Origin of the sequence: Amycolatopsis sp. ATCC 39116, from assembly GCF_000231075.2 — a bacterium.
Taxonomy (GTDB): domain Bacteria; phylum Actinomycetota; class Actinomycetes; order Mycobacteriales; family Pseudonocardiaceae; genus Amycolatopsis_E; species Amycolatopsis_E tucumanensis.
Genome location: NZ_AFWY03000023.1, coordinates 1 through 100,521, shown reverse-complemented (window position 1 = coordinate 100,521; position 100,521 = coordinate 1). Strand labels below are relative to the sequence as shown.

Annotated in this window: 94 protein-coding genes, 1 tRNA gene and 4 pseudogenes; 47 read left to right on the top strand and 52 right to left on the bottom strand. The window is 72.3% G+C overall.

Annotation, left to right across the window (positions count from 1 at the left end; genetic code table 11):
• Together AMY39116_RS0323070 and AMY39116_RS43450 are read right to left on the bottom strand one after the other, a co-directional pair.
• Positions 1 to 826 (bottom strand): serine/threonine-protein kinase (locus AMY39116_RS0323070; protein WP_020419998.1); only part of this gene is annotated, 826 nt, incomplete at its 3' end.
• A 67-nt stretch (positions 827 to 893) separates the two neighbouring features.
• On the bottom strand, positions 894 to 1,631 hold the full coding sequence (locus AMY39116_RS43450) for a VTT domain-containing protein (protein WP_020419997.1): 738 nt from the start codon (positions 1,629 to 1,631) through the stop codon (positions 894 to 896).
• Positions 1,632 to 1,676: 45 nt separating this feature from the next.
• Here AMY39116_RS43450 and ligD point away from each other — a divergent pair, with 45 nt between their 5' ends.
• Genes ligD through AMY39116_RS0323050 form a run of 3 tightly spaced genes read left to right on the top strand, consistent with a single transcriptional unit; the run spans position 1,677 to position 4,802 of the window.
• Positions 1,677 to 2,696 carry a non-homologous end-joining DNA ligase gene (gene ligD / locus AMY39116_RS0323060; RefSeq protein WP_020419996.1) on the top strand — a complete coding sequence of 340 codons (1,020 nt, stop codon included), beginning with the start codon at positions 1,677 to 1,679 and terminating at the stop codon, positions 2,694 to 2,696.
• A 26-nt stretch (positions 2,697 to 2,722) separates the two neighbouring features.
• Positions 2,723 to 3,784 (top strand): AI-2E family transporter, encoded by a 1,062-nt coding sequence (locus AMY39116_RS0323055; protein ID WP_020419995.1) that lies wholly within the window; start codon positions 2,723 to 2,725, stop codon positions 3,782 to 3,784.
• Positions 3,785 to 3,791: 7 nt separating this feature from the next.
• Positions 3,792 to 4,802 (top strand): LLM class flavin-dependent oxidoreductase, encoded by a 1,011-nt coding sequence (locus AMY39116_RS0323050; RefSeq protein WP_020419994.1) that lies wholly within the window; start codon positions 3,792 to 3,794, stop codon positions 4,800 to 4,802.
• Positions 4,803 to 5,038: 236 nt separating this feature from the next.
• Here the strand turns inward: AMY39116_RS0323050 and AMY39116_RS45610 are convergent.
• The 6 genes and pseudogenes from AMY39116_RS45610 to AMY39116_RS0323020 form a co-directional block, all read right to left on the bottom strand.
• Positions 5,039 to 5,953 (bottom strand): annotated as a pseudogene (locus tag AMY39116_RS45610) (IS481 family transposase); the annotation flags it as partial.
• A gap of 118 nt (positions 5,954 to 6,071) precedes the next feature.
• A complete protein-coding gene (locus tag AMY39116_RS0323040; protein ID WP_235716197.1) occupies positions 6,072 to 7,361 on the bottom strand; it encodes a glycosyltransferase 87 family protein in 1,290 nt (429 codons plus the stop codon).
• Positions 7,362 to 7,429: 68 nt separating this feature from the next.
• Complete coding sequence (locus AMY39116_RS0323035) at positions 7,430 to 8,947, bottom strand: alpha/beta hydrolase (RefSeq protein WP_027936160.1); 1,518 nt, start codon at positions 8,945 to 8,947, stop codon at positions 7,430 to 7,432.
• An 83-nt stretch (positions 8,948 to 9,030) separates the two neighbouring features.
• Positions 9,031 to 9,582, bottom strand: coding sequence for a hypothetical protein (locus AMY39116_RS0323030; RefSeq protein WP_020419990.1), 552 nt, complete (start codon positions 9,580 to 9,582; stop codon positions 9,031 to 9,033).
• On the bottom strand, positions 9,582 to 10,655 hold the full coding sequence (locus AMY39116_RS0323025; protein ID WP_020419989.1) for an ATP-dependent DNA ligase: 1,074 nt from the start codon (positions 10,653 to 10,655) through the stop codon (positions 9,582 to 9,584). Before AMY39116_RS0323025 ends, AMY39116_RS0323030 begins: the two co-directional genes overlap by 1 nt.
• Positions 10,656 to 10,664: 9 nt before the next feature.
• Positions 10,665 to 11,420 (bottom strand): pyrimidine reductase family protein, encoded by a 756-nt coding sequence (locus AMY39116_RS0323020; protein ID WP_020419988.1) that lies wholly within the window; start codon positions 11,418 to 11,420, stop codon positions 10,665 to 10,667.
• A 55-nt stretch (positions 11,421 to 11,475) separates the two neighbouring features.
• Between AMY39116_RS0323020 and zapE the strand changes: the two genes are divergently transcribed.
• Complete coding sequence (gene zapE / locus AMY39116_RS0323015) at positions 11,476 to 12,504, top strand: cell division protein ZapE (protein ID WP_020419987.1); 1,029 nt, start codon at positions 11,476 to 11,478, stop codon at positions 12,502 to 12,504.
• Here zapE and AMY39116_RS46250 read toward each other — a convergent pair.
• From AMY39116_RS46250 to AMY39116_RS0322975, 7 genes are all read right to left on the bottom strand, one after another.
• Positions 12,407 to 13,042: a phosphatase PAP2 family protein gene (locus tag AMY39116_RS46250; protein ID WP_157358658.1), complete on the bottom strand. Its 636-nt coding sequence runs from the start codon at positions 13,040 to 13,042 to the stop codon at positions 12,407 to 12,409. The genes zapE and AMY39116_RS46250 overlap by 98 nt on opposite strands.
• A gap of 3 nt (positions 13,043 to 13,045) precedes the next feature.
• Positions 13,046 to 14,419 (bottom strand): DUF2252 domain-containing protein, encoded by a 1,374-nt coding sequence (locus AMY39116_RS0323000; RefSeq protein WP_020419984.1) that lies wholly within the window; start codon positions 14,417 to 14,419, stop codon positions 13,046 to 13,048.
• A 588-nt stretch (positions 14,420 to 15,007) separates the two neighbouring features.
• Entirely contained in the window at positions 15,008 to 16,213 is a 1,206-nt protein-coding gene (gene rocD / locus AMY39116_RS0322995; RefSeq protein WP_020419983.1) for an ornithine--oxo-acid transaminase, read from the bottom strand.
• A gap of 106 nt (positions 16,214 to 16,319) precedes the next feature.
• The gene (locus AMY39116_RS0322990) at positions 16,320 to 16,592 is read right to left on the bottom strand and encodes a YciI family protein (protein WP_020419982.1); all 273 of its coding nucleotides are present in this window, start codon (positions 16,590 to 16,592) and stop codon (positions 16,320 to 16,322) included.
• On the bottom strand, positions 16,589 to 17,071 hold the full coding sequence (locus tag AMY39116_RS0322985; RefSeq protein ID WP_020419981.1) for an SRPBCC domain-containing protein: 483 nt from the start codon (positions 17,069 to 17,071) through the stop codon (positions 16,589 to 16,591). Before AMY39116_RS0322985 ends, AMY39116_RS0322990 begins: the two co-directional genes overlap by 4 nt.
• Entirely contained in the window at positions 17,068 to 17,418 is a 351-nt protein-coding gene (locus AMY39116_RS0322980) for a helix-turn-helix transcriptional regulator (protein ID WP_020419980.1), read from the bottom strand. The genes AMY39116_RS0322985 and AMY39116_RS0322980 overlap by 4 nt, the downstream gene beginning before the upstream one ends.
• A gap of 8 nt (positions 17,419 to 17,426) precedes the next feature.
• The gene (locus AMY39116_RS0322975) at positions 17,427 to 17,774 is read right to left on the bottom strand and encodes a VOC family protein (RefSeq protein ID WP_020419979.1); all 348 of its coding nucleotides are present in this window, start codon (positions 17,772 to 17,774) and stop codon (positions 17,427 to 17,429) included.
• Positions 17,775 to 17,876: 102 nt separating this feature from the next.
• Between AMY39116_RS0322975 and AMY39116_RS0322970 the strand changes: the two genes are divergently transcribed.
• The 6 genes from AMY39116_RS0322970 to AMY39116_RS0322945 all read left to right on the top strand — a co-directional run bounded on the left by AMY39116_RS0322970 (position 17,877) and on the right by AMY39116_RS0322945 (position 26,830).
• Positions 17,877 to 19,961 carry a S9 family peptidase gene (locus tag AMY39116_RS0322970; protein WP_020419978.1) on the top strand — a complete coding sequence of 695 codons (2,085 nt, stop codon included), beginning with the start codon at positions 17,877 to 17,879 and terminating at the stop codon, positions 19,959 to 19,961.
• Positions 19,958 to 20,908, top strand: coding sequence for an LLM class F420-dependent oxidoreductase (locus tag AMY39116_RS0322965; RefSeq protein ID WP_020419977.1), 951 nt, complete (start codon positions 19,958 to 19,960; stop codon positions 20,906 to 20,908). Before AMY39116_RS0322970 ends, AMY39116_RS0322965 begins: the two co-directional genes overlap by 4 nt.
• Before the next feature lie 147 nt (positions 20,909 to 21,055).
• Complete coding sequence (locus tag AMY39116_RS0322960; RefSeq protein ID WP_020419976.1) at positions 21,056 to 22,474, top strand: pyridoxal-dependent decarboxylase; 1,419 nt, start codon at positions 21,056 to 21,058, stop codon at positions 22,472 to 22,474.
• Complete coding sequence (locus AMY39116_RS0322955) at positions 22,471 to 23,751, top strand: lysine N(6)-hydroxylase/L-ornithine N(5)-oxygenase family protein (protein ID WP_020419975.1); 1,281 nt, start codon at positions 22,471 to 22,473, stop codon at positions 23,749 to 23,751. Before AMY39116_RS0322960 ends, AMY39116_RS0322955 begins: the two co-directional genes overlap by 4 nt.
• Positions 23,752 to 23,804: 53 nt before the next feature.
• Positions 23,805 to 25,508: an IucA/IucC family siderophore biosynthesis protein gene (locus AMY39116_RS0322950; protein ID WP_369794335.1), complete on the top strand. Its 1,704-nt coding sequence runs from the start codon at positions 23,805 to 23,807 to the stop codon at positions 25,506 to 25,508.
• Positions 25,502 to 26,830: a glutamine synthetase gene (locus tag AMY39116_RS0322945; RefSeq protein ID WP_027936157.1), complete on the top strand. Its 1,329-nt coding sequence runs from the start codon at positions 25,502 to 25,504 to the stop codon at positions 26,828 to 26,830. The genes AMY39116_RS0322950 and AMY39116_RS0322945 overlap by 7 nt, the downstream gene beginning before the upstream one ends.
• Here AMY39116_RS0322945 and AMY39116_RS0322940 read toward each other — a convergent pair.
• Complete coding sequence (locus AMY39116_RS0322940) at positions 26,790 to 28,025, bottom strand: glycosyltransferase family 87 protein (protein ID WP_020419972.1); 1,236 nt, start codon at positions 28,023 to 28,025, stop codon at positions 26,790 to 26,792. The two genes, AMY39116_RS0322945 and AMY39116_RS0322940, sit on opposite strands and share 41 nt — an antisense overlap.
• A 211-nt stretch (positions 28,026 to 28,236) precedes the next feature.
• Here AMY39116_RS0322940 and AMY39116_RS0322935 point away from each other — a divergent pair, with 211 nt between their 5' ends.
• Positions 28,237 to 28,836: a PadR family transcriptional regulator gene (locus tag AMY39116_RS0322935; protein ID WP_020419971.1), complete on the top strand. Its 600-nt coding sequence runs from the start codon at positions 28,237 to 28,239 to the stop codon at positions 28,834 to 28,836.
• A 41-nt stretch (positions 28,837 to 28,877) separates the two neighbouring features.
• Positions 28,878 to 30,056 (top strand): NAD(P)/FAD-dependent oxidoreductase, encoded by a 1,179-nt coding sequence (locus tag AMY39116_RS43445; protein WP_020419970.1) that lies wholly within the window; start codon positions 28,878 to 28,880, stop codon positions 30,054 to 30,056.
• An 11-nt stretch (positions 30,057 to 30,067) separates the two neighbouring features.
• Here AMY39116_RS43445 and AMY39116_RS0322925 read toward each other — a convergent pair whose 3' ends face one another.
• Positions 30,068 to 31,033 (bottom strand): helix-turn-helix domain-containing protein, encoded by a 966-nt coding sequence (locus AMY39116_RS0322925; protein WP_020419969.1) that lies wholly within the window; start codon positions 31,031 to 31,033, stop codon positions 30,068 to 30,070.
• A 90-nt stretch (positions 31,034 to 31,123) separates the two neighbouring features.
• Between AMY39116_RS0322925 and AMY39116_RS0322920 the strand changes: the two genes are divergently transcribed.
• Together AMY39116_RS0322920 and AMY39116_RS0322915 are read left to right on the top strand one after the other, a co-directional pair.
• Complete coding sequence (locus tag AMY39116_RS0322920) at positions 31,124 to 31,816, top strand: DJ-1/PfpI family protein (RefSeq protein ID WP_020419968.1); 693 nt, start codon at positions 31,124 to 31,126, stop codon at positions 31,814 to 31,816.
• A gap of 434 nt (positions 31,817 to 32,250) precedes the next feature.
• Positions 32,251 to 32,324 (top strand) — tRNA-Pro (locus tag AMY39116_RS0322915).
• A gap of 418 nt (positions 32,325 to 32,742) precedes the next feature.
• On the opposite strand, the gene AMY39116_RS0322910 is transcribed toward AMY39116_RS0322915, so the two are convergent.
• Positions 32,743 to 33,120 carry a tyrosine-type recombinase/integrase gene (locus tag AMY39116_RS0322910; protein WP_020419967.1) on the bottom strand — a complete coding sequence of 126 codons (378 nt, stop codon included), beginning with the start codon at positions 33,118 to 33,120 and terminating at the stop codon, positions 32,743 to 32,745.
• Between the two features lie 26 nt (positions 33,121 to 33,146).
• On the opposite strand from AMY39116_RS0322910, the gene AMY39116_RS43440 reads away from it, so the two are divergent.
• Positions 33,147 to 33,650, top strand: a complete 504-nt coding sequence (locus AMY39116_RS43440; RefSeq protein WP_051123586.1) for a phospholipase D-like domain-containing protein — start codon at positions 33,147 to 33,149, stop codon at positions 33,648 to 33,650.
• 33 nt (positions 33,651 to 33,683) lie between these two features.
• Here AMY39116_RS43440 and AMY39116_RS0322900 read toward each other — a convergent pair whose 3' ends face one another.
• Positions 33,684 to 34,754, bottom strand: a complete 1,071-nt coding sequence (locus AMY39116_RS0322900; protein WP_084506137.1) for a pyridoxamine 5'-phosphate oxidase family protein — start codon at positions 34,752 to 34,754, stop codon at positions 33,684 to 33,686.
• A 67-nt stretch (positions 34,755 to 34,821) separates the two neighbouring features.
• On the opposite strand from AMY39116_RS0322900, the gene AMY39116_RS0322895 reads away from it, so the two are divergent.
• The gene (locus AMY39116_RS0322895) at positions 34,822 to 35,472 is read left to right on the top strand and encodes a TetR/AcrR family transcriptional regulator (RefSeq protein ID WP_027936156.1); all 651 of its coding nucleotides are present in this window, start codon (positions 34,822 to 34,824) and stop codon (positions 35,470 to 35,472) included.
• Here AMY39116_RS0322895 and AMY39116_RS0322890 read toward each other — a convergent pair.
• Positions 35,454 to 35,804: a helix-turn-helix transcriptional regulator gene (locus AMY39116_RS0322890; RefSeq protein ID WP_020419963.1), complete on the bottom strand. Its 351-nt coding sequence runs from the start codon at positions 35,802 to 35,804 to the stop codon at positions 35,454 to 35,456. The genes AMY39116_RS0322895 and AMY39116_RS0322890 overlap by 19 nt on opposite strands.
• A gap of 39 nt (positions 35,805 to 35,843) precedes the next feature.
• Here AMY39116_RS0322890 and AMY39116_RS0322885 point away from each other — a divergent pair, with 39 nt between their 5' ends.
• Positions 35,844 to 37,229, top strand: a complete 1,386-nt coding sequence (locus AMY39116_RS0322885) for an MFS transporter (protein WP_051123585.1) — start codon at positions 35,844 to 35,846, stop codon at positions 37,227 to 37,229.
• Here the strand turns inward: AMY39116_RS0322885 and AMY39116_RS0322880 are convergent.
• Positions 37,205 to 38,140, bottom strand: coding sequence for a helix-turn-helix domain-containing protein (locus tag AMY39116_RS0322880; RefSeq protein WP_020419961.1), 936 nt, complete (start codon positions 38,138 to 38,140; stop codon positions 37,205 to 37,207). The two genes, AMY39116_RS0322885 and AMY39116_RS0322880, sit on opposite strands and share 25 nt — an antisense overlap.
• Positions 38,141 to 38,241: 101 nt before the next feature.
• Between AMY39116_RS0322880 and AMY39116_RS0322875 the strand changes: the two genes are divergently transcribed.
• A complete protein-coding gene (locus tag AMY39116_RS0322875) occupies positions 38,242 to 39,261 on the top strand; it encodes a trans-acting enoyl reductase family protein (protein ID WP_020419960.1) in 1,020 nt (339 codons plus the stop codon).
• Here AMY39116_RS0322875 and betA read toward each other — a convergent pair.
• Genes betA through AMY39116_RS0322860 form a run of 3 tightly spaced genes read right to left on the bottom strand, consistent with a single transcriptional unit; the run spans position 39,240 to position 43,945 of the window.
• Positions 39,240 to 40,898, bottom strand: coding sequence for a choline dehydrogenase (gene betA, locus AMY39116_RS0322870; protein WP_020419959.1), 1,659 nt, complete (start codon positions 40,896 to 40,898; stop codon positions 39,240 to 39,242). The genes AMY39116_RS0322875 and betA overlap by 22 nt on opposite strands.
• An 11-nt stretch (positions 40,899 to 40,909) precedes the next feature.
• Complete coding sequence (locus AMY39116_RS0322865) at positions 40,910 to 42,430, bottom strand: APC family permease (protein ID WP_020419958.1); 1,521 nt, start codon at positions 42,428 to 42,430, stop codon at positions 40,910 to 40,912.
• Between the two features lie 45 nt (positions 42,431 to 42,475).
• Positions 42,476 to 43,945 carry an aldehyde dehydrogenase family protein gene (locus AMY39116_RS0322860; protein WP_020419957.1) on the bottom strand — a complete coding sequence of 490 codons (1,470 nt, stop codon included), beginning with the start codon at positions 43,943 to 43,945 and terminating at the stop codon, positions 42,476 to 42,478.
• Positions 43,946 to 44,094: 149 nt separating this feature from the next.
• Between AMY39116_RS0322860 and AMY39116_RS0322855 the strand changes: the two genes are divergently transcribed.
• Together AMY39116_RS0322855 and AMY39116_RS0322845 are read left to right on the top strand one after the other, a co-directional pair.
• A complete protein-coding gene (locus AMY39116_RS0322855) occupies positions 44,095 to 44,682 on the top strand; it encodes a TetR family transcriptional regulator (protein ID WP_020419956.1) in 588 nt (195 codons plus the stop codon).
• Positions 44,683 to 45,386: 704 nt separating this feature from the next.
• A pseudogene (locus AMY39116_RS0322845) lies at positions 45,387 to 46,547 on the top strand (IS3 family transposase).
• A 322-nt stretch (positions 46,548 to 46,869) separates the two neighbouring features.
• Here the strand turns inward: AMY39116_RS0322845 and AMY39116_RS0322840 are convergent.
• Positions 46,870 to 48,033: an NAD(P)/FAD-dependent oxidoreductase gene (locus tag AMY39116_RS0322840; protein ID WP_020419953.1), complete on the bottom strand. Its 1,164-nt coding sequence runs from the start codon at positions 48,031 to 48,033 to the stop codon at positions 46,870 to 46,872.
• Positions 48,033 to 48,353: a bifunctional 3-phenylpropionate/cinnamic acid dioxygenase ferredoxin subunit gene (locus AMY39116_RS0322835; RefSeq protein WP_020419952.1), complete on the bottom strand. Its 321-nt coding sequence runs from the start codon at positions 48,351 to 48,353 to the stop codon at positions 48,033 to 48,035. The genes AMY39116_RS0322840 and AMY39116_RS0322835 overlap by 1 nt, the downstream gene beginning before the upstream one ends.
• 120 nt (positions 48,354 to 48,473) lie before the next feature.
• On the opposite strand from AMY39116_RS0322835, the gene AMY39116_RS0322830 reads away from it, so the two are divergent.
• Positions 48,474 to 49,262: an IclR family transcriptional regulator gene (locus AMY39116_RS0322830; RefSeq protein ID WP_051123584.1), complete on the top strand. Its 789-nt coding sequence runs from the start codon at positions 48,474 to 48,476 to the stop codon at positions 49,260 to 49,262.
• A gap of 562 nt (positions 49,263 to 49,824) precedes the next feature.
• Here the strand turns inward: AMY39116_RS0322830 and purU are convergent.
• Together purU and AMY39116_RS0322820 are read right to left on the bottom strand one after the other, a co-directional pair.
• On the bottom strand, positions 49,825 to 50,673 hold the full coding sequence (gene purU, locus AMY39116_RS0322825) for a formyltetrahydrofolate deformylase (protein WP_020419950.1): 849 nt from the start codon (positions 50,671 to 50,673) through the stop codon (positions 49,825 to 49,827).
• A gap of 10 nt (positions 50,674 to 50,683) precedes the next feature.
• Positions 50,684 to 52,057, bottom strand: coding sequence for an L-serine ammonia-lyase (locus AMY39116_RS0322820; RefSeq protein ID WP_020419949.1), 1,374 nt, complete (start codon positions 52,055 to 52,057; stop codon positions 50,684 to 50,686).
• A gap of 61 nt (positions 52,058 to 52,118) precedes the next feature.
• Between AMY39116_RS0322820 and AMY39116_RS0322815 the strand changes: the two genes are divergently transcribed.
• Complete coding sequence (locus AMY39116_RS0322815) at positions 52,119 to 52,793, top strand: GntR family transcriptional regulator (RefSeq protein ID WP_020419948.1); 675 nt, start codon at positions 52,119 to 52,121, stop codon at positions 52,791 to 52,793.
• Between the two features lie 5 nt (positions 52,794 to 52,798).
• On the opposite strand, the gene folP is transcribed toward AMY39116_RS0322815, so the two are convergent.
• The 9 genes from folP to glyA are packed head-to-tail and all read right to left on the bottom strand — an operon-like array spanning position 52,799 to position 63,782.
• A complete protein-coding gene (gene folP, locus AMY39116_RS0322810) occupies positions 52,799 to 53,638 on the bottom strand; it encodes a dihydropteroate synthase (protein ID WP_020419947.1) in 840 nt (279 codons plus the stop codon).
• Between the two features lie 7 nt (positions 53,639 to 53,645).
• Positions 53,646 to 54,485 (bottom strand): bifunctional 5,10-methylenetetrahydrofolate dehydrogenase/5,10-methenyltetrahydrofolate cyclohydrolase, encoded by an 840-nt coding sequence (locus AMY39116_RS0322805; protein WP_020419946.1) that lies wholly within the window; start codon positions 54,483 to 54,485, stop codon positions 53,646 to 53,648.
• Entirely contained in the window at positions 54,482 to 55,102 is a 621-nt protein-coding gene (locus AMY39116_RS0322800) for a cyclodeaminase/cyclohydrolase family protein (protein ID WP_020419945.1), read from the bottom strand. The genes AMY39116_RS0322805 and AMY39116_RS0322800 overlap by 4 nt, the downstream gene beginning before the upstream one ends.
• 12 nt (positions 55,103 to 55,114) lie before the next feature.
• Complete coding sequence (locus AMY39116_RS0322795) at positions 55,115 to 57,580, bottom strand: FAD-dependent oxidoreductase (RefSeq protein ID WP_020419944.1); 2,466 nt, start codon at positions 57,578 to 57,580, stop codon at positions 55,115 to 55,117.
• A gap of 20 nt (positions 57,581 to 57,600) precedes the next feature.
• Complete coding sequence (locus AMY39116_RS0322790) at positions 57,601 to 58,188, bottom strand: sarcosine oxidase subunit gamma (protein ID WP_020419943.1); 588 nt, start codon at positions 58,186 to 58,188, stop codon at positions 57,601 to 57,603.
• Positions 58,181 to 60,961 (bottom strand): 2Fe-2S iron-sulfur cluster-binding protein, encoded by a 2,781-nt coding sequence (locus tag AMY39116_RS0322785; RefSeq protein ID WP_020419942.1) that lies wholly within the window; start codon positions 60,959 to 60,961, stop codon positions 58,181 to 58,183. Before AMY39116_RS0322785 ends, AMY39116_RS0322790 begins: the two co-directional genes overlap by 8 nt.
• Positions 60,958 to 61,239 (bottom strand): sarcosine oxidase subunit delta, encoded by a 282-nt coding sequence (locus AMY39116_RS0322780; RefSeq protein ID WP_020419941.1) that lies wholly within the window; start codon positions 61,237 to 61,239, stop codon positions 60,958 to 60,960. Before AMY39116_RS0322780 ends, AMY39116_RS0322785 begins: the two co-directional genes overlap by 4 nt.
• Before the next feature lie 9 nt (positions 61,240 to 61,248).
• On the bottom strand, positions 61,249 to 62,484 hold the full coding sequence (locus AMY39116_RS0322775; RefSeq protein ID WP_020419940.1) for a sarcosine oxidase subunit beta family protein: 1,236 nt from the start codon (positions 62,482 to 62,484) through the stop codon (positions 61,249 to 61,251).
• Positions 62,481 to 63,782, bottom strand: coding sequence for a serine hydroxymethyltransferase (gene glyA, locus AMY39116_RS0322770; RefSeq protein ID WP_020419939.1), 1,302 nt, complete (start codon positions 63,780 to 63,782; stop codon positions 62,481 to 62,483). Before glyA ends, AMY39116_RS0322775 begins: the two co-directional genes overlap by 4 nt.
• Before the next feature lie 307 nt (positions 63,783 to 64,089).
• Between glyA and AMY39116_RS0322765 the strand changes: the two genes are divergently transcribed.
• Both AMY39116_RS0322765 and AMY39116_RS0322760 read left to right on the top strand, forming a co-directional pair.
• The gene (locus tag AMY39116_RS0322765; RefSeq protein ID WP_020419938.1) at positions 64,090 to 65,247 is read left to right on the top strand and encodes an aromatic ring-hydroxylating dioxygenase subunit alpha; all 1,158 of its coding nucleotides are present in this window, start codon (positions 64,090 to 64,092) and stop codon (positions 65,245 to 65,247) included.
• A gap of 127 nt (positions 65,248 to 65,374) precedes the next feature.
• Positions 65,375 to 67,024 carry a BCCT family transporter gene (locus AMY39116_RS0322760; RefSeq protein WP_020419937.1) on the top strand — a complete coding sequence of 550 codons (1,650 nt, stop codon included), beginning with the start codon at positions 65,375 to 65,377 and terminating at the stop codon, positions 67,022 to 67,024.
• 411 nt (positions 67,025 to 67,435) lie between these two features.
• Here the strand turns inward: AMY39116_RS0322760 and AMY39116_RS0322750 are convergent, their stop codons facing one another.
• From AMY39116_RS0322750 to AMY39116_RS0322740, 3 genes are read right to left on the bottom strand one after another with little or no spacing between them, the layout of a single operon-like run.
• Positions 67,436 to 69,148 (bottom strand): ABC transporter ATP-binding protein, encoded by a 1,713-nt coding sequence (locus AMY39116_RS0322750; protein WP_020419935.1) that lies wholly within the window; start codon positions 69,146 to 69,148, stop codon positions 67,436 to 67,438.
• Positions 69,145 to 70,869 (bottom strand): ABC transporter ATP-binding protein, encoded by a 1,725-nt coding sequence (locus AMY39116_RS0322745; protein WP_020419934.1) that lies wholly within the window; start codon positions 70,867 to 70,869, stop codon positions 69,145 to 69,147. Before AMY39116_RS0322745 ends, AMY39116_RS0322750 begins: the two co-directional genes overlap by 4 nt.
• Complete coding sequence (locus tag AMY39116_RS0322740) at positions 70,866 to 71,822, bottom strand: alpha/beta hydrolase (RefSeq protein ID WP_020419933.1); 957 nt, start codon at positions 71,820 to 71,822, stop codon at positions 70,866 to 70,868. Before AMY39116_RS0322740 ends, AMY39116_RS0322745 begins: the two co-directional genes overlap by 4 nt.
• A gap of 69 nt (positions 71,823 to 71,891) precedes the next feature.
• Between AMY39116_RS0322740 and AMY39116_RS0322735 the strand changes: the two genes are divergently transcribed.
• Positions 71,892 to 72,440 carry a TetR/AcrR family transcriptional regulator gene (locus tag AMY39116_RS0322735; RefSeq protein WP_020419932.1) on the top strand — a complete coding sequence of 183 codons (549 nt, stop codon included), beginning with the start codon at positions 71,892 to 71,894 and terminating at the stop codon, positions 72,438 to 72,440.
• 110 nt (positions 72,441 to 72,550) lie between these two features.
• Here the strand turns inward: AMY39116_RS0322735 and AMY39116_RS0322730 are convergent, their stop codons facing one another.
• Positions 72,551 to 73,201 (bottom strand): cutinase family protein, encoded by a 651-nt coding sequence (locus tag AMY39116_RS0322730; RefSeq protein ID WP_020419931.1) that lies wholly within the window; start codon positions 73,199 to 73,201, stop codon positions 72,551 to 72,553.
• A gap of 197 nt (positions 73,202 to 73,398) precedes the next feature.
• Between AMY39116_RS0322730 and AMY39116_RS0322725 the strand changes: the two genes are divergently transcribed.
• Positions 73,399 to 74,118, top strand: coding sequence for a glycosyltransferase family A protein (locus tag AMY39116_RS0322725; RefSeq protein ID WP_020419930.1), 720 nt, complete (start codon positions 73,399 to 73,401; stop codon positions 74,116 to 74,118).
• Here the strand turns inward: AMY39116_RS0322725 and AMY39116_RS47895 are convergent.
• Positions 74,115 to 74,249: a hypothetical protein gene (locus AMY39116_RS47895; protein WP_020419929.1), complete on the bottom strand. Its 135-nt coding sequence runs from the start codon at positions 74,247 to 74,249 to the stop codon at positions 74,115 to 74,117. The genes AMY39116_RS0322725 and AMY39116_RS47895 overlap by 4 nt on opposite strands.
• Before the next feature lie 234 nt (positions 74,250 to 74,483).
• Between AMY39116_RS47895 and AMY39116_RS43435 the strand changes: the two genes are divergently transcribed.
• Positions 74,484 to 74,843, top strand: a complete 360-nt coding sequence (locus tag AMY39116_RS43435) for a hypothetical protein (RefSeq protein ID WP_020419928.1) — start codon at positions 74,484 to 74,486, stop codon at positions 74,841 to 74,843.
• Positions 74,834 to 75,079 (top strand): annotated as a pseudogene (locus AMY39116_RS48165) (FAD-dependent oxidoreductase); the annotation flags it as partial. The gene AMY39116_RS43435 and the pseudogene AMY39116_RS48165, both read left to right, overlap by 10 nt.
• A 394-nt stretch (positions 75,080 to 75,473) precedes the next feature.
• Here AMY39116_RS48165 and AMY39116_RS0322710 read toward each other — a convergent pair.
• Together AMY39116_RS0322710 and glnA are read right to left on the bottom strand one after the other, a co-directional pair.
• A complete protein-coding gene (locus AMY39116_RS0322710) occupies positions 75,474 to 75,770 on the bottom strand; it encodes a hypothetical protein (RefSeq protein ID WP_020419927.1) in 297 nt (98 codons plus the stop codon).
• 63 nt (positions 75,771 to 75,833) lie between these two features.
• Positions 75,834 to 77,258 carry a type I glutamate--ammonia ligase gene (gene glnA, locus AMY39116_RS0322705; protein WP_020419926.1) on the bottom strand — a complete coding sequence of 475 codons (1,425 nt, stop codon included), beginning with the start codon at positions 77,256 to 77,258 and terminating at the stop codon, positions 75,834 to 75,836.
• Here glnA and AMY39116_RS48160 point away from each other — a divergent pair.
• A pseudogene (locus AMY39116_RS48160) lies at positions 77,257 to 77,409 on the top strand (DUF5131 family protein); the annotation flags it as partial. The gene glnA and the pseudogene AMY39116_RS48160 sit on opposite strands and share 2 nt — an antisense overlap.
• A 91-nt stretch (positions 77,410 to 77,500) precedes the next feature.
• Here AMY39116_RS48160 and AMY39116_RS47615 read toward each other — a convergent pair.
• The gene (locus AMY39116_RS47615; RefSeq protein ID WP_020419925.1) at positions 77,501 to 77,701 is read right to left on the bottom strand and encodes a hypothetical protein; all 201 of its coding nucleotides are present in this window, start codon (positions 77,699 to 77,701) and stop codon (positions 77,501 to 77,503) included.
• A 26-nt stretch (positions 77,702 to 77,727) separates the two neighbouring features.
• Between AMY39116_RS47615 and AMY39116_RS47610 the strand changes: the two genes are divergently transcribed.
• A complete protein-coding gene (locus AMY39116_RS47610) occupies positions 77,728 to 78,000 on the top strand; it encodes a DUF5131 family protein (protein WP_235716199.1) in 273 nt (90 codons plus the stop codon).
• A complete protein-coding gene (locus tag AMY39116_RS0322695; protein ID WP_020419924.1) occupies positions 77,997 to 78,452 on the top strand; it encodes an SRPBCC domain-containing protein in 456 nt (151 codons plus the stop codon). The genes AMY39116_RS47610 and AMY39116_RS0322695 overlap by 4 nt, the downstream gene beginning before the upstream one ends.
• Before the next feature lie 2 nt (positions 78,453 to 78,454).
• On the opposite strand, the gene msrA is transcribed toward AMY39116_RS0322695, so the two are convergent.
• The gene (msrA, locus tag AMY39116_RS0322690; RefSeq protein ID WP_020419923.1) at positions 78,455 to 78,976 is read right to left on the bottom strand and encodes a peptide-methionine (S)-S-oxide reductase MsrA; all 522 of its coding nucleotides are present in this window, start codon (positions 78,974 to 78,976) and stop codon (positions 78,455 to 78,457) included.
• 91 nt (positions 78,977 to 79,067) lie between these two features.
• Positions 79,068 to 79,883, bottom strand: coding sequence for a MerR family transcriptional regulator (locus AMY39116_RS0322685; protein WP_020419922.1), 816 nt, complete (start codon positions 79,881 to 79,883; stop codon positions 79,068 to 79,070).
• A gap of 64 nt (positions 79,884 to 79,947) precedes the next feature.
• Between AMY39116_RS0322685 and AMY39116_RS0322680 the strand changes: the two genes are divergently transcribed.
• Positions 79,948 to 80,712: an SDR family oxidoreductase gene (locus AMY39116_RS0322680; protein WP_020419921.1), complete on the top strand. Its 765-nt coding sequence runs from the start codon at positions 79,948 to 79,950 to the stop codon at positions 80,710 to 80,712.
• 11 nt (positions 80,713 to 80,723) lie between these two features.
• Positions 80,724 to 81,029: a nuclear transport factor 2 family protein gene (locus AMY39116_RS0322675; RefSeq protein WP_020419920.1), complete on the top strand. Its 306-nt coding sequence runs from the start codon at positions 80,724 to 80,726 to the stop codon at positions 81,027 to 81,029.
• A 155-nt stretch (positions 81,030 to 81,184) separates the two neighbouring features.
• Here the strand turns inward: AMY39116_RS0322675 and AMY39116_RS0322670 are convergent, their stop codons facing one another.
• Positions 81,185 to 81,898 carry a helix-turn-helix transcriptional regulator gene (locus AMY39116_RS0322670; RefSeq protein WP_020419919.1) on the bottom strand — a complete coding sequence of 238 codons (714 nt, stop codon included), beginning with the start codon at positions 81,896 to 81,898 and terminating at the stop codon, positions 81,185 to 81,187.
• Positions 81,899 to 81,954: 56 nt separating this feature from the next.
• On the opposite strand from AMY39116_RS0322670, the gene AMY39116_RS0322665 reads away from it, so the two are divergent.
• Genes AMY39116_RS0322665 through AMY39116_RS0322635 form a run of 7 tightly spaced genes read left to right on the top strand, consistent with a single transcriptional unit; the run spans position 81,955 to position 88,244 of the window.
• On the top strand, positions 81,955 to 83,178 hold the full coding sequence (locus tag AMY39116_RS0322665) for an MFS transporter (protein ID WP_020419918.1): 1,224 nt from the start codon (positions 81,955 to 81,957) through the stop codon (positions 83,176 to 83,178).
• A gap of 56 nt (positions 83,179 to 83,234) precedes the next feature.
• Entirely contained in the window at positions 83,235 to 83,993 is a 759-nt protein-coding gene (locus tag AMY39116_RS0322660; protein ID WP_020419917.1) for an SDR family oxidoreductase, read from the top strand.
• The gene (locus tag AMY39116_RS0322655; RefSeq protein WP_020419916.1) at positions 83,990 to 84,895 is read left to right on the top strand and encodes an SDR family oxidoreductase; all 906 of its coding nucleotides are present in this window, start codon (positions 83,990 to 83,992) and stop codon (positions 84,893 to 84,895) included. The genes AMY39116_RS0322660 and AMY39116_RS0322655 overlap by 4 nt, the downstream gene beginning before the upstream one ends.
• Positions 84,895 to 85,635, top strand: a complete 741-nt coding sequence (locus AMY39116_RS0322650; protein ID WP_020419915.1) for an enoyl-CoA hydratase family protein — start codon at positions 84,895 to 84,897, stop codon at positions 85,633 to 85,635. The genes AMY39116_RS0322655 and AMY39116_RS0322650 overlap by 1 nt, the downstream gene beginning before the upstream one ends.
• Complete coding sequence (locus AMY39116_RS0322645; RefSeq protein ID WP_027936148.1) at positions 85,625 to 86,479, top strand: CoA transferase subunit A; 855 nt, start codon at positions 85,625 to 85,627, stop codon at positions 86,477 to 86,479. Before AMY39116_RS0322650 ends, AMY39116_RS0322645 begins: the two co-directional genes overlap by 11 nt.
• Positions 86,476 to 87,198 carry a CoA-transferase subunit beta gene (locus AMY39116_RS0322640; protein WP_020419913.1) on the top strand — a complete coding sequence of 241 codons (723 nt, stop codon included), beginning with the start codon at positions 86,476 to 86,478 and terminating at the stop codon, positions 87,196 to 87,198. The genes AMY39116_RS0322645 and AMY39116_RS0322640 overlap by 4 nt, the downstream gene beginning before the upstream one ends.
• Entirely contained in the window at positions 87,195 to 88,244 is a 1,050-nt protein-coding gene (locus AMY39116_RS0322635) for a nitronate monooxygenase family protein (protein ID WP_020419912.1), read from the top strand. Before AMY39116_RS0322640 ends, AMY39116_RS0322635 begins: the two co-directional genes overlap by 4 nt.
• Positions 88,245 to 88,273: 29 nt before the next feature.
• Here the strand turns inward: AMY39116_RS0322635 and AMY39116_RS0322630 are convergent, their stop codons facing one another.
• The 3 genes from AMY39116_RS0322630 to AMY39116_RS0322620 are packed head-to-tail and all read right to left on the bottom strand — an operon-like array spanning position 88,274 to position 91,341.
• Entirely contained in the window at positions 88,274 to 89,425 is a 1,152-nt protein-coding gene (locus AMY39116_RS0322630) for an acetyl-CoA C-acetyltransferase (RefSeq protein ID WP_027936147.1), read from the bottom strand.
• Between the two features lie 9 nt (positions 89,426 to 89,434).
• The gene (locus AMY39116_RS0322625) at positions 89,435 to 90,205 is read right to left on the bottom strand and encodes an SDR family oxidoreductase (RefSeq protein WP_020419910.1); all 771 of its coding nucleotides are present in this window, start codon (positions 90,203 to 90,205) and stop codon (positions 89,435 to 89,437) included.
• Positions 90,202 to 91,341 (bottom strand): acyl-CoA dehydrogenase family protein, encoded by a 1,140-nt coding sequence (locus tag AMY39116_RS0322620; RefSeq protein ID WP_020419909.1) that lies wholly within the window; start codon positions 91,339 to 91,341, stop codon positions 90,202 to 90,204. The genes AMY39116_RS0322625 and AMY39116_RS0322620 overlap by 4 nt, the downstream gene beginning before the upstream one ends.
• 83 nt (positions 91,342 to 91,424) lie before the next feature.
• Between AMY39116_RS0322620 and AMY39116_RS0322615 the strand changes: the two genes are divergently transcribed.
• Genes AMY39116_RS0322615 through AMY39116_RS0322595 form a run of 5 tightly spaced genes read left to right on the top strand, consistent with a single transcriptional unit; the run spans position 91,425 to position 96,869 of the window.
• On the top strand, positions 91,425 to 92,933 hold the full coding sequence (locus AMY39116_RS0322615; RefSeq protein ID WP_020419908.1) for a FadD3 family acyl-CoA ligase: 1,509 nt from the start codon (positions 91,425 to 91,427) through the stop codon (positions 92,931 to 92,933).
• Positions 92,934 to 92,942: 9 nt separating this feature from the next.
• Complete coding sequence (locus tag AMY39116_RS0322610) at positions 92,943 to 93,785, top strand: enoyl-CoA hydratase (RefSeq protein WP_020419907.1); 843 nt, start codon at positions 92,943 to 92,945, stop codon at positions 93,783 to 93,785.
• Positions 93,785 to 94,915 (top strand): acyl-CoA dehydrogenase family protein, encoded by a 1,131-nt coding sequence (locus AMY39116_RS0322605; RefSeq protein ID WP_020419906.1) that lies wholly within the window; start codon positions 93,785 to 93,787, stop codon positions 94,913 to 94,915. Before AMY39116_RS0322610 ends, AMY39116_RS0322605 begins: the two co-directional genes overlap by 1 nt.
• A complete protein-coding gene (locus AMY39116_RS0322600) occupies positions 94,912 to 95,850 on the top strand; it encodes an acyl-CoA dehydrogenase family protein (protein ID WP_020419905.1) in 939 nt (312 codons plus the stop codon). Before AMY39116_RS0322605 ends, AMY39116_RS0322600 begins: the two co-directional genes overlap by 4 nt.
• Before the next feature lie 8 nt (positions 95,851 to 95,858).
• On the top strand, positions 95,859 to 96,869 hold the full coding sequence (locus AMY39116_RS0322595; protein ID WP_039791702.1) for an acyl-CoA dehydrogenase family protein: 1,011 nt from the start codon (positions 95,859 to 95,861) through the stop codon (positions 96,867 to 96,869).
• On the opposite strand, the gene AMY39116_RS0322590 is transcribed toward AMY39116_RS0322595, so the two are convergent.
• Complete coding sequence (locus AMY39116_RS0322590) at positions 96,866 to 97,684, bottom strand: MBL fold metallo-hydrolase (RefSeq protein WP_020419903.1); 819 nt, start codon at positions 97,682 to 97,684, stop codon at positions 96,866 to 96,868. The genes AMY39116_RS0322595 and AMY39116_RS0322590 overlap by 4 nt on opposite strands.
• A 187-nt stretch (positions 97,685 to 97,871) precedes the next feature.
• On the opposite strand from AMY39116_RS0322590, the gene AMY39116_RS0322585 reads away from it, so the two are divergent.
• Together AMY39116_RS0322585 and AMY39116_RS0322580 are read left to right on the top strand one after the other, a co-directional pair.
• A complete protein-coding gene (locus tag AMY39116_RS0322585) occupies positions 97,872 to 98,789 on the top strand; it encodes a diiron oxygenase (protein WP_020419902.1) in 918 nt (305 codons plus the stop codon).
• A 2-nt stretch (positions 98,790 to 98,791) separates the two neighbouring features.
• Entirely contained in the window at positions 98,792 to 100,267 is a 1,476-nt protein-coding gene (locus tag AMY39116_RS0322580) for an FAD-dependent oxidoreductase (protein ID WP_020419901.1), read from the top strand.
• Positions 100,268 to 100,521 lie beyond the last annotated feature (254 nt).

Genomic DNA, 100,521 nt, shown 5'->3' with positions numbered 1-100,521 from the left:
CGGCCGCGGGCTGGCGGCCACCACCGTTGAACAGCGGCGGCGACACCAGCGTGCCGCCCTTGGTGTCCTTCTCGCCGTTGGCCAGCGCGGCCAGCCGGTCGCGGGCCTCCAGCATGGTCGGCCGCTCCTCGGGCTCGACCCGCAGCAGGCTCATCAGCAGCGCGGTCGCCTTGCCGGACTGGCGCGGCGGGATGACCTGCCCGTTCGCCGCCGTGTAGAGCAGGGCCAGCTGGTTGGAGCTGTTGCCGTAGGGCGGCTGGCCCTCCAGCGCGTGGTAGAGCGTCGCGCCGAGGGAGAAGACGTCGGAGGCCGGCGCCGGGTCGGAGCCGCGCGCCAGCTCGGGCGCGAGGTAGGCCGGGGTGCCGCCGATCAGGCCGGTCTGGGTGAGCGTGAGGTCGCCCGCCGCGCGCGAGATGCCGAAGTCGGTGATCTTCGCGGTGCCGTTGTCGTCGATCAGGATGTTCGCGGGCTTGATGTCGCGGTGCACGATGCCGGCCCGGTGCGCCACGACCAGCGCGGAGGCGACCTGGTGCCCGATGCGCGCGACCTCGGCCAGCGGCAGGGTGCCCTGCTCGGCGATCACCGCGGAGAGGCTGCGCGAGGGCAGGTACTCCATGACGAGGCACGGATCCCCGCCGTGTTCGGCGATGTCGAACACCACGATGGCGTTCGGGTGCTGGAAGCGCGCCGCGTTCTTCGCCTCGCGCATCGCACGCTGCCGCATGCTGTTGCGCTCGGCTTCGGACATGCCCGGCTGAGCGAGGATCTGCTTGACCGCCACGGAACGCTCGAGGCGCTCGTCGACCGCGCGCCACACGACCCCCATGGCGCCGCTGCCGATGTGCTCAACGAGGCGATAGTGCCCTGCGATCAGCTGACCGGTGTCGATGGGACTACTCCTCGGAAACTCTCCGCAAGTGCTGGGTTGGCTCAGCGCGAACGATCTCCTCGCGCACCGGGTCGAGTGTAGCGGGCTGCCCGGTGCGCCCGGCGTAAGCAGTCCCGCGGGCGATTCGGGCCAGGCCAAGGGCCCCGGCGAGTGCGAAGGCACCGTAGCAGGCGAGCAGCGCGGGCGGTGTGCCGCCGGTGAGCGCGTCGCCCAGCACCACCACCGCGACCGTGCCGGGCAGGCTGCCGAGGACGGTCCCGGCCAGGTACGGGCGGAACCGCACGGACAGGATTCCGCAGCAGTATCCCAGTGGCGCGAAGGGAACCAGCGGGATCAGCCGCAGCGACGCCACCGCGAGGACGCCGCCGTCGGCGAGCCGCTCGTCGACCGCGCGCACCACTTTCCGTTCCAGGTGGCGGGACACGAGGTCGCGGCCGACCAGGCGGGCCAGTCCGAAACCGAGCGCGCCGGACACCGCGGTCGCCGTGATGGCCACCACGATGCCGAGCACGTCACCCAGCAGCAGTCCCGCCGCGAGGTTGAACACGGTGCGGGGTATGGGCGCGACGGTGAGTACCGAATAGGCGGCCAGGAACACCAGCGCGGTCACCGGACCCGCGCCCGCGGCCCAGTTGCGCAGTTCCGCGGGACTCGGCACGGGGAGTGTGAACGCCGCCACGACCGCCCCGGCGAGCAGGACGAGCGCGATGATCATCTTCAGGCGGCGGGGCACGACGTTCACGGTAAGGCACGCGCGGAACCGGCCCGGCGGGGCTACGGTGATCCGGTGGCAGGACGTGGCGAAGCGGTCGAGTACCAGGTCGGCGACCGGGTGGTGCGGGTGTCCAATCCGGACAAGGTGTACTTCCCGGAGCGCGGGATCACCAAGCGGCAGGTCGTGGAGTACTACCTCGCGGTCGCGGAGCCGTTGCTGCGGGCGGTCGGGGAGCGGCCGACGACGCTGAAACGGTTCCCCGACGGGGTTTCCGGCGAGCCGTTCTACGCCAAACGGGTCCCCAAGGGAGCGCCCGAATGGGTGCAGACCGCGCGGATCACGTTCCCGTCCGGGCGCACCGCGGACGAGGTCTGCCCCACCGAGGCGGCGGTGTTCGCGTGGGCGGCCAACCTCGGCACGCTCGACTTCCACCCGTGGCCCGTCCGGCGGTCCGACGTGGACCACCCGGACGAACTGCGGATCGACGTGGACCCCTCGGACAGCTCCGGGTTCGGCGACGCGGTGCGGGTCGCGCTGGTGGTGCGCGAGGTGCTGGCGGACGCCGGGCTGACCGGGTACCCGAAGACCTCCGGCGGGCGCGGGGTGCACGTGCTGGTCCGGATCCGGCCGGAGTGGGACTTCGTGGACGTGCGGCACGCGGTGATCGCGCTGGGCCGCGAGGTGGAGCGGCGCGTCCCCGACCTCGCCACGATCGCGTGGTGGAAGGAGGAGCGCGGCGGCCGCGTGTTCCTCGACTACAACCAGGCGGCGCGGGACCGGACCGTGGCCTCGTCCTGGTCGGTGCGCGGCACCCCGCGGGCGACGGTGTCGACGCCGCTGACCTGGGAGCAGCTGCCCGAGGCCGACCCGGACGACTTCGACGTGCTCACCGTGCCGGACTGGCTGGCCGGGCACGGCGACCCGCACGCCGCGATCGACGACGAGGCGTTCGGCCTGGAGACGGCGCTGGAGTGGTACGCCCGCGACGAGCGGGACCACGGGCTCGGCGAGATGCCGTACCCGCCGGACTACCCCAAAATGCCAGGTGAACCGAAGCGCGTGCAGCCGAGCAGGGCGCGGCCGGAGGGCTGACGGCCGCGCGAGGATGGCGGTGCAGGATGACCGAGAACCCGGCCACGGGCCGGCTGCTCCACCGCTCCGCCGTCGTGTGCGCGCAACTGCTGGTGGTCGCCGCCGCGCTGTGGGTGCTCGTCCGGGTGCTGGCCACGCTCGCCGTCGTGGTGATCCCCGTCGCGCTCGCGCTGCTGCTGGCCGCGCTGCTCGCGCCGGTGGTGACCTGGCTGGCGCGGCATCACGTGCCGAGGGCGCTCGCGACGGCGGTGGTCCTGGTCGGCGGGGTGGCCGCGGTCGGCGCCGTGCTGTGGTTCGTGGTCAAGACCGTGCTGGACAGCCTGCCCGACCTGCGCACTCAGCTCGCTGGGAGCTACCAGGAGCTGCGCGGCTGGCTCGCCTCGATCGGGGTGCGCCCGGAGCAGCTGGACCAGGTGGCGACGCAGGCGCGGGAGTGGGTGGCGGCGAACCAGCAGTCGCTGGCGAGCGGCGCGTGGAACGCGTTCTCCACCGTCGGATCGGTGCTCACCGGGCTGGCGCTGGCGATCTTCGTCCTGGTCTTCGTGCTCTACGACGGCGAGCGGATCTGGCGGTTCCTCACCCTGCCGTTCCGCGGTTCCGCCCGCCGCCGGGTGGACCTCGCGGGCAAGCGGGCCTTCCACGACCTCACGGCGTTCATGTACGCGCTGATCATCGTGTCGGCGGTGGACGCCGTCGGGATCGGCATCGGGCTGTGGGTCACCGGGGTGCCGCTGGTGGTGCCGCTGGCGGCGCTGGTGTTCCTCGGCGGGTTCGTGCCGATGATCGGCGCGTTCGTCACCGGCCTGCTCGCCGCGCTCGTCGCGCTGGTCGCCGAGGGGCCGTTCACCGCGCTGCTGGTCGTCCTGATCGTGATCGCCGTGCAGCAGCTGGAGGGCAACGTGCTGGAGCCGATGATCACCAGCAAGGCGGTGCGGCTGCACCCGGTCGCGGTCATCCTGGCGATCGCGGTCGGCGTGCAGCAGGCCGGGGTGATCGGGGCGCTGCTGGCGGTGCCCGCGCTCAGCACGATCCGGGCGGTCGCCGCGACGCTGCTGGAGCCGGAACAGGCGCCGGGGCCGGCGTGTTGACCAAGGTGTGAAGCTGTCCGTGCTCGACCGGTCCCGCACCCGCGAAGGCGGCACCCACGCCGAGGCGCTGCGGGAGACCGTCGCGTTCGCGCGGCAGGCCGAGGCACTGGGCTACCACCGGTTCTGGGTGTCCGAGCACCACAGCGTGCCGGGCGTGGCCGGGTCGGCGCCCACCGTGCTGGCCGCCGCGGTCGCCGACGCCACCTCGGCCATCCGCGTCGGCACCGGCGGGGTGATGCTGCCCAACCACCAGCCGCTCGTCGTGGCCGAGCAGTTCGGGGTGCTGCAGGCGCTACACCCGGGCCGGATCGACATGGGGCTGGGCCGGTCGGTCGGGTTCACCGGTGGCGTGCGGCGCGCGCTCGGCCACGACAAGGACGACGCGGACCGGTTCGGCGAGCAGGTGCGGCTGCTGCTCGGCTACCTCGACGGCACGCAGGACGAGTTCCCCGGCGTGCACGCGTTCCCGGCGGAGGGGCAACCGATCCCGGCGTTCCTGCTGGCCACCGGGGCGGGCGCGGACCTGGCCGCCGAGCTGGGGCTGCCGCTGGTGATCGGCGCCGTGCGCGGTGAGGGGCGCATGATCGAGGCGATCGGCCGCTACCGCGAGTCGTTCGTCCCGTCGGTCCGCTGCCCGGCGCCGTACGTGATCGTCTCGGCGACGATCGCGGTGGCCGGGACGAGGGAGGCCGCGGAGCGGTTGCTGGTGCCGGAGGCGTGGTCGGCGGCGTGGTCGCGCACGCACGGCGTGTTCCCGCCCCTGCGCCCGGCGGCGGAGATCCTGGCGGGCCCGATGACCGACCGGGAGCGCCGCTACTTCGACGACGCCCGGGAGGGGCAGATCGCCGGCACCCCGGCGGAAGCCGCCGCGGCGCTGGAGGGGCTGGTGGAGCGCACGGGCGCGGACGAGGTCCTGGTGACCACGAGCACGTACGACCGCGCGGAGATGCTGGAGTCCTACCGGCTGCTGGCGGAGGCGGTTTTCGCGCGCAGTGCCGCTGGTGTGGCTGGCTGGTAGGAGCCGGGCGTCCGGCTCATCGTGGGATGGGCGTGCAGCTCAGCCGGGTTAGGCGGCTCGCGACCGTTTCCGGCGCGACGCGGCTGGACGGTAGGGCGCTGCGTCTGCCGACGGGGCCGATCTCGGCCGCCGGGCTCGTCGTGGGGTTCGGCGGGCAGCCCGGCCGGCGTTGGGCGGCTTCGCGGCCGTTTCCGGGCGCGGTGCGGCCGGGGTGGCCGCACGGTGAGCCGGGCTGTTAGGGCGGAGTGTGGGCGTTCAGTGTTGTAGTGCTGGACCCAGGTGGGCAAGGCTGTCAGGCGGTGGGTGTTGGAGGTCCAGGGCTGGGCGTAGGCGAATTCGGTGAGCAGGGTGCGGTGGAAGCGTTCGGCTTTGCCGTTGGTCCAGGGGCAGCCGGGTCTGATGTAGCGGCGGCGGAGCCCGAGGGCGGTGCGGACCGCGGCCCAGCAGGTGCCTCGGCGGTAGGCCAGGGCGTTGTCGGTCAGGATTCGCAGCACGGTGATGCCGTGGTGGCGGAACCAGGCCACGGCGCGGTGCAGGAACGCGGCGGCGGTGGTATCCCGCTCGTCGGGCAGGGCCTCGACGTAGGCCAGGCGGGTGTGGTCGTCGATGGCGACGTGCAGGTAGTCGTAGCCGATACCGCGGCCGCGGACCTGCTCGCGGCGGCCGTGCACCCGCCAACCGCCGCCGTCAGGCACTCGCCCGAGTTTCTTGACGTCGATGTGCAGCAGTTCGCCCGGGGCGCGGCGTTCGTAGCGGATGCCCGAGTGCCGCCGCCGCACTGGCATCCCGGTGATCGGATCGATCGCCGACAACGGTTGTACGTCCCGACGACGCAGGACACGACCGACGGTGGAGGCCACTAGCCCGAGCTGCCCAGCGAGGAACACCGCACCCCGATGGCACTGCTGACGCAACGCCAGGATCGCGGCTTCGGTCTCCACAGGCAGGCGGGTGGGGCTGTGATGCGGGCGGGAGGAGCGATCGACCAATCCCGCTTCGCCCTCCTCCCGATGCCGCGCCAGCCACTTATAGACCGTGGACCGCGCCACCCCGAGCTGCTCAGCAATCCGCGCCGGCGGCCACCCCGCCTGACAACGCTGCACAATCAACTGCCGGGCATACACCGTGGTGCGTGCATTAGCGTGACCCATCGAGGACCTCCAGGGCTGGTAGTGGATGCGTCGCAACACCCACTCCGCCCGGAGGCCCTCCCCACCATCAACCCAACACGCCGTCCACAACCTCACGAGTCACGGCAGCTAGCGCAGCTCAGCCGGCAGTACGTGAAGCGTCCGGCTCCGCGGGCAGCGCCGCCGGGGTCTTCGGCGTCCGGTAGTACAGCGCGACCGCCAGGAACACCGCGAACGTCAGCCAGATGTAGGCGTTCTGGAACAGCCACTCCAGCCCCGCCGGCTTGAACGCCAGCACCGTGTCCGCCTCGAAGCCGATCAGCGGCAGCACCCCGCCGGACGTGACGAGCGCCGCGCCCACCAGCCCGATCCACCCCAGCACCGACCCGCGGAACGCCAGGTTGCCCAGGCAGATCAGCAGCATCGCCAGCCACACCCAGTGGTGCACCCAGCTGTACGGCGACACGGCCGTCGTCGCCAGGCCGCACAGCGTCGCCGCCACCAGTTCCTCGCCTCGCGCGGCCAGCCGTCGCGCCAGCAGCAGGCACACCACGGCCGTCGCGGCCGCGGCGAGCAGCCACACGATCTGCATCCCGCCGGTCACCCCGGTCGCCCGCGCGAAGAACCCGCGCAGCGACTCGTTCGACGGGTTCTCCGGCACGCCGACCCGCGTCGGGTCCATGAACGCGCCGGACCAGAACGTCACCGAGTCGTGCCACAGGAACGCGAACCCGACGGCCACCGTGACCACGAACGTGCCCATCGCGACGATCGCCGCCCGGTACCGCCGCGTCACCAGCAGGTACAGCACGAAGAACGCGGGCGTCAGCTTGATCCCGGCGGCGATGCCGATCAGCGCGCCCTTGACCTTCGACGAGTCCGGCAGCGCCAGGTCGAGCAGCACCAGCGTCATCAGCAGGATGTTGATCTGCCCGAACGCCATCGTCTCCCGCACCGGCTCGCACCACATGAGCAGCGCCGCCACCGGCAGGCTGAACAACACGAGCCGCGCGTCGCGCCGGAACCGCAGCAGCGACAGCGCCGCCCACACGCCGACGGCCAGCATCGCGTAGTCACCGAGCGCGCCCACCCACGTGAAGAGTTCACCCTTCAGTGGCGCCAGCGGCACGAACAGCAGCGCGGCGAACGGGGTGTAGACGAACTCCCACTGCCCGCGGATGTTGCCGAGCAGCGGCGTGTCGTAGACCGACACGCCGTCCAGGACGCGCTCGCCCGCGATCCGGTACACGCCCAGGTCCAGCAGGTGCAGCAGCGCGGGGAGCTGGGCCAGGACCTCTCTGACGTACCAGAAGCCGGCGCCCGCGCCCAGCACGAGGACCGGCCAGACGGCGATCCAGGGAATCGGTCGTCGCGCGCTGTCCCGGGGCGCCGGCGCCACAGCCGGCGTCTCGACCGCGGAAGACGGCACAGTCACTCCCAGTACTCAGTGGTCCGGCGGATGGAGGACAAGCCTAAACGGGGCCCGGGCAGCGTCCCCTAAGCGGGGCAGAGCGTGCCGTCGGCGGGGACCTTCCCGTCGACCAGGAACGCCCGCACCGCCTCGGCCGCGCACGGCGAGCCGAGCGCCCCGTGCCCGGCGCCCTGCCACGCGACGCGCACCGCGCTCGGGATCTGCTGCGCCGCCCGCACCGTGCCGGTTTCCGGCGTGACCGGGTCCGTCAGGGTGCTGGTGACCAGGACCGGCGGCAGCCCGGACGTGCCCAGCGTCGGCAGCGACTCGGTGCGCGCCGGCCACGGCAGGCACCACGCGAGCCGCTGCGTCACCAGCCCGCCGAAGACGGGGTAGCGGCCGCGCAGCTGCGTGGTCAGCCCGGCGATCTGGTCGGCAGGCATCCGCACGACGGTGTCGTTGCACTCGGTGGCCAGCGTGGCGTCGAGGCGGGACGGCGCAACGTCCGAGCCGTTGAGCATCGGCGAGACGAACGCGGCGAGCCCGCGGACGTCGCCAGCCCGGCCGGCGTCCAGCGCGCGGGCCAGCTCGCTCCAGCGGGTGCGGTCGGCGAGCCCGGTGACCACGGCCCGCAGCGCCGTGCCCGCGCCGAACACCGCGCCGCCCGGCAGCACCTGCGGCGCCGCGCGCAGCCGCTCCACCACGGCGTTCACCGTCGCGGCCGCGTCCTGGCCGACGGCGCGGCCGTAGGCGTCCAGGGTGGCCTGCTGCGCGGCGGCCAGGTCGCCGAGCACCGTGACCGTGTCGCTGGACGGGTCCGGGATGCCGTCCATCACGAACCGGCCGACGCGGTCCGGGAACCGGGCGGCGTAGGAGATCAGCACCTGCGAGCCCTCGCCGTGGGCGAGCGCGTGCAGCTTCGGCACGCCCAGCTCACCGCGGATCTCTTCGAGGTCGCCGGCGGTGCGCCAGCTGTCGAAGGCCTGTTGCGCGCCGCCGAGGTCGATCGCGCACTGCTGCCCGGCCTTGCGGGCGGCGTCCAGCAGCGGTTCCAGGTCGTCGTCGGCCGGGTCCTGGTTGAGCAGCTGGCTGCGGGTGTCCTCGGGCACGCACGACAGCGGGTCGGACTCGCCGGTGCCGCGCCGGTCCACCCCGATCAGCGAGAAGCGCTGCAGCAGCGCGGGCGGCAGCGTCGAGGCGAGTCGCGCGGCGTAGAGGGTGCCGGGCTCGCCCGCGACGTCGTTGACCACGACCAGCGGGATCGCGCCGTTGCCCGCCTTGAGCACGGACACGCGCGTCTGCACACGCCCCGGCAGCGCCGGGTCGTCCAGTGTGGACATCACGGTGCCGCAGCTGAACCGCAGGTAGCCGGGCGCCTCGGCGCCGAGGCGGTTGCGGGTCTGGGCGTCGCAGTCGGCCCAATCGAGCGCGGGCGAACGCGGCTCGGTCAGCGGCGGCAGCGGCACGTCCGTGGCGGAGCTGGCCGGCGCGGAGGACACCGGCTCGTCGTTCTCCACGACCGGCGGCCGTTTCGACGGCCCCGCCGTGCAGCCGGCGAGGAGGGCCGGCAGCAGCACAGCGAGCACGAGACCACGGCGCGGCACGACGTTCCTCTTTCCCTTGGTGCGTGTTCGCCCCCGAGGTTCGCACGAGGCCCGTTTGCCCGTGGTGAGCGGGGTCGGTGCGCTCAGACACCGTGGACGTTGAACCCGCCCATGCTGAAGCCGCCCGAGCCCGCGGTCCCGGTTCCCCCGGGCGTGTAGTGGCGCGGCGCGGACGTCCGCCGGGACGCCGGCGGGGCCGGTTCGGCGGGCAGCCGGTCCAGCACGCGGCGGGCAGCGGCCACCACGTACGGGGCGTCGGGCTCGTGCACCGCGCTCAGCAGCATTTCGCGGAGCTGACGCTGGTCGTAGCGAGCCTCGAGCCCGGGCCGGACGTCCACGAGGGCCAGGATGACCACCCACGGCAGATCCCGCCCGTCCCGGACGTTGCGGTCGCCCTCGGCCGCCATGACCTCCCGCATGGCATCCCAGATCTTCTCGCGCCACAGCGGGCTGAGGTGCCACGCGCGCTCCAGCGCGGTGCGCGCCCGGTCGGCCGCCTCGTCGTTCCGGGCCTGGCACATCACCCGCACGAGCGTCTCCGGCGAGCGGCGATGGCGGCGGCACAGGTGGGCCGCCGCGAGGACGGCCAGCCGTCCCCGGCTCCGCAGCGCGTGACGTTCGATCCGGCCTGCCATCAGCGGGTCCGCTTGACCTCGCCGTGGAAGACGGCGTCCAGGTCGTAGCGGGCGACCTCCTCCAGCTGGGCGTACGTGCACGACTCCGGCTCACGGTCCGGGCGCCACCGGATGAACTGCGCGGTGTGCCGGAACCGCGACGGCTGCCCGCCTTCGGTGTGCTCGTAGGCGACCTCGGCGACCCGCTCGGGCCGCAGCGGCACCCACGGCTGCTCGGTGGAGCGCCACCGCGTGATGCCGCCGGGCAGGCGCTGCCCCTCGGTCGTGCCTTCCAGCCAAGGGTGCCCGCTGCCGTCGGTGATCAGTTCGGCGAACTCGGCCGCCAGCTCCTTGCGCCGCTTCACCGGGAACGACCCCACGACGCCGGGGTGGTGCAGCACGCCGTTGTCGTCGTACAGCCCGAGCAGCAGCGAGCCGACCGCCTCGCCGGGGGTGGAGTCCTTGTGCCACCGCAGCCCGGCCACCACGCAGTCCGCGGTGCGGGAGTGCTTGTACTTGATCATGATCCGCTTGCCCGGCTCGTACCCGGCGTCCAGCGGCTTGCCGATGACCCCGTCCAGCCCGGCGCCCTCGAACAGCTCGAACCAGTGCCGCGCGGTCGCCGGGTCGGTGGTCGCGGGCGTGATGTTCAGGTCCTGCCCGGCCAGCTTCGCCAGGCGCTCCCGCCGCGCGCTGGTCGGCTCGCCGAGGAACGCCTCGTCGCCCAGCGCGAGCAGGTCGAACGCGACGAACGTGGCCGGCGTCTGCTCGGCGAGCAGCCGGATGCGGGACTCGGCCGGGTGGATGCGCTCGGTGAGCGCGTCGAAGTCCAGGTGTCCCTCGCGGCCGACGACCAGCTCGCCGTCCAGCACCACCCGTTCCGGCAGCCGCGGCGGCAGTTGCGCCAGCACCTCCGGGAAGTACCGGTTCAGCGGCTTCCCGGCGCGCGACTGCAGCGTCAGCTCGTCGCCGTCGCGGAAGACGAGGCAGCGGAAGCCGTCCCACTTCGGCTCGAACAGCAGCTCGTCGGAGTCCGGGATCGACTTCGCCGGTTTCGCCAGCATCGGCTGGATCGGCGGGGTCAGCGGCAGCATGCGCCCACTTTATGCGCGACGGCGGTACCGCAGCATCGTGAAACCGTCTTCGACCAGGATCGATGCCAGATCCATGTCCCGGGCCTCGCTCGCCATCCGGCCGATCGCGATGCGGTCCGCGCCGCCGCCGGCCAGCAGCGGCGCGACGGTCAGGCACAGCTGGTCGACCAGGTCCTCGGCGACGAGCTCGCCGAACAGGTGCGGCCCGCCCTCGCAGTTGACCCGGAGCAGCCCGCGGTCGGCGAGCTGGTCGAGCGCACTGCGCAGGTCGATGGTCTCCACGCCCGCGATGAGGAGGTCCGCGCCCGCGTCGGCGAGCGCCTTCCGCCGGTCCGCGGGGGCGTGCTCGGTGGTGATGACGATCGGCGGCACCTTCGTGTCGGTGAACAGCGGCGCTGCCGGGTCGAGCCGGGCGCTGCCGGTGACCACGGCGATCGGTGGCACCTCGGCGAGCCCGAGCCGGGCCCGGCGCTCGCGGCGTTCGGGGGTGGTGCGCGCGCCGCGGTAGTTCTCCGCGCGGACGGTTCCGGCGCCGGCCAGCACGACGTCGGCGAGCAGGCGGCCGTGGAAGAAGATCCGCTTGTCCGCGGGCCCGGACAGGCCCTCGGACCGGCCTTCCAGCGTCGAGGCGCCGTCGGCGGAGGAGGTGAAGTTGGCCTGCACGAACGGCCGGTCCAGGTCCGCCGGGTAGCCGTAGATCCGGTCCAGGTCGTCGTCGGTCACGTCGTCGAGGGGTTCGGGCCACAGGCTGCGCACGATCTCCATCACATCACGCGGCCGCCGCCAGGGCTGCGCGGCCGGGTCCCGATACCCTCGCAAGATGCCCGCGCACCTCACCGACCGGCAGCCCGAGCTGGGAGCGGACGAGCTGATCGCCGCCCTGGTGCCGCCGCCGCGCTTCGACGCCGTGCGGTTCGCCACCTACGTGCCGAACCCCGACGAGCCGAGCCAGGCGCAGGCGGTGGAGTCGTGCTCGGCGTTCGCGGCGCGCATCGAGAAGGCGGCGCCGAAGAAGTCCAAGCTGCGGTCGCTGTTCGGCGGCGGTTCGGCGCCCGCGCCCGGGAAGCAGGGCCTCTACCTGGACGGCGGGTTCGGTGTCGGCAAGACCCACCTGCTCGCCTCGACCTGGCACGACGCGCCGTCGCCGAAGGCCTACGGCACGTTCGTCGAGCTGACCCACCTGGTCGGCGCGCTCGGCTTCGGCGAGGCGGTGCGGCGGCTGTCCGAGCACCGGCTGCTCGCCATCGACGAGTTCGAGCTGGACGACCCCGGCGACACGATGCTGGTCACCCGCCTGCTGCGGGAGCTGACCGACGCCGGCGTGTACGTCGCGGCGACGTCCAACACGCTGCCGGACAAGCTCGGCGAGGGCCGGTTCGCGGCCGAGGACTTCCTGCGCGAGATCCAGTCGCTGTCGTCGCGGTTCTCGGTGGTGCGGGTGGACGGGCCGGACTACCGGCACCGCGGCCTGCCGGACGCGCCGCCGCCAGTGGACGAGGAGACCCTGCTCGCGTCGGCGGAGAGCCGCGAGGGCGCCACGCTCGACGACTTCGACGCGTTGTGCGAGCACCTGGCGAAGCTGCACCCGTCCCGCTACGGACGTCTCGTCGACGGCGTGTCCGTCGTGCACATCCGGGGTGTGCGACCTGCGCCGGACCAGAACGTGGCGCTGCGGCTGGTCGCGTTCGCGGACCGGCTCTACGACCGGGCCATCCCGGTGGTCGTCTCCGGCGGGTCGCTCGGCGAGCTGTTCACCGAGGAGATGCTGCAGGGGGGCTACCGGAAGAAGTACCTGCGGGCGGTGAGCCGGCTGACCGCGCTGGCGCGAGACGCCGCGTCGGTGAGCTGAGCGCCAGCACCACGGCGACGGCGAAGCACGCGCCGCCAGCCACGTCGGTGGGGTAGTGGTAGCCCAGCCCGACGAGCCCGATGCCCGCGATCACGAGGATCACCGCGCTCACGCCGACCGTGACGGCCCGGGCGATCCCGGACCGGGCGAGCAGCACCAGCACGGTGAGCGTGGCGACCATGCTGACCGTGTGCCCGCTCGGGTAGGCGAGGTAGTCGTACTTCATCCGGTCGAACAGCGGCTTGAGCACCCACGTGTTGAGCGCGACCGGCACCGCGACGCCCAGCACCGCCAGCGCCACGCCGTCCCAGCGGCGGCCGAGCGCGCAGGCGAGCACCACGATCGCGAGCAGCGGCAGCAGCACGACCGGTTCGGTGGGCAGCACGAACAGGTCCAGCAGCGTGGGCTGTCCGCCGAACACGCCGTCGATCCACGCGGTGACCGTGGCGTCGGGGCCGGTGGCGGTGGTGTCCCCGGCGAACGGGACGCCGATCGCCAGTGCGGCCGCCGCGCACACGGCGACGACGGCCCACCTCACGCGTCAGTCCGCGATCGCCGGGAAGCGGCCGTTCTTGACCGCGGTGACCAGCTCGGCGTGGTCGGACTCGGTCTGGTCGGCGTAGCGCACCGCGTAGCGGCCGATGGCCTCGTCGAGCTGGTCGTCACCGTCGAAGTATCCCGCCAGCAGCCGCGGGTGGACCGAGCGGATGTGCGCGCGGGCGAGCAGCGCGCCGGCCAGGCGGCCGTAGTCGTCGAGGTCCTTGCCGCCCAGCTCGGTGGGCTCGATCGCGCCCTTCATGTTGCGGAACTGGCGCACGATGAACGGCCTGCCCTCGATGGTGGTCCAGCCGAGGAGGATGTCCGTCTCGGCCTGCACCAGGCGGGCGCCGTACACGATGCGCTGGCCCTCGTGCTCGGTGCGGTGCTCCGGCAGGTACGGGGTGAGCGCGGACGGGCGGGCCTCCTTGACCTGCAGCACCAGGTCCTCGTCGGTGTTGCCGTGCAGCAGCACGACGTAGCTGCGCAACCCGACGCTGCCGGTGCCGACGACGCGGAAGGCGACGTCGGCAATGCGGTAGCGGGCGATCAGGTTGCGCCGTGACTCGCGCAGGGTGTGCACATAGGACACCAGCCCGTCGGCCACGGCGTCCGCGGTCGGCTCGTCGACGTGCCTCAGCACCGGCGGGTCCTCGACGAAGCGGTGGTGGCTCAGGCCGGTGGTGTGGTCGTCGATGCGCTCGGTCCACTTGGCCGCGACGCGGGCGCTGGTGTTGCGGCGCGCTTTCTCGGCGGCTTCGCTGAACTCGTCGGCGAGGTCGTGGGCCTTCACCTTGGACAGCGCGTCCGCGTCGGCGAGCGCGTTCCACGAGCGCAGGAACGACGCCTCGCCGAGCTGGCGCACCACGCGCCGGTAGGACTTCACCGCGTCCTCGGCCGCGTCCCGGCAGTCCTCTTCGGACACCCCGCCCTCGCGCCCGGCGAGCACCAGGCTCGCGGCGAGGCGCTTGAGGTCCCACTCCCACGGCCCGCGGATGGTCTCGTCGAAGTCGTTGATGTCCATGACGATCTGGCCGTCCGGCGTGCCGTACAGGCCGAAGTTCGCGGCGTGCGCGTCACCGCAGATCTGGGCGGACAGTCCACTGTGCGGGGTCCCGGCCAGGTCCGCGGCCATCAGCCCGGCCGCGCCGCGGAAGAACGCGAACGGGGAGGCGATCATGCGCCCGATCCGCAGCGGGACGAGGTCGTCGAGGCGGCCGGCGTTGCTGTGCTCGACGAACTCGGCGACCGACGGCCGGTGCTCCCCGGCGGCCGCGTGGTCGTGCGCCGTCGGCGGCGTGCGTTCCCCCAGCTCCCGGCCCCGCGCGTGCAGCTCCTCGGGATCGCTCAGCTCACCCGGCACCAGTGCCCGTTCCATCCCCTGCTCCCTCCGTTGACTGCACAACGTACGGGAGGGGTGGACGGTTTCAGCCGCGCCGCGCGAGTGCCGCGGTGCCGCGCGGCGAGGCGCCCGCGCCCGGCCGCGAGTTGCGCGCTCGCGCGGCGAGGGGCACGTTCGCGCCCGGCGAGGCCCCGCTTCGCTCGGGAGTTGCGCGCTCGCGGTGGCGGGGGCCACGTTTTGTGCCCGGGGCGGCGGGTTGCGTGCTCGCGCCCGGCGAGGCCCCGGCTCCCGCCCGGGAGTTGCACGTTCGCGGTGGCGGGTTCCGCGCCCGCGGTGGCGGGCCCCAACTCGCGCCCTGCGTGGCCCCGCTGCGCTCGCGAGTTGCGCTCGCGGTGATGAGGGCCACGTCAGCGCCCAGGCGGCGGGTTCCGCTCCCGCCCCGGCGAGGCCCGGCTCCCGCCCGGCGAGAGCCAGAGTTCGCCCCCGGGGGCGAGTCTGCGCTCCCGCCCGGCCGAGGCCCCCACTTCCGCCCGGAGAGGCCCCCCGCTCGGCGAGGCCCCGCTCCGGCCCGCGAGTTCGCGCCCGCGAGTGCCACCTGCGCCGCGGCGGGGCCCACAGTGGCGGTCAGCCGGCCAGAACCTCCTCCAGGATGTCCAGCCCCCGGTCCAGATCGGCCTCCGAGATCACCAGCGGTGGCGCCAGCCGCAGCGTCGCGCCGTGTGTTTCCTTCGCCAGCAGCCCCTTCGCGGCCAGGGCCTCGCACGCCTCGCGGCCGGACAGCCCGCCCGGCGTGATGTCGATGCCCGCCCACAGGCCGCGGCCGCGGACCTCGGCCAGCCCGTGCCCGACCAGTTCCCCGAGCCGCGCGTGCATGCGCGCGCCCAGCTCTACCGACCGCGCCTGGAACTCGCCCGTGGACAGCAGCTTGATCACCGCCCGGCCGACCGCGCACGCCAGCGGGTTGCCGCCGAAGGTCGAGCCGTGCTCGCCCGGCTTCAGGACTCCCAGCACGTCCCGGCGGCCGACCACCGCGGACAGCGGCAGGATCCCGCCGCCCAGCGCCTTGCCCAGCGTGTAGAGGTCGGCGCGCACCCCGCTCGGCTCCAGCGCGAGCAGCGTGCCGGTGCGGGCCAGCCCGGACTGGATCTCGTCGGCGATCAGCAGCGTCCCGGTCTCGTCGCACAGCCGGCGCGCCTCCGCCAGGTACCCCTCCGGCGGCACCAGCACCCCGGCCTCGCCCTGGATCGGCTCCAGCAGCACCGCCGCGGTGCGCTCGGTGATCGCGTCGCGCAGTGCCGCCGCGTCGCCGTACTTCACCACCGTGAACCCCGGGGTGTAGGGGCCGAACCCGGCGCGCGCCGTCTCGTCGGTGGAGAACGAGATGATCGTCGTCGTGCGGCCGTGGAAGTTCGACCCGGCGACCACGATCTCGGCCCGCCCGTCCGGCACGCCCTTGACCTCGTAGGCCCACTTGCGGGCGATCTTGAGCGCGGACTCGACCGCCTCCGCGCCGGAGTTCATCGGCAGCACCATCTCGGTGCCGGTCAGCTCGGCCAGCTCGCGGCAGAACGCGCCCAGCTGGTCGTGGTGGAACGCGCGCGAGGTCAGCGTGACCCGCCCGAGCTGCTCCTGCACCGCCGCGATCAGGGCGGGGTGCCGGTGCCCGAAGTTCAGCGCCGAGTATGCGGACAGGAAGTCGAGGTACCGGCGGCCCTCGACGTCGGTGACCCAGGCGCCGTCGGCTTCGGCGATCACCACGGGCAGCGGGTGGTAGTTGTGCGTGCTCCAGCGCTCGTCGAGCGCGATGAACTCGGCCGCGGAGGTCGTCATGCCTTCAGGCTAAGGGCACTTCACGCCCGGAATCATCCGTCGATCGTTGCTTCGACGGGCTGATCGTTGCGCACTTGGGCGTGATTCCGGAGGTTCGTTGCACCGCTCAGGGCGCCAGTACCTCGTTCCACTCCCGGACGTACCAGTTCTTCACCACGCCGTTGCGCACGAACGGGTCGCCCGCCACGAACTCCTCCGCGGCCTCGCGGGTGCGGAACACGCTGAGCGACCCGTTCACCTGCGGGTTCTCCAGCGTGCCGACGAGCAGCAGGTCGCCGCGGGCGTGGAACTCGCGGATCCGCGCCGAGTGGGCGTCCATGTGCGGGGCGCCGCGCTCCAGGACGTTGTCCGCCGGTTCGTAGAACACCAGGTACTTCATGCCGCACGCTCCGCCGCCTCGGTGAGCCGGCCCAGGATCCGCGCCCAGCCCTCGGTGAACGCGCCGCCGGCGTAACCGCCGTCGAGTGCGCAGGACGCCCGCACCTGCTCGTCCCTGAGCGCCTCCCAGCCGCGGTGCTCCACCGCGACCCGGGTGAGCGCGGGGCCAAGCGCCCGGAAGGTCAGCTCGACCTCGGTGGGCGCCGGGGTGACCAGCCAGGTCATGGTGAACCGCTCCGGCGGGTCCCACGCGAGCACCTCGCCCCAGTCGTGCTCGGTGCCGTCGTCCCACGTCTCGTAGACGCGGCCGCCCGTGCGGCGCTCGAAAGTCACGTCCCGCACCCGGTCCCCGCCGCGGGAGAACGGCTCGACCGGCCACCAGACGCCGATCGTGCGGACGAACGTGTCGAAGGTGTGCGCGGCGTCGCTGCGCACGAGGGTCGCCTGCCGCACCGGCGGCCGGCTCAGGATGTCGGTCATGCCGAACCTCTCGCCGTGTCGTCTTCGCCGATCCCCCGCTCAGCTTCGACCAGCCGCCGGGCCGTGTCGAGGGATGAGGCCCACATGTCGTCGAGGAACTGCCGCAGCCCGGCGAGGCCGTCCGGGCGGGCGCGGTAGAGCCGGCGGGTACCGTCGCGCCGCTCGTCGAGCAGTCCCGCGTTCTTCAGGACGGTGAGGTGCTGGCTGACCGCCGTGCGGCTCACGTCGAAGGACTCCGCGATCTCGCCGGCGGCCAGCTCGTCGTGGGCGACCAGCCGGAGGATCGCGCGCCGCCTGGGCTCCGCGAGCGCCCGCAGCGCCTCGTCCGTCCGCTCGTCGTCCGTCATGCCCGCTCCTACGCCCAGAGTCCGACCTGGTTGCCATCCGGGTCGGCGAAGATGGCGAACCGCCCGAAGTCGCCGGGGAGGTCGGTGGGCGGCACCAGCCGCTTCCCGCCCAACCGCTCCGCCCGGTCCAGGTACGCGTCAAGGTCGTCGACCCGCATGTAGATCTTGACGCCGGTGTCGCCGGGGCCCGTCGAGGGCCCGATCCCGCCGCCGATGCCCCCGCCCGTGTCGACGAGCGCGTAGCCGCCCATCGCCGGGTCGGCGTCGACCTGCCAGTCGAACAGCTCCGCGTAGAACTTCCGCGCCCGTTCGGCGTTCGCGCTGATCACTTCGAAGAACGCGACCTGCTGTCCCATGATCTATCCTTTCTGTCAGTATTCACTAACGTTAGCGAATACTGACAGAGAGAGTCAACCGTCGCTCGCCAAGACCGGGCGTCGTTTGACAGAGTGCGAGGCGTGACCGACGAGCTCTCCTTCCTCCGCCAGCAGGCCCGCACCCAGCGCTTCACCCTCGGCACCCCGCGCGAGTTCCGCGTCGCGCCCGACGGGTCGCGCCTGCTGTTCCTGCGTTCGGAGTCCGGCACCGACCGGCGCAACAGCCTCTGGGAACTCGACCTCACGCGGGGCGGGGAGACCAAGGTCGTGGACGCCGCCGAGCTGCTGCCCGGCGAGGAGGAGCTGCCGCCGGAGGAGCGGGCCCGCCGCGAGCGCATGCGGGAGAGCGCGGGTGGCGTGGTCGGCTACGCCGTGGACGACGAGTTCCGCCTGGCCGCCTTTTCGCTGTCCGGCAAGCTCTACACCGTCGACCTGGGCAGCCGCGAGGTGACCGAACTGGTCGACACCTCCGTCGTCGACCCCCGCCCGAACCCCACCGGCACCCACATCGCCTACGTCCGGGATCGCAAGCTGCGCGTCATCGACCTCGCCACGCGGGAAGACACGGTGCTGGCCGGCGAGGACGGCGAGGACATCGCGTGGGGCCTGGCCGAGTTCATCGCCGCCGAGGAACTGGGCCGCGCCCGCGGCTACTGGTGGTCGCCCGACGGGCAGACCCTGCTCGTCGAGCGCACCGACCGCGCGGACGTGCCCCGCTGGACCATCTCCGACCCGGCCCACCCCGAGGCCGGCGCGAACACCGTCGCGTACCCGGCGGCGGGCACCACGAACGTCGACGTCTCGCTGGCCTTCTTCGGCCTCGACGGCACCCGGGTGGACGTCGAGCGCGGCGACTGGGAGTACCTGGTCGCGGTGCACTGGTCGGCGGGCGGCCCGCCGCTGCTCGCCGTGCAGCCCCGCGACCAGCGCGAACTCGCGTTCTACGCGGTCGATCCCGCCGACGGCTCCACCAAGCTGCTGCACACCGAGACCGATCCGCACTGGGTCGAGATCGTGCCCGGCGTGCCCGCCTGGACCACCGACGGGCGGCTCGTGCACGTCAGCGCCGCGGACGGCAGCTACCGGCTGGTGGTCGACGGCGAACCGGTCACGGAGCCGGGCCTGCAGGTCCGCTCGGTGCTGCACGTCGGCGCCGAGGTCCTGTTCAGCGCGAGCGAAAGTGACCCGACGCAGATCCACGTCTACCGCACCGGCCCGGACGGCGTGACCCGGCTGTCCGACGCCGACGGCGTGCACGTCGGCGCGGGCACCGCGGAGATCACCGTGCTGTCGTCGTGGAGCCTGCGCCGCAGCGGCCCCGAAGTGACCGTGCTGCGCAACGGCCGCCCGCTCGCCGAGGTCCGCTCCTACCCGGTCGACCCGGGCCTGGAACCCGACCCGGAATGGCTCACCGTCGGCGAGCGTGGCCTGCGTGCCGCGCTGCTGCTGCCCACCGGGTACCGGCCCGGGGACGGCAAGCTGCCCGTCCTGCTCGACCCCTACGGCGGCCCGCATGCGCAACGCGTCCTGCAGAGCCGCAACGCCTTCCTCACCTCGCAGTGGCTGGCCGACCAGGGCTTCGCGGTCCTCGTCGCGGACGGCCGCGGCACCCCGGGCCGGGGGCCGGCGTGGGAGAAGGAGATCGTGCGCGAGCTGGCCGAGGTGACGCTCACCGACCAGGTGGACGCCCTGCACGCGGTCGCCGCCGACCACCCGGAGCTCGACCTGTCCCGGGTCGCGATCCGCGGCTGGTCCTACGGCGGGTACCTGTCCGCGCTGGCCGTGCTGCGCCGCCCGGACGTCTTCCACGCGGCGGTCGCGGGCGCGCCGGTCACCGACTGGTCCCTCTACGACACCCACTACACCGAGCGCTACCTCGGCGTGCCGGACGAGGAGCCGGAGTCCTACGAGCGCAACTCGCTGATCGCCAGTGCGCCGGAGCTGCGGCGCGCGTTGCTGATCGTGCACGGCCTTGCCGACGACAACGTGTTCGTCGCGCACGCGCTGCGCCTGTCTTCGGCGCTGCTGGCCGCGGGCCGCCCGCACGTGTTCCTGCCGCTGGTCGGCGCGACCCACATGACGCCGCAGGCCGAAGAGGTCGCGGAGAACCTGATGAAGGTCCAGGTGGACTGGATCAAACGAGAGCTGGAGGCTGCTGCGCGATGAAGCGCTGGGGAATCACGATTCCGCTGACCGGGGTGCCGCTCACTGCGCACCGTGAGCTGATCGAGCGGCTGCCCGCGCTCGGTTACACCGACGCGTGGTCGGCCGAAACCGCGGGAACGGACGCGTTCTCGCCGCTGCTGCTGGCTTCGCAGTGGGCGCCGGAGCTGCGGCTGGGCACCGCGATCGTGCCGGTCTACACCCGCGGCCCCGGTCTGCTGGCGATGTCCGCGGCGACACTGGCGGAGGCCGCGCCCGGCCGGTTCGTGCTCGGCATCGGCGCGTCCTCGCCGGTGATCGTGCAGGGCTGGAACGCCGCCGAGTTCGCCAAACCGTTCGCCCGCACCAGGGACACGCTGCGGTTCCTGCGTGCCGCGCTGGCGGGGGAGAAGGTGACGGCGGAGTACGAAACGTTCTCGGTGAGCAAGTTCCGGCTCGAGCGCGCGCCGGAGCCGGCGCCGCCGATCATGCTCGCCGCGTTGCGGCCGGGCATGCTGAAGCTGGCCGCGAAGGAGGCCGACGGCGCGATCACGAACTGGCTCTCGCCTGCCGACGTCCGCCAGGTGCGCGCCGAGATCGGGCCGGACACCGAGCTGGCGGCGCGGATCTTCGTCTGCCCGACCACCGACCGCGAAGCCGCGCGTGGCCTGGGCCGGATGCTGATCAGCAGCTACCTCACCGTGCCGGTGTACGCGGCGTTCCACGACTGGCTCGGCCGCGGCGAGGCGCTCGCGCCGATGCACGAGGCGTGGCGCGCTGGCGACCGGAAGCGGGCGAACGAGCTGATTCCGGACGAGGTGGTCGACGACCTGGTCGTGCACGGCAGCCCCGAGGAGTGCCGGGAAAAGGTGCAGTCCTATGTGGACAACGGGCTGACCACGCCGGTGATCGCCCTGCTGCCCACCGGCGACGACCCGGTGCGGCAGGTGGAGGCGCTCGCGCCCCGGTGACCCGGCACACGCCGCCGTGACCCCTTTGGCGGCATGACTGACGCTCCCCGGGCGGGCACTTTGGGAGGAACGTGCCCGCCGGGGGTGTGCCTGCGGCGCACGGTGTCCGTATCGTGGCTTAGCGTAGGCATACCTAAGGAGCGGTGAGTGGGCGAATCGATACCGGAGAGCGCCGGGCTGGCCGGTGGCCGCGCGGGACACCGGCGGCTGGCCGAGCTGATCCCGCTGGTCCTCGACGCGATGGGCGCGGGAGCGGCGGAACGCGGCGGACCGGGCCCGGCGGGCGGGCCGGCTGCCGTCGCGGCCGGGGTGGCGGCCCTGACCGGCGCGGAACCGCTGGCCGGGGCCACCGGTGTCGGAGCCGCGCAAGCGCTTTCCGAGATGTCCCGGCTGCTGGCCGCGGGCTCGGTCGACCCCGCCGACCCGGCGTGCGCGGCGCACCTGCACTGTCCGCCGCTCGCCGTCGCGGTGGCCGCCGACGTCGTGGCGAGCGCGCTCAACCCGTCGATGGACTCGTGGGACCAGGCCCCGGTCGCGAGCGAGATCGAACGCGAGCTGGTCACCCTGATCGCGCGGCTCTGCTACCCGGACGCCCCCGCGCCGGACGCCGTCGTCACCACCGGCGGCACCGAGTCGAACCTGCTCGGGCTGCTGCTCGCGCGCGAGCCGGAGCCGGCCGTCCGCCCGGTGTGCGGGCGCAACGCGCACCACAGCGTCGCCCGCGCGGCGTGGCTGCTCGGCCTGCCCGCGCCGGTCCTGGTGGACTGCGACGGCGAACGCATGCGCCCGGCCGCGCTGGAGGAGACCCTGCGCGAACTCGGCTCGCCCGCGGTCGTGGTCGCCACCGCGGGCACCACCGACACCGGCGAGATCGACCCGCTGCGCGAGCTGGCGGCAGTGTGTCGTCGGCACGGCGCGCGCCTGCACGTCGACGCCTCCTACGGCGGACTCGCCCTGTGCAGCGCGAAGCTGAAGCCCCTGCTCGACGGCCTCGGCGAAGCGGACTCCGTCGCGCTGGACGCCCACAAGTTCGGCTGGCAGCCCATTTCCGCGGGCCTGCTCGCGGTGCGCAACGCCGCGGACCTGTCGGCGTTGTCGGTGCGCGCCGAGTACCTCAACGCGGACGACGACACCGAGGCCGGGCTGCCGGACTTGCTCGGCCGTTCGATCCGCACGTCCCGCCGCCCTGACGCGTTCCGGATGGCCGTCACCCTGCGGGCGCTCGGCATCGACGGCATGGGCGCGCTCGTCGAGCACTGCTGCGCCACCGCGGCCGAAGTCGCGGCCATGATCGAGCGGCACCCGGGCCTGCGGCTGTGGGGTGCGCCGACGTTGTCCACGGTGCTGTTCAAACCGGTGGACGCCGACGACGAACTGGTCGCGCGGGTGCGCCGCACCTTGCTGGAGGCGGGCACCGCGATCGTCGGCAGGGCAACGATGTCCGACGGCGTGTGGCTCAAGCTGACCCTGCTGCACCCGCACGCGAGCGCCGAGGACTACCGGCCGCTGCTGGAGTCGGTGGTCGCGGCCGCCGCGGCGCAGCCCGCCGAGGTGGTCCTGCGGTGACTCCGGTCGATCTGGCCGGGGTCGGGATCGGCCCGTTCAACCTGTCGCTGGCCGCGCTCGCCGAGCCGGTCGAGGACCTGACCGTCGCGTTGTACGACCGCTGCCCGGAGTTCCGCTGGCACCCCGGCCTGCTGCTCGACGGCGTGACCCTGCAGGTGCCGTTCCTGGCCGACCTGGTGTCGCTGGCCGATCCGACCAGCGCGCTGTCCTTCCTGAACTACCTGCGCGCCAAGGACCGGCTGTTCCCGTTCTACTTCGCCGAACGCTTCCACATCCCGCGCGCGGAGTACGACGACTACTGCCGCTGGGTGTCGCAGCGGCTGGACAGCTGCCGGTTCGGCACCGACATCACCGGGATCGAGTGGCGCGATGGGCTGTTCCGGCTGCGCTCGGCCGCCGGGGAGATCAGCGCGCGCAACGTCGTGCTCGGCATCGGCACCGAACCCCGCGTCCCGGAACCGTTGCGCGCGCTCGCCGGCGATCCGGACGTGCCCGTGATCCACTCCGCGGAGTACCTGTCCGAGCGGGAACGGCTGCTGGTGCTGCCCGCGGTGACGGTCGTCGGCTCGGGCCAGTCCGGCGCGGAGGTGTTCCTGGACCTGCTGCGGCACCGCAAGCAACCGGACGGGCTGCGGTGGGTGACGCGGACGGTGTCGTTCGCGCCGATGGAGTACTCCAAGCTCGGGCTGGAGCAGTTCACGCCCGACTACACGCGCTTCTTCCACCGGCTGCCGGAGGCCGAGCGCGACCGGCTGCTGCCCGCGCAGTGGCAGCTGTACAAGGGGATCGACGCCGACACCATCGCCGACATCCACGACGAGCTGTACCGCCGCTCGGTCGGCGGCGGCTGGCCGGGCGTCACGCTGACGCCGGGCGTGGAGGTGGTGTCCGCGCGGCGCGACGGCGAGCGGATCGCGCTGGGCCTGCGGCACCGGCAGGAAGGCAGCACCGCGACTTGGGTGACCGACGCGGTCGTCGCCGCCACCGGTTACCGGGAGCGGCCGCTGGACGGGGTGCTCGGGCCGCTGGCGGACGCGGTCGCGCGGGACGGCAGCGGCCGCCCGGTCGTCGAGCGCGACTACCGGCTGCGGCTCGCGCCGGAGATCGGCGGCGCGATCTTCGTGCAGAACGCGGAACGACACACGCACGGGGTCGGTGCGCCGGACCTCGGGCTGGCGGCGTGGCGCGCCGCCTCGATCGTCAACGCGGTCTGCGGCCGCACCGTCTACCGGTTGCCGTGTCGCACGGCGTTCACGCGGTTCGGGTTGGAGGAGTGAGCGTGGAAACTGCCCAGGCGTGGCGCGCGGCCGGCACGCTGGTCGTGCACAAGATGCTCGGCGAACTGTCCTACGAAGGCCTGTTCCGCCCCGAGCCCGCGGACGACGAGGAGCGCAGGCTGTGGCGGCTGAAGCTGCCCGAGGTGACCTACGAGTTCCGGGCCCGGCGCGGCGCGTTCGAATCGTGGACGGTGGAGCCCGGGTCGGCGTTGCGGGACAGCGAACCGGCGACGGATCCCCGGGTGCTGGTGGTGGACGCCCGCAAGGAGCTGGGCCTGTCCGGGTTGCGGCTGGCGGACGTGCTGGCCGAGCTGACGGCCACGGTGACCAACGAGGCCGCCCGCCTGCGCCGCGCGCCCAGCGCCGCGGAACTGTCCACGATGGACTACAACCTCGCCGACGGGCACCTGACCGGGCATCCGCGGCTGGTGCTCAACAAGGGCCGGGTCGGGTTCTCCGCGGACGACCGCGCCCGGTACGCGCCGGAGGCCGGGGCCGACGTGCGGCTGCGGTGGTTCGCCGTGCACCGGGACCACGCGCGGTTCCGCTGCGTCGAAGAGCTTTCGGCCGACCGGTTGTTCGCCGGGGAGCTGGACGACGACCAGCGCGCCGAGTTCACCCGCATCGCCGATCCGGCGGAGTACGTGTGGGTGCCCGTGCACCCGTGGCAGGCGGACGAGGTCCTCGGCACGCTCTACGCCGGTGAACTCGCGACCGGGGTCGTGATCGAACTGGGCGAGTCGCGGGACGCTTACCGTCCACATCAGACGGTCCGGACGCTGGCGAACGTGTCCCGGCCGGACCGGCACGACGTCAAGACCGCGGTCTCGGTGCGCAACACGCTCGTCTACCGCGGGCTCGCGTCCGGCGCGACGCTCGCCGGGCCCGCGGTGACGAGCTGGCTCAAGCGGGTCGGCGCGGCCGATCCGCTGCTCACCGAGAAGTACCGGTTCGAGCTGCTCGGCGAGGTCGCGAGCGTGTCGGTCGAGCACCCGCTGTTCGGCGCCATCGACGAGCTGCCGTACCGGTTCCACGAAACGCTCGGCGCGCTCTGGCGCGAACCGCTGCTGTCGCGGCTGGCCGAGGGGGAGCAGGCGATTTCGTTCGCCGCGCTGCCCTACCGCGACCCGGACGGCGCGTCGGTCGTGACGGGGCTGATCGAGCGCTCCGGCTGGGGCGCGGAACGCTGGCTCGGCACCGTGTTCGACCTGCTGCTCACCCCGCTGCTGCAGTGGCTGCTGCGCTACGGCGTCGGGTTCTGTCCGCACGGCCAGAACCTGATCCTGATCGTCGACGAGCACGGGCGGCCGCTGCGCGTGGCGATCAAGGACTTCGCGCAGGGCGTCGACCTGCTCGACGAGGACCTCGACTGCTACCGGCTGCTCGCGCCGGAGGCCGCCGACGAGATGCTGCGCTGGCCGGCGCACCTGCTCGCGCAGTCGCTGTTCAGCTCGGTGTTCTCCGGGCAGCTGCGGTTCTGGGCCGAGATCCTGCTCGACGACCTGGCCTTCCCGCGGGCGCGGTTCTGGGAGCTGGTGCGCGAGGTCGTCGGCCGCTACCGCGCGGAGAACCCGGACGTGGCCGAGCGGTTCGACCGGTGCCTGCTGTTCGCGCCGGACGTCGAGCGGGTCACGCTGAACCGGGAACACCTGGCCGGGCAGGGGTTCGACAAGGTCGACCGCGACGACGAGTTCGACGTGCGGTGGGGCCGCGTGCCGAACCCGCTGCACGCCCCGGACCCGGCGGGGGCGTGGTGAGAGCGCCGCGCCCGGTCGGGCCGCGCACGCTCGCCGAGCGGGAGGCGGCCGCGCGGGGCATGCGCGCGGCGCTGGACCGGGGCGACGTGCCGCGGGTGCTGCTGCTGGTGCCCGACCCGCACGCCCGGTTCGCCGCGGTCGAGCTGTCCGGGCGGTTCGTGACCGAGGAGGTGCTCACCGGCGGCTACGGGATCTGCACGTATGTCTTCGCCTGGGACGTCGAGCGGGAGGCGCTGCCGCTCGGCGCGGACAGCCCGTTGGCCCGCTACGTCGACGGCTACGGCGACCTGCGGATGCGGCCCGATCTGGCGACGATCACCGCGTTGCCGGACGGGGTGTGCGGCATCGTGTGCGACGTCGAGTGGCCGGACGGCGAACCGGCGCGGGCAGCTCCGCGCCGGGTCTTGACCGAGCAGCTGACGGCGCTGGAATCGCTCGGGTACGTGCCGTCCGCGGGGCTCGAGCACGAGGTCGTGTTCAGCGACGCCGACGGGCCGCTGAGCACGCACGGGGTGGACTACGCCGTCGGTGGGACCGAGCGGATGCGGCCGCTGCTGCGCGATCTCCGGGTGGCGCTGGAGCGGTCCGGGCTGGGCGTGGAGTCCGCGCGCGCCGAGTGCCATCCCGGGCAGTACGAAATCGTGCTGCGGCACCGGGATGCGCTCGCCGCGTGTGACGACGCCTTGTTGCAGCAGTTGATCGTGCGGTCGGTGGCCGCGGAGCACGGGGTGTCCGCGGCCTACCTGGCGGCGCCGGAGCCGGGGCAGGGGTGTTCGTGCCACGTGCACCTGTCGCTGTCCACGGTGGCGGGGGAGCCCGCGTCGGGGGACGGGACCGCGTTGTCGCCGGTGATGGCGTCGTTCCTCGCCGGGGTGCTGCGGAACGCGGCGGCGCTCGCGCCGGTGTGGGCGCCCACCTGGAACAGCTACGTGCGGTTGCGGACGGCGCCGTTCTCGCCGCGGGAGCTGCGGTGGGGTGTCGACGACCGGACGGCGTCGGTGCGCGTGGCCGGTCGGGACGCGTCGCTCCGGCTGGAGTTCCGGTTCGCCGGCGCCGACGCGCAACCGCACCTGGTGGTCGCGGCGCTGCTCGCGGCGGGCCGGGCGGGCATCGAGGAGGCGCTGCCGCTGCCGCCCCCGGGGGAGGTGCTGGGCGCGCTGCCGGAGGCGCCGTGGGAGGCGCTGTCCGGGCTGGACCGCGTGGCGAAGCTGCTGGGTGACGAGGTCGCGGCTCAGCAGGAGGCGTTGCTGCGGGCCGAACTGGCGGCCGGTTGTGGGGCGGTCACCGATTGGCAGCGCCGGCGGGGCGCCTTGCGGGCGTGACCGGCATCGACAGCTCGCGGGCCTTCTGGCGGGGGATCGCGAAGGCCAGCAGCAGGGCGACGCCGACCAGGACGTAGGTGGCGGCGGACAGCTGCTCGGGGAACGTCCAATCCCGGTGCACGACCGGGAAGTCGGTCTCCGGCAGGTTGTGGAACGGCGCCCAGACGAAGAACACCGCGGTCAGCGCCCCCCAGGCGAACCAGGCCACGGCGAGCCAGGAGCGTTCCAGCGCGCGGCGCACGGTGACACCGAGCACCACTACCAGCGCCGGGACCACCCACACGTAGTAGTGCGACCATGAGGTGGGGGAGACGAGCAGAGCCAGGCCGGCGTTGGCCATCAACGCGAGTGCGGGCTCGGCGCGGCGCATCGCGTTCGCGACCAGCGCCAGCAGGCCGAGCACCAGGACGATCCACACGGCCTTCTCGGCCGCGCCGCTCAGCCCGGTGCGCACGATGACCGCCTCGATGGCCTGATTGGTGGCGAACGCGGTGCCGCTGACACCGCCGCCGCTCAGGCCGCCCTGGAACCAGTAGTGGATGGAGCCGCCGAAGTCCGCGACGAACCCGATCACGGTGGCGACGCCGAACGTGATGGCCGAGGTGATGGCCGACCGGTAGTCGCGGCGGATCAGGAAGAACAACACGAACGCGGCCGGGGTGAGCTTGAGGGCCGCCGCCAGCCCGATGCCGAAGCCGCGCGGCCAGAGGGTGCGCCCGGCCAGGCAGTCGATCGTGACCAGGGCCATCATGATGATGCTGACCTGCCCGAAGCCGAACGTCTGGCTCACCGGCTCGAGGAAGACGGTCAGCGGGAGGACGACCGACGCGACGGCGACGCCCCCGTCCCGCCCGAGCTGCGGCCGGACCGCGCGGGCGACCAGGTAGACGGTGACGAACATGCTGAGGCCGTTGAGGATGTACAGGGTCACCACGGAGGCGTCCCACGGCAGCATCGCCAGCGGCGACAGCAGCAGCGCGGCGAACGGCGGGTAGACGAACGGCAGTTCCGCGCCGTTGGCGACCTCCGGCAGCGTGCCGTACATGTCGCGGCCGTCCCACCAGGCCTGCACGCCGTAGCGGTAGACCTCGAGGTCGATCTGGGGGCGGGTGGGCAGGTAGTGCATCATGCCCTGCACCGCGAAGAAGAGCCAGACCGCACAGGGCACCGGGACCAGCCACAGGTATTTGCGCATCAGGCCCTACTGTAGAGATTCGGTAACGCCCGCTCGCGGCGTGGTGCCCACTCCCAGCAGGCCGGTCCGCCGCAGGCAGTCGTCGCCGCCGACCCCGCACCGTGGCCGTGCCCACCCCCGCCCGCCGCACCGATCACTACGGCCCACATCGGCGTTGATCGGGTATAGTGCGTGAAGCACTAGTGCCTCACGCACTAAGGGGGAGACATCCATGCCCAGCCGTCGGACGACCGCGCGCGACCTGGTCGCGGTGGCGGCGCTCGCGCTGCTCACCGAAGGCCCCACGCACCCGTACGACATGCTGCGCACCATCCGGGAACGGCGGTGGGACTTCCTGTCCGGGCTGCCCCGCGGGCTCTACCACGCGGTCGACCGGCTGACCGGCGCCGGCTGGGCCGAGCCCGTGGAGACCGTGCGGGACGGGCAGCGCCCGGAGCGGACCGTCCTGCGGATCACCGAGGAGGGCGAGCGGGAGCTGCGCGACTGGGTGCGCGACCTGCTGGCCGACGCGCGCAGCGCGGACGCCTTCGCCGCCGCCCTCACCTGCTGCTACGTGCTGGAGGCGCCGGACCGGCTGGCGGGTCTGGAGTTCCGCGCCGCGCGCCTGGCCGGCCGGGTCGCGGAACTGGACGCCCAGCTGTCCCGGGTCCGGGACCGGCTGCCACGCGCGGTGCTCCTGGACGACGAGTACCGGCGGGCGCTGTGCCACGCCGAGCTGGTGTGGGTCGAGTCGCTGGTCGCCGACCTCACCTCCGGCGCCCTGAACTGGGATTTCCTCGCCGAGGAGGAAGGAGAGCGCCCGACGACCTGAGGCCGTACGCCACCCGAGCACGTTCTCGAAGGAGCCATGCCATGAGCTGCCGCGTGATCATCGTCGGCGCTGGCCTGGGCGGGCTGACCCTCGCGCAGAGCCTGCACGCCGCCGGCATCGACGTCGCCGTGTACGAGCGCGACCCGCACCCGTTCGCCCGCGGTCAGGGTTACCGGATCCACCTCGATCCGGAGGCCGACCACCTGCTGCGGGACTGCCTGCCCCGGCCGGTGCACCGCCTGTACCGGGAGACCAGCGGACTGCCCGGCGGCCCGCCGCTGCTGATGACCGAACAGCTCGTCGCGCTCGACGATGCCGGCTACCAGGAGCGCTACCAGGAACCGGTCACCGACGACGCCGTGGTCGACCGGCTCACCTTCCGCCAAGTGCTGACCGCCGGGCTCGGCCGGATCATCCACTACGGCAAGGCCTTCACCTCCTACGAGCTCCTCGAGGCCGGGGTGCGGGCGCACTTCGCGGACGGCTCGGCCGCCGAGGGCGACGTGCTGGTCGGGGCGGACGGCGCGAACTCGGCCGTGCGCGGCCGGCTGCTCCCCGACGCGCCCGTGTTCGACAGTGGTCTGCGGCTGATCTACGGCAAGACACCGCTCACCGCCGCCCGCCGTTCCGCCCTGCCGGACGCGATGGCAGGCGGGTTCGCCATCGTCGCCGGGCCGGAGAGCCGCAGCATGGCCTTGGGGTGGCAGGAATTCCGCGACGACCCGGACCGGGTGGCCGCGCGGCTGGGGTTCGACGTGCGGTTCCGGGACACCGGGAACTACCTGATGTGGGGACTGACCGCGCCGGCCGGGCACCTGCCGGACGACCTGGCCAGGGCGGACGGCGAGACCCTGCTCGCCGTCGCGCGCGAGCAGAGCCGGGACTGGCACCCGGTGCTCGGTGAGATCATCGCGGGCGTCTCGGTGCCGTCGCTGGTTTTCCTGCCCCTGCGGACGTCCCTTCCACGCGACTGCTGGCCGGCCGGACCGGTGTCCCTGCTCGGCGACGCCGCGCACGCGATGTTCCCCGCCGGCAGTGGCACGCTGGCAGCGCTGCGGGACGCGAGCCTGCTGTTGACGGCGTTGCGGGATGCGAGTGGCTCCGTGGCCGACGCGCTCGACGAGTACCAGCGTGGGTTGTCGGCACACGCCTGGGCGGAGGTCCGCGAGTCGTACCGGATGGCGGAACGTCTGGGCGGGCGTCCCTGGCCGGGGAACTGACGTAGCGGGTCTCAGGCGGCTCCGGCCCGCCGGTGCACCCGGCGGTACGCCGATGGAGGTGTCCCGCACAGCTCCACGAACGCCTGCCGCAGCGTCTCGGCCGAGCTGAACCCGCACCGCCGTGCGACGGCGGTCAGCGGCAGGTCGGTGGTGGCCAGCAACTGGGACGCGGCCTCGGTCCGCGTCCGTCTGACGAACCGGCCCGGCGGCGTCCCGAGGTGCTCCTGGAACAACCTCGTCAGCTGCCGTTCGCTCAACCCTGCCCGCTCCGCCAGCGTCCGGGTCGACAAATCGCCGTCCGGGTGCGCGGTGATGTGGGCCGCCAGGTCGGCCACCAGGCGGTGCTCGGGCGGCGGCGCGGCGAGGAACATGCTCACCTGCGCCTGGTTGCCCGGCCGCTGCAGGTACGTCACCAGTCCGCGCGCCACCTCGCGCGCCAGGCTGGGCCCGTGATCGGCCTCGACGAACGACAGGGTGAGGTCCAGGCCGCTCGTCACGCCCGCCGCGGTGTGCACGTTGCCGTCCTGGATGAACAGCGGCGCCGGGTCGATGGTGACGTCCGGGTACTGCCGGGCGAGCATGCCGGCCCACATCCAGTGCGTGGTCGCGCGCCGTCCGTTGAGCAGGCCCGCCGCGGCGAGCACCGAGGTTCCCGTGCAGACCGACGCGACGCGCCTGGCCGTCGCGGCGACCCGGCGCACGTGGGTGGTCAGCTTGACGTCCGCGGCGGCTTTCGCGTGCCCCGTGCCGCCCGCGACGATCAGGGTGTCGACCGGGCCGCGGAGCCGGTCGAGCCGGGCCTGGGCGGCCAGTGTGAGGGTGTTCTGGCAGCGGATCGGGCGGCCGTCGAGGCTGGCCAGGGTGACGTCGTAGGCCGGGGTGGCGCCGTAGCGGTTGGCGGCGTCGAGGACGTCCGCCGGGCACGCGATGTCCAGCAGAGCGGCTTCCTCGTACCCGACGATGACCATCCGGCGCATGGCGCAAGGGTAGCCGTCCGTGCGACGACGATCCCAGGTTTTCGGACATCCGGGGCCGATCGGGCCGTCGCGCAGGCCAGGCTGCGGTGCATGAAGACGATCGCTTTCCTGCTGTACCCCGGGCTCACGCCCCTCGACCTGATCGGCCCGCTCCAGGTCCTGGCGTCGTTGCGGCAGGCCGACCCGTCGTTCGAGACCGCGGTGGTGGCCGAGACGCTGGAACCGGTCGCCACGGACGCGGTCGTGTCGCTGGGCGCGGACCGCACTTTTGATGACGTGCCGGCGCCGTACGCCCTGGTGGTGCCCGGTGGGCAGGCCGGCACGCTGCGGGCGCTGACGAACGAGCGGCTGCTGGAGTACGTCCGCTCGGCGATTGCGCAGGCGACCGTGACGGCGTCGGTCTGCACGGGCGCGCTGATCCTGGGCGCGGCCGGCCTGTTGGAGGGCCGGGAGGCCACCACGCACTGGTCGTTCCTGGAGGCGCTGCGCGAGTTCGGCGCGACGCCCGTGAAGCGCCGCTGGGTCGACGAGGGCGCGGTACTGACCGCGGCGGGCGTCTCCGCGGGTATCGACATGGCCCTGCACCTGGCGTCGCGCTTCAGCAACGAGGACGTCGCGAAGATCCTGCAGTTCGGAGTCGAGTACGACCCCGAGCCGCCCTTCGGGCCGCTCGACTGGTCGGCCGCGCCGAGGGAGCTGTTCACGGGCCTGGCGGCGACCTGGGTGCAGGAGGCGTTGGCCGAGGCGCCGGATCTCCAGAAGCGGCTGGCCGCGCACGTCTGAGGCGCTGGTTTCCGCCGGGCGGGCGGGGCCGCGGGTCCTCCCGGGTCCGTCCGCGGCCGGGGCGGCCCTCGGGGCGTGGGAGAAGTCGTGGGCGCGGCCGTGCACGAGTGGGGACGCGGGATTGTTCACGGCCGGGGCGGCCCTCGGGGCGTGGGACACGTCGTGGGGTGCGGCCGTGCACGAGCGGGGACGCGGGCTCGCTCACGGCCCGGGCGGCTCTCGGGGTGTGGGACCGTCCCTGGGGCGCGGCCGGGACGTAGGTTCGTCCACGGTTCGGGGCACTGGCCGCCCTCGGCTGGGGGGACGTGGGACCGTCCTGGGGGTGCGGTCCCACGGATCCTCGCAGGCCAGCGACTTGAGGGCACCCCGCTACCGGGCTGTGTGCGGTCCGTAATAAGCTATCCCCCGTCGCCGCCCCTCGGGGAGACGATGGCCGGGCTGTGGCGCAGTTTGGTAGCGCACTTGACTGGGGGTCAAGGGGTCGCAGGTTCAAATCCTGTCAGCCCGACGGTCTGTGGGAGCCCGCTGGCTCTGGGTGGAAGCCCAGGTCAGCGGGCTTTTTCGTGTTTCCATCGTGGTCGCTCAGCCTCGTCGATTTCAAGATCAACAGGCGCGTGCAGGAGCGATTCTGGAGTGGATCATGCTTCCTGCGGCAAATGGGGTCGCCTAACCGCTCCTGCTCGGCCGCTCTTTGACCAACTGACCTGAACCTGCTCGAAGCGCCCGAAACCCGATTCGGCTCCGTGCCGGCAGCGGTCGGATCGGCGCCGTTGCGCCCGGCTGACGGGCTAGCTGGGCGGTTGGGACCGGTTGGCGGTGGTTCGGGTGCGATCCGGCCGTGTGGCGACGCCTACGACGCTCGACGAGATCCGGATATGACGGTGGCCCGCTGCCGGACGGGCAGCGGGCCACGTGTCGTCCGGGTGTCAGGCGGCGAGCAACAGTGGTTGCGTGATCACCGGCCCGTGCTGGTCGTGCACGGTGGCGATGGCGTCGTGCCAGCGGCGTTCCAGGCTGTCCAGCAGGCGGGCCTCGACTTCGGCGGCGACGTGGGAGTAGACGTCGCGGATCTCGTCGGGAATCCGGTGCCCCAGCCGCCGTGACTGTGCGACCTCGGGGATGCCGTCGGCGATCATCCAGGTTTTGTGGCTATGCCGGAGGTCGTGGAAGCGCAGTCCGGGCAGGATCGGCTGCACGCGCACCTCCGGCCGCAGCCGCTGGAGATTCCCGTCCGTGGCGGACCGCATCGCGCGCCGGGAGAAGTTCGACCGCCGCAGCAGCTGGTGTCCAGCGCTGACGAACACGTGCGGCCACCGGCGACTACGCGCACGTGACGCGGACGGGGATGCGGGGCGGCTCGGTGACGGCCTACTTCCACCCCTTCGCCGAGCGCGACCCGATCGTCGAGTTCCTCGCCGTGGCTGGGTGCCGCACGCCGACGACCATCCGCATCGGGATGTCCGAATGGGACGTCTACCGGATCGGGATCGCCGAGCGGCTCGCGGAACTGGCCGGCCGGGGCTGCCGGGTCGACATCGTGCACGGCCTGCTCGACGACGAGGTCCGCGCGGTGCTGGAGTCGCATCCGAACATCACGCTGCGCGCTCTCGACGGCGGCACGGCGGGCCGCATCCACTCGAAGTACCTGCTGCTGGAGGGCGACTACGGTGCCGACCGGCACGCCCGCTGGGTGCTGACCGGCAGCCCGAACTTCAACCAGACCTCCCTGCGTCGCAACGACGAAGCGATGATCAAGACGAACGTCGGCTCTCTGTACGACCAGTACGAGGCCAACTTTGCGACGATGTGGAACGCGGCCGACGACGCTCCGTGACCCGGCGCGGCCGACGACGGTCCGTGACCCGGCTCAGCGGGGCGGCTCTTCGTAGCCCTCTTTCCGCAGGCCCGAGCGGTAGGTGCGGTCCATCACCCGACGCAGCAGCCGGTTCGCGCCCGGGACCGCCTTGAGCAGGAAGGCGCCGCCCGCGGCCGTCGCCGAGTACGCGGCTACGTGTTTTCCCGCCACGGCAAGGAGATCCGGCACCGGGTCACGGTCGGCGCCGGGATTCCACGGCTGCGAATGCACCACGGCGTCGTTGACGGCGATCGACGCGTCCTCGACAGTGATGAGCAGCGCCGCGTGCGGCGGCTTCCCGCGCAGAGCCAAAGGCTCCAGATGTGCCGGGTCGACGGTGATCGCGCCCCGCCCGCGGACGTGCAGCACCTCGTCCCGGCCCGGGACGAGCGCGGCGAACGACAGCCGGTCGTCCTGCAGCAGGTTGTGCAGCGTGTCGGCGCGCTTGTTGCCCTTCCGGTCCGGGATGACGAGCGTGCGGCCGTCCACGATCCGCGCCACCGCCTCCCGGTCCCCGCGCGGGCTCGTGTCGCTCCCGCCGGAGGAGTCCCAAGTGGACAGCGCGAGGAACGGGGCCGCGGCGAGGAACTCGGCGATCCCGGCCTGGCACAGTGGACCCTCACCTCCGGGTGCGGCGGCCTGCCCGGCCGGATCGCGGGGCTGCCACAGCCGGGACCGGAGGATGGCCTGCGCGCAGTGGACGTAGGCCTCCGTGACGTCGGCGAAGACCCGCTCGCCCTTCCGCTTGACCACGGAACCGTTGATGCGCAACACCTCCCCGACACCCGGCAGGAGGAAGAAGAACGAGACCGCACCCCGCGCGTCGTCGTCCAGGGTGAACGAGAACCGGGTGGCCGAGTGGACGCGGACGAACCCCGGCGCGCCGCCGAGGAACGTCGTCCGGCTCGCGCCGCCGGCGTCCCGATAGCCGACGGCCGCGATCGGCGAGCGGGCCAGGACGGCCCGGCAGCCCTCGTCGAGGACGGAGATCTGCTTGAGCGTGATCATCGGCGCCGGGCGCCCGACGATGGACTCGACCTCGTCCACAGTGGTGAGCTGGTGTGGTGCGTCAGCGCAGGTCATGCCACTATTGTGAGCAATAGCTCAGCTTTTTGGCTACTCGCTTTTCCCGCCACGAGGAGGATGTGCGATGCCGTCGGACGACCGTCGCCTTCAAGCACGTCGCAAGCCCCGGCAGGTGCGCGCGGAGCTCACCCGCGAGCGCATCCTCACCGCCGCTGCTCACGTTTTCGCCGAGCACGGCTACGCCGCCGGCACCACCAACCGCATCGCCGAGCGCGCCGCCGTCTCGATCGGCTCGCTGTACCAGTACTTTCCGAACAAGGACGCCATCCTCGCGGAGCTGCTGGTGCGGCACATCGACCGCGGCCGGTGGACGCCCGCCGACCAGCTCGACCTGTCACCGGGCAGCCTGGAGGAGCTGGTCCGGGCCCTGGTGCGGGACGCGATCGACAACCACCGCGACGATCCCCAGCTGCTGCGGATCATGATCGAGCAGGCGCCGGTTTCGCGGGAACTCCTCGACACGATCGACCGGCACGGGAAGATGCGCGTCGGTCAAGTGCGCAACCTGCTCGCCCGGCACCCCGATGTGGGTGTGCGGGACCTGGACACCGCCGCGGAGCTGATCGTGTTCACCGTGGAGACGAACACCCACCGGGCGATGGCCGATCCGCGGACCATCGGGACCGAGGCGCTGGAGAACGAGCTGGTCGCCATGGTGACCCGGTACCTGCGCGGGGACCGCCCCGCGCGGGGCGGTCAGGCGGACGCGCGCTGACGGCCCGCCTCTCGGCGGGCGGACTCGATGATCGTGTCCAGCAGGCCGGGGAAGGCGCGCTCCAGGTCGGCCCGGCGGAGCTCGTTCAGCTTCACCGTGCCCTGGTAGTGCTGCCGGATGATCCCGGCCTGCCGCAGGACCTTGAAGTGGTGCGTGCTGGTCGACCGGGTGACGTTGATGTCGAACGTGCCGCACGCCATGTCCTCGCCCGAATCGGCGAGTTGCCGCACGATGCTGCGCCGCACCGGGTCGGTCAGCGCGTCGAGCACGCCCTGCAGCGTGATGTCCTCCGCGGCGGGGTGGTCGTTGATCCGGTCCGTCACGGCACCCATATTACGATGATCGTCGAAGTTTGACCACCATGAAGTTTGATGGCTATCGTACTTACCGTGCGTGACTCCTCCGGGCTGAAACTCGCCGCGCTCGCCACCGGCTTCGTCATGGCCTCGCTCGACGTGACCGTCGTCAACGTCGCCGGCACCGCGATCCAGCAGCAGCTCGGCGCCTCGCTGTCCGAACTCACCTGGATCGTCGACGGCTACGTGCTGGTGTTCGCCTCGCTGCTGATGCTCGCGGGTGGCCTGGCGAACCGCTTCGGCGCGCGGGCCGTCTACCTGGCCGGGATGGCGGTCTTCTTCGCGGCCTCACTCGCCTGCGCGCTCGCGCCCACGGCCGGGGTGCTCATCGCCGCGCGACTCGTCCAGGGCATGGGCGCCGCGTTGTTCATGCCGAGTTCCCTGTCCCTGCTGGTGTTCTCGTTCCCCGACAAGCGCCGGCGCACCCGCATGCTCGGGCTCTGGTCGGCGATCGTCGCCACCTCGGCCGCGCTCGGGCCGACCCTCGGCGGGCTCTTGGTAAGCGCTTTCAGCTGGCCCAGCATCTTCCTGCTCAACCTGCCCATCGGCGTTGCCGGCATCCTGCTGACCCGGCGCTGCATCCCAGCGGTCGACGGGCGCCGCGTCCGGTTGGGCGTGCCCGGGCACGCCCTGTGGATCGCGGCGCTCGCCGCGCTGAGCTTCGCGCTCATCGAAGGTCCGCGGCTGGGCTGGCTGGCGCACCCGGTGCTGGCCGCGTACGTGGTGCTGGGCCTCGCCGCCGCCGCGCTCGTCGCCCGCGAACGGCGGGCCGAGAACCTGGTCATGCCCTGGAACCTGTTCCGCGGCGCGGGTTTCACCGGCGCGAACCTGGTCGGGTTCCTGTTCAACTTCGCCGTCTACGGCGGCATGTTCATGCTCAGCCTGTACTTCCAGCACGCCCGCGACGCCGGTCCGCTCCTCGCCGGGCTGGAGCTGTTGCCGATGACGATCTGGTTCCCGCTGGGCAACCTGGTCTACTCGCGCATCGCGGGCCGGATCCCGAACGGGGTGCTGCTGACGGTCTTCCTGCTCGTCGCCGGCATCGCGTCGCTCGCCATGGTCGGCATGTCGACCGAGACGCCGTACTGGGTCCTGGCCGTCGCCGTGGCGGTGGCCAACGTCGGCGCGGGCATCATCTCGCCCGGGATGACCGCCGCGCTGGTCGAGTTCGCCGGAGTCGCGCACGCGAACGTGGCCGGCGCCGTGCTCAACGCCAACCGCCAGATCGGCACGCTGGTGGGCGTCGCGGCGATGAGTGTCGTGCTCGGCGCCGTCACGGACTGGGGCCGCGGCGCCGGCCTGTCCTTCCTGCTCCTCGGCGTCGCCTACCTCGCGGGCGCGGCCGGCGCGTGGTGGCTGATCGCCAGGTCCGAGCTTCAGGTCCGGAACGTGCGGCGGTAGGTGTCCGGCGGCACCCCGACCGCGCGGTGGAAGTGGCGCCGCAGCGTCGTCGCGGTGCCCATGCCCGCGGCGGCGGCGATCGCGTCGATGCTGTCGTCCGTGCTCTCCAGCAGCTCCTGCGCGCGGCGGATCCGTTGCGCCAGCAGCCACCGCAGCGGGGTGGTGCCGGTGATGGCGCGGAAGTGCCTGGCCAAGTGCCGTGAGCTCAGGTTCGCCTGGCGCGCCAGGTCCTCCACCGTCAACGGCTGGTCCAGCCGCCGCATCACCCACGGCAGCAGCTCGGCCAGCGGATGGCCGTCGTCCTCCGGCACCGGCGTGCTGACGAACTGCGCCTGCCCGCCTTCCCGGTGCGGCGGCACGACCAGGCGGCGGGCGACCACGTTCGCGATCGCCGAGCCGTGGTCGAGACGCACCAGGTGCAGGCACAGGTCCATGGCCGCCGCCTTGCCCGCGGACGTGAGCACGCGGCCGTTGTCCACGTAGAGGACGTCCGGGTCCACGGTCACCCGGGGGTAGCGCGCGGCGAGTTCGTCCGTGTGCGCCCAGTGGGTGGTCGCACGCAGCCCGTCCAGCAGGCCGGCGGCCGCGAGCACGAACGCGCCGGTGCACAGTGACACCACCCGCGCGCCCGACTCGTGAGCCGCGCGCACCGCGTCGACCAGGTCGGCGGGCGGGTCTTCGTCGACGTCGGCCAGCGCGGGGACGATCACGGTGTCCGCCTCGGCCAGCCGGTCGAAACCACCGTCCGGCTCGACCCGGAACCGGCCGGCCCGCACTGGGCGCGCGCCGCACACGCTGAGGTCGTACCAGGGGACGCGCACGGCGTCCGGCGGCGAGCCGAAGACCTCGCAGGCCAGCGCCAGTTCGAAGTGCAGCATGCCGTCGGTGGTGGCGACGGCGACGGAGTTCATGTCCGAAAGTGTACGGGTCGTGTCGTTCCGGACACTGGGCAGCGGGGGCCCGGCCGGACAGGATTGCCGCAGTGGATCACTTCGAGCACGTGGGAGCAGGCATGGGACGGGTTGCGGTGTACGGGGCGTACGGACACACCGGGCGGTTCGTGGTCGCGGAGTTGCGCGAGCGCGGGCACGTCCCGCTGCTGCTGGGCCGCGACCGGGAGAAGCTCCTGGCGGTGGCGCAGCCGGACCTCGAAGTGCGGCCGGCGGCCGTCGACGACCCGGCCGCACTGGACCGCGCCCTCGCCGGGGCGGACGCCGTGATCAACTGCGCCGGGCCCTTCGCGACGACCGCCGCCCCGCTGATCGAGGCGGCGTTGCGGGCGGGCGTCCCGTACGTCGACGTGGCCGCCGAGATCGAGGCGAACGCCGACACCTTCGCCCACTTCGCGGAGCGGGCCGGGGAGAACGTGGTCGTCCCGGCGATGGCGTTCTTCGGCGGCCTCGGCGACCTGCTGGTCACCGCCGCCATGGGGGACTGGACGGCGGCCGACGAGGTGCACCTCGCCTACGGCCTGAGCAGCTGGCACCCCACCGCCGGGACGCTCGCGGCGGGGGCCGTGTCGCGGCAGCGGCGGGACGACCGCCGCGTCCGCTACACCGGCGGACGGCTGGAGTACCACGACGACGCCCTGCCGACGCTGGAGTGGGAGTTCCCCGCGCCGCTCGGGTCGCAGGACGTCATCGGGGAGTTCAGCATGGCCGACATCGTCACCGTCCCCACCCACCTGGACGTGCCCGAGGTGCGCACCTACATGACGGCCAAGGCGGCGGCGGACCTGGCCGCGCCCGGCACCGCGGCCCCGGCCGCCGTCGACGAGCGGGGCCGCTCGGCACAGACCTTCGTCGTCGACGTCGTGGTCCGCCGCGGCCCCGAGGAGCGCCGGATCTCCGCCGCCGGGCGGGACATCTACGCGATCAGCGCGCCGCTCGCGGTGGAGGCCGTCGCCCGGATCCTGAGTGGACGGACCCGGGCGACGGGCGTGGTGTCCGCGGGTGCGGCGTTCGACGCGCCGGACTTCCTGCGCGCGCTGGCGCCGCACCTGTCGGTGTCTCAGCCGGCGTTGTGCCGGTAGAACGGCTCCTTGATCGGCGCCAACGGGGTGTTGCCGAGGATCAGGTCCGCCGCCTTCTCCGCGGTCATGATCACCGGCGCGTAGATGTTGCCGTTGGTGATGTAAGGCATCACCGACGCGTCCACCACCCGCAGGCCCTCCGTGCCGTGCACACGCATCGACCCGGGGTCCACAACGGACATCTCGTCGACGCCCATCTTCGCCGTGCAGGACGGGTGCAGCGCGGTCTCCGCGTCCTTCGCCACCCAGTCCAGGATCTGCTCGTCGGTCTCCACGCCGGGGCCGGGGGAGATCTCGCCGCCGTTGTAGCGGTCCAGCGCGGGCTGGTTGAGGATCTTGCGGGCCACCCGCACGGCCTCCACCCACTCGCGCCGGTCGTTCTCGGTGGACAGGTAGTTGAACCGCAGCGCCGGGTGCCGCCGCGGGTCCGTCGACGTGATCTTCACGCTGCCGCGGGTGTCGGCGTACATCGGTCCGACGTGGACCTGGTAGCCGTGCCCGCCGGCGGGTACCGACCCGTCGTAGCGGATCGCGATCGGCAGGAAGTGGAACATCAGGTTCGGGTAGGCCACGGTGTCGTTGCTGCGCACGAAACCGCCGCCCTCGAAGTGGTTCGTGGCGCCCGGGCCGGACCGCAGGAACAGCCACTGCGCGCCGATCAGTGGGCGCTTCCACGTCGCCAGGTGCGGCTGCATCGACACCGGCTCCTTGCAGGCGTACTGGATGTACACCTCGAGGTGGTCCTGCAGGTTCTCACCCACGCCGGGCAGGTCGTGGACCACGTCGATGCCGAGCCGGCGCAGCTCGGCCGCGTTGCCCACGCCCGACAGTTGCAGCAGTTGCGGCGTGTTGATCGCCCCGCCGCACAGCACGACCTCCTTGCCGTACACCTCGCGCGGCGCGCTCCGCCCGGTCGAGTACTCGACCCCGACTGCGCGGTTGCCGCGGAACAGGACCTGCGAGACGAACGCGCGGGTCTGCACGGTCAGGTTCTTCCGGTGCCGCACCGGGTGCAGGTAGGCGCGGGCGGCGGAGAGCCTGCGGCCGCGGCGCACGTTCCGGTCGAAGGGCGCGAACCCCTCCTGCCGGTAGCCGTTCACGTCGTCCGTGCGCGGGTACCCGGCCTGTTCCGCGGCCTCGAAGAACGCCTGGAACAACGGGTTCGACGCCGGTCCGCGCTCCAGTTCCAGCGGGCCGTCGTGCCCGCGCCAGCGCCCGTCCGGCGGGTCGGCCAGGCAGTTCTCCATGCGCTGGAAGTAGGGCAGGCAGTGCGCGTAGTCCCAGCCGGACATGCCGGGGTCGGCGGCCCAGCGTTCGTAGTCCATCGGGTTGCCCCGCTGGAAGATCATGCCGTTGATGCTGCTCGACCCGCCGAGGATCTTGCCGCGCGCGTGGTAGATGCGCCGCCGGTTCATGAACGGCTCCGGCTCGCTGCGGTAGCCCCAGTCGTAGAAGCGGCTGCCGATCGGGAAGGTCAGCGCGGCGGGCATGTGCACGAACACGTCCCACTTGGCGTCCGACCGGCCCGCCTCCAGCACCAGCACCTTCACCTTCGGATCGGCCGACAGCCGGTTGGCCAGCACGCAGCCGGCCGAGCCGCCGCCGACGATGATGAAGTCGTAGTTCTCGGTGCTCACGTTCGTCCTCCTCAGGAAAGCTCGTCGACGAGCCGGTCGCCGCGGTCGGCCTGGTGTTCGGGGAGCGTGCCAAGGCGGTGGCGGCCGCGGAGCCGGAACCACGCCAGGCCGATCGCGGCGACGATCCCGATGAAGATCAGGGCCATCCAGCGCAGCGCTCCGCCGCCGTAGATCTGCTCGCGCGGCCACGCCAGGTTCACGGCCATCCCGGCGCCCCACAGCACGGCGACGACGTTGACCGGCAGGCCGAGCCGCCCGAGCGAGAAGTGACCGCCGGCGTCGCGGCCCGACCACCCGCCACGCAGCCGCTTGACCAGCATCGGCACCGTCACCAGCAGGTAGGCCAGGTAGATCATGACCACCGCGACGCTGGTGACCGCGGTGAAGATCTGCGGTGTCCCGATGTTGACCAGCAGGATCGCCACCGCGACCGCGCCGATGAGGATCGCCGGGACCACCGGCGTGCCGGTCTTGGCGTTGATACGCGCCAGCCGCACCCCGAACGGCAGGGCGTTGTCGCGGGCCATCGCGAACATCAGCCGGATCCCGGCGGTGTGCACGGCCAGCGCGCACACCGTGATGGCGACGACGATGCAGCCCAGGAACACCTTGCCCAGTGGCCCGCCGAGCACCTGCAGCACGATCAGCTGCAGCCCGCCCGACGACGTGCCCAGCCGGGGATCGGACAGGTCGGGCGCGGCCATGATGGCGAACAGCAGGATCAGCCCGCCGATCACGAACGACGCGATGACCGCGCGCAGGATCGCCACCGGCGCGGTGCGCCGCGGGTTGACCGTCTCCTCGCCAAGCGAGCTCGCCGTGTCGAAGCCGTACATGACGTAGGCCGAGGCGATCGCGGCCACCAGGAACACGCCGGCGTAGCCACCCACGTGCCCCTCGCCGAGCCCGTGCGTGTCGACGAAGACACCGGGGCCGCGCACCACGTTCACCGCGAGGATGACGACCAGCAGGACCGCCGCGATCAGCTCGATGAACACGCCGATGCTGTTGATGCGCGCCATCAGCTTCACGCCGAAGGCGTTCACCAGCGTGGTGAACAGGATCAGCACCGCGCCCCAGATCACCGCGGAGATCCCGAAGTCGTGGGCGCCGCTGCCGTCGCCGACCAGCTGGAAGCCGGACCACAGCTGCGGCAGCGTGACCTGGTAGGCCAGCACCACGCTGGCCAGGGTGACCACGGAGGCGGTGAACATCATCCAGCCTGCCAGCCACGACGTGGTGGGCCCGGCGAGTCTCTTGGACCAGTTGTAGACCGAACCGGCGACCGGGTAGCGGGCGGCCAGCTCGGCGAAGCACAGGGCCACCGCGATCTGCCCGACGAAGACCATCGGCCAGGACCACCAGTAGGCCGGCCCGCCGGTGCCGAACCCGAAGTAGAACAGCTGGAACGTGCCGGTGAGGATGGAGATGTAGCTGACCCCGGCGGCGAAACTCGCGAACTTGCCGATGCTGCGGTCGAGGGACTGCCGGTACCCGAACTCGGACAGTCCGTGGTCGTTGCTGGTGCTCACGCGCGCCTCCTCTTCAGTACTGCGGCGTGGAGAGGGGAGTCCCGGTCAGCCCTTGAACCAGTGCTGCGGCCGGGGATCGATGTTGTGGTAGATGTGCTTGGTCTCGCGGTACTCCTGCAGGCCGGACGGGCCCAGTTCGCGGCCGATGCCGGACTTGCCGAAGCCGCCCCACTCCGCCTGCGGCAGGTACGGGTGGTAGTCGTTGATCCAGACCGTGCCGTGGCGCAGCGCCCCGGCCACCCGCTGGGCGCGGCCGGCGTCGGAGGTCCACACCGCGCCGGCGAGGCCGTAGTCGGTGTCGTTGGCCAGCTCGACGGCCTCCTCCTCGGTGGCGAACCGTTCCACCGTGACGACCGGGCCGAACACTTCCTCGCGCACCACGGCCATGTCGCGGGTGCAGTCGCTGAACACCGTGGGCCGGAGGAAGAAACCGTTGCGCAGCGCGGGATCCTCGGGCCGCGTGCCGCCCGCGCGCAGGGTGGCGCCGTCGGCGATCGCCCCGGCGATGTAGCCCTCGACCTTCGCGCGGTGCTGCTCGGAAATCAGGGGGCCGCACTCGGTGTCCGGGTCGAGCCCGTTGCCGAGCCGGATCCGCTCGGCGCGCCGGGCGAGCTCGCCGACGAACCGGTCGTGGATCCCGTTCTGCACGATCAGCCGCGCGCCCGCCGAGCAGACCTGTCCGGAGTGGACGAACGCGGCGTTGAGGGCGAGGTCGACTGCGGTGTCGAAATCTGCGTCGTCGAAGACCACGTTGGGGTTCTTGCCGCCGAGTTCCAGCGCCACCCGGCGGACGCCGCGCGCCGCGGCGGCCATGATCTTCTCGCCGGTCGCCAGGCCGCCGGTGAACGACACCAGGTCGACCCCGGGGTGCTTGACCATCGCGGCGCCGACCGCGCCAGGGCCGAGCAGCAGGTTCACCACGCCCGGCGGCACACCGGCCTCCTCGGCGAGCGCGACGAGCCGGATGGTGGTCAGCGGGGTGAGCTCGCTCGGCTTGAGCACCATCGTGTTGCCCGCCGCCAGCGCGGGGGCGATCTTCCAGGAGATCTGCAGCAGCGGGTAGTTCCACGGGGCGATCAGCGCGCAGACGCCCACCGGCTCGTGCACGATCCGGCTGATCGCGGCCGGGTTCCCGGTGTCCACCACGCGCCCGGCCTCCTGCGCGATCGCCGCGGCGTAGTAGCGGAACACCGCGACCACGTCGTCGACGTCGACGCGCCCTTCGGCGAGGGTCTTGCCGGTGTCGAGGCTTTCCGTGCGGGCGATGTCCTCGCGGTCGCGGACCAGCAGGTCGGCGATGCGGCGGAGCAGTTCGGCGCGTTCGCCGGCGGTGGTGCGGCGCCACGGCGAGCCGGGGCGGAACGCCGCTCGTGCGGCTTTGACGGCCCGGTCCACGTCCTCCGGGCCGGCGAGGGCGACCGTCTGGATGACGGAGGCGTCGTAGGGGTTGCGGACGTCGGTGCGGGACCCGTCGCGCCCCTCGGTCCAGTTCCCGTCGATGTACAGGTCCTTCATGAGCCCTTTCCGATGCGGTAGCGGGCAACGCCGGCGCGGGAGATGTGATGCGCGGCACTTCAGTGCGTACATTTGTACATGAGAGTGCGTACGGATGTCCATACTCGTCGGCTACGATCGTGTTAACCGGGTGTCTTCGCAGGTGAGGGGTGTGCACGGTGGTGTCAGGGCAGGCGGCCGGATCGCGCCGGCAGCGTCCCAACGATCCCGGGCGGCGCACGAAGATCGCGCGGGCGGCGATCGACGTGGTGGCCGAGCGGGGGATCGACGGGCTGACCCACCGGGCGGTCGCCGCGGCGGCGGGGGTGCCGCTGGGGTCCACCACGTACCACTTCCGCACGCTGGACGACCTGCTCGAGGTCGCGCTGAGCCAGGCGGCCGAGGACAACGTCCGCGGCCTGCGGGAGTGGGAGCGCAGCGTGCCGCCGGACGCGGACTTCGCGGCCGCGCTGGCGGAGCTGGTGATGCGGTACGTGCGTGACGAGGGCCCGCACACGGTGGTCGAGTACGACCTCTACGTGGCGGCCATGCACCGCCCCCGGTTGCGCCCGGTGAGCGCGGCATGGGACGACGCGCTGATCGAGCTGTTCGGCTCCCGGACGGACGCCCTGACCGGGCGCCTGCTGGCCGGACTGTTCTGCGGATTGCTGATGCAGTTGGCGATCGCGGACGGCACACCGTCTATTTCGGACATCGAGGCGCTGTTTCGTCGCGCTATCGCCGGTCCTGCTTCCTGAGCCGGTTGCCGGGCGCGCGATGAACGGGTGGTTCATCGATGCATGAGTGGTCCACCCGCGAAGCGATGAATGGACCATTCATCGGGGTGCGACCTGCCCAGTCGTTCGGGGCATGAACGGACCGTTCATCCACCCGCCACATGCCCCGTGGCGGCGGGGTGAACGGACCATTCATCGAGCCAGGACGTGCTGGCCCGCGCCCAAGGGATGAATGGACCGTTCATCGCGGCACCGTCGGTCCACTCGCTCGCGAAGGCATGAACGGGTCATTCAGCGACGCACCACTGGTCCACCCGCGCCCCGTTGAACGGGCCATTCATCGGGGCGCGACATGCCCAGCCGCTCGAAGGCATGAACGGTCCATTCATCGATGCACGACTGGTCCACTCGCGAACCTATGAACGGTCCATTCATCGGGGCGCGAGATGCCCAGCCGCCCCGAAGGCATGAATGGACCGTTCATCCACCCACGACAGGCCTTGCGGCGGCAGCATGAACGGCCCATTCGTCAAGCCGGGACATGTTGGCTCGCTCCCGAGGGATGAATGGACCGTTCATCGCGGCGCCACCGGCCCAGCCACTCGCGAAGGCGTGAACGGACCGTTCATCCACCCACCACAGACTCCGCGGCGGCATGGGTCTGCCCAGGTTTCGGTTGACTCCTGATCTGTGAGGCCGGCGGCCTTGCTGGAAGGATGAGGATCGTGCCGAAGCCGTTCCCGAAGGAGTTCCGTCGTGACGTGATCGCGGTCGCCCGTCAGGGCGACCAGTCGGTCGCGCAGGTCGCGAGGAGTTTCGGAATCTCGGAGTCCTGCCTGTCGCGGTGGCTGAAGATCGCCGACCGCGAGGACGGTGTCAGCGCCGACCGCCCGAGTTCAGCCCCGCACGGGGACCTGGAGGCGGAGAACCGGGAGCTGCGCAGGCGCACGAAACAGCTGGAGCAGGAGAACGAGATCCTGCGCCGCGCGACCGCCTACTTCGCGCGTGACGTGCTCCCAAAATGATGTACCCGCTGGTCGGCGCACCTCGCCGGCGACGGCATCCCCGTCACGGTGACCTGCAGGGTGCTGGGCTTTTCCAAGCAGGCCTTCTACAAGTGGAAGGTCAAACCGGTCAGTGACCGCGACTACGACGACGCTCATCTCATCAACGCCGCGATCGACATCCACCACGATGACCCCGAGTTCGGCTACCGGTTCATCGCCGACGAACTCGCCGCCGCGGGCTGGCGGGCCTCGCGCAACCGCGTCGGCCGGTTGTGTTCCCAGCAGCGGTTGTGGTCAGTGCACGCCGGCAAACGAGGGCGCCACCGACGCCCCGGGCCACCCGTGCACGATGACCTCGTCCGTCGCGAGTTCACTGCCCAGCGGCCCGATCAGCTCTGGCTGACCGACATCACCGAACATCCCACCGGCGAGGGCAAGCTTTACCTCTGCGCGGTCAAAGACGCCTGCTCCAAACGGATCGTCGGCTACTCCATCGATTCGCACATGACCTCCCACCTTGCCCTTGCCGCGCTACGCCACGCCGTGACGCTGCGCGAACCGGCCGGGACCGTGGTGCACTCCGACCGCGGCAGCCAGTTCCGCTCACACGTCTACCAGCGCGAGCTGCGCGCGGCCGGCCTGCGCGGATCAATGGGACGAGTCGGAACCTGCGCCGATAACGCCGCGATGGAATCCTTCTTCAGCCTCCTGCAAAAGAACGTGCTCAACCGCCGACGCTGGCCCACCCGGGCGCAACTACGCCTGGCCATCGTCACCTGGATCGAAACCACCTACCACCGCCGACGCCGCCAACACACCCTGGGGCGACTGACTCCGATCGAGTTCGAGACACTGCTCAACGCCGCTGACGCGGCCTGACCCACCCACAAAACCGGAGTCAACCGAACTCTGGGCAGTCCCCATGAACGGACCATTCATCAAGCCAGGACATGTTGACCCACGCCCAAGGGATGAATGGACCGTTGATCGCGGAGCCACCGGCCCACCCACTCGCGAGGGCATGAGCGGGTCATTCATCGACCCGCGACTGGCCCACCCGCGAAGCTGTGAACGGACCGTTCATCGGGGCGCGAGATGCCCAGCCGCCCGGAAGTGCCACCGGCCCATCCACACGCGAAGGCATGAACGGACCGTTCATCCACCCACCACAGCCCTCATCATCGCGGCATGAACGGCCCCTTCATACCGGTTCGGGAGCGGTGGCGCGCAGCTCGCGGCGCCAGCGGCCGAACACCTTCGGCTGGTTCATCGCGAACACCGCCACCGGGCGGTCGCCCCGCCGGAACACCGCCGTGAACCGGCGCGCTGCCGGGTCGCCGTCGACGATCTCCATCCGGTCGCCCTCGCGGCGGTGGCCCGCGAACTGCAGGCGCGCCCCGTACTGATCGGACCAGAAGTAGGGCGCGCGCGGGCTGGGCAGCTGCTCGTGCCCGAGCAGGGTCGCCGCGGCGGTGGCCGGCTGCTCGAGCGCGTTGGTCCAGTGTTCGAGCCGGATCTCGGCGCCGGCGAACGGGTTGTGCGACACCGCGCAGTCGCCGACCGCCACCACCGACGGGAAGCCGGTCGCGCACCGGGCGTCCGTGCGCACGCCCCGCTCCGCGTCCAGACCGGACCCGGCCAGCCACTCGGTGTTCGGCACCGCGCCGACCCCCACCACCACGACGTCGGCAGGCAGCTCGCGGCCGTCGGTCAGGTGCACCGACCGCACCCGTTCCGCGCCGGTCAGGCCCGCCACACCAACGCCGGTGATCAGCTCGACCCCGTGCTCGCCGTGCAGCGCCGCGCACACGCCGCCCAGCTCGACGCCGAGCGGTCCGGCGAGCGGCACGGCCTGCTGCTCGACCACCGTGACTGCCAGGCCGAGCCCGCGGGCGGTCGAGGCGACCTCGGCCCCGATGAACCCGGCGCCGATCACCACCAGCCGCGCGCCGGGGACCAGTTCGGCCCGCAGCGCGATCGCGTCGTCCAGGGTGCGCAGCGTGTGCACACCGGCGAGCGGCGAGCCCGGCAGGCGGCGGGCCCGCGCGCCGGTCGCCAGGACCACGCCGTCGCAGGTGATCCGCTCGCCCGAGTCGAGCACGATCGTCCGCAGTGCCGGGTCCAGGGCCACGGCTCGCGCGCCCAGGCGCCAGTCCACGTCCAGGTCCTCGTCGTCGTTCTCCAGCGCCAGGTCGGCGGCGGACATCGTGCCGGCGAGGAACTCCTTCGACAGCGGCGGCCGGTCGTAGGGCCGGTGCGGCTCGTCGCCGACGACGACCACCCGGCCGTCGAAGCCGGCCTCCCGCAGCGCGCGCGCCGTGGACAGGCCGGCCAGCGACGCGCCGGCGATGGCGATCACGCGCATCAGACCCCCATCCGCTGCGGCGCGTTGACGTTGACGTAGATCTGCCCGTCGACCACGACGACCTCGTGCGTGCGCACCGGCTTCTTGGCCGGGGGCCCGCTCGGCATGCCGGTGCGCAGGTCGAAGCAGGCGGCGTGCAGGGGGCACTCCACCGCGCAGCCGTCCAGCCAGCCGTCGGCCAGTGAGGCGTCCTGGTGGGTGCAGGTGTCGTCGATCGCGTACAGCGTGCCGTCGACGTTGAACACCGCGATCGGCACTTCGGCTTCGATGCGGACGGCTTCGCCGACGGGGAGGTCCTGGAGAGCGCAGACGGGAATCATGAGGCAGCTCCGTTGTGTAATGCACAACTACACGTGCTATCCGCAACAGAGTGCGGCAGCGTGGGGGGAGCGGTCAAGGCCCGGAAGTGGGAAATTGTGTCATGTGAGTAGAGTTGCGGTATGCGGAACAACGAGCGCTCTACGAACGGGTCCGCGAGTCAGGTCCAGTCGGTGGACCGGGCGATCGCCATCCTGGACATCCTCGCCAGACGCGGCGAGGCCGGGGTTACCGAGATCGCCCAGGAACTGGACGTGCACAAATCCACCGCGTTCCGCCTCGTCGGCGCGCTCGAGGCGTGGCAGCTGGTGGAACAGGTCAGCGAGCGCGGCAAGTACCGCCTCGGGTTCGGCATCGTGCGCCTGGCCGGCGCCACCACGGCCCGGCTGGACCTGTCCCGGGAGAGCCGCGCGGTGTGCGAGCGGCTCGCCGCGGAACTCGACGAGACCGTGAACGTCGCCGTCGTGGACCAGGGGCAGGCGACCAACATCATGCAGGTCTACGGCTCGGCGGCGGTGACCGCGCGGAACTGGATCGGCCAGCGCACCCCGCTGCATGCCACCTCCAGCGGGAAGGTCCTGCTGGCCTGGGCCGGCGACGACGACCGGGAGTCCGCGCTGGCCGAGCTGCCCGCGTTCACGCCGAACACGCGCACCGACCGGGCCAAGCTCGCCGAGGAGCTGGAGCAGGTCCGCGAGCGCGGCTGGGCGTGCACCGTGGAGGAGCTGGAGGTCGGGCTGAACGCGGTGGCCGCCCCGATCCGCGCGGCGAACGGGGACGTGATCGCGGCGCTGTCGGTCTCCGGGCCGGCGTACCGGATGGAGCCGTCGTCCTATCCGGACATCGCCGAGAAGATCGTCGCGGGCGCCGAGGAGATCAGCTTCCGCGTCGGCTACCTCGGCCCGCGCTGACGGTTGGTCCGCCGCGGCAGGAGGCGGTGAGCGCGGTGCAGCCGGGCAGCGGGGGGATGACCACGTGCCCGCGGACCGCTCGGGACAGCGCCGGCGCCTCGGCGACGCGGGCGGCTGTTCGCGACAGGAGCGGCGCCCACAACGCACGGCCCGGTCGGTCCGCGGGCGCCGGGGGTTGACCGTGCGTCGGCGGAGTGCTGGGGCAGCGCCGCGGCCCGGCATGCCGGTCCCGCGTGTGCGGCGCCGGGCCAGGTATCCGCTGCGGATGCAGCCGGGCCGCGGGTGTCGCGGCAGGGGTTGCTGTTGTCGTTGGGTGGTATGGGCCGTCCACAGTGCATTGCCCGGTCGGTCTGCGGGCGCCGGGGGTTGACCATGCGTCGACGGAGTGTTCGGGGCAGCGCTGTGGCCCGGCGCCGCGGTTCCGCGTGTGCGGCGCCGTGGGCCAGGTGTCCACTCCGCACGGAGCAGCCGGGCCGCGGGCGCGCGGCAGGGGATGCTGTTGCCGTTGAGCATTCCGGACCGTCCACAGTGCACGGAGGGGCCGATCCACGGGCACCACGGGTCAGGGGAAGACCACGGTGCTGTTGCCGTTGAGCAGGACGCGGCGTTCGCAGTGCCAGCGGACCGCCCGGGAGAGCGCCAGCGCCTCCGCGTCGCGGCCTACCGTTTGCAGTGCGCGCGGATCATAGGTGTGGTCGATGCGGATGACCTCCTGCTCGATGATCGGCCCCTCGTCCAGGTCGGGCGTCACGTAGTGCGCCGTCGCGCCGACGAGCTTCACTCCCCGGTCGTAGGCCTGGTGGTAGGGCTTCGCGCCCTTGAACCCGGGCAGGAACGAGTGGTGGATGTTGATCGCCCGGCCGTGCAGCGCCTTGCACAGCTGGTCGGACAGCACCTGCATGTACCGGGCGAGCACCACCAGCTCCGCCTCGTACTCCTCCACCACCTCCAGCAGCCGCGCCTCGGCCTGGGGCTTGGTCTCCGGCGTCACCGGGATGTGCAGGAACGGCAGCCCGGCCGCCTCCGCCATCGGGCGCAGATCGTCGTGATTGGACACCACCGCCACGATGTCGGCGCCCAGACTGCCCGCGCGCCAGCGGAAGATCAGGTCGTTGAGGCAGTGGCCCTGCTTGGACACCATCACCAGAACGCGCGCGTTGCGGTCCGGGTGGAACGCGTACGACATGGCGAAGTCCGCGGCGACCGGCTCGAAACCGCGGGACAGCTCGGCGAGGTCCACGTCCGCGTCCGTGGTGACCTTGGTGCGCAGGAACAGCCGCTTGCGCACCGGGTCGTCGAACTGCTGGTACTCCTCGATGTTGCCGCCGTGCTCGACGAGGTAGGCGCTGACGGCGTGGACGATCCCGGTCCGGTTCGGGCAGTCCAGGGTGAGCGTGAACGAGCGCGTCATCGATGTCTCCTCAGCATTCCACGATGTTGAGAGCCAGCCCGCCGCGGGCGGTCTCCTTGTACTTGTCCTTCATGTCGGCGCCGGTCTCGCGCATCGTCTTGATGGCCTTGTCCAGCGACACGTGGTGGCGGCCGTCGCCGCGCACCGCCATCCGGGCGGCGGTGATCGCCTTGACCGAGGCGATCGCGTTGCGCTCGATGCACGGGATCTGCACGAGCCCGCCCACCGGATCGCAGGTCAGGCCGAGGTTGTGCTCGATGCCGATCTCGGCCGCGTTCTCCACCTGCTCCGGGGTCCCGCCGATGATCTCCGCCAGACCGGCCGCGGCCATCGAGCACGCGGACCCGACCTCGCCCTGGCACCCGACCTCGGCGCCGGAGATCGAGGCGTTCTCCTTGAACAGCGACCCGATCGCCCCGGCGGTGAGCAGGAACCGCACGGCCGCGTCGTCGTCGAAGGCGGGCAGGAACTTCTCCGCGTAGTGCAGCACCGCGGGCACGATCCCGGCCGCGCCGTTGGTCGGCGCGGTGACCACCCGGCCACCCGCCGCGTTCTCCTCGTTCACCGCGAGCGCGAACAGCGTGACCCACTCCATGGCGTGCAGCGCGTCCGGCTCGCCCGAGTCGCGTTCCAGCCGTTCCCGCAGGTCGTTGGCGCGCCGGCGCACCTTCAGCCCGCCCGGCAGCACGCCGCCGGTGTGCGTGCCGCGGTGCACGCACTCGCGCATCACCGACCAGATCCGCAGCAGCCCGGCGCGGATCTCCGCCTCGCCGCGCCAGGACAACTCGTTGGCCAGCATCAGGTCGCTGATGCGCAGGCCCGTTTCGCGCGTGTGGGCGAGCAGCCCGTCGGCGGTGGTGAACGGGTAGCGCACCGGGGTGGGATCGGGCACCAGCGCCCGGCGGCCGGTCTCGTCCTGGTCGAGCACGAACCCGCCGCCGACCGAGTAGTACTCGCGCCGGTCGAGCACTTCGCCGTCGTCGCCGAAGGCGGTGAACACCATGCCGTTGCTGTGGAAGTCCAGCCGCTTCCGGCGGTGCAGGACGATGTCGTCGTCGACGGCGAAGGCGATCCGGTGCTTGCCGAGCAGCGAGATCGCGCCGTCCGCCCGGGCCGCGGTCACCGCGGGCTCGGCGGCGACCGGGTCGACCAGGTGCGGCTGCTCCCCGGTCAGCCCCAGCACGACGGCCTTGACGCTGCCGTGCCCGTGCCCGGTCGCGCCCAGCGAGCCGAACAGCTCGCAGCGCAGCCCCGCCGTGCGCGGCAGGAGCCCGGTGTCCGCCAGACGGGAGGCGAACAGGTACGCGGCCCGCATCGGGCCGACCGTGTGCGAACTGGACGGACCGATGCCGACCTTGAAGAGGTCGAAGACGGAGACCGTCATGGTCCCTCCTGATGTAGGGTTGATATACCAGAGTGGCGGATCGTGGTTTTCAGCGGAGAGGATGGCGTTCGTGACCGTTCGACAGCAGGAACTCGAGGGGCCGCCGGTCTCCCTGGCCGAGCGCGCCTACACGGCGATCCAGGACCGGCTGATCATGCTGGACATCCCGCCGATGGCGCCGATCGACGACACCGCGCTGTCCGCGTCGCTCGGGCTCGGCCGCACGCCGGTGCGGGAGGCGCTCAAACGCCTGGAGGTCGACCGGCTGGTCGTGTCCTACCCGCGGCGCGGCACGTTCGCCACCGGCGTCGACATCACCGACCTGGCCTACATCTCCGAGATCCGCGTCCAGCTGGAACCCCTCGCCGCCCGGCGCGCCGCCGAGACCGCCGGACCGGGCGTGAAGTCCGAGCTCGCCGAACTCGCCGACGAGGTCGCCGACCTGGACGTGCGGGCGCTCGAACGCACCGAGCTGATGCGCTGCGACCTGCGGGTGCACCGCGCGATCTACCGCGCGGCTGGCAACCCGCACCTGGAGGACACGCTGGTCCGCTACGACAACCTGGCGACCCGCATCTTCTGCCTGTTCCTGGACCGGATGCCGCACTTCGACCGGCACGTCGGCGAGCACACCGCCCTGCTGCGGGCGATCGCCGAAGGTGACGCGGACACCGCGGCCGAGCTGGCCCTCGTGCACGTCACCGGCTTCGAGAAGGCGATCCGCGCGATCATCTGACCGGTTCACGGCAGCGCCTCCAGGACCGCGAGGCCGTCGCGCGTGGCGGCGACGTCGTGCACCCGCACGATCTTCGCGCCGCGCTGCGCGGCCAGGACCGCGGCGGTCACGGACGCAACCGTGCGCTGCCCGACCGGACGGCCGGTGAGCCGGCCGAGCATCGCCTTGCGGGACAGGCCCACCATGAGCGGCACCCCGAGCGCGCGGAACTCCGGCAGCGCGCCGAGCAGGGCCAGGTTGTGCTCCAGCGTCTTGCCGAAGCCGAACCCGGGATCGGCGATCAGGTGCTCCGCCGGGATGCCGGCCGCCAGGCAGGTCTCGATGCGGGCGCGCAGGAAGTCCCGCACCTCGGCGACCACGTCGGTGTAGCGCGGATCGCGCTGCATCAGGTGCGGGGGCCGGAGCATGTGGGTCAGGCACACCGGCACCCCGAGCTCGGCCGCGGCCCGCAGGGCGCCGGGGTGCCGCAGCGCGCGCACGTCGTTGATCATCGCGGCCCCGGCGTCCACCGCGGCACGCATCACCTCGGGGCGGGACGTGTCGACCGAGATCGGCACGTCCACCACGCGGGCCAGCCGGGCGATCACCGGCACCACCCGGTCCAGCTCCTCGTCCAGGGTGGGCGGACGGGCGCCGGGCCGGGTGGACTCGCCGCCCACGTCGAGCAGGTCGGCTCCCTCGGCCGCCAGCCGTTGCCCGTGCTCGACCGCGGCCGCGTGGGAGTGGAAGAGACCGCCGTCGGAGAACGAATCCGGCGTCACGTTGACGATGCCGCAGACCAGGGTGGGTGGCTGGGTCAGCAGCTCCGGCACCGGTGTCCGGACGGCGAGGGGGTTCCCGGTCATGACTGTCCTAACGGGACGCGGCGGTGATGGTGTGCCGGAGCAGCAGCGCGGTGGTCACCGGCCCGACCCCGCCCGGCACGGGTGTCAGCGCCGCGACCCGGCCGGACAGCGACCGCGCGTCGGCGTCACCGGCGAGGCCGCCGTCCGGGGTGGGGTTGGTGCCCACGTCGACGACCACCGCGTGCGGGGCGGCATGCTCGGCGGTGATCAGCCCGGCCCGGCCCACGGCCACCACGAGGACGTCGGCCTCCCGGGTGGACGCGGCGAGGTCCGCGGTGTGGCGGTGGCAGATCGTCACGGTCGCGTCCCTGGCCAGCAGCAGCTGCGCCGCGGGCTTGCCGACCACCGTGGAGCGCCCGACCACCACGGCGCGGCGCCCGGCCAGGGGCACCTCGTAGTGGTCGAGCAGCGCCAGCACCGCCGCGGCCGTCGCCGGCGGGTGCGCGGGCAGGCCGGCGGTGAGACGGCCGAGCGACACCGGGTTGGCGCCGTCCACGTCCTTGGCCGGGTCGATCGCGGTGGCCAGCTCCTCCAGCCGGGCGGCGCCGGGCAGCGGGGTCTGCAGGATGATCCCGTGCACCGCCGGATCGGCGCTCAGCCGCTCCAGCTCGGCGGTGATCCCGGCCCGGGTGGCGGCCGCGCCGAGGTCCACGACGTCGCACAGCACACCGCTGCGTGCCGCGGTCTTCGCGATCGAGCGCACGTACCAGGCGCTGGACTCGTCGTCGGTGGCGACCACGACGGCCAGGCGGGGGTGCACGCCCCGCTCGGACAGGGCCGCGGCGTCAGCCGAGACCTCGTCCCGGATCTGCCTGCCCAGCTCGGTTCCACTGAGGACGGCGGTCATCGCGTGATCTGCTTCCGCACGGCGGTGGTCACGTCGTCGGCGCGGGCGATCGCCTGGTCCACGGTGGCGATCGCCGCGGTCAGCTCGTCGCGGGCCGGGCCCTCGCCGATGCCGGACAGGTTGATCTCGACGTTCACCCTGGCCGTGGACAACGCCGCCCGCGCCGCGTCGGCCGCCGCGGCGACGTCGCTGATCACGTTGCGGTTGCCGATCGGCTGAAGCCGTTCGGTGAGGTTGACGATCTGCTTGGCGACCGCGATGACGCGGGCCGGAACCCGGCCGGCCTCCACCAGTGCCACGCCGATCGCCCGCGACCGGGCCACCTTCTCGCGCTCGGTGGATTTCGGGAGGGCGTAGGCGCGGGTGACGGCCTGGAACGCGGCGGCGTCCTTCTCGGCCAGCGCCAGCGCGAGGGCGCGCAGGTCGTCGGCGTTGGCCCGGATCTGCGTGATCGCGTCGGCGTCCTGCCGGTACTTCTCGCCGTCGCTGTACCGGGCCACCATCGCGACCAGCGCCGCGCCCTGGGCGGCGTGCAGCGCGGCGGTGGCGCCGCCGCCCGGGGCGGGCACCCGGGCGGCGAGCGCGTCGAGGAACGCTTCGAGGGTCAGTGTGCGCATCGGTGTCCGTCCTCAGCGCCGGATGCGCAGCATCTCGGGGTCGACCAGGGGTTCGGCGGCCACGGTGGCGCGCACCCGGCGGCCGAAGTAGCCGATCTCGACCGGCGTGCCCGGGGTCGCGGCGGCGGGCAGCCACGCGTAGGCGATCGGCACGCCCAGGGTGTGCGCGAACGCGGCCGAGGTGACGTACCCGGCGGGCTCGCCGTCGAGGAACACCGGCTCGGAGCCGAGTACCACGCTGCGGCCGTCGTCGATCGTCAGGCAGGACAGCCGGCGTGTCACCGTCTCGTCGGTGACCTCGGCGATCGCGTCCCGGCCGACGAAGTCGCCCTTCTGCTTGCGCACCGCGAACCCGAGCCCGGCCTCGTACGGGTTGTGCTCGGTGGTCATGTCCGTGCCCCACGACCGGTAGCCCTTCTCCAGCCGCAGGCTGTTGAACGCGGCGCGGCCCGCGGCCACCACCCCGAGCGGGCGGCCTGCCTCGAACAGGACGTCCCACAACCGCTGCCCGTACTCGGCGCTGGTGTAGATCTCCCAGCCGAGTTCGCCCACATAGGACAGTCGCATCGCGGTGACCGGGATCCCCGCGATGTGCGCGGGCATGCAGCGGAAGTACTTCAGCGCCTCGTGCGAGAAGTCGTCCCGGCTCAGCGGCTGGACCAGGTCGCGGGCCAGCGGACCCCACACGCCGATGCAGCACGTGCCGCCGGTGATGTCGCGGACCTGCACGTCCCCGCCCGCCTCGGACCGGAAGTAGGCCAGGTCCAGGTTGCCGTTCGCGCCGACCTGGAAGCGGTCCTCGCCCAGCCGGGCCACCGTCAGGTCGCTGCGGATCCCGCCGGCCTCGTCCAGCGCGAGCGTGTAGGTGACCGAGCCGACCGACTTGTCCATCTTGCCGGTGGTGAGCCGGTCCAGGAACGCCAGCGCGCCCGGCCCGGACACCTCCAGGCGCTTGAGCGGGGTCATGTCGTAGAGGGCGACCGCGGTGCGGGTCTTCCACGCCTCGGCCGCGGCGATCGGGGAGTGGAACATCGCCGACCACGCGTCCCGCGACGGCGGCTGCCACTCCGGCGGCAGGTCCTTGACCAGGTGCGCGTTCGACTCGTACCAGTGCGGCCGCTCCCAGCCGTGCGCCTCCAGGAAGAACGCGCCGAGCTCCTTCTGCCGCGCGTGGAACGGGCTGACGCGCAGGTCCCGCGGTGACAGCTTCGGCTGCAGCGGGTGCACCACGTCGTAGATCTCCACGAAGTTGCGCTGCGCGGTCTCGTCGACGTAGGCCTCGGTGGTCTCGATCTCGTCGAACCGGTGCACGTCGCAGCCGTGCAGGGCGATCTCGCTGCGGCCGTCGACCAGCAGCTGCGCGACCGAGCGCGCCACGCCGGAGGAGTGCGTCACCCAGACCGCCTCGGCGATCCAGAACCCGGCGACGTCGGGAGACTCACCGATCAGCGGGCCGCCGTCCGGGGTGAACGAGAAGATCCCGTTGAACCCGGTCTCGATCTTCGCCGACCGCAGCGACGGCAGCAGCTGCCTGCTGTGCTCCCAGGAGGGCGCGAAGTCCTCCTCGGTGAACGGCAGCATCGACGGCATCGCCGCCTCGGTGAGGTCGTCGTCGGAGACCTCGGGCAGGTCGGACAGGCGCACCGGCATCGGGCGGTGCGCGTAGGAGCCGATGCCGAGGCAGTCGACGTGCTCGCGGTAGTACAGGTCGCGGTCCTGGTGACGCAGGATCGGCAGCCCGGCCTCGGTCAGCTCGTCGTTGCGCCCCACCAGGTCCGCGACCTGGCCGGTGCGCACGTACTGGTGCGCCAGCGGCAGCAGCGGCACCCGCATGCCGACCATCTCGCCGATCGCCTGGCCCCAGAACCCGGCGCAGGACACCACGATGTCGGCGGGGAAGTCGCCGGCCGTGGTCCGCACGCCGGTGACCCGTCCGCCGGTGTGGGAGATGCCGGTGACCCGGACGCTGCCGTGGAACTCGGCGCCGCGAGATTCGGCGCGGCGCCGCAGGGCCACCACGGCGCGCGCGGCCTTGGCGAGCCCGTCGGTCGGGGTGTGGAACCCGCCGAGGACCTGCTCGGGGTCGAGCAGCGGGTGCAGCCGCACGCACTCCTCGGAGTCGACCACCTCGCCGGGCACGCCCCACGAGGTGGCCCAGCCCTGCTTGCGGTGCAGGTCGGCCAGGCGCTCCGGGGTGGTGGCGACCTCCAGGCCGCCGACCTGGTTGAAGCACCAGGCGCCGTCCACGTCGAGGCTCTTCAGCTTGTTGACGGTGTAGGTGGCGAACTCGGTCATCGTCTTCGACGGGTTCGTCTGGTACACCAGGCCCGGCGCGTGCGAGGTCGAGCCGCCGGTCAGCGGGAGCGGACCCTGGTCGAGGACCGTGATCCGGGTCCACCCGCGCTCGGTCAGCTCGTCGGCCAGGTTCGCGCCGACGATGCCGGCGCCGATGATGACAACCCGGGGTGTGGTGCTCATCGTGGTCTCCTGTCTGTGGTCTACGAGGTGGCCCCGGCGGGCTGGAACTCCAGCGCCGCGTCGAGGAGCCAGTCGGCGAGGTATCCGGCGAACGAGGGCCGCACGAACACGCGGAAGTCCTCGCCCGCGCCGAGCGCGAGCAGCAGCACCGGGGCCTGCCCGAGTGTCGTCTGCGCGGCGCTTCCGGCGGGGAACGCCAGCGGGTGCAGGTCGAGCGAGCAGCCGGTGGCCAGGACGTCCCGCGCGTGCCGTCCGCTGACGCGGATTCCGGTGCGCTGCGCGGAAACGTCGGTGGCGGCCCCGCCGCGCGGCCGCACCACGGCGCCCAGCCGCGCCTCCAGCTCGTGCCCTTGCCCGGCGGTGCTGGTGACCAGCCACTCGTCCGGGCCGAGCCAGACGATCTGCCCGTCGGCGGCGTAGACCCAGGTGTTGGGCTCGGTGGGCAGCGGGGTGCCGAGCACGTCGGCCGGTGGCGCGACGCGCAGGTCGACCGCGGCCACCGGCGGCTCGGCCTCCAGGTTCAGGCCGGTCGCGTTGCGCGAGGCGGCGGCCAGCGACGGGATCCACTGCTGCAGCGGATGCGTGGGGTAGAGGCGCGGGTCAGCCATCGCGGCGTGCTCCTTCCGGGTCGACCAGCACGATTCCGCCGATCTCGGCGGGCACCAGGGCGCCGTCGACCGGGACGTGGACGGTGTCGCCGATGCGCGCCTGCCCGCCCTTGACCAGGGCCAGCGCGAACGGGCGGCCCAGCTCGGCGCTGTGGTAGCTGGAGGTGACGTGGCCGAGCATCGGCACCGGCGGCGGGGGCAGGGTGCCGTCCGGGCGGAACTCCACGACCTGGGAGCCCTCCGGCAGCTTGGTCCGCGCGTCGCCGGGCAGGAGCGACACCAGCTGCTTGCGCAGCGGGTTGGTGTTCTCCGGGCGGGTGAACGAGCGCTTGCCGACGAAGTCCCGCTTCTTCTTCGACACCGCCCAGCCCAGGCCGAGGTCGTGCGGGCTGACGGTGCCGTCGGTGTCCTGCCCGACGATCGGGTAGCCCTTCTCCGCGCGCAGCACGTGCATGGTTTCCGTGCCGTACGGGGTGATGTTCCAGCGCGCGCCGGCCGAGAGCAGGCGCAGCCACATCGCCCTGGCGTACCAGGAGTTCACGTTGACCTCGAACGCCAGCTCACCGGAGAACGAGATGCGGGCGATGCGCACCGGGACGCCGTCGACCTCGGTGTCCTGCCAGGACATGAACGGGAACGCCTCGTTGGACACGTCCAGGTGCGGGAACGCCGCGGCGATCACGTCGCGCGAGCGCGGCCCGACGACCGGGAACACCGACCACTGCTCGGTCACCGACGTCAGGTGCACGCGCAGGTCCGGCCACTCGGTCTGCAGCCACTCCTCCATCCAGTCCAGCACGCGCGCCGCGCCGCCGGTGGTGGTGACGACCAGGAACCGGTCCTCGGCCAGCCGCAGCACCGTGCCGTCGTCGAACACCATGCCGTCGTTGCCGCACATGACGCCGTAGCGCACGCGCCCGACCTTCAGCGTGCTCATCATGTTGGTGTAGAGCCGGTCGAGCAGCTCGGCGGCGTCCGGGCCCTGCACGTCGATCTTGCCCAGGGTGGAGCCGTCCAGGATGCCGACCCCGCCGCGGACCGCGGCGCACTCGCGCAGCACGGCGGCGTCCATGTTCTCGTGCGGCGCCGGGTAGTAGCGGGCCCGCTTCCACTGCCCGACGTCCTCGAACACCGCCCCCGCCGCGACGTGCCAGCTGTGCAGCGAGGTGATCCGCTCGGGGTCGAACAGCTTCCCGCGCTCCCGCCCGGCCAGCGCGGCGAACGCCACCGGGGTGTAGGGCGGGCGGAACGTCGTGGTGCCGGTGTCCTCGACCGGTTTGCCCAGCAGCTCGGCGACGATGCCGGAGGCGATCACCCCGGACGTCTTGCCCTGGTCGTGTGCGGTGCCGATGGTGGTGTAGCGCTTGATGTGCTCGACCGACCGCAGCCCGGCGCCGACCGCGCGCTCGATGTCGGCGACCGTGGCGTCGCGCTGGATGTCCACGAACTGGCGGGCCGGGTCGCCTTCGGTGCGCCACAGCACCAGCGGCGGCGTGGTCTCCGGCTCCGCGGGCGTGGCTGGTGCGTCGTCCCCGGCGCCGTCGCGCAGGCACCCGGCGAGGTCGAACGTGCCGTTCGCGGCGCCGATCACCGACACCCCGGGGATCGGCTCGGCCGGGCGGAACGCGCCCAGCGCCGGGTCGTACCGCAACGCGCCGCGGACGTGGCTGAACAGGTGCGCGGCGGGGTTCCAGCCCCCGGAGGTCAGCAGCAGGTCGCACGGCAGCGACTCGGCCTTGCCCGCGGTGACCGTGTCCACGCCGGTGATCCGGAGCTCGCCGGTGGTGCCGACGACGGCGCTGCCCGGCCGCACGGCGATCGACCGTTCCCGGCACAGCGCGGCCCAGTGCTCCGGCGCGCTCGGGCGAGCGTCGAGGACGATGACCCGCGCCCCGGCGTGCTCCAGGTCGAGCGCGGCGGCGTAGGCGGAGTCGTTGGTGGTGAACACGACGACCTCGCGTCCGGCGAGCACCCCGTAGCGGTGCAGGTAGTCACGCGCCGCGGAGGCGAGCATGATGCCCGGCCGGTCGTTGTCGGCGAACACCACCGGCCGCTCGTGCGCGCCGGTCGCGACCACGACGTGCCGCGCGCGGATCCGGTGCACCCGCTGGCGCGAGAGGTTGCGCGGCGCGGCGGTGCCGAGGTGGTCGGTGCGCCGCTCCAGCGCCAGCACGAACCCGTCGTCGTACTGCCCGAACGCCGTGGTGCGCTGCAGGTGCAGCACCTCCGGGGCGGCGGCCAGCTCGGCCACCACCTCGGCGACGAACTCGCGCGACGGCCGCCCGTCGATCACCTCGGTGCCGGTCAGCGAGCCACCCGCGTCGGCCCGGTCGTCGACGAGCACGACCCGCTCCCCGCGCCGTGCGGCGGATCGCGCGGCGAGCAACCCGGCCGGGCCCGCCCCGACGACGAGCGTGTCGCAGTGCGTGTGCTTGCGGTCGTAGCGGGCGGTGTCGGCCACCTCCGCGAGCCGGCCCTGCCCGGCAAGCCCGCGCGCGACGAGCCCGTCGGTCAGCTCGACGGTCGCGGCGAGCAGCATCGGCTCCGGGAACGGCTCCTCGATCTGCACCAGCCCGGTCGGGTCCTCAACCCACGCCGCGCCGATGCCGCGCGGACGGCCGAACTTCACGCTCGTGCCCACCGCGTGCACGCCGTGGGCGAGCAGCGCCGAGGCCAGCGTGTCGCCCGGGTGGCCGGTGTAGGTAACCCCGTCGAAGGTGAACCCGACGGTGCCGGTGCGGTCGATCCGGCCGTAACCCTTGATGCGGCTCATGACGCCACCTCCGGTGCGGACTGGCCCATCGGGTACACGGCCAGGAACTCGTAGGTCCGGGTGTCGCGGACCGCGTTGAACCAGCGACGGCAGCCGGCCGCGTGGCTCCAGCGTTCGGCGAACGGGCCCTTGGGGTTGTCGCGGAAGAAGACGAAGTGCGTCCACTCCTCGTCGGACAACGCGGCGGGGTCGTCCGGGTAGGCGAGGTGGGCCTGGCCGCCGTAGTGGAACTCCACTTCCTCGCGCGGCCCGCACCACGGGCAGGTGATGAGTTGCATGCGTGGCTCCTAGTGGGCGACGGCGGCGGCGCCGTGCTCGTCGACGAGCGCGCCGGTGACGAAGCGGTCCAGGCCGAACGGCTCGACGTACGGGTGCGGCTCGCCGTTGGCGATCGTGTCGGCCAGGCACCAGCCCAGGCCCGGGGTGGCCTTGAACCCGCCGGTGCCCCAGCCGCAGTTGAGGTAGACGTTGTCGTAGGGCGTGCGGCCGACGATCGGCGAGGCGTCCGGCGTGACGTCCACGATCCCCGCCCAGCTGCGCAGCAGGTGCGCCCGCGCGAACACGGGGAACAGCTCCACCGCGGCCGCCATCTGCCGCTCGATGATGTGGAAGGCGCCGCGCTGGCCGTACCCGTTGTAGGAGTCCACTCCGGCGCCCATCACCAGTTCGCCCTTGTGCGCCTGGGACACGTAGACGTGCACGGCGTTGGACATCACGATCGTCGGGTGCACCGGCTCCAGCAGCTCCGACACCAAGGCCTGCAGCGGGTGCGACTGCAGCGGCGCCCGCACGCCCAGCTGGTCCAGCAGCACCGAGGTGTGCCCGGCCGCGCACAGCGCGACGGTGCCGCAGGCGATGTCGCCGCGGCTGGTCCGCACCCCGGTCACCCGGTCACCGTCCACAGTGAACCCGGTGACTTCGCAGTCCTGGATCAGGTCGATCCCGGCCTCGTCGGCCCGGCGGGCGAAACCCCAGGCGACGTAGTCGTGCTTGGCGATGCCGGCGCGCGGCTGGTACGTCGCGCCCAGCACCGGGTACCGGATGTCGCCGGAGACGTTGACGATCGGGCAGACCTTGGCGACCTCGTCGGGGGAGAGCCACTCGGCGTCGATGCCGTTGAGCTTGTTGGCCTCCACGCGCCGCACGCTGTCGCGCACGTCCTGCTCGGTGTGCGCCAGGTTCAGCACGCCGCGCTGGGAGAACAGGATCGGGTAGCCCAGGTCGTCTTCGAGGCCCTCCCACAGCTTCAGGGCGTGCTCGTAGATCGCCGCGGAGGCGTCCCACAGGTAGTTGGAGCGGATCAGCGTGGTGTTGCGGGCCATGTTCCCGCCGGCCAGCCAGCCGCGCTCCAGGACCGCGACGTTGGTGATGCCGTGGTTGCGCGCCAGGTAGTGCGCGGTGGCCAGGCCGTGCCCGCCGCCGCCGACGATCACGACGTCGTAGCCGCGCTTCGGTTCCGGGTTGCGCCACAGGAAGTCCGGGTGGTCGGGCAGGTGCGCGCCGGGGGGCTGGGGGGTGGTCATGCCGTCAGCTCCGGGTAGAGGGGGTGGCGGGCGGTGAGGTCGGCGACGCGGGCGGAGAGCTTGTCCAGGTCGGCGGCGGAGGCGTCCGGGCGCAGGGCCAGCGCGGCGATGTCGGCGACCTCGGCGAAGTCGTCGGGGCCGAACCCGCGCGCGGCCAGCGCGGGCGTGCCGAACCGCAGGCCGGAGCTGATCATCGGCGGGCGCGGGTCGAACGGGACGGCGTTGCGGTTGACCGTGATCCCGACCTCGTGCAGCCGGTCCTCGGCCTGCTTTCCGTCCAATTCGGACTCCCGCAGGTCGGCCAGCACCAGGTGCACGTCGGTGCCGCCGGTCAGCACCCCGATCCCGGTCTCGCGCAGGAACCGGTCGGCGAGGATCTTCGCGCCCTGCAGGGTGCGTTCCTGGCGCTCGCGGAACTCCGGCTCGGCGGCCAGCTTGAACGCCACGGCCTTGCCCGCGATGACGTGCTCCAGCGGCCCGCCCTGCTGACCGGGGAACACGCTGCTGTTGAGCTTCTTCGCCAGCGACCGCTCGGCCAGGATCACGCCGCCGCGCGGCCCGCCGAGCGTCTTGTGCGTGGTCGAGGTGACGACGTGCGCGTGCGGCACGGGGGAGGGGTGCAGGCCCGCCGCGACCAGGCCGGCGAAGTGCGCCATGTCGACCATCAGGTACGCGCCGACCTCGTCGGCGATCCGGCGGAACGCGGCGAAGTCCAGGTGCCGCGGGTAGGCCGACCAGCCTGCGACGATCAGCTTCGGCCTGCGCTCCCTGGCCAGCCGCTCGACCTCGTCCATGTCGACGCGGTGGTCCTCGGCGCTCACGTGGTAGGCCGCCACGTCGTAGAGGCGGCCGGAGAAGTTGAGCTTCATCCCGTGCGTCAGGTGCCCGCCGTGCGCGAGGTCCAGGCCGAGGATCGTGTCGCCGGGCTCCAGCAGCGCGGCCATGGCGGCGGCGTTGGCCTGTGCGCCGGAGTGCGGCTGCACGTTGGCGTACTCCGCGCCGAAGAGCGCCTTGAGCCGGTCGATGGCCAGGGTCTCGATCTCGTCGACGTGTTCGCAGCCCCCGTAGTAGCGGCGGCCGGCGTAGCCCTCGGCGTACTTGTTGGTCAGCACCGACCCCTGCGCCTGCATCACCGCCAGCGGCGCGAAGTTCTCGCTCGCGATCATCTCCAGGGTGTCGCGCTGGCGGCCGAGCTCGCGGCCGATCGCCGCGTGCACCTCCGGATCGGTTTGGAGCAGGGAACGCCCGAGCACGCGCTGGGGGCTGAGTGCGCCAGCGCGGCCGATGGCCACCGACATGCTGCCTCCCGGTCTCATACCTCTGTTCGCCGACTGATATATCAACTGGCCGCCACGCTACGGCTCGGCGTCCGGCGGGGTCAAGAGCCGATTCCGGCGAACCTTTGTTACTCGTGAGTCCCTTGTGCCGCAGGGATTCGGCCCCTCGTGTTGCCGTCAGGAAAACTCCGCGCCATCCCCGGTTCAGGTCTTGACAGACGCGGCGCGGAGGCCGCACTGTGGTCCGCGTCGCAGTTGCACATCACGCAGGTGTTGCGGAAGAAGCAACAACCAGTCCCCGGTCACTCACACCACCACGGAGCGTTCGTTGACCGAGAACACCACCACCGCGCCGTCCACCGACCAGCCCGGGCTCCCGTCGAGCCTGATCCCCACACTCGGCGGGATCACCTACACCGACGAGACGATCTTCGCGCTGGAGCAGGAGAAGATCTTCGAGCAGATGTGGTTCTGCGCGGTCCGCAGCGCGGACCTGCCGCAACCCGGAAACTTCCGCACCGTGCAGATCGGCCGCGAGAGCGTGCTGGTGACCCGGTCGCGCGACGGCGCCCTGCGGGCCTTCCTCAACATCTGCCGCCACCGCGGCGCGCGCCTGTGCGTGGAAGAGAGCGGCACGGTCAAGCGGAACTTCCAGTGCCCCTACCACGCGTGGACCTACAGCCTGGACGGCAAGCTCGTCGCGGCGCCGAACCTGACCTCGATGCCGGACATCGACCGCACCGAGTACGGCCTCAAGCCGGTGCACCTGCGGGAGTGGCTCGGCTACGCGTGGCTGTGTCTGGCCGAGGAGCCGCCGTCCTTCGAAGAGACGGTGCAGGCGGACGTGGCGGGCCGGCTCGGGCAGCTCGACGCGATCGGCAACTACGGCATCGACGAGCTGGCCCTGGGCAGGCGGATCACCTACGACGTCAAGGCCAACTGGAAGCTCATCATCGAGAACTTCATGGAGTGCTACCACTGCGCGACGATCCACCCCGAGCTGACCGAGGTGCTGCCGGAGTTCGCCGACGGCTACGCCGCGCAGTACTACGTGGGCCACGGCGCGGAGTTCGGCGAGGACGTCAGCGGGTTCACCGTGGACGGCAGCGCCGGGTTCGACCGGCTCGGCGGGGTGGACGAGCACCAGGACCGCCGCTACTACGCGATCACCGTGCGGCCGCAGGTGTTCGTCAACCTCGTGCCCGACCACGTGATCATCCACCGGATGTTCCCGATGGCGGTCGACCGCACGATCGTCGAATGCGACTGGCTCTACGCCCGCGAAGTGGTGGATTCCGGCCGCGACGTGTCACACTCGGTCGAGCTGTTCCACCGCGTGAACCAGCAGGACTTCGACGCCTGCGAGCGCTGCCAGCCCGCGATGTCCTCGCGCGCCTACGCCCGCGGCGGGGTCCTGGTGCCGTCCGAACACCACATCGGCGAATTCCACCAGTGGGTCGAGCGGACACTGGCCGGCGGGCGGTGACGCGGTGACCATCTCGCAGAGCGCAGGGGGGCAGCCGGACAACCAACTCGAGCAAGAGGCGGTGAGCGTCGTGCCCAGTACGGAAGCAACGACCCGGAAACCCGCGGAACCCAGAGCGCGCGGCGGGATGGATCGCGTGGTGTTCGTCGTCGCGGCGGTGGTCGCGGCGGCGTTCCTCGCCTGGGGCGTGTTCGCCACCGACAACCTCTCCAGCGTGTCCGCGGGGGTGCTGGACTGGCTGATCCGGAACACCGGCTGGGCGTTCCTGCTGGCCGCGACGGGGTTCGTCCTGTTCGCGATCTGGCTGGCGTTCAGCCGGTACGGCAAGATCCCGCTCGGCCACGACGGCGAGCGGCCGGAGTTCCGCACGGTGTCGTGGATCGCGATGATGTTCAGCGCCGGCATGGGCATCGGGCTCATGTTCTACGGGGTCGCCGAACCGTTGTCGCACTTCGTGGAGCCGCCGCCGGGCACGGTCGCGGGCAGCACCGACGCGGCGGTGGAGACCGCGATGGCGACGTCGCTGTTCCACTGGGCCATCCACCCGTGGTCGATGTACGCGGTGGTCGGGCTCGCCATCGCCTACGGCACCTTCCGGCGCGGCCGCAAACAACTGATCAGCTCGGCGTTCGCGCCGCTGTTCGGTGAGCGGGTGAGCGAGGGGCCGCTGGGCAGGCTCATCGACATCCTGGCGATCTTCGCGACGCTGTTCGGGTCCGCCGCGTCGCTCGGGCTGGGCGCGTTGCAGATCGGCAGCGGGCTCGTGCAGCGGGGCTGGCTGTCGGACAACCCGGGCACCGGCCTGCTCATCGGCGTGATCGCGGTGCTGACGGTGGCGTTCGTCGCCTCCGCGGTGTCCGGGGTGGCGAAGGGCATCCAGTGGCTGTCCAACATCAACATGGTGCTGGCCGCCGTGCTCGCGGTGTTCGTGTTCGTGGTCGGGCCGACGATCTTCATCCTCAACCTGGTGCCCTCCACGATCGGCGACTACTTCCGCGAGATGGGCGAGATGATCTCGCGGTCGGGCGCCTCCGGCGGCGAGAACATGGAGAGCTGGCTGTCCTCGTGGACGATCTTCTACTGGGCGTGGTGGATCTCGTGGACGCCGTTCGTGGGCATGTTCATCGCGCGGATCAGCCGCGGCCGCACGATCAAGCAGTTCGTGGTCGGCGTGATCCTCGTTCCGTCCGTGGTGAGCCTGGTGTGGTTCAGCATCATGGGCGGTACGGCGATCACGCTCCAGCGGAGTGGGACGGATCTGGCGAGCGCGGGCAGCGCGCAGTCGCAGATGTTCGGGGTGCTCGACCAGTTCCCGCTGGCCGCCGTGGCGAGCGTGCTGGTGATGGTGCTGGTGGCGATCTTCTTCGTCTCCGGCGCGGACGCCGCGTCGCTGGTGATGGGGTCGATGTCGCAACGCGGCGCGATCGAGCCGAAGCGCTGGCTGGTGGTGTTCTGGGGCGTGGCGACCGGGGGCGTGGCCGCGGTGATGCTGCTGGTCGGCGGAGGTGGCGACGAGGCGCTCACCGGGCTGCAGAACCTGACGATCATCGCGGCGGCGCCGTTCGCGCTGGTGATGGTGGTGCTGTGCGTGGCGCTCGCGAAGGACCTCCGCAGCGACCCGATGATCCGGCGAGAGGAGAAGAGCGCGGAGATCGTGGAGCAGGCGGTGCTGACCGGAAACCGCCACTACGACGGCGACTTCTGCCTGCAGGTGGCCCCCACGAGCGAAGGGCTGCCCGAGAGCAACGGCCAAGCACCGGCGAAGAAGGTGGAGTGAGGACCGGGCGCCGGGCGAGTTGCGTCCGAGGTCGCCACGGGCACTGCGGAACGAGAACTCGGTGCGATCCGGAAGGGGACGCTGATCCGCCGGGCCGGTGGCGCCGGCACCACCGATGAGAACATCGAACCAACGGGCCGTGGGCGGCATCCGATCCAGTTGTACCTCCATGGTGGCGGGTTCAGCAGCGGCCGCGCCGCCTCGCCATCGCCGGCGACTCGGCGGGCGCCGACCTCGGCGCCCGCCGTTGCCGCGGAACGCCTTGCGGCCCGCCTGGGGGATGTGTCGACAGAGCACGTGCTCACCACCGTGGACGGGTTGCCGCACGCTTTCCTCACGGCCGAGCGGTGCCATCCCTCCGTTCGGGCTGTGATACACGAGATGATCGACTTCCTGGTCGACCGCGTCTGATCAGTCGTTCGTCGGCTCCAGGGACAGCTGCCAGAACCGCGCGTACCGGCCGCCGCGGGACAGGAGCTCCTCGTGCGTGCCCTGCTCGGTGATCCGGCCGTTGTCCAGGAAGACGATGTGGTCGGCGCTCCGGACGGTGCGCAGCCGGTGCGCCACCATCACCACCGTGCGGCCCGCCATCAACCGCTCGATTCCCTCGTGCACCGCGGATTCGTTCGCCGGGTCCAGCGCCGACGTCACTTCGTCCAGCAGCACCACCGGAGCGTCCTTCAGCAGCGCCCTGGCGATCGACACGCGCTGGCGTTCGCCGCCGGAGAGCAGGGCTCCGCCTTCGCCGACGGTGGCCGACCAGCCGCCGGGCAGGCGGTCGATCACCTCGTCCAGCCGGGCCGACGTCGCCGCGGCGCGGACCTCCGCGTGGGTCGCGCCGGGGCGGCCGAGCCGCACGTTCTCCTCGATCGTGCCGTCGAACAGGTACACGTCCTGGAACACGACGGCGATCCGCGACATCAGATCCGCCGCCGCCATCGCCCGCACGTCCACGCCGCCGATCCGCACCGCGCCGGCGTCCACGTCGTAGAACCGCGCGATCAGCTGCAGCAGCGTGCTCTTCCCGGCACCGGACGGGCCGACCACCGCGAGCCGCTGACCCTCCGGAATGGACAGTGACACGCCGTCGACCACCGTGCGGTCGCCGTGCCGGAAGGTGACCCCGTCGAACTCCAGGTCGTGCCGCGCCGGCGTCACCGGGTCGGCCGGTTCCGGCAGCGGCTCGGTGCGCAACACCGCGTCGAGCCTGGCCAGCTCCGCACGGGCGCCACGCAGCTTGCCCCCGGTCTCGGCCAGCGACAGCAACGGATCCGCGCACCGGGCCGCCAGCACGAGGATCGACAACACCTCCGCCGCCCCGACGCCCGCGCCGAGCGCGAGGGCCGCGCCCAGCACCAGCAGCGCGGTGAACACCGCCTGCACCACGAGCGTCAGGCCGACCGCGCCCGGCAGCGCCGACAACGTGGCCCGCCGCGACGCCCGCTGCACGTTGCGCAGCGAGTCGTCCAGCAGCCGGAACCGTTCGGCGGTCCGGCCGCCCGCCCGCAACACCGGCTGCGCCTGGAGGAACTCGATCACCCGCGCCGTGGCCTGCTGGTCGCGCTCGTGGCGTTCGGCGTCCGCGGCCGCCGTGGCCCGTCCCGCCCACACCTGGACCGCCACCACCAGCGGCGCGGCCGCCAGCGCGGCCAGCCCCAGCCGCCAGTCGAAGGCGATCATCACCACGACGATCGTCAGCGGTGTCACACAAGCCGAGACGAACGGCGCCAGCAGGTGCGCGATGACGCTCATCGCCTGCAGCACGCCACGGCTGGCCAGCACGGACACCTCGCCGACCCGCCCGGCGCTGTACCAGCCCAGCGGCAGCCGGGCCAGGTGGTCGCCGAGCCGGTGGTACATCCCGCGCAACAACGTGGTGCCCACGCGAAAACCGGACAGATCGCTGGCGTACCGCAGCACCCCGTACACCACTACCGCGGCGCCGAACGCGATCAGCCACGGCCACACCTCGCCGGGGGAGGGGCCGAACAGCGCCCGCAGCACCGGCACCAGCAGGGCGTAGGACAGGCCCTCGGCGACCGCGGTGGCGGTCATCAGAGCGACGGTGCGCCGGACCGGCCGGGCGTGTTCGTGGCCGAGCACGCGCAGCAGCGTGGTGATCATCGTGGTTCCTCTCCCCGGGCGCGCCAGAACGCGGCGAACTTCCCGTTGCCGGCGAGCAGTTCGGCGGGACGGCCGCGTTCGGCGATCGACCCGTTCTCGAGCAGGACGACGGTGTCGGCGTCGGCGACGGTCTCCAGCCGGTGGGCGATGACCAGGATCGTCCGGTCGCCCGTCAGCGTGGCCAGCGCCCCGCGCACCGCGTGTTCGGTCTGCGGGTCGGCGAAGGCGGTGGCCTCGTCCAGCACCAGGACGGGCGCGTCGGCGAGCAGCGCGCGGGCGATCGCGATCCGCTGCGCCTCCCCGCCGGACAGGCTCGCCTCCTCGCCGAGCACGGTCTCGTACCCGCGCGGCAGTTCGAGGATCCGGTCGTGGATGTTCGCCAGGCGAGCGGCACGGACGACGTCCTCGTGCGCGGCCCCCGGCACCGCCAGCGCGATGTTGTCCGCGACCGAGGCGCGCAGCAACGACGTCTCCTGGAAGACGAACGACACCGTCCGGCAGAGCCGGTCGCTGCCGATCTCCCGCAGGTCGACGCCGCCGAGCGTGACCGAACCGGCTTCGGGGTCGAAGAACCGCGGCAGCAACTGGACCAAAGTGGACTTCCCGCTGCCGGACGGCCCGACGAGCGCGGTGACCGTGCCCGGTTCGAGCACCAGGTCGACGCCGCGCAGCACCTCGTGCCCCTCGGTGTACCCGAAGCGGACGCCACGCAGCTCGATGCGGTGCCCGTCGGGCTCGGCCGGGTGCGCGGGCTCGGGCAGCGGCGGCACCGCCAGCACCTCGCGGATCCGGCCGACCGCGCGACCGGCGGCCTGCAGGTCGTCGAAGCCGTGCCCGAGGGCCGCCACCGGGGCGGTCAGGCCGAGGCCGAGCAGCACGAAGGGCAGCAGGTCGGCCGGGGCGAGGCTGCCGGACGTGATCAGGGCGGCCCCGCCGATCAACACGACCACCAGCACGAACGGCGGTGACAACGCCAGCTGCATCCCGGGCGCGATGCCGGACATGCCGCGCACCCAGCGGAGGAAGGTGCCGACGAAGTCGTCGGTGGCGGTGCGGAACCTCCGGTGCGCACGCTCGGACCCGCCGAACGCCTTGACCACCGCGATGCCGCGCACGAACTCGACGACGGAGCTCGCGATCCGGCCCATGGCCGCGTCGAACTCCTGCTGCTCGCGCTGCCGGGCGGCGGTCATCATCAGCGGGACCAGCGCTATCGCCAGCACCACGGGCACCAGCGTGATCAGGGTGAGCCGCCAGTCGATCGTCACCAGGTAGGCCAGCGACACCAGCGGCACGACGAACGCGGAGACCAGCTCGCCCGGGGTGTGGGCGATGACCGGGTGCACGGCGCTGACGTCGTCGCCGACCACCTTGGCCAGCTCGCCGGTGCGGCGGCGGGCGAACCAGCCGATCGGCACGCGGCCCAGCCGCTCGGCCAGCAGGCGGCGGAAGGACAGCTGCACCCGGTCGTCCAGGACGTGCCCCACTCCGGCCGACGCGGCGGTGAACAGCATCCGGACGAGCAGGCCGGCCGCGCCCAGCGCGACGACCGTCCACACGCGACTCTCGCCGGCCGGTTCCGGGGACAGCAGCGTGCGGCCCAGTTCGACGACCGCGAGCAGCGGCGCCAGGCCGGCGACCGCGCCGATCACCTGCAGCACCACCACGGCAGCGAAACCTCCGGCGTGCGGCCGCAGCAGGCGTCCGAGGCTTTCCGTCATCGCGTCTCCAGTGCCGCCACGAGATGCCCGGCGAGGAAGGCGGTGATCTCCGCGCGGGCGGGCTTCGCCTGGGGGACAAGGCCGGGCATGCTGAGGAACGCGTGTGGCGCCCCGCGGTGTGCGGCGAGTTCGGCGGGGGTGCCGGCGTGGCGCAGCCGCTCGGCGTACCGGCGGCCGTGGTCGGCGAGCGGGTCGAGCGTGGGCACCACGACGAGCGCCGGGGCCAGCCCGCCGAGGTCGTCCGCCCGCAGCGGCGACAGCGGGAGCGGATCCGTCCCGGGTGGTGCGGCCAGGCGGTGGAACAGCCGCATCTGCTCGATCGTCAGCATCGGGCTCTGCGCGTGCTCGCTCATCGAGGGGTGGTCGTAGGCGGTCTCGGTCAGGTCGAGCGCCGGGTTGACCAGCACCTGGGCGCGCAGCCGCAGGCCGGTGTCGCGGGCGCGGATCGCGGACAGCGCGGCGATCAGCCCGCCGGTGCTCTCGCCGAACACCGCGATGCGCGCCGGGTCGCCCCAGGTTCCGGCTTGCTGGAGCACGTCCCAGGCGTCCTCGGCGGCCGCGGTCAGCGGGGTGCCCGGGGCGAGGAGGCGGTGCTCGACCGAGACGACGACGGCCGGCAGGCGGGCGGCGAGGTGGCTGTTGACCCAGTCGCACTGCACGGCCGTGCCGGTGAAGCCGCCGCCGTGCACGTGAATCACGACCGGCAGGTTCTCGCCGTGCCGCGGCCGGTGGACGCGGACCCGGATGGTGCGGCCGGGGGCTGTCACGTCCTGCCACTCGATCGTCGCGCCGCGGTCCGGGCGCCCGGTGATCAGCCGCGCCAGCCGGGAGGTGCGCTTGCGGTTGGTGCGCTCGCTGAAGGCGGCCAGTTCCGCGTCGGTCATCGCGGCCCAGTCCGGCTCCTTGGCGAGCGCGTGCAGCAGCCGGATGCCCGGCGGTGGTCGGTCGGCCATGTCCCCTCCTCGGATTACGCTACTGGCGGTAGCGATACCGATGGTAGCGGAATTGGCTAGGGTGTCGCCATGAGCTCCGCCAAATCGCCCGGCCGCCCCCGCGCCGGCATCGACGCCGAGGTCTTCGCCGCGACGCTGCGAACGGTCCACGAACTGGGCTACGCGGGCGCGACGATGGACCGCATCGCGGCGGCGGCGGGCGTCGCGAAGACGACGATCTACCGCCGGTGGCCGTCGAAGGGCGCGTTGATCACGGACTGCCTGGTGCACGCGTTCGGCCCGGTGCCCCTGGAGGGCGAGGGCCGGCAGGAGGTGCTGACCCGCGCGGTGCACTGGGCCGCGGCGAAGATCGCCGAGCCCGGGGTCGGCGCGGCGTTCGCAGGGGTGTTCGTGGACGCGGTGAACGACCCGGCGCTGCGCGAGGTCCTGACGACGCGGTTGCAGGACCCGTACCGCGTGGTGCTGCAGGACGCGCTGGGGGAGCCGGAGAACCGGGTGCTGCTGTTCATCGACGTGGTGGTCGGCACGCTGCTGCACCGGATGGGCATCACGGGCGGCCCCATGGCGGAGGCGGATGTGGCCGCGCTGGCGGAGATGGTGGTGCACCAGTTCCGCTGACGCGGGCGGGCTGCGCCCCTTCGCCACGCTCAGCGCCCCTGTCGGATACAACCGTTGACGTGCGGCGGCCCCGGGCCGATCCACCCAGGCCCGGGGTCACCGACTGGCGATCAGGGGATGTAGACCCCGTTGAACCACTGCCCGCTCGCGTCGTCGGAGTAGGCGTCCACGTTGAAGTTGTAGTTGCCGTGCCTGCCTTCCCACAGGTAGCCGGGCAGGCCGGACGCCGCGTTGGCGTCGCAGATGATGTCGTCCGTGCAGAGCGTCAGGGTCGGGATGTCGCCGAAGAAGTCGTCCGCTCCGGCGAGCGGCGCTCCGACCACCGGGGCGACCAGCGGGTGCGCCGCGGCGCCCGCGTTGCCCGGGCCCGCCGCCCGCTTCGGGTCGGCGATCAGCACGGCGTTCACGTCGTCGATGGTCGGCCAGTTCTCGGTCACCCAGGTGTGCACGACGGCCGCGCCGAGCGAGAACCCGACGGCCTTCACGTGCTGCCCGGGGCAGACGTTGCGCTGGTCGCGGATCAGCCGGTTCAGCTCGTTGACGCCCTGCCGCGCGTTGATGCCGACCGGGATCGCCGGGTAGCCGACGCGCTGGCTGATGTTGCCCTGCCAGTACGGGTCGTCGGAGTCGTTGTCGCCGGTCCCCCCGACGACGATGGTGTAGGTCCCCTCGCACGGGGCGGCCTGCGCGGCGGGCGAGGCCACCAGGTACGCCGTCGCCGCGACCGCCAGTCCGGTCAGCAGTGCCGCGATCTTCTTCATCGATCCCTCCCGGTTCGTGTGGACGAAATCCCGGCGAACGGTAGGGGCGGGCGATGAAAGACCGGTGAAACCGCGTTTCACCGGTCACCCACCCATGCGGCCGGGTCCCCGGATGCCGTGACCCGCACCGGGTCGTGAACTGGTTTGATGGTGACGGACATCGTCTCGATCTGGGGGATCCGTTGCCGAAGGTCAGTGTGATCACGGCTGTCCACGACGGGGGACACCACTTCCTGCGGGAGGCCTACACCTCGCTGTGCGACCAGGAACTGCCGCCCGGCTGGGAGTGGGAGTGGTGCCTGCAGGAGGACGGCGACAGCGGCGTGGTGGACTGCCTGCCGCCCGATGAGCGCGTCTTGCCGGGTTCCGGGCTGCCCGGCCGTGCCGCGGTCGCGCGCACGATGGCGCTGGCGCGGGCGACCGGCTCGGTGGTGCGCACGCTGGACGCCGACGACGTGCTGCTGCCCGGCGCGCTGGCCAGGGACATCGAGGCGCTGGGCCGGGTGGCGTGGTGCACCTCGGCGTGCGTCGACCTGCTGCCGGACGGCTCGACGCGGCCCGGACCCTGCGACCCGCCGCCCGGGCCGGTCCCGCCGGGCCGGTTCTACGCCGAACAGCTCGACGACCGGTTGTCCGTGCAGGCCAACACGTTCGCGGCGCACACGGACCTGGTGCGCGCACTGGGCGGCTGGCCGGCGCTGACCGGCGCGGAGACCGTCGGGCTGCTGCTGGCGGCCGAGGCGGTGGCGTCGGGGGAGTTCATCGCCGAGCCGAGCGTGCTCTACCGCAAGCACGACGCCCAGACCACGGCCGCCGACCGGTACTGGGACAAGGCCGAATCCGCCGCGCGCCTGGAAAGCGTCCTGGCCCGCGCCGACGCGCTGCGCCGCTCGGGCTGGCACTGGCAGTCCGGTTAGGACGGTCTGCTGAGCCACGTCCCGACCTGGCCCAGCACGTCGCCTTCGTAGTCGGTGCCGACCAGGCGGCCCAGGTCGGCCACCGACACCCGCCGCAGCGCGGCCCGCCACGCCTTGTCCGCCTCGAACACACCGAGTGGACCAGCCCCGCGCGGGACAACGACTGCAGCTGCTTCGCCAGGTACGTCCCGGACACCCCGTGCGCCTCGGCCAGGCGCGAGTGCCCCATGAAGATCGCGGTGATCGGCACCGGCCTCATCGGCTCCTAGGTTGTCGACCGGGCCGTCGCCGCGGGCCACGACGCTGCCGGGCACTCGCTGGCCCCCGGCGTCGACCTGCTCACCGGGGAGGGGCTCGACCAGGCGGTGCGCCTGCCGTCCACGCCGATCCAGCCGATCAGCTCTGCCGAGGTCGCCGCCGCGGTCGCCGAGGCCGCGACCGAAGCCCCACTGGGCGGCGCCCGCGAGGTCGGCTGCCCCGAGGTCGTCCCGCCCGACGAACTGGGCCGCATCACGCTCGCCGCGACCGGCGACGGCCGCCGGGTGGTCACCGACGAGACGGCAGGCCTGTTCGCCGCGGTCAAGGGCGACGTGCTCACCGGCGGCCGTCCCGCCACCACCCGCTACCGCGACTGGCTCCAGTCCCGCTGGCGTGATCCGCGGCACCAGGGCCGCTCCGGTCGTCACAACCCGGCCTCGAGCAGCGCGGCGCGCGCGTGCACCTGAACACCCAGGTCACCTCGGCGGCCGGCGGGCACGTCGTGTTGTCCAGCGGCGAGGAGTTCGACTCGGAGCTGATCGTGTGGACCGCGGGCGACGGCGCGAACCCGGTCACCGGCAGGCGCACCGACCTGCCGGGGGACGAGCGCGGGCTGATCGTCGTGCGGCCGGACCTGCGGGCCGGGACGGAGGCGGCGCCGGTGCCGGACGCGTGGGCGGCCGGCGACGCCGCCGCGGTGCCGGCCTCGGCCGTGCCGGGCGCCCGGACGGTGCCCAACGCGCAGCACGCGTACCGGCAGGGCAAACTCCTGGCGCGCGACATCATCGCCACGCTGCGCGGCCGCGCCGAAGCCGTACGTGCACCACAGCCTCGGCGCGATCGCCACGCTCGGCCTCGGCCGCGGCATCTTCCAGTACCGGCGGATCGTCGTCACCGGGCTGCCGGCCTGGCTCATGCACCGCGGCTACCACGTGCCGGCCGTGCCCAGCTGGGAACGCAAGGTGCGGGTGCTGGCGGTCTGGCTGACCGCGGCGCTGTTCGGGCGGGACATCCTTTCGCCGGCGTCGGTGCAGCACCCGCGGGAGGCGTTCGTGACCGGCGGGGAGCCGGTCCGCGCGGAGTCGCGAGCGCGGCCCTCAGAGGCGCTCGTCGCGCATCACTTCCAGGTTGTGGAACACCGGGTCGCCCTCGCAGAGGGCCATCATCTCCTTCGCGAACCGGTCCGTCTCTGGCAGGGACGAGTTGCGCATGGCGTCCTCATAGGACGGGAACTCGACGAACTCCATGTAGGTGCCGGGGCGTTCCCGGTCGCTCATCAGCACCGCGTGCGTGGCGGTCCGCTTGCCCCGCGTCTCCGCCAGCCAGCGGTCCATCATGTCGTTCATCTGTTCCGGGTGCTCGGTCTTGTACTCGATGACCTGTACGAAAGTCATTTCCCGCTCCTTTTCAGACCCGGGAGAGGTCATGGTCCGCCCCTGCCGCGCGGCGGTCAACACCTACACGTCGTAGGTGAGCGCGAATTCGTACGGGTGCGGCCGCAGCCGCAGCGGGTCGATCTCCGTTTCGCGCTTGAAGTCGATCCACGTCTCGATCACGTCCTCGGTGAAGACGCCGCCCGCGAGGAGGAACTCGTGATCGGCTTCGAGCCGGTCGATCACCGCCTCCAGCGACGCGGGCACCTGCGCCACGTCCCGCGCCTCCTCGGGCGGCAGCTCGTACAGGTCCTTGTCGATCGGCGACGGCGGCTCCAGCTTGTTGCGCACCCCGTCCAGCCCCGCCATCAGCATCGCGGAGAACGCCAGGTACGGATTGCCTGAGGAGTCCGGGCAGCGGAATTCGATCCGCTTGGCCTTCGGCGACGAGCCGGTCACCGGGATGCGCACGCACGCCGACCGGTTCCGCTGCGAGTACACCAGGTTGATCGGCGCCTCGAAGCCCGGCACCAGCCGGTGGTAGGAGTTCGCGGTCGGGTTGGTGAACGCGAGCAGGCTCGGCGCGTGGTGCAGGATCCCGCCGACGTAGTGCCGCGCCAGGTCGGACAGCCCGCCGTAGCCCGCCTCGTCGTAGAACAGCGGGCCGTTGTCGTCCCACAGCGACTGGTGGCAGTGCATGCCCGAACCGTTGTCGTTGTACAGCGGCTTCGGCATGAAGGTCACCGTCTTGCCCTGCTCCCAGGCCGTGTTCTTCACGACGTACTTGAACAGCTGCAGGTCGTCGGCCGCGTGCAGCAGCGTGTTGAACCGGTAGTTGATCTCGGCCTGCCCGCCGCTGCCGACCTCGTGGTGCGCCTTCTCCACCTCGATGCCCACGCCGGCCAGGTTGCGCACCATCTGGTCGCGCAGGTCGGCGAAGTGGTCGCGCGGCGACACCGGGAAGTAGCCCGCCTTGAACGGGGTCTTGTAGCCGAGGTTGCCGTGTTCCTCGTCGCGGCCGGTGTTCCACCAGCCCTCCACCGAGTCGACCTCGTAGAACGCGGTGTTCTCCACGTTGCCGAAGCGCACCGAGTCGAAGATGTAGAACTCCGCCTCCGGTCCGAAGAACGCGCGGTCGGCGATGGTCGACTCGCTGATGTACTCCTCGGCCTTGCGGGCGATGTTGCGCGGGTCGCGGCTGTAGGACTCGCGGGTGAACGGGTCGTGCACGAAGAAGTTCATCAACAGCGTCTTCTCCGCGCGGAACGGGTCGACGCGCGCCGTGTAGGGGTCGGGCAGCAGCAGCATGTCCGACTCGTGGATCGACTGGAACCCGCGCACGGACGAGCCGTCGAAGGCGATCCCCTCTTCGAAGGCGTCGGCGTCGAAGGCCGCGGCGGGCACCGTGAAGTGCTGCATGATGCCGGGCAGGTCGCAGAACCGGACGTCGACGAACTCCACGTTCTCGTCGGCGATGTAGCGCAGGACTTCGTCTGCGTTGGCGAACATGGCTGGCTCCTTTGCCGTCGCGGCCGTGGAATCCCCAGAGTCCTCGCGTCGGGGGTTCAATGGAAGGATGCGGGACGGCACCATCGAGACCGCGACGTGGAACCCGGCCACCGGCTGCGATCGGGTCAGCCCCGGATGCGACAACTGCTACGCGATGGCCTTCGCGCGGCGGCTGCGGGCCATGGGCAGCCCCGCCTACACCCGCGACGGCGATCCCCGCACCAGCGGACCGGGTTTCGCTCTCACCCCGCGCCCCGGGGCGGCTGGCGCTCCCGTCGCGCCGGCGAGCGCCCCGGCTGGTGTTCACCGGCTCGATGACCGACCTGTTCCACCCCCGCGTGCCCGAGGAGGAGCCGGTCGGCGCGCCCGGCCTGCTCGTCGCTCTCGATCGTCACGCCCCACCAGACGTGCGGCAGCGGCTCCGGCGCGAGCCGCGCCAGCACGCGAAACCCCGGCCGCGGTTCGGTTCCTGTCCCTGCAGCCGCTGCTCGGCCCGCCGCCGGACCCCGGACCTGACGGGGCTCGACTGGGTCTACGCCGGTGGCAAGCCGGGGCCGCACGCGCGGCCGAGTGGGTCCGGCCGGTGCGGGACCGGTGTGCCGCCGCGGGGATCCCGTTCCTGTTCAAGCAGTGGGGCGGCCGGACCCGCAACGCGGGCGGGCGGCTCCTCGACGGCCGCACCTGGGACGAGATGCCGGGAGGCTGGACACCCGCCGGCCGCCGAGCCAGGGTGTCGTCATGACGTCGACGAGCGTTTCCGGGTTCGTGCGCGCGCCGCGCCGGGAGGTCTACCGCGCCCTGGTCGACGGCGAGGCGATCGCGACGTGGCGGGTGCCGGACGGGATGACGGCCAGGGTGCACGAGTTCGACGCCCGCGAGGGCGGGCGGTTCCGGGTGTCGCTGGTGTACGACGACCCGGGCCGCGCCGGCAAGTCCGGCGGCGCCACCGACACCTACAGCGGTCACTTCGCGGTGCTCGAGCCGGGGCGGCGCGTGGTCGAGGTGATCGAGTTCGACAGCCCCGACCCGGCGTCCCAGGGCACGATGACCATGACGACCACCCTGACCGACGCCGAGGGAGGCACGAAGGTGGTCATCCGGCACGACGGGGTCCCGGCCTCGGTCGCCCCGCAGGACAACGAGACCGGGACCCGGATGGCGCTGGCCAAGCTGGCCGCGTTCGTCGAACGCTGAGGTCAGGCGACGTACTGCGCGAAGGACTTGCGCACCTTGTTCACCTTCGGCAGCGCGACCGCGAGGCAGTAGCCCTGGCCGGGGTTCTTGGCGAAGAAGTCCTGGTGGTACTCCTCGGCACGGTAGAACTCGCCCAGCGGCTCCAGGGTGGTCACGATCTCGCCGTCCCACCAGTCCGCCGCGCGCTTGATGGCCGCTTCGAACTCGGCGCGCTGCGCGTCGTCGGCGTAGAACATCGCCGAGCGGTACTGGGTGCCGACGTCGGCGCCCTGGCGGTTGAGCTGCCGCGGGTCGTGCAGGGTGAAGAACACGTCGAGGATGACCTCGGCCGGGATGACCGTCTCGTCGAACGTCACCGCGACCGCCTCCGCGTGCCCGGTCCGCCCGGTGCACACCTGCTCGTACGACGGCTGGGCCGTGTCGCCGCCGGTGTAGCCGGACACCACGTCCTGCACCCCGCGCAGCGTCCGGTAGACCGCGTCCAGGCACCAGAAGCACCCGCCGGCCAGCACGAACGTCCGCATCTCGCATCACCTCTCACCGAGTAGTCCGGCTTGCACCGGGTCAACCCCGCGTGCCGGTCCAGTATTCCGCGCCACGTCCCTTGTGGACTCCTCAGGCCGGTGCGACGCGGAAGACCGGCCAGCCGATCTCGGTCCGCCACGCCGCCGGGTCGGCGGTGTCCCGGGGGCCGCTGAGGTAGACCTCGCGCACCGGGCCGGCCACGGCGAGCGCGTGGTCCACCACCCAGCGGCCGAGCTCGCCGTAGGTGACGTCGATCGTGTCGTGGTCGCCCGGGTGGGTGGCGACGGCGAGTTCCGCGGCGGGCAGCGTCACCGGCCGCACCCGCCCGGCCGGTGCGGGTGGTTCGGCGACCGGCAGGTAGACCACCATCCGGCCACGGCCGTGGGTGAACAGCTCGTTGTCGTACAGGCCGCCGGGCGGGCCGGCCGGGTCGGGCACCACCGCGTCCAGCTCGGCCATCGCGCCCGCGTACCAGGCGAGCACGTCCGCCTCGGCGACGGTGCCCTCGACGGCCGCGACCGTCGTGGCCGGGGTCCGGCGAAGCTCGACCGCCAGCTCGCCGGGTTCGGGCGTGAGCAGCCTGCGCAGCGACGTGACCGCCGCGCGGGTGCGTTCCAGCTGGTCCTCGAGCCGCCGCAGGTGCTCGCCGACCAGCAGCGCGCGGGCTTCCGGGTCGGGGCTGCCGAGGATGCGGCGCACCTCGGGCAGCGGCACGTCGAGCTCCCGCAGCCGGTGGATGACCTGCGCGGCCGGGATCTGCGCCGCGTCGTAGTAGCGGTAGCCGGTGGCCGGGTCGACGCGGGCGGGTTCGAGCAGTCCGGCGTCGTGGTAGCGGCGCAGCGTGCGGATGCTCAGGTGGGTCAGCCTGGCGAACTCGCCGATGGTCAGCACCAGCGGATTCTGCACCCTCTCCCCGGGGGAGGGTCCAGCGCTTGACCCTCCCGCGCCGTCACGGCGGAGTGTGCCGGGCATGAACGAATCTCTGGAGGGGCGGCGCGCCCTGGTGACCGGCGGCGGGCGGGGCACCGGCGCGGCCGTCGTCGCCCGGTTGCGTGCCGCCGGCGCCGATGTCCTGGCCACCGCCCGCACCCGCCCGGACCACGCCGACGGCCCGTTCGTCGCCGCCGACGTCACGGCGCCCGGCGGGGTCGAGACGGTGGTGCGGGAGGTGCGCGACCGGTTCGGGACGCTGGACATCCTGGTGCACACCGTGGGCGGGTCGTCCGCGCCGGGTGGCGGGTTCGCGGCGCTGACCGACCGGCACTGGCAGGACGAGCTCGACCTCAACCTGCTGGCGGCGGTCCGCCTGGACCGGGCGCTGCTGCCGGACGTGGCGGCGGGTGGGGCGGTCGTGCACGTGTCGTCCATCCAGCGGCGGCTGCCGCTGTTCGAGGCGACGCTCGGGTACGCGGCCGCGAAGGCCGCGCTCACCACGTACAGCAAGGGGCTGGCGAAGGAGCTGGCGCCGCGCGGGGTGCGGGTGAACGTGGTGTCGCCGGGCGCGATCCGCACCTCCGCGGCGGATGCCCTGGTCGCGCGCCTGGCCGAGGCCGACGGCGTCGACGAGCGGACCGCGTGGGACCGGCTGACGGCCGCGCTCGGCGGCATCCCGCTGGGACGGCCCACGCTGCCGGAGGAGGTCGCCGAGCTGGTGGCGTTCCTGGTGTCCGACCGGGCGGCCGCCATCACGGGCGCGGAACACACGATCGACGGCGGCACGGTGCCGACCGTCTGAGGAGGAGAACGATGACCGAACTGCCACAGGCGATCCGCGACTACCTGGACGCCCCGAGCGCCGCGGGCTTCACCCCTGACGCCGTGGTCACCGACGACGGCCGGACGTACCGCGGAACGGAAGAGATCGACGGGTGGCTGCGCCGCGCGGCCACGGAGTACCAGTACACGGCCACGCTGACGGGGGCGTCCCACTCGGCGGGGGAGTGGACGGTGACGCAAAACGTGACGGGGAACTTTCCTGGTGGGGAGGTGGATCTGCGCTACCGGTTCCGGCTGCGCGGGGAGCGGATCGCCGCGCTGACGATCGCGCCCTGAGGTTGGCGAGGCCGCGGGGATCGCAGGCCCGGCACCCGGTCTCCACGCCGGGTGCCGGGATCCAGCCGTCGGCCGCTGGGCCTGCGCCTGCCGTTCTGCACGACCCGGCGAGTGCGGTGGCCGCTCCGCGGCCGCCAGGTAGGGCGAGGTCGTGGTCAGTGGTCGAGCACCAGCCCCGGCAGCAGATCGCTGAGCCGCTCACCCGCGTCGGGGCGGAGGGTCAGCGTTCGGCCGTCCGCGTCGATCTCCACCAGGCCCTCGGTGCGCAGCCGGGTCAGGATCGCGTGTCCGAGGGCTCCTCCCAGGTGCGGACGGCGCAGCGTGCGGTCCAGGCAGCTCGTCGCCGTCTTGCGGCGGCCCGCCGTCAGCGAGTCCGCGTCTATGCCGAGCCGCGCCAGCACCTCCGCCGCCCGCGGGCCGAGCTCCAGCTCGTCGGTGTCGGCCCGGCGGCGGAGCGCGTCCTCGGCCAGCAGGTGGTCCAGCACGGCCACCCCGAGCCGCCCGGCCGCGTGGTCGTAGCACAGCCGCTCCGGGGGCGCGGCCGGTCCGGGCAGCGGGAGCGCCCCGCCCGCGTAGTCGGCCAGCGCGTCCAGCACCGCGGTGATCGCGGGGTCCTTCAGCCGGTAGGTGACGTGTCGCCCGCTCTGCGACGTCACCACCAGCCCGGCCTGCCGCAGCTTCGCCAGGTGGTTGCCCAGGCGCGCCGGGCTCACGCCGAGCACGTCCGCCAGCTGGGTCATCCCGTGCGGTCCCTCGTGCGCGAGCAGCTGCAGCACGGTCAGCCGGATCGGGTCGGCCAGCTCGCGCGCCAGCCCGGTCACCGTCGCCACCACCGGCTGCTCGGCGCTGGTCCATCCGAGGGAGGTCACGCCCCAGACCCTACCATCGACTTTCACGTTTCACGAATACGTGATAGGTCTATGCGATGCGTCGCTACTGGCACGAGCAGATCCCGCCGCCCGGCCCGTTCCGGGTGCTGGCGCTCGGCGTGCTGGTCACCACGGCCGGCGGCGGCGCGTGGTACACGACCTGGGCGGTCTACTTCACGTCCGTCGCCGGGCTGCCTGCCCCGGTCGTCGGCCTCGGGCTGATGCTCGCGGGCGGCGCGGGCCTGCTCGCGGCCACACCGGTCGGCGCGCTGGCCGACCGGCTCGGGCCGCGGGAGCTGCTGATCGCCCTGATCGCGGTCGAGGGCGTGTCGATGGCCGCGTTCGTGTTCGCCCACCACGTCGCGGTGTTCCTGGCCGTCGCGGTCGTCAACACGGCCGCCGACCGCGCCACCGCCGGGGTCCGCACCGCCTACGTCGCGCAGCTGGCCGACGAGGAGACCCGCGTGGCGCACCTGGCCCGGCAGCGGGTCGCCAGCCACCTCGGCTACACCGTCGGCGCGGCGGCGGGAGCGGCCTGCCTGACGCTGGGCAGCCCGGCCGCGTTCCACGTCCTGATCGCGGTCAACGCGCTCACCTCGCTGGCCTCCGCCGCGCTGCTGACCCGTGTGCCGAGGGTGCGGCCGGTCGCGCTGGCGCGCAAGCCGCGCACCGTGCTCGCCGACCCCGCGTTCCTCGCGGTCGTCTCGACGACCGGCCTGCTGTCGCTGTGCTGGGGCCTGGTTTCGACCGCGCTCCCGCTGTGGCTGGTCCGCGACACGCACCTGCCCGCCGGGCTGGCGGGCGTGGTCGTCATCGTCAACTCGCTCGGCGTCGCGCTCCTGCAGGTCGTCGCGAGCCGCGGCTGCACCGGTCCGCGCCGCGGCGCCGCGCGGGCGGTCTGGTCGGGCGCCGCCCTCGCGCTGGCATGCCTGCTGTTCGCCGCGACGGGTGGCGGCAGCGGCGCCATCGCCGTCGGCCTGGTGCTGCTCGCCGCGGCTGCTCACCTGGCGGGCGAGCTGTGGTTCATCGCCGCGAAGTGGGCGCTCACCCTCGACCTGACCCCGCCCGGCGCGACCGGCCGCTACCAGGGCCTGGCCGCCACGGCCCAGGCCGGCGCGCAGATGCTGAGCCCGGCGCTGATGACGCTGCTCGTCGGCACCTGGGGCCGTCCCGGCTGGTTCGTGCTCGCCGGGGTGTTCCTCGCCGCCGGGCTGGGGACGGTCCCGGCGACTCGCTGGGCGGTCCGCACCCGCGTGGAAACCAGTTCTCGTGCGGCGTGACCGGCGCCCAGACCAGCGACCTTGTCCCTGACGAGAACATGTTCTAGTTTTGGGGAGTGGAGAGCGATCTGGGCCTGGCCGGAGCCGTGGTCCTGGTGACCGGCGGGGTGCGTGGCGTGGGCCGCGGCATCACGCGGGTGTTCCAGGACTGCGGCGCGCACGTCGTGACCTGCGCCCGGCGCGAGCCCGAGGAACCGGCGGGCCAGTTCATCGCGTGCGATGTGCGTGATCCGGATCAGGTGTCGGCGCTGATCGGCCGGATCGTGGACGAGCACGGTCGTCTGGATGTGGTGGTGAACAACGCGGGTGGCAGTCCGTTCGCTTCCGCTGCGGAGGCGTCGCCGCGATTCCACGACAAGATCGTGCAGTTGAACCTGCTGGCGCCGTTGCTGGTGGCGCAACACGCGAACGCGGTGATGCAGCGGGGCTCGGGCGGGTCGATCGTGATGATCTCCAGCGTGTCCGCGACCCGTCCGTCGCCGGGGACGGCCGCGTATGGGGCGGCGAAGGCGGGGCTGGACAACCTGACCGCGAGCCTGGCGGTGGAGTGGGCGCCGAAGGTGCGGGTCAACGCGCTGGATGTCGGGTTGGTGCGCACCGAGCAGGCGCATCTGCACTACGGCAGCGACGTGGCAGCGGTGGGGAAGACGGTGCCGTTGGGACGGCTGGCCGAGCCGGAAGAGGTCGGCCGGTGTGCGGCGTTTTTGGCTTCGCCGCTGGCTTCCTACGTCTCGGGTGCGACGTTGAAGGTGCACGGCGGCGGTGAGGTGCCCGCGTTCCAGGCGGCCGCGGATGTCGATCGGGAGGATTCATGACTCTGTGCCAGGACCGGGTGGTGATCGTGACCGGCGCCGGCCGCGGGATCGGGCGGGCGCACGCGCTGGCGTTCGCGGCCGAGGGTGCGCGGGTGGTGGTCAACGACGTCGGTGTCGCCCTCGATGGTTCCGCGACCGGCGACGGTCCGGCCGCCCAGGTGGTGGCGGAAATCGAGACTCTCGGTGGCAAGGCCGTGGCGAACACCGACGACGTGGCCGACTGGGCCGGTGCGAAAAACCTCATCAACACCGCGCTGGAGCAGTTCGGGCGGCTCGACGTGCTGGTGAACAACGCGGGTTTCGTGCGGGACCGGATGCTGGTCAACCTCGGCGAGGAGGAGTGGGACGCGGTGATCCGCGTGCACCTCAAGGGTCACTTCGCGCCGTTGCGGCATGCCGCGGAGTACTGGCGCGGTGAGGCGAAGGCAGGGCGGACGCCGAGTGCGCGGGTGATCAACACCAGTTCCGGCGCGGGTCTGCTGGGCAGTGTGGGGCAGTCGAACTATTCGGCGGCGAAGGCCGGGATCGCGGGCTTGACCGTCGTCGCTGCGGCGGAGCTGGCCCGGTATGGCGTGACGGTGAACGCGATCGCCCCCTCAGCCCGGACCCGAATGACCGAGGAGGTGTTCGCCGCCACGATGGCCCGTCCCGACGAGGGCTTCGATGCGATGGCGCCGGAGAACGTCTCGCCGCTGGTGGTGTGGCTCGGCAGCGCGGAATCCGCCGGTGTGACGGGCCGGGTGTTCGAGGTGGAGGGCGGGAAGGTGTCGCTGGCGCAGGCGTGGCGGCACGGCCCGTTCGTGGACAAGGGCTCCCGGTGGGAGCCGTCCGAGCTGGGTCCGGTGGTGGAGAAGTTGATCGCGGAGGCGCCCGCGCCCGAACCCGTTTACGGAGCGTCCTGATGCCGATTCTGACCAAACGCGACGGTCACGTCGAGATCGTCACGGTGGATTTCCCGCCGGTGAACGCGTTGCCGGTGCAGGGCTGGTTCGACCTCGCTGCCGCTGTGCGTGCCGCGGGGGAGGATCCGGATGTGCGCGTGGTGGTGCTGCGGGCGGAGGGCCGCGGGTTCAACGCCGGGGTGGACATCAAGGAGATCCAGCGCACCGCGGGCTACGAGGCGCTGGTGGGCGCGAACAAGGGCTGTTATGCGGCTTTTGGTGCGGTGTATGACTGTGCGGTGCCGGTGGTGGCGGCGGTGCACGGGTTCTGCCTGGGCGGTGGGATCGGCCTGGTCGGCAACGCGGACGTGGTGATCGCCTCCGAGGACGCGACCTTCGGGGTGCCCGAGGTCGAACGTGGTGCGCTGGGCGCGGCGACGCACCTGGCCCGGCTGGTGCCCCAGCACCTGATGCGCACCCTGTACTTCACGGCGCGCACCATCACCGCCGCCGAGCTGCACTCGTTCGGCTCGGTGTACCAGGTGGTGCCGCGTGAACAGCTGGATGAGAGCGCTTTGGCGGTGGCGCGGGACATCGCCGCGAAGGATCCGCGGGTGATCCGGGCCGCGAAGGAGGCGCTCAACGGTATCGACACCCAGCACGTGCACCGTAGTTACCGGTTCGAGCAGGGGTTCACCTTCGAGCTGAACCTGCTGGGCGCCTCGGATGAGGCTCGGGAGGAGTTCCTCAATGGCCGATAAGCGCATGACCACCGACGAGGTCGCGGCGGAAGTCCGGGACGGCATGACCATCGGCATCGGCGGCTGGGGTTCGCGGCGCAAGCCGATGGCGTTGGTGCGCGCTCTGCTGCGGACGCCCGTTCGTGACCTCACGGTCGTGTCGTATGGCGGGCCGGATGTTGGGTTGTTGTGTGCCGCGGGGAAGGTCAAGCGGGTGGTGTTCGGGTTCGTCACGCTGGACTCGATCCCGTTCGACCCGTGGTTCGGCCGAGCCCGCGAAACGGGCTCGATCGAGGTGACCGAGTACGACGAGGGCATGTTCGCGGCGGCGCTCTCGGCGGCGGCGCAGCGCTTGCCATTCTTGCCGCTGCGGGCGGGGCTGGGCTCCGAGGTCATGCGGGTCATTCCCGGCCTGCGCACCGTGCGCTCACCCTATGCCGATGGAGAAGAATTGGTGGCCGTGCCCGCGCAGGAACTGGATGTGGCGCTGGTGCATCTGAACCGCGCCGACGCCCGGGGGAATGCGCAGTATCTCGGCCCGGATCCGTACTTCGACGACCTGTTCTGCCTGGCCGCGAAGAAGCGATTCGTCTCCGTGGAGAAGGTGGTGGACACCGCGGAGTTGACGGGGCCGGTGCAGTCGCTGCTCCTCAACCGTTCGGCGGTGGACGGTGTGGTGGAGGCCCCGCGGGGTGCGCACTTCACCACCGCGGTGCCCGATTACGGCCGGGACGAGCGGTTCCAGAAGCACTACGTGGCGTGTGCGAAGGACGTGGACGCGTGGCCGGGGTTCGTGGACCGGTTCCTGTCCGGCGACGAGGCACGGTACTTGTCCGAGGTGGATCGATTCGAGGCGGCGGCATGAGCGCGACCAGGGCCGAGATCGCCGTGGTGGCGGTGGCCGAACTGTTCCGCGGCGACGGGGAGATCGTGGCCAGCCCGATGGGCTATATCCCGTCGCTGGGCGCGAAACTCGCCCGCCTTACCTTCGAGCCGGACCTGCTGCTCTCCGACGGCGAGGCCTACCTGATCAACGCCGAGGGCGTGGTGGAAGGGTGGCAGCCGTTCCGCAAAATGCTGGACACGATCGTCCCGCACGGGCGGCGGCACGTCGTGATGGGTGCCAACCAGATCGATCGGTTCGGCAACCAGAACATCTCTGCCATCGGCGACCACTCCCGCCCGACGAAGCAGCTGCTCGGAGTGCGGGGCGCGCCGGGCAACACGGCCAACCACCGCACGAGCTACTGGGTGCCACGCCACAGTCCCCGCGTGTTCGTCGAGTCCGTGGACATCGTGTCGGGCGTGGGCTACGACAACGCCGCCAAAGCCGGACTGAAGTACCACGACGTGCACCGCGTGGTGACCAACCTCGGTGTGTTCGACTTCGCCACCCCGGATCATTCGATGCGCGCCGTCTCGCTGCACCCCGGTGTCACACCCGCTGAGGTCGCGACGGCGAGCGGTTTCGAAATCGACCTGTCCGGGGCAGGCGTGAGCCGCGAGCCCACCGACGAGGAGCTCCGGCTGATCCGCGAGGTGCTCGACCCGAAGGGCCTGCGGGACAAGGAAGTCCCATCATGACCCTCAACACCGCGCTCACGCGGCTGGTCGGGGTGCGGCACCCGGTCGTGCAGACCGGGATGGGCTGGGTGGCGGGGCCGCGGTTGGTGTCGGCCACCGCCGAAGCAGGCGGGCTGGGCATCCTGGCCTCGGCCACCATGACCTACCCCGAACTCGAAGCCGCCATCGCGGAAGTCAAGCAGCGCACTGACCGGCCCTTCGGCGTGAACCTCCGTGCCGACGCCACCGACGCTGGCGACCGGGTCGACCTGCTCATCCGTGAGGGCGTGCGCGTCGCCTCCTTTGCGCTGGCGCCGCGCAAGGAGATGATCGCCAAACTCCGCGATCACGGCATCGTGGTGATCCCCTCCATCGGAGCGGCCCGGCACGCCGAGAAGGTCGCCGCCTGGGGCGCGGATGCCGTGATCGTCCAGGGCGGCGAGGGTGGCGGGCACACCGGGGGAGTGGCGACGACGCTGCTGCTGCCGTCGGTGCTCGACGCGGTCGACATCCCCGTCGTCGCGGCGGGTGGCTTCTTCGACGGCCGCGGACTCGCCGCCGCACTCGCCTACGGCGCCGCGGGTGTCGCGATGGGCACGCGGTTCCTGCTGAGCAAGGAAAGCACCGTGCCGGAGGAGGTCAAGCGGGTCTACCTCGCGCAGAACCTCACCGGCACCGTCGTGACACGGCGCGTCGACGGGCTGCCGCACCGCGTGTTGCGCACCGAGCTGGTCGAGAAGCTGGAAGACACCGGCCGGGTCCGGGGCACCATCCACGCAGTCCGCAACGCCCTGCGCTTCCGCAAGCTCACCGGCCTCTCCCTGCCCTCCATAATCCGCGAGGGCCTGGCGATGAAACACGGCAACGAGATGACGTGGAGCCAGATCATCATGGCCGCCAACACCCCGATGCTGCTGCGCGCCGGCCTGGTGGAGGGCCGCACCGACGCGGGCGTCCTCGCCTCCGGCCAAGTCGTCGGCATGATCGACGACCTGCCGACGGTGGCTGACATCATCGACACCACCGTCACGCAGGCCGAGGAGATACTTCAGCGGCTGGGTGGTTGAGGGGAGGCGCGGTGCGCCTCCCCGTCCGGTCACAACCGTTCGATGATGGTGACGTTGGCGGTTCCGCCGCCTTCGCACATGGTTTGCAGGCCGTAGCGGCCGTTGCGGCGTTCCAGTTCGTGCAGGAGGGTGGCCAGCAGCTTCGTGCCGGTCGCGCCGATCGGATGGCCGAGGGCGATGCCCCCGCCGTTGACGTTCACCCGCGCGGGGTCGGCGCCGGTTTCGTCGAGCCACGCCAGCACCACGCTGGCGAAGGCCTCGTTCACTTCGAAGAGGTCGATGTCGTCCACGGTGAGCCCCGCCTTGCGGAGGGCGTGGGCGGTGGCGGGGATGGGTCCGGTGAGCATCCAGACGGGATCCGCGGCGCGCACGGAGATGTGGTGGATGCGGGCGCGGGGAGTGAGCCCGTGTTCTTGCACGAACTTTTCGGAGGCGATCAGCGCGGCGCTGGCGCCGTCGGAGATCTGGCTCGCCACCGCAGCGGTGAGCCGGGAACCTTCGGAGAGCGGCTTCAACCCCTGCATGCGTTCGAGGCTGGTGTCCCGGCGCGGGCCTTCGTCCACCGAGAAGCCGTCCACGGCGGCGATCTCCGCGGCGAACCGTCCGGAGTCGATCGCCTCCAGCGCGCGCTGATGACTGCGCAGCGCATAGGCTTCCATGGCCTCGCGGGTGATGTCCCAGTGTTCGGCGATCATGTCGGCGGAGCGGAACTGCGACACCTCGACGCTGCCGTAGCGCTCCTGCCAGCCCTTGGAGCCGGAAAACGGGTCGTCGAAACCGTACTCCCGCCCGGCGAGCATCGCGGCGCTGATCGGGATGCGGCTCATGTTCTGCACCCCGCCCGCGAGCACGAGGCCCTGGGTCCCAGAGAGCACGGCTTGGGCGGCGAAGTGCACGGCCTGCTGGCTGGACCCGCACTGCCGGTCGACGGTCACCCCGGGCACGTGGTCCGGGAACCCCGCCGCGAGCCACGCGGTGCGGGCGATGTTGCCGGATTGCGGTCCGAGGGTGTCGGTGCAGCCGAGGATCACGTCGTCGACCAGGTCCGGGTCCACCCCGGCCCGGGAAACCACCGCCCGGATGATGTGCGCGGCCAGGTCGGCGGAGTGCCACCCGGACAACGCACCGCCACGCCGGCCGACGGGGGTGCGCACGGCGTCGAGGAGAAAGGCTTCAGGCACAACGGCTCCCTAGGGGTGCTGGCTTGACACGGACACGACTTCACCGGTCATGTAGCTGGCGTAGTCGCTGGCGAGGAACACGATCACGTTGGCGACCTCCCACGGCTCCGCCGCCCGCCCGAAGGCTTCCCGGCCCTGCAACTCCTGCAGCAGTTCGTCGCTGGTGACCTTCGCCAGGAACAGGTGCATCGCCAAACTCGGCGCCACCGCGTTGATCCGCACCCCGTGCTCGGCGGCGTCCAGCGCGGAACACCGGGTCAACGCCATCACCCCGGCTTTCGCGGCGGCGTAGTGGGCCTGCCCGGCCTGCGCCCGCCACCCGATCACCGACGCGTTGTTGACGATCGCCCCGCCACCGCCCTGCTCGACGAACTGCCGCAGCACGGCGCGGGTGCAGCGGAAGGTGCCGGTCAGCGTGATGTCGAGGACCCGGGACCACTCCTCGTCGGTCATCTCCAGCACCGAGCGGGTCCCGCCGAGGCCCGCGTTGTTGATCATCACGTCGATCCGGCCGAACTGTCCCACCGCCCCCGCCACCAAACCCTGCACCTGGGTTTCGTCGGTGACGTCGCAGGTGATCGCGTGGACCTTGCCCAGTTCGGCCAGCTCGGCGGCCTTCTCCGCCAAGCGGCGTTCGTGCCAGTCGCTGATCACCACGTTGGCGCCTTCTTCCAGGCAGCGTTTCGCCACCGCGGAGCCGATGCCGGTGCCCGCGGCGGCGGTCACCACCACGACCTTGTCCTCCAGCAGGTGGTGTCCGGGCGGGTAGTGGGGGATCACCGGGCCTCCTTGGGCAGGCCGAGCACCCGCTCGGCGATGATGTTGCGTTCGATCTCGTCCGAGCCGCCGTAGATGGTGTCGGCGCGGGTGAACAGGAACAGCCGCTGCCACTCGTCCAGCTCGCCGTCGGCGACCAGCGACCGCGCCCCCCGCGCCCGCACCGCGAGTTCGCCGAGGCGGCGGTGCCACTGCGCCCACATCAGCTTGCCGACCGCGACCTCCGGCCCCGCCGCCTGACCCAGCGTCCGCAACGCGTGCGCCCGCAGCACCCGCAGGCCCATCCGGGCGCGCTCCAGATCGGCGCGCAGCAGCGGATCCTCCCACGTGCCCAGCCGCTTGGCCTCCGCCTCGATACCGTCCAGCTCGCGGCGGAACCCGATCTGCTGCCCCAGCGTCGACACCCCGCGCTCGAACCCGAGGGTGGCCATCGCGATCCGCCACCCCTCGCCCGGCTCACCGACCACCATCGCGGCCGGGGTGCGGGCGTCGTCGAAGAACACCTCGTTGAACTCCGAGGTCCCGGTCAGCTGCTGGATCGGCCGCACCGTCACCCCGTCCTGCCGCAACGGCACCAGCAAGTAGGACAACCCGCGGTGGCGCTGGGACCCCCGCTCGGTGCGGGCCAGCACGAAACACCAGTCCGCGACGTGCGCCAGCGAGGTCCAGATCTTCTGCCCGTTGACCACCCACTCGCCCTCGCGCAGCTCCGCCGAGGTGGAGACCGCCGCCAGGTCCGACCCGGCCCCGGGCTCGGAGTAGCCCTGGCACCACAGCTCCTCCACCGCCACGATCTTCGGCAGGAACCGCGTCTGCTGCTCCGGCGTGCCGAACGCGATCAACGTCGGCCCCAGCAACTGCTCCCCGATGTGGTTGACCCGCGCCGGCGCCCCCGAGGCCGCGTACTCCTCGTGAAAGGCGACCTGCTCCTTCAGCGACAACCCACGCCCACCGAACTCGCTCGGCCAGCCCACGCAGGTCCACCCCGCCGCCGCCAGGTGCCGCTCCCACGCCAGCCGCAGGTCGAACGCCTCGTGCTCCCGCCCCGGCCCGCCCAGCCCGCGCAGCGCCGCGAACTCACCGGTCAGGTTGTCCGCCAGCCAGTCCGCGACCTCACGGCGGAACCGCGTCAGCTCCAACGCACGCCTCCTTGCTGCCCGGCCCACCGGGCACCTAGGGTAATGAGAACACGTTCTAGTTTCCCGGTCCAGGGGAGGGTGCGGTGGGGCAGACCACGATCCCGGCCGTCGTCCGTGACGCCGCGGCGAAGTTCGGCTCGTCCGAGGCGCTGGTCGACGGCGGCGTCCGGCTCGATTTCCGGCAACTCCTGGAACGTGTTCAGGTCGTAGCCGGGGCGTTCGCGGCGCGCGGGATCCAGCCCGGCGACCGCGTCGCGATCAACCTGCCGAACACGCACCACTGGGTCCTGTCGGCGCTCGGCGCGCTGTACACGGGAGCGGTCCTGGTGCCGGTCAACACCCGGTTCACCGCCGCCGAGACGGTGGACCTGCTGGTCCGCAGCCGCGCCAAGGCGCTCGTCGTCGCGGCGGACTTCCTCGGCGCCGACCGGCACGCCGCGATCAAGGCGACCGGCGCCACGCTGCCCGACCTGGGCACCGTCGTCCGCGTCCCGCTCGAACAACCGCATCGCCCCGTCGAGGGCACCCTCGGCTGGGACGAGTTCCTCGCCGCACGCGTGCCCGCGGCCGAGGTCGAGGCGCGCGCGGACGCCGTCCGGCCCGACGACGTCAGCGACATCCTGTTCACCTCCGGCACCACCGGCCGCTCGAAGGGGGTGCTGTCGGCGCACCGGCAGGTGGTCGACGTGGCGGCGGCGTGGGCGGAGTGCGGCCGGGTCACCGCCGACGACCGGTACCTGGTGATCAACCCGTTCTTCCACAGCTTCGGCTACAAGGCCGGGATCGTGGTCGCCCTGCTGACCGGGGCCACGATCGTGCCGCAGGCGGTGTTCGACGTGCGGTCGACCCTGGCGACGATCCGCCGCGAGCGCATCTCCGTGCTGCCCGGCGCGCCGACGATCTTCCAGTCGCTGCTCCAGGAAACGAACCGCGGGGACACCTCGTCGCTGCGCCTCGCGGTCACCGGCGCGGCGACCGTGCCCGCCTCGCTGGTCCGGCGGATGCGGGCCGAGCTGGGGTTCGACACGGTGTTGACCGCGTACGGGCTCACCGAGGCGGTCGTGGTGACGATGTGCCGCCCCGGCGACGACGCGGAGCTGGTCGCGCGCACGTCCGGCCGGGCCACCGCCGGGTTCGAAGTGGCGATCCGCGGGTCCGAGGTCGTCGTCCGCGGGCCCAACGTGATGCTCGGCTACCTCGACGACCCGGAGGCGACCGCGCAGGCGATCGACGAGCAGGGCTGGCTGCACACCGGCGACGTCGGCGAACTCGACGACGCGGGCTACCTGACCCTCACCGGGCGGCTCAAGGACATGTACATCTGCGGCGGGTTCAACGTCTACCCGGCGGAGGTCGAGCACGCCCTGACCGAACTGGACGGCGTGCGCGACGTCGCCGTCGTCGGGGTGCCGGACGAGCGCATGGGCGAGGTCGGCAAGGCGTTCGTCGTCGGCGCCGGGCTGACGGCCGAGCAGGTGATCGGGTTCTGCCGGGAGCGGCTGGCCAACTACAAGGTCCCGCGGCTCGTCGAGTTCGTGGACGAGCTGCCCCGCAACGCTTCCGGCAAGGTGCTGAAGCGGCAGCTGAGGTGAGGAGAACGCATGACCGAGGACGTCGTCCGCTACGAGCGCCGGGGCGCGGTGGCGCTGGTGACGATGAACCGCCCCGAGTACCGCAACGCGCAGAACTCGGCGATGACCTACGCGCTGGACGACGCGTTCACCCGCGCGGTGGACGACGCCGAGGTGAAGGTGATCGTGCTGGCGGGGGAGGGCAAGCACTTCTCGGCGGGACATGACATCGGCACGCCCGGGCGGGATGTGGACCAGAGTTTCGAGCGCCGGGCGGTGGTGTGGTGGGACCACACCACACGCGAGGGCGGGGACCAGCGGTTCGCCCGGGAGTCCGAGGTGTACCTGGGGATGTGCCGCCGGTGGCGGGAGATCCCGAAACCGATGATCGCGTCGGTGCAGGGTGCGTGCATCGCGGGCGGGCTGATGCTGGCCTGGGTCTGTGACCTCATCGTGGCTTCCGACGACGCGTTCTTCGCCGATCCGGTGGTGCGCATGGGCATTCCGGGCGTGGAGTACTTCGCGCACCCGTGGGTGCTGGGGCCGCGGGCGGCGAAGGAAGTCCTGTTCACCGGGGAGCGGTTCAGCGTGCAGCAGGCCAAGGAGTGGGGCATGGTCAACCGGGTCGTGCCCCGTGCCGAACTCGAAGCGCGCACTTTCGAGCTGGCGGAGACGATCGCGCGGATGCCGCAGTTCGGGCTCGCGCTGGCGAAGAAGGCGGTCAACCAGGCCGAGGACCTGATGGGCCTGCGGTCCGGAATGGACTCGGTGTTCGGGCTGCACCACTTCGCGCACGCCCACAACGCCGAAACCTCCACCGATTCCCTCGGTGGGCAGGACGCGCGGTCGATGCGGGACGGGGCGCAGCGCTGATGGACCTCGACATCGATGCCGAGTCGGCGGCGTTCCGCCACGAGGTGCGGGAATGGCTGGCGGCACACGTGCCAAGGCTCCCGTCCATGGACACCGCGGAGGGCTTCGCGGCGCACCGCGAGTGGGAGGCGCAGCTGGCCGACGCCCGGTTGTCGGTCGTGTCCTGGCCGCGCGAGTACGGCGGGCGGGACGCGTCGCTGTTGCAGTGGGTGCTGTTCGAGGAGGAGTACTACGCCGCGAGCGCACCCGGGCGCGTCAGCCAGAACGGGATCTTCATGCTGGGCCCGACCTTGTTCGCCCACGGCACCGCCGAGCAGCGGGAGCGGATCCTGCCCGCGATGGCGCGGGGTGAGCAGGTGTGGGCGCAGGCCTGGTCCGAACCCGAAGCCGGGTCCGACATCGCCGCGTTGCGCAGCAGCGCGGTCCGCACCGAGGGCGGGTGGTTGCTGTCCGGGCAGAAAACCTGGTCCTCCCGCGCGGCCTTCGCCGACCGCGCGTTCGGGCTGTTCCGCACCGACCCCGGCGAGCGGCGGCACCGCGGACTGACGTATTTCATGTTCGACCTGCGCGCCGAGGGCGTGACCGTGCGGCCGATCCCGCAACTGGACGGGGAGCCGGGGTTCGCCGAGATCTTCCTGGACAACGTGTTCGTGCCCGATGCCGACGTGATCGGCGAACCGGGCCAGGGGTGGCGGGTGGCGATGACCACCGCCAACAACGAACGCGGCCTGTCGCTGCGCAGCCCCGGCCGCTTCCTCGCCGCCGCCAACCGGCTCGTGGACCTCTGGCGATCGGCAGGGGAACCGGCCGCGTCGCGGGACCGGGTGGCGGATGCCTGGATCGGGGCGCGCGCCTACCAGCTCTACACCTTCGGCACCGTCTCCCGGCTGGCCGAGGGCGGCGAACTCGGGCCGGAATCCAGCGTCAACAAGCTGTTCTGGTCCCACCTCGACCTCGACCTGCACGACACCGCACTCGACATCCTCGGCCCGCACGCCGAAACCGACCAGGCCTGGGTGGACGGCTACCTGTTCTCCCTCGCCGGCCCCATCTACGGCGGCACCGACCAGATCCAGCGCAACACCATCGCCGAACGACTCCTGGGACTGCCGAAGGAGGCCCGCCGATGAGATTCGCGCTGTCGGCCGAACACCGGGACTTCGCCACCAGCCTGCACGACTACCTCACCGGCGCCGACACCCCCACCGCCGCCCGCGCCTGGGCGCACGGGCGGCACGAACCCGGCCTCAAACTCCTGCGCGGCCTCGCCGAACTGGGCGTGCCCGCCCTGCTGATCGACGAAGCCCACGGCGGCCTCGGCGCCGGTCCCGTCGACCTGGTGGTGGCGTTCGAGGCGCTGGGGTACCACGCCGTCCCCGGACCGCTGGTGGAAACCGCCGCGGTCGCGCCCGCCGTCCCGGCCGCCCAGGCGTGGTGGCCGGCACTGGCGTCGGGGGAGGCGTTGGCCACCGTGGTGGCGCCGCCGCAGGTGCACCTCGCGCTGGACGCCGACATCGCGGACGTCGTCCTCGCGCTGCGCGACGGCGAAGCGCACGAGATCCGGGCGGCCCGGCCGGAGCCGGTGCGCTCCCTCGACCCGGCCCGCCGCCTGTTCCGGGTGGACGGTGCGGCGGTGTCCCTGGGCTCGGTCCCGGAACGCGCCTTCGACCTGGGGGTGCTCGCGGTGGCCGCGCAGCTGCTCGGCGCCGGGCAATGGCTGCTGGACGCCTCGGTCGCCTACGCGAAGCAACGCAGCCAGTACGGCCGGCTGATCGGCGAATACCAGGCGATCAAGCACCTGCTCGCCGACGTCGCCACCCACCTCGAACTCGCCCGGCCCCTGGTGCACGGCGCCGCTGTCACCGGCAACCCGCGGGACATCTCGGCCGCCAAGGTCAAGGCCGGCGACGCCGCCTACCTGGCCGCCCGCACCGCGCTGCAGGTCCACGGCGCCATCGGCTACACCGCCGAACACGACCTCGGCCTGCGACTGACGAAGGTGCGGGCCCTGGTCGGCGCATGGGGCGACGGCGGGTTCCACCGCGAGCGGGTGCTGGCGCGATGATCGATCCGATGTGGACAGAGGAGGCGCGAGCGCTGCGCGAGTCCGTGCGGGCCCTGCTGACCCGGCGGTCCGGGCCGGAAGCGGTGCGGGCCGCGATGGACTCACCCCTCGGCTACGACGACAAGCTGTGGTCCACGCTGTGCGAGCAGATCGGCGTCGCGGCGCTGGCGATCCCAGAGGAGTACGGGGGCGCGGGCGCCGGGCTGGCCGAGGCGTGCGTGGTGCTGGAGGAGCTGGGCCGCACCCTCACCCCGGCCCCGATGCTCGGCTCGGCGGTGCTTTGCGGGCAGGCCCTGCTGCTGACCGGCAACGACGAGGCGTGCCGTCGGCTGCTGCCCGGCATCGCGGCGGGCAGCAGCCTCGCCGCGCTGGCGTGGTCCGATGAGGACGGACGCTGGTCGCCTGCGTGCGAGTTCCGGGACGGGCGCGTCGGCGGCCGGGCGCACTACGTGCTCAACGGCGACCACGCGGACGTCCTGCTGGTGGTGGCGCGCACCCCGGACGGCCCGGGCCTGTTCGAGGTCGAACCGGCCGACAGCCGCTGGGAGGCCGTGACGACCCTGGACCCGACGCGCCGTCTCGCGGTCGTCACGCTGGCGGACGCCCCCGCGCGGCGGCTGGACACCGGCGGGTTCGACACCGAGCGGCTGCGCTGGACCGCGGCCGTGGCGCTGGCCGCCGAGCAGACCGGCGCCGCGGCCAGGGCGCTCGAGCTGACCGTCGAGTACACCAAGCAGCGGCGCCAGTTCGGCAGGCCCATCGGCGGTTTCCAGGCGCTCAAGCACCGGATGGCCGACGTGCACGTCCACGTCGAGGCCGCCCGCTCGGCGCTGTACGGCGCACTGACCGGGGACGACCTCGCGCTCGACGCGGCCACCGCGAAAACCGTGTGCTCGGAAGCACTGCGACACGCCGCGGCCGAGATGATCCAGCTGCACGGCGGGATCGCGATCACCTGGGAGCACGACGCGCACCTGTACTTCAAGCGCGCCCACGGCAGCTCGCTGCTGTTCGGTTAGGACACCGGGTGCGGCTCCGGCGGCTCGAAGGTCGCCAGCATCTGCTCCAGCGCCGCCTGGTCCGGGCCGACCCACGGGTCCGCGTCCGGGGCCGTGGCGACGCGGTCCAGGAACTCGGCGGTGCGACCGGGCGCCGGGGGCAGGTGTGTGCTCAGGATGACGGCCGGGTCGAAGGTCCGCAGCGGCGCCAGCGTGGCCAGGTAGCGGTCGTGGTCCACGTTGTGCACCCACGGGCTGTCCACCGCGGCCCACAGCAGCTGGCCGGCGTGCAGCGCCTCCGCGGGGGCGTTCGCGACGTCGTCGCACGTGGCGAGTTCCGCGGTCGGCATCGGGGCGCCGAAGCAGTCCGAGCTGACGCACACCCCGCTGCTGTGGTCGAAGAAGCCGACCGTGGCCGGGCTGTCGAACAGCGGCGGCCGGAAGGCGGTCAGCGTGCGGCCGCCCGCGTCGAGGGTCTGGCCGGGGTTGAGCAGGTACACCCGCTCGACCGGCAGCGGGCGCTCGGTCGACATGATGCCCATCGCGAGGTAGGTGGTGATCAGGCGGGCGTGCGGGGCCAGTTCGAGCAGCTCGAACAGGGCGCCGGTGTGGTCGCGGTCCGGGTGGGTGAGCCAGATCCACCGCACGTCGGCGGGGTCGATCACCGCCCCGAGCGCGTCCAGGTAACCGCGGCCGGGCAGGCTCAGCCCGGTGTCGACGACGACCGGTTCGGCGCCGTGCAGGACGAACGCGTTGACCGGGAGGAAGCCGATGCCGGGCACCTCGAGCTGGTCGCTCAGGACGCTGACGTCGCGCCCGATCCTGTTGATCTCCATGGCATCCGCCCTTCCTGACGTGGTGCCGGAAACGGTAGGCCCGGCAGGCGCCGGTGTGATGGGGCCGAAATACCCGTTTCAGGAAATCGCGGTGCTCGGTCACGGGCGGTCGCCCTCTTGCGCGGCCGCCAATGTGTGTTACCTTGGGTAACAGTAAACCGAGGTAACAGGCAATCGGGAGGGTGCCATGACCAGCGTCGGCGCACACGAGCACTCGGACACTGCGCAGCCTGACCACCGGTCGGTCGCGCAGCGGTTGCTCGACTCGTCCGAGACGTTGTCCTACGACCCCGTCAAGGAGGTCGACTGGGACACCCCGCTGGACACGAGCTACCACGGCGCGAGCCCGGAGTGGAGCACCCTGTACGGGACCGCGTACTGGAACGAGATGACCCCCGAGCAGCAGCGCGAGCTGACCCGCCAGGAGGCGGCGTCGGTGGCGAGCACCGGCATCTGGTTCGAGATGATCCTGCAGCAGATGGTGCTGCGCGACTTCTACGCCAAGGACCCGACCGACCCGGCGTTCCAGTGGGCGCTCACCGAGATCGCCGACGAGTGCCGCCACTCGATCATGTTCGCGCGCGGCGCGGCGAAGCTGCGCGCCCCGGCCTACCGCCCGCGCCGGCTCGCCGTCGAGCTGGGCCGGTTCTTCAAGACGACCGCCCGCGGCGAGGCGGCCTACGCGGCGATCCTGGTCGCCGAAGAGGTCCTCGACGTGATGCAGCGCGACTGGATGCGTGACGAGCGCGTGGTGCCGTTCGTGCGCACCATCAACAACATCCACGTGGTCGAGGAGTCGCGGCACATGAAGTTCGCCCGCGAGGAGACCCGCGAGCGGCTGAAGAAGACCGGGCCGCTGGGCCGTCAGTACAACGCGCTCGTCGTGTCCATCGCCGCGTACTTCATCGTCAGCAGCATGTGGAACCCGAAGGTCTACGCGAACGCCGGGCTCGACACCAAGCGCGCGCTGCGCGAGGCGAAGGCCAACGAGCACCACAAGTCGATGCTGCGGTCGAGCTGCGCCGGGCTGATGGAGTTCCTGGACTCGGCCGGCCTGCTGACCAAGGCCGCCACGGTCTTCTACAAGCGCGCGAACCTCCTCTGACCATGGCCTTCGCGATCACCCAGACCTGCTGCAACGACGCGTCGTGCGTGGCGGTGTGCCCGGTCAACTGCATCCACCCGACGCCGGACGAGCCGGACTTCGGCACCACCGAGATGCTCTACATCGACCCGCGCAGCTGCATCGACTGCGGCGCGTGCGCCGACGCCTGCCCGGTCGACGCGATCTTCCCGGTGGACGCGCTGGCCGAGTCGATGCGGCCGTACGCCGGGATCAACGCGGACTTCTACGCCGACCGCGAGCCGGCCGCGGCCGATCCCGCGCCGAACTTCCACGCGTGGGGCCCGCCGGTGTTCAGCCGCACCATCCCGGCCAACTTCCCGGCGCTGGACGTCGCGGTCGTCGGCACCGGGCCGGCCGGCATGTACGCCGTCGAGGACCTGTTGCTGCACACCAGTTCCCGGGTCACGCTGATCGACCGGCTGCCGGTCGCGGGCGGGCTGGTGCGGTACGGGGTCGCGCCGGACCACCCGTCCACCAAGAAGATCGGGGAGACGTTCGCGCGGTACCACCACCACCCGCGGCTGCGGATGCGGCTGGGCGTCGAGGTGGGCCGGGACGTCACGGTGGACGAGCTGGCGCGCCGCCACGACGCGGTGATCTACGCGGTGGGCGCGTCCTCGGCGCGGCGGCTGGGGATCGCGGGCGAGGACCTGGCGGGCAGCGTCGCGGCGACGACGGTGGTGGCCTGGTACAACGGCCACCCGGACGTGCCCGCGGACGCGGTCGACCTCTCGGCGGAACGCGTCGTCGTGGTCGGGACGGGCAATGTGGCACTGGACGTGGCGCGGATCCTGACGACAGACCCGCGTTCGCTGGAGGGCACTTCGATCGCTCCGGCCGCGTTGGAGCGGCTGAAGTCGAGCCGGGTGCGGGAGGTCGTGTTGCTCGGCAGGCGAGGTCCGGAGGCGGCGGCGTACACCACGCCCGAGCTGCTGGCGCTGACCCAGCATGAGGACATCGACCTGGTCGTCGACGCGCACGACACGCGCATCACCGAGGCGATCGACACGTCGCCGCGGGCCGCCCTGCTGCGCGACTGCAAGCAGGAGACGGTCGACTGGACGGCGCCGCCCCAGCCCGGCAAGCGGCGAATCGTGCTGCGGTTCCACTCCGCGCCGGAGGAGATCCTCGGTGCCTCGCGGGTGCGGGGAATCCGGGTGTCGGGGGACGTCGAGATCCCCGCGGGCGGCGTGGTGCGCGCCGTCGGCTACCGCGGCGTGCCGCTGCCCGGGCTACCGTTCGACGAGGACAGCGGCACGATCCCGAACGACGGCGGCCGCGTGGCGCCGGGGACGTACGTGGTGGGCTGGATCAAGCGGGGGCCGTCCGGCGGGATCGGGGCCAACCGGGCGTGCGCCGAGGAGACGGTCGGCCGCCTGCTGGAGGACGCGCTCGCGGGACGGTTGCGAACACGGCGCAAGCCGGGGCTGGTGGAGCGTTTGACGCGCCGAAGCTGAGCGGTTCCCGGCTCGCCCCTCGGTGCGTAGCGCGCGGCGGGGCGGCCGCAAGCCCATGCTGCGGCTGCCCCCGCATCCCGCGGCGGCCGAGCTGGTGCCGCTGCCGCGCCGCGTCCGGGTGGGGTGCCGCCCGGGAGTGCTGTTTCCGGATACTCGGTGCGCCTGAGGGGGCTCACCGCGCCGTGGTGCCGTCGCGCCGCGGTGCCGCTGCGCTGGCGCCGACCGGCAACCCGGCACCGCGCCGCGGGCCGCTG

Coding starts and splice junctions, on each gene's coding strand:
- AMY39116_RS0323055 (WP_020419995.1), top strand. CDS start 2,723: ATGACCGAGAACCCGGCCACGGGCCGGCTGCTCCACCGCTCCGCCGTC.
- AMY39116_RS0323030 (WP_020419990.1), bottom strand. CDS start 9,582: ATGGCAGGCCGGATCGAACGTCACGCGCTGCGGAGCCGGGGACGGCTG.
- AMY39116_RS0323025 (WP_020419989.1), bottom strand. CDS start 10,655: ATGCTGCCGCTGACCCCGCCGATCCAGCCGATGCTGGCGAAACCGGCG.
- AMY39116_RS0323020 (WP_020419988.1), bottom strand. CDS start 11,420: ATGGAGATCGTGCGCAGCCTGTGGCCCGAACCCCTCGACGACGTGACC.
- zapE (WP_020419987.1), top strand. CDS start 11,476: ATGCCCGCGCACCTCACCGACCGGCAGCCCGAGCTGGGAGCGGACGAG.
- AMY39116_RS0323000 (WP_020419984.1), bottom strand. CDS start 14,419: ATGGAACGGGCACTGGTGCCGGGTGAGCTGAGCGATCCCGAGGAGCTG.
- rocD (WP_020419983.1), bottom strand. CDS start 16,213: ATGACGACCTCCGCGGCCGAGTTCATCGCGCTCGACGAGCGCTGGAGC.
- AMY39116_RS0322990 (WP_020419982.1), bottom strand. CDS start 16,592: ATGAAGTACCTGGTGTTCTACGAACCGGCGGACAACGTCCTGGAGCGC.
- AMY39116_RS0322985 (WP_020419981.1), bottom strand. CDS start 17,071: ATGACCGACATCCTGAGCCGGCCGCCGGTGCGGCAGGCGACCCTCGTG.
- AMY39116_RS0322980 (WP_020419980.1), bottom strand. CDS start 17,418: ATGACGGACGACGAGCGGACGGACGAGGCGCTGCGGGCGCTCGCGGAG.
- AMY39116_RS0322975 (WP_020419979.1), bottom strand. CDS start 17,774: ATGGGACAGCAGGTCGCGTTCTTCGAAGTGATCAGCGCGAACGCCGAA.
- AMY39116_RS0322965 (WP_020419977.1), top strand. CDS start 19,958: ATGAAGCGCTGGGGAATCACGATTCCGCTGACCGGGGTGCCGCTCACT.
- AMY39116_RS0322950 (WP_369794335.1), top strand. CDS start 23,805: ATGCTCGGCGAACTGTCCTACGAAGGCCTGTTCCGCCCCGAGCCCGCG.
- AMY39116_RS0322940 (WP_020419972.1), bottom strand. CDS start 28,025: ATGCGCAAATACCTGTGGCTGGTCCCGGTGCCCTGTGCGGTCTGGCTC.
- AMY39116_RS0322935 (WP_020419971.1), top strand. CDS start 28,237: ATGCCCAGCCGTCGGACGACCGCGCGCGACCTGGTCGCGGTGGCGGCG.
- AMY39116_RS43445 (WP_020419970.1), top strand. CDS start 28,878: ATGAGCTGCCGCGTGATCATCGTCGGCGCTGGCCTGGGCGGGCTGACC.
- AMY39116_RS0322925 (WP_020419969.1), bottom strand. CDS start 31,033: ATGCGCCGGATGGTCATCGTCGGGTACGAGGAAGCCGCTCTGCTGGAC.
- AMY39116_RS0322920 (WP_020419968.1), top strand. CDS start 31,124: ATGAAGACGATCGCTTTCCTGCTGTACCCCGGGCTCACGCCCCTCGAC.
- AMY39116_RS0322900 (WP_084506137.1), bottom strand. CDS start 34,754: ATGACCTGCGCTGACGCACCACACCAGCTCACCACTGTGGACGAGGTC.
- AMY39116_RS0322895 (WP_027936156.1), top strand. CDS start 34,822: ATGCCGTCGGACGACCGTCGCCTTCAAGCACGTCGCAAGCCCCGGCAG.
- AMY39116_RS0322890 (WP_020419963.1), bottom strand. CDS start 35,804: ATGGGTGCCGTGACGGACCGGATCAACGACCACCCCGCCGCGGAGGAC.
- AMY39116_RS0322885 (WP_051123585.1), top strand. CDS start 35,844: ATGGCTATCGTACTTACCGTGCGTGACTCCTCCGGGCTGAAACTCGCC.
- AMY39116_RS0322880 (WP_020419961.1), bottom strand. CDS start 38,140: ATGAACTCCGTCGCCGTCGCCACCACCGACGGCATGCTGCACTTCGAA.
- AMY39116_RS0322875 (WP_020419960.1), top strand. CDS start 38,242: ATGGGACGGGTTGCGGTGTACGGGGCGTACGGACACACCGGGCGGTTC.
- AMY39116_RS0322860 (WP_020419957.1), bottom strand. CDS start 43,945: ATGAAGGACCTGTACATCGACGGGAACTGGACCGAGGGGCGCGACGGG.
- AMY39116_RS0322840 (WP_020419953.1), bottom strand. CDS start 48,033: ATGCGCGTGATCGCCATCGCCGGCGCGTCGCTGGCCGGCCTGTCCACG.
- AMY39116_RS0322835 (WP_020419952.1), bottom strand. CDS start 48,353: ATGATTCCCGTCTGCGCTCTCCAGGACCTCCCCGTCGGCGAAGCCGTC.
- AMY39116_RS0322830 (WP_051123584.1), top strand. CDS start 48,474: ATGCGGAACAACGAGCGCTCTACGAACGGGTCCGCGAGTCAGGTCCAG.
- purU (WP_020419950.1), bottom strand. CDS start 50,673: ATGACGCGCTCGTTCACGCTCACCCTGGACTGCCCGAACCGGACCGGG.
- AMY39116_RS0322820 (WP_020419949.1), bottom strand. CDS start 52,057: ATGACGGTCTCCGTCTTCGACCTCTTCAAGGTCGGCATCGGTCCGTCC.
- AMY39116_RS0322815 (WP_020419948.1), top strand. CDS start 52,119: ATGGCGTTCGTGACCGTTCGACAGCAGGAACTCGAGGGGCCGCCGGTC.
- folP (WP_020419947.1), bottom strand. CDS start 53,638: ATGACCGGGAACCCCCTCGCCGTCCGGACACCGGTGCCGGAGCTGCTG.
- AMY39116_RS0322805 (WP_020419946.1), bottom strand. CDS start 54,485: ATGACCGCCGTCCTCAGTGGAACCGAGCTGGGCAGGCAGATCCGGGAC.
- AMY39116_RS0322800 (WP_020419945.1), bottom strand. CDS start 55,102: ATGCGCACACTGACCCTCGAAGCGTTCCTCGACGCGCTCGCCGCCCGG.
- AMY39116_RS0322795 (WP_020419944.1), bottom strand. CDS start 57,580: ATGAGCACCACACCCCGGGTTGTCATCATCGGCGCCGGCATCGTCGGC.
- AMY39116_RS0322790 (WP_020419943.1), bottom strand. CDS start 58,188: ATGGCTGACCCGCGCCTCTACCCCACGCATCCGCTGCAGCAGTGGATC.
- AMY39116_RS0322785 (WP_020419942.1), bottom strand. CDS start 60,961: ATGAGCCGCATCAAGGGTTACGGCCGGATCGACCGCACCGGCACCGTC.
- AMY39116_RS0322780 (WP_020419941.1), bottom strand. CDS start 61,239: ATGCAACTCATCACCTGCCCGTGGTGCGGGCCGCGCGAGGAAGTGGAG.
- AMY39116_RS0322775 (WP_020419940.1), bottom strand. CDS start 62,484: ATGACCACCCCCCAGCCCCCCGGCGCGCACCTGCCCGACCACCCGGAC.
- glyA (WP_020419939.1), bottom strand. CDS start 63,782: ATGTCGGTGGCCATCGGCCGCGCTGGCGCACTCAGCCCCCAGCGCGTG.
- AMY39116_RS0322760 (WP_020419937.1), top strand. CDS start 65,375: ATGGATCGCGTGGTGTTCGTCGTCGCGGCGGTGGTCGCGGCGGCGTTC.
- AMY39116_RS0322750 (WP_020419935.1), bottom strand. CDS start 69,148: ATGATCACCACGCTGCTGCGCGTGCTCGGCCACGAACACGCCCGGCCG.
- AMY39116_RS0322745 (WP_020419934.1), bottom strand. CDS start 70,869: ATGACGGAAAGCCTCGGACGCCTGCTGCGGCCGCACGCCGGAGGTTTC.
- AMY39116_RS0322740 (WP_020419933.1), bottom strand. CDS start 71,822: ATGGCCGACCGACCACCGCCGGGCATCCGGCTGCTGCACGCGCTCGCC.
- AMY39116_RS0322735 (WP_020419932.1), top strand. CDS start 71,892: ATGAGCTCCGCCAAATCGCCCGGCCGCCCCCGCGCCGGCATCGACGCC.
- AMY39116_RS0322730 (WP_020419931.1), bottom strand. CDS start 73,201: ATGAAGAAGATCGCGGCACTGCTGACCGGACTGGCGGTCGCGGCGACG.
- AMY39116_RS0322710 (WP_020419927.1), bottom strand. CDS start 75,770: ATGACTTTCGTACAGGTCATCGAGTACAAGACCGAGCACCCGGAACAG.
- glnA (WP_020419926.1), bottom strand. CDS start 77,258: ATGTTCGCCAACGCAGACGAAGTCCTGCGCTACATCGCCGACGAGAAC.
- AMY39116_RS0322695 (WP_020419924.1), top strand. CDS start 77,997: ATGACGTCGACGAGCGTTTCCGGGTTCGTGCGCGCGCCGCGCCGGGAG.
- msrA (WP_020419923.1), bottom strand. CDS start 78,976: ATGCGGACGTTCGTGCTGGCCGGCGGGTGCTTCTGGTGCCTGGACGCG.
- AMY39116_RS0322680 (WP_020419921.1), top strand. CDS start 79,948: ATGAACGAATCTCTGGAGGGGCGGCGCGCCCTGGTGACCGGCGGCGGG.
- AMY39116_RS0322675 (WP_020419920.1), top strand. CDS start 80,724: ATGACCGAACTGCCACAGGCGATCCGCGACTACCTGGACGCCCCGAGC.
- AMY39116_RS0322665 (WP_020419918.1), top strand. CDS start 81,955: ATGCGTCGCTACTGGCACGAGCAGATCCCGCCGCCCGGCCCGTTCCGG.
- AMY39116_RS0322655 (WP_020419916.1), top strand. CDS start 83,990: ATGACTCTGTGCCAGGACCGGGTGGTGATCGTGACCGGCGCCGGCCGC.
- AMY39116_RS0322650 (WP_020419915.1), top strand. CDS start 84,895: ATGCCGATTCTGACCAAACGCGACGGTCACGTCGAGATCGTCACGGTG.
- AMY39116_RS0322645 (WP_027936148.1), top strand. CDS start 85,625: ATGGCCGATAAGCGCATGACCACCGACGAGGTCGCGGCGGAAGTCCGG.
- AMY39116_RS0322640 (WP_020419913.1), top strand. CDS start 86,476: ATGAGCGCGACCAGGGCCGAGATCGCCGTGGTGGCGGTGGCCGAACTG.
- AMY39116_RS0322635 (WP_020419912.1), top strand. CDS start 87,195: ATGACCCTCAACACCGCGCTCACGCGGCTGGTCGGGGTGCGGCACCCG.
- AMY39116_RS0322610 (WP_020419907.1), top strand. CDS start 92,943: ATGACCGAGGACGTCGTCCGCTACGAGCGCCGGGGCGCGGTGGCGCTG.
- AMY39116_RS0322605 (WP_020419906.1), top strand. CDS start 93,785: ATGGACCTCGACATCGATGCCGAGTCGGCGGCGTTCCGCCACGAGGTG.
- AMY39116_RS0322600 (WP_020419905.1), top strand. CDS start 94,912: ATGAGATTCGCGCTGTCGGCCGAACACCGGGACTTCGCCACCAGCCTG.
- AMY39116_RS0322595 (WP_039791702.1), top strand. CDS start 95,859: ATGTGGACAGAGGAGGCGCGAGCGCTGCGCGAGTCCGTGCGGGCCCTG.
- AMY39116_RS0322590 (WP_020419903.1), bottom strand. CDS start 97,684: ATGGAGATCAACAGGATCGGGCGCGACGTCAGCGTCCTGAGCGACCAG.
- AMY39116_RS0322585 (WP_020419902.1), top strand. CDS start 97,872: ATGACCAGCGTCGGCGCACACGAGCACTCGGACACTGCGCAGCCTGAC.
- AMY39116_RS0322580 (WP_020419901.1), top strand. CDS start 98,792: ATGGCCTTCGCGATCACCCAGACCTGCTGCAACGACGCGTCGTGCGTG.